General features: G+C 45.5%; 117 protein-coding genes, 7 tRNA genes and 1 riboswitch (1 of these 125 running past the window's edge). Of the genes, 32 read left to right on the forward strand and 92 right to left on the reverse strand.

Annotated features, from left to right (window positions below; all coding sequences use genetic code 11):
* Nucleotides 1-144: 144 nt before the first annotated feature.
* The 5 genes from citF to ACOV1R_RS07295 are packed head-to-tail and all read right to left on the reverse strand — an operon-like array spanning nt 145 to nt 5,100.
* Entirely contained in the window at nt 145-1,683 is a 1,539-nt protein-coding gene (gene citF, locus ACOV1R_RS07275; RefSeq protein ID WP_003641305.1) for a citrate lyase subunit alpha, read from the reverse strand.
* Nucleotides 1,673-2,587, reverse strand: a complete 915-nt coding sequence (gene citE / locus ACOV1R_RS07280; RefSeq protein WP_003645519.1) for a citrate (pro-3S)-lyase subunit beta — start codon at nt 2,585-2,587, stop codon at nt 1,673-1,675. Before citE ends, citF begins: the two co-directional genes overlap by 11 nt.
* Nucleotides 2,587-2,877, reverse strand: a complete 291-nt coding sequence (citD, locus tag ACOV1R_RS07285) for a citrate lyase acyl carrier protein (RefSeq protein WP_003641303.1) — start codon at nt 2,875-2,877, stop codon at nt 2,587-2,589. The genes citE and citD overlap by 1 nt, the downstream gene beginning before the upstream one ends.
* Complete coding sequence (citC, locus tag ACOV1R_RS07290) at nt 2,867-3,922, reverse strand: [citrate (pro-3S)-lyase] ligase (RefSeq protein ID WP_003645518.1); 1,056 nt, start codon at nt 3,920-3,922, stop codon at nt 2,867-2,869. Before citC ends, citD begins: the two co-directional genes overlap by 11 nt.
* A gap of 17 nt (nt 3,923-3,939) precedes the next feature.
* A complete protein-coding gene (locus tag ACOV1R_RS07295) occupies nt 3,940-5,100 on the reverse strand; it encodes an NAD(P)-dependent malic enzyme (RefSeq protein WP_054518982.1) in 1,161 nt (386 codons plus the stop codon).
* Nucleotides 5,101-5,295: 195 nt separating this feature from the next.
* Between ACOV1R_RS07295 and ACOV1R_RS07300 the strand changes: the two genes are divergently transcribed.
* On the forward strand, nt 5,296-6,258 hold the full coding sequence (locus ACOV1R_RS07300; protein WP_003641300.1) for a sugar-binding transcriptional regulator: 963 nt from the start codon (nt 5,296-5,298) through the stop codon (nt 6,256-6,258).
* Between the two features lie 76 nt (nt 6,259-6,334).
* Here the strand turns inward: ACOV1R_RS07300 and ACOV1R_RS07305 are convergent, their stop codons facing one another.
* Nucleotides 6,335-7,753, reverse strand: coding sequence for an anion permease (locus ACOV1R_RS07305; RefSeq protein ID WP_003641299.1), 1,419 nt, complete (start codon nt 7,751-7,753; stop codon nt 6,335-6,337).
* A 31-nt stretch (nt 7,754-7,784) separates the two neighbouring features.
* Nucleotides 7,785-8,714, reverse strand: a complete 930-nt coding sequence (locus tag ACOV1R_RS07310) for an L-lactate dehydrogenase (protein ID WP_128485058.1) — start codon at nt 8,712-8,714, stop codon at nt 7,785-7,787.
* Nucleotides 8,715-9,110: 396 nt separating this feature from the next.
* Here ACOV1R_RS07310 and ACOV1R_RS07315 point away from each other — a divergent pair, with 396 nt between their 5' ends.
* Nucleotides 9,111-9,422 (forward strand): hypothetical protein, encoded by a 312-nt coding sequence (locus tag ACOV1R_RS07315; protein WP_003641297.1) that lies wholly within the window; start codon nt 9,111-9,113, stop codon nt 9,420-9,422.
* Nucleotides 9,423-9,533: 111 nt separating this feature from the next.
* On the opposite strand, the gene ACOV1R_RS07320 is transcribed toward ACOV1R_RS07315, so the two are convergent.
* The 4 genes from ACOV1R_RS07320 to ACOV1R_RS07335 all read right to left on the reverse strand — a co-directional run bounded on the left by ACOV1R_RS07320 (nt 9,534) and on the right by ACOV1R_RS07335 (nt 13,254).
* On the reverse strand, nt 9,534-10,475 hold the full coding sequence (locus tag ACOV1R_RS07320) for a metal ABC transporter solute-binding protein, Zn/Mn family (protein ID WP_097558184.1): 942 nt from the start codon (nt 10,473-10,475) through the stop codon (nt 9,534-9,536).
* The gene (locus ACOV1R_RS07325; protein WP_016511596.1) at nt 10,472-11,344 is read right to left on the reverse strand and encodes a metal ABC transporter permease; all 873 of its coding nucleotides are present in this window, start codon (nt 11,342-11,344) and stop codon (nt 10,472-10,474) included. Before ACOV1R_RS07325 ends, ACOV1R_RS07320 begins: the two co-directional genes overlap by 4 nt.
* On the reverse strand, nt 11,344-12,081 hold the full coding sequence (locus tag ACOV1R_RS07330) for a metal ABC transporter ATP-binding protein (protein WP_054518981.1): 738 nt from the start codon (nt 12,079-12,081) through the stop codon (nt 11,344-11,346). The genes ACOV1R_RS07325 and ACOV1R_RS07330 overlap by 1 nt, the downstream gene beginning before the upstream one ends.
* Before the next feature lie 330 nt (nt 12,082-12,411).
* The gene (locus tag ACOV1R_RS07335; protein ID WP_015380012.1) at nt 12,412-13,254 is read right to left on the reverse strand and encodes a triphosphoribosyl-dephospho-CoA synthase; all 843 of its coding nucleotides are present in this window, start codon (nt 13,252-13,254) and stop codon (nt 12,412-12,414) included.
* A 236-nt stretch (nt 13,255-13,490) separates the two neighbouring features.
* Between ACOV1R_RS07335 and ACOV1R_RS07340 the strand changes: the two genes are divergently transcribed.
* From ACOV1R_RS07340 to ACOV1R_RS07360, 5 genes are all read left to right on the forward strand, one after another.
* Nucleotides 13,491-14,516 carry a helix-turn-helix transcriptional regulator gene (locus ACOV1R_RS07340; protein ID WP_015380011.1) on the forward strand — a complete coding sequence of 342 codons (1,026 nt, stop codon included), beginning with the start codon at nt 13,491-13,493 and terminating at the stop codon, nt 14,514-14,516.
* A 255-nt stretch (nt 14,517-14,771) separates the two neighbouring features.
* A complete protein-coding gene (ttdA, locus tag ACOV1R_RS07345) occupies nt 14,772-15,704 on the forward strand; it encodes a L(+)-tartrate dehydratase subunit alpha (protein WP_003641291.1) in 933 nt (310 codons plus the stop codon).
* The gene (gene ttdB / locus ACOV1R_RS07350) at nt 15,701-16,312 is read left to right on the forward strand and encodes a L(+)-tartrate dehydratase subunit beta (protein ID WP_003596657.1); all 612 of its coding nucleotides are present in this window, start codon (nt 15,701-15,703) and stop codon (nt 16,310-16,312) included. The genes ttdA and ttdB overlap by 4 nt, the downstream gene beginning before the upstream one ends.
* Nucleotides 16,313-16,375: 63 nt before the next feature.
* On the forward strand, nt 16,376-16,702 hold the full coding sequence (locus tag ACOV1R_RS07355) for a metal-sulfur cluster assembly factor (protein ID WP_015380009.1): 327 nt from the start codon (nt 16,376-16,378) through the stop codon (nt 16,700-16,702).
* A gap of 103 nt (nt 16,703-16,805) precedes the next feature.
* The gene (locus tag ACOV1R_RS07360) at nt 16,806-18,182 is read left to right on the forward strand and encodes a DASS family sodium-coupled anion symporter (protein ID WP_054518980.1); all 1,377 of its coding nucleotides are present in this window, start codon (nt 16,806-16,808) and stop codon (nt 18,180-18,182) included.
* Nucleotides 18,183-18,658: 476 nt separating this feature from the next.
* Here the strand turns inward: ACOV1R_RS07360 and aroB are convergent, their stop codons facing one another.
* The 5 genes from aroB to ACOV1R_RS07385 form a co-directional block, all read right to left on the reverse strand.
* Nucleotides 18,659-19,738, reverse strand: a complete 1,080-nt coding sequence (aroB, locus tag ACOV1R_RS07365; RefSeq protein ID WP_015380007.1) for a 3-dehydroquinate synthase — start codon at nt 19,736-19,738, stop codon at nt 18,659-18,661.
* 9 nt (nt 19,739-19,747) lie between these two features.
* Nucleotides 19,748-20,743 (reverse strand): 3-deoxy-7-phosphoheptulonate synthase, encoded by a 996-nt coding sequence (gene aroF / locus ACOV1R_RS07370; RefSeq protein ID WP_128485059.1) that lies wholly within the window; start codon nt 20,741-20,743, stop codon nt 19,748-19,750.
* A 40-nt stretch (nt 20,744-20,783) separates the two neighbouring features.
* Nucleotides 20,784-21,677: a shikimate dehydrogenase gene (aroE, locus tag ACOV1R_RS07375; protein ID WP_015380006.1), complete on the reverse strand. Its 894-nt coding sequence runs from the start codon at nt 21,675-21,677 to the stop codon at nt 20,784-20,786.
* Between the two features lie 19 nt (nt 21,678-21,696).
* Nucleotides 21,697-23,709 (reverse strand): transketolase, encoded by a 2,013-nt coding sequence (gene tkt, locus ACOV1R_RS07380; protein ID WP_015380005.1) that lies wholly within the window; start codon nt 23,707-23,709, stop codon nt 21,697-21,699.
* Between the two features lie 869 nt (nt 23,710-24,578).
* Nucleotides 24,579-25,667, reverse strand: coding sequence for an Ldh family oxidoreductase (locus ACOV1R_RS07385; protein WP_011101250.1), 1,089 nt, complete (start codon nt 25,665-25,667; stop codon nt 24,579-24,581).
* 288 nt (nt 25,668-25,955) lie between these two features.
* On the opposite strand from ACOV1R_RS07385, the gene ACOV1R_RS07390 reads away from it, so the two are divergent.
* Together ACOV1R_RS07390 and ACOV1R_RS07395 are read left to right on the forward strand one after the other, a co-directional pair.
* A complete protein-coding gene (locus ACOV1R_RS07390; protein WP_015380002.1) occupies nt 25,956-27,044 on the forward strand; it encodes a hypothetical protein in 1,089 nt (362 codons plus the stop codon).
* Nucleotides 27,045-27,328: 284 nt separating this feature from the next.
* Nucleotides 27,329-28,198, forward strand: a complete 870-nt coding sequence (locus tag ACOV1R_RS07395) for a DegV family protein (protein ID WP_027822231.1) — start codon at nt 27,329-27,331, stop codon at nt 28,196-28,198.
* A gap of 264 nt (nt 28,199-28,462) precedes the next feature.
* On the opposite strand, the gene rpsI is transcribed toward ACOV1R_RS07395, so the two are convergent.
* The 8 genes from rpsI to pplA all read right to left on the reverse strand — a co-directional run bounded on the left by rpsI (nt 28,463) and on the right by pplA (nt 35,233).
* A complete protein-coding gene (gene rpsI, locus ACOV1R_RS07400) occupies nt 28,463-28,855 on the reverse strand; it encodes a 30S ribosomal protein S9 (protein WP_003638099.1) in 393 nt (130 codons plus the stop codon).
* A gap of 13 nt (nt 28,856-28,868) precedes the next feature.
* Complete coding sequence (gene rplM, locus ACOV1R_RS07405) at nt 28,869-29,312, reverse strand: 50S ribosomal protein L13 (protein WP_003638098.1); 444 nt, start codon at nt 29,310-29,312, stop codon at nt 28,869-28,871.
* 108 nt (nt 29,313-29,420) lie between these two features.
* Nucleotides 29,421-30,209 (reverse strand): tRNA pseudouridine(38-40) synthase TruA, encoded by a 789-nt coding sequence (gene truA, locus ACOV1R_RS07410; RefSeq protein WP_003644097.1) that lies wholly within the window; start codon nt 30,207-30,209, stop codon nt 29,421-29,423.
* 64 nt (nt 30,210-30,273) lie between these two features.
* Entirely contained in the window at nt 30,274-31,074 is an 801-nt protein-coding gene (locus ACOV1R_RS07415; protein WP_015379999.1) for an energy-coupling factor transporter transmembrane component T family protein, read from the reverse strand.
* Nucleotides 31,064-31,951, reverse strand: coding sequence for an energy-coupling factor ABC transporter ATP-binding protein (locus tag ACOV1R_RS07420; protein WP_015379998.1), 888 nt, complete (start codon nt 31,949-31,951; stop codon nt 31,064-31,066). Before ACOV1R_RS07420 ends, ACOV1R_RS07415 begins: the two co-directional genes overlap by 11 nt.
* Nucleotides 31,927-32,769 (reverse strand): energy-coupling factor ABC transporter ATP-binding protein, encoded by an 843-nt coding sequence (locus ACOV1R_RS07425; protein ID WP_027821308.1) that lies wholly within the window; start codon nt 32,767-32,769, stop codon nt 31,927-31,929. The genes ACOV1R_RS07420 and ACOV1R_RS07425 overlap by 25 nt, the downstream gene beginning before the upstream one ends.
* Before the next feature lie 85 nt (nt 32,770-32,854).
* On the reverse strand, nt 32,855-33,967 hold the full coding sequence (locus tag ACOV1R_RS07430; RefSeq protein ID WP_003644095.1) for an FAD:protein FMN transferase: 1,113 nt from the start codon (nt 33,965-33,967) through the stop codon (nt 32,855-32,857).
* 339 nt (nt 33,968-34,306) lie between these two features.
* Nucleotides 34,307-35,233 carry an extracellular electron transfer flavoprotein PplA gene (pplA, locus tag ACOV1R_RS07435; RefSeq protein ID WP_003641273.1) on the reverse strand — a complete coding sequence of 309 codons (927 nt, stop codon included), beginning with the start codon at nt 35,231-35,233 and terminating at the stop codon, nt 34,307-34,309.
* A gap of 282 nt (nt 35,234-35,515) precedes the next feature.
* Between pplA and ACOV1R_RS07440 the strand changes: the two genes are divergently transcribed.
* From ACOV1R_RS07440 to ACOV1R_RS07455, 4 genes are all read left to right on the forward strand, one after another.
* Entirely contained in the window at nt 35,516-37,426 is a 1,911-nt protein-coding gene (locus ACOV1R_RS07440; protein ID WP_003641272.1) for an NAD(P)/FAD-dependent oxidoreductase, read from the forward strand.
* Nucleotides 37,427-37,521: 95 nt separating this feature from the next.
* Nucleotides 37,522-38,013 carry a NusG domain II-containing protein gene (locus ACOV1R_RS07445; protein ID WP_003641271.1) on the forward strand — a complete coding sequence of 164 codons (492 nt, stop codon included), beginning with the start codon at nt 37,522-37,524 and terminating at the stop codon, nt 38,011-38,013.
* A 3-nt stretch (nt 38,014-38,016) separates the two neighbouring features.
* Nucleotides 38,017-38,586, forward strand: a complete 570-nt coding sequence (locus tag ACOV1R_RS07450) for a Gx transporter family protein (RefSeq protein WP_003641270.1) — start codon at nt 38,017-38,019, stop codon at nt 38,584-38,586.
* Between the two features lie 5 nt (nt 38,587-38,591).
* On the forward strand, nt 38,592-39,584 hold the full coding sequence (locus tag ACOV1R_RS07455; protein WP_003641269.1) for a polyprenyl synthetase family protein: 993 nt from the start codon (nt 38,592-38,594) through the stop codon (nt 39,582-39,584).
* 403 nt (nt 39,585-39,987) lie between these two features.
* On the opposite strand, the gene rplQ is transcribed toward ACOV1R_RS07455, so the two are convergent.
* The 32 genes from rplQ to rpsL all read right to left on the reverse strand — a co-directional run bounded on the left by rplQ (nt 39,988) and on the right by rpsL (nt 58,027).
* A complete protein-coding gene (rplQ, locus tag ACOV1R_RS07460; RefSeq protein ID WP_003641268.1) occupies nt 39,988-40,371 on the reverse strand; it encodes a 50S ribosomal protein L17 in 384 nt (127 codons plus the stop codon).
* 21 nt (nt 40,372-40,392) lie between these two features.
* Entirely contained in the window at nt 40,393-41,337 is a 945-nt protein-coding gene (locus ACOV1R_RS07465; protein WP_003641267.1) for a DNA-directed RNA polymerase subunit alpha, read from the reverse strand.
* Nucleotides 41,338-41,423: 86 nt separating this feature from the next.
* Nucleotides 41,424-41,813, reverse strand: coding sequence for a 30S ribosomal protein S11 (gene rpsK, locus ACOV1R_RS07470; RefSeq protein ID WP_003641266.1), 390 nt, complete (start codon nt 41,811-41,813; stop codon nt 41,424-41,426).
* Nucleotides 41,814-41,837: 24 nt separating this feature from the next.
* Nucleotides 41,838-42,203, reverse strand: a complete 366-nt coding sequence (gene rpsM, locus ACOV1R_RS07475; RefSeq protein WP_003641265.1) for a 30S ribosomal protein S13 — start codon at nt 42,201-42,203, stop codon at nt 41,838-41,840.
* Nucleotides 42,204-42,230: 27 nt separating this feature from the next.
* The gene (gene rpmJ / locus ACOV1R_RS07480; RefSeq protein WP_003638083.1) at nt 42,231-42,350 is read right to left on the reverse strand and encodes a 50S ribosomal protein L36; all 120 of its coding nucleotides are present in this window, start codon (nt 42,348-42,350) and stop codon (nt 42,231-42,233) included.
* 36 nt (nt 42,351-42,386) lie between these two features.
* Nucleotides 42,387-42,605 carry a translation initiation factor IF-1 gene (gene infA, locus ACOV1R_RS07485; protein ID WP_003638082.1) on the reverse strand — a complete coding sequence of 73 codons (219 nt, stop codon included), beginning with the start codon at nt 42,603-42,605 and terminating at the stop codon, nt 42,387-42,389.
* 174 nt (nt 42,606-42,779) lie between these two features.
* The gene (locus ACOV1R_RS07490; protein WP_003644093.1) at nt 42,780-43,430 is read right to left on the reverse strand and encodes an adenylate kinase; all 651 of its coding nucleotides are present in this window, start codon (nt 43,428-43,430) and stop codon (nt 42,780-42,782) included.
* A gap of 63 nt (nt 43,431-43,493) precedes the next feature.
* Nucleotides 43,494-44,789 (reverse strand): preprotein translocase subunit SecY, encoded by a 1,296-nt coding sequence (secY, locus tag ACOV1R_RS07495; protein WP_003644092.1) that lies wholly within the window; start codon nt 44,787-44,789, stop codon nt 43,494-43,496.
* Between the two features lies 1 nt (nt 44,790).
* Nucleotides 44,791-45,222, reverse strand: coding sequence for a 50S ribosomal protein L15 (gene rplO / locus ACOV1R_RS07500; protein WP_003638079.1), 432 nt, complete (start codon nt 45,220-45,222; stop codon nt 44,791-44,793).
* 31 nt (nt 45,223-45,253) lie between these two features.
* Nucleotides 45,254-45,436 carry a 50S ribosomal protein L30 gene (gene rpmD / locus ACOV1R_RS07505; protein ID WP_003641261.1) on the reverse strand — a complete coding sequence of 61 codons (183 nt, stop codon included), beginning with the start codon at nt 45,434-45,436 and terminating at the stop codon, nt 45,254-45,256.
* Between the two features lie 14 nt (nt 45,437-45,450).
* Nucleotides 45,451-45,951: a 30S ribosomal protein S5 gene (gene rpsE, locus ACOV1R_RS07510; RefSeq protein ID WP_003638077.1), complete on the reverse strand. Its 501-nt coding sequence runs from the start codon at nt 45,949-45,951 to the stop codon at nt 45,451-45,453.
* 20 nt (nt 45,952-45,971) lie between these two features.
* On the reverse strand, nt 45,972-46,337 hold the full coding sequence (gene rplR / locus ACOV1R_RS07515; RefSeq protein ID WP_003641260.1) for a 50S ribosomal protein L18: 366 nt from the start codon (nt 46,335-46,337) through the stop codon (nt 45,972-45,974).
* Nucleotides 46,338-46,371: 34 nt separating this feature from the next.
* A complete protein-coding gene (gene rplF / locus ACOV1R_RS07520) occupies nt 46,372-46,908 on the reverse strand; it encodes a 50S ribosomal protein L6 (protein WP_003641259.1) in 537 nt (178 codons plus the stop codon).
* Between the two features lie 29 nt (nt 46,909-46,937).
* Nucleotides 46,938-47,333: a 30S ribosomal protein S8 gene (gene rpsH / locus ACOV1R_RS07525; RefSeq protein WP_003638074.1), complete on the reverse strand. Its 396-nt coding sequence runs from the start codon at nt 47,331-47,333 to the stop codon at nt 46,938-46,940.
* Nucleotides 47,334-47,366: 33 nt separating this feature from the next.
* A complete protein-coding gene (locus ACOV1R_RS07530) occupies nt 47,367-47,552 on the reverse strand; it encodes a type Z 30S ribosomal protein S14 (protein ID WP_003638073.1) in 186 nt (61 codons plus the stop codon).
* 20 nt (nt 47,553-47,572) lie between these two features.
* Nucleotides 47,573-48,115 (reverse strand): 50S ribosomal protein L5, encoded by a 543-nt coding sequence (gene rplE / locus ACOV1R_RS07535; protein ID WP_003638072.1) that lies wholly within the window; start codon nt 48,113-48,115, stop codon nt 47,573-47,575.
* A gap of 28 nt (nt 48,116-48,143) precedes the next feature.
* Nucleotides 48,144-48,455, reverse strand: a complete 312-nt coding sequence (gene rplX / locus ACOV1R_RS07540) for a 50S ribosomal protein L24 (protein WP_003641258.1) — start codon at nt 48,453-48,455, stop codon at nt 48,144-48,146.
* A 33-nt stretch (nt 48,456-48,488) separates the two neighbouring features.
* Nucleotides 48,489-48,857: a 50S ribosomal protein L14 gene (rplN, locus tag ACOV1R_RS07545; RefSeq protein ID WP_003641257.1), complete on the reverse strand. Its 369-nt coding sequence runs from the start codon at nt 48,855-48,857 to the stop codon at nt 48,489-48,491.
* A gap of 42 nt (nt 48,858-48,899) precedes the next feature.
* Nucleotides 48,900-49,169, reverse strand: a complete 270-nt coding sequence (gene rpsQ, locus ACOV1R_RS07550; RefSeq protein WP_003638069.1) for a 30S ribosomal protein S17 — start codon at nt 49,167-49,169, stop codon at nt 48,900-48,902.
* Nucleotides 49,170-49,191: 22 nt separating this feature from the next.
* Entirely contained in the window at nt 49,192-49,386 is a 195-nt protein-coding gene (gene rpmC / locus ACOV1R_RS07555) for a 50S ribosomal protein L29 (RefSeq protein WP_003638068.1), read from the reverse strand.
* The gene (rplP, locus tag ACOV1R_RS07560) at nt 49,376-49,810 is read right to left on the reverse strand and encodes a 50S ribosomal protein L16 (protein ID WP_003641256.1); all 435 of its coding nucleotides are present in this window, start codon (nt 49,808-49,810) and stop codon (nt 49,376-49,378) included. The genes rpmC and rplP overlap by 11 nt, the downstream gene beginning before the upstream one ends.
* A gap of 2 nt (nt 49,811-49,812) precedes the next feature.
* Nucleotides 49,813-50,466 carry a 30S ribosomal protein S3 gene (gene rpsC, locus ACOV1R_RS07565; protein WP_003638066.1) on the reverse strand — a complete coding sequence of 218 codons (654 nt, stop codon included), beginning with the start codon at nt 50,464-50,466 and terminating at the stop codon, nt 49,813-49,815.
* Between the two features lie 12 nt (nt 50,467-50,478).
* Nucleotides 50,479-50,826: a 50S ribosomal protein L22 gene (gene rplV / locus ACOV1R_RS07570; RefSeq protein WP_003638065.1), complete on the reverse strand. Its 348-nt coding sequence runs from the start codon at nt 50,824-50,826 to the stop codon at nt 50,479-50,481.
* Nucleotides 50,827-50,846: 20 nt separating this feature from the next.
* The gene (gene rpsS, locus ACOV1R_RS07575) at nt 50,847-51,122 is read right to left on the reverse strand and encodes a 30S ribosomal protein S19 (RefSeq protein ID WP_003638064.1); all 276 of its coding nucleotides are present in this window, start codon (nt 51,120-51,122) and stop codon (nt 50,847-50,849) included.
* A gap of 42 nt (nt 51,123-51,164) precedes the next feature.
* A complete protein-coding gene (rplB, locus tag ACOV1R_RS07580) occupies nt 51,165-52,004 on the reverse strand; it encodes a 50S ribosomal protein L2 (protein ID WP_003641255.1) in 840 nt (279 codons plus the stop codon).
* Between the two features lie 23 nt (nt 52,005-52,027).
* Nucleotides 52,028-52,321 carry a 50S ribosomal protein L23 gene (rplW, locus tag ACOV1R_RS07585; protein ID WP_003641254.1) on the reverse strand — a complete coding sequence of 98 codons (294 nt, stop codon included), beginning with the start codon at nt 52,319-52,321 and terminating at the stop codon, nt 52,028-52,030.
* Nucleotides 52,321-52,944 (reverse strand): 50S ribosomal protein L4, encoded by a 624-nt coding sequence (gene rplD / locus ACOV1R_RS07590; protein ID WP_003641253.1) that lies wholly within the window; start codon nt 52,942-52,944, stop codon nt 52,321-52,323. The genes rplW and rplD overlap by 1 nt, the downstream gene beginning before the upstream one ends.
* A gap of 18 nt (nt 52,945-52,962) precedes the next feature.
* A complete protein-coding gene (rplC, locus tag ACOV1R_RS07595) occupies nt 52,963-53,592 on the reverse strand; it encodes a 50S ribosomal protein L3 (protein ID WP_003641252.1) in 630 nt (209 codons plus the stop codon).
* 37 nt (nt 53,593-53,629) lie between these two features.
* Complete coding sequence (gene rpsJ / locus ACOV1R_RS07600; protein WP_003638059.1) at nt 53,630-53,938, reverse strand: 30S ribosomal protein S10; 309 nt, start codon at nt 53,936-53,938, stop codon at nt 53,630-53,632.
* Nucleotides 53,939-54,888: 950 nt separating this feature from the next.
* Nucleotides 54,889-56,985 (reverse strand): elongation factor G, encoded by a 2,097-nt coding sequence (gene fusA / locus ACOV1R_RS07605; RefSeq protein WP_003641250.1) that lies wholly within the window; start codon nt 56,983-56,985, stop codon nt 54,889-54,891.
* Between the two features lie 141 nt (nt 56,986-57,126).
* A complete protein-coding gene (gene rpsG / locus ACOV1R_RS07610; RefSeq protein ID WP_003638057.1) occupies nt 57,127-57,597 on the reverse strand; it encodes a 30S ribosomal protein S7 in 471 nt (156 codons plus the stop codon).
* 16 nt (nt 57,598-57,613) lie between these two features.
* Nucleotides 57,614-58,027 (reverse strand): 30S ribosomal protein S12, encoded by a 414-nt coding sequence (gene rpsL / locus ACOV1R_RS07615; protein ID WP_003641249.1) that lies wholly within the window; start codon nt 58,025-58,027, stop codon nt 57,614-57,616.
* 319 nt (nt 58,028-58,346) lie between these two features.
* Here rpsL and ACOV1R_RS07620 point away from each other — a divergent pair, with 319 nt between their 5' ends.
* Both ACOV1R_RS07620 and ACOV1R_RS07625 read left to right on the forward strand, forming a co-directional pair.
* A complete protein-coding gene (locus ACOV1R_RS07620; RefSeq protein WP_236039300.1) occupies nt 58,347-58,652 on the forward strand; it encodes a prepilin peptidase in 306 nt (101 codons plus the stop codon).
* Between the two features lie 95 nt (nt 58,653-58,747).
* Nucleotides 58,748-58,969 (forward strand): hypothetical protein, encoded by a 222-nt coding sequence (locus ACOV1R_RS07625; protein WP_227149616.1) that lies wholly within the window; start codon nt 58,748-58,750, stop codon nt 58,967-58,969.
* A 652-nt stretch (nt 58,970-59,621) separates the two neighbouring features.
* Here ACOV1R_RS07625 and rpoC read toward each other — a convergent pair.
* From rpoC to ACOV1R_RS07720, 19 genes are all read right to left on the reverse strand, one after another.
* Nucleotides 59,622-63,263, reverse strand: coding sequence for a DNA-directed RNA polymerase subunit beta' (rpoC, locus tag ACOV1R_RS07630; RefSeq protein WP_054518979.1), 3,642 nt, complete (start codon nt 63,261-63,263; stop codon nt 59,622-59,624).
* Nucleotides 63,264-63,280: 17 nt separating this feature from the next.
* Nucleotides 63,281-66,895 carry a DNA-directed RNA polymerase subunit beta gene (locus ACOV1R_RS07635; RefSeq protein ID WP_003644088.1) on the reverse strand — a complete coding sequence of 1,205 codons (3,615 nt, stop codon included), beginning with the start codon at nt 66,893-66,895 and terminating at the stop codon, nt 63,281-63,283.
* A 246-nt stretch (nt 66,896-67,141) separates the two neighbouring features.
* Nucleotides 67,142-67,744 carry a TetR/AcrR family transcriptional regulator gene (locus tag ACOV1R_RS07640; protein WP_003644087.1) on the reverse strand — a complete coding sequence of 201 codons (603 nt, stop codon included), beginning with the start codon at nt 67,742-67,744 and terminating at the stop codon, nt 67,142-67,144.
* A 178-nt stretch (nt 67,745-67,922) separates the two neighbouring features.
* Complete coding sequence (locus ACOV1R_RS07645; protein ID WP_424743653.1) at nt 67,923-70,427, reverse strand: ATP-dependent Clp protease ATP-binding subunit; 2,505 nt, start codon at nt 70,425-70,427, stop codon at nt 67,923-67,925.
* A gap of 18 nt (nt 70,428-70,445) precedes the next feature.
* Nucleotides 70,446-70,913 carry a CtsR family transcriptional regulator gene (locus ACOV1R_RS07650; protein WP_003644086.1) on the reverse strand — a complete coding sequence of 156 codons (468 nt, stop codon included), beginning with the start codon at nt 70,911-70,913 and terminating at the stop codon, nt 70,446-70,448.
* A gap of 489 nt (nt 70,914-71,402) precedes the next feature.
* Nucleotides 71,403-71,476 (reverse strand) — tRNA-Pro (locus ACOV1R_RS07655).
* Between the two features lie 50 nt (nt 71,477-71,526).
* Nucleotides 71,527-71,600 (reverse strand) — tRNA-Pro (locus tag ACOV1R_RS07660).
* Between the two features lie 7 nt (nt 71,601-71,607).
* Nucleotides 71,608-71,681 (reverse strand) — tRNA-Arg (locus ACOV1R_RS07665).
* Nucleotides 71,682-71,691: 10 nt separating this feature from the next.
* A tRNA-Leu gene (locus ACOV1R_RS07670) sits at nt 71,692-71,777 on the reverse strand.
* A gap of 8 nt (nt 71,778-71,785) precedes the next feature.
* Nucleotides 71,786-71,857 (reverse strand) — tRNA-Gly (locus ACOV1R_RS07675).
* 24 nt (nt 71,858-71,881) lie between these two features.
* A tRNA-Thr gene (locus ACOV1R_RS07680) sits at nt 71,882-71,954 on the reverse strand.
* A 3-nt stretch (nt 71,955-71,957) separates the two neighbouring features.
* A tRNA-Leu gene (locus ACOV1R_RS07685) sits at nt 71,958-72,039 on the reverse strand.
* 416 nt (nt 72,040-72,455) lie between these two features.
* Nucleotides 72,456-73,733 carry a serine--tRNA ligase gene (gene serS / locus ACOV1R_RS07690; RefSeq protein WP_217203152.1) on the reverse strand — a complete coding sequence of 426 codons (1,278 nt, stop codon included), beginning with the start codon at nt 73,731-73,733 and terminating at the stop codon, nt 72,456-72,458.
* 282 nt (nt 73,734-74,015) lie between these two features.
* Nucleotides 74,016-74,651 carry a deoxynucleoside kinase gene (locus ACOV1R_RS07695; protein WP_003641239.1) on the reverse strand — a complete coding sequence of 212 codons (636 nt, stop codon included), beginning with the start codon at nt 74,649-74,651 and terminating at the stop codon, nt 74,016-74,018.
* Between the two features lie 390 nt (nt 74,652-75,041).
* On the reverse strand, nt 75,042-75,779 hold the full coding sequence (locus tag ACOV1R_RS07700) for a M15 family metallopeptidase (RefSeq protein WP_013355333.1): 738 nt from the start codon (nt 75,777-75,779) through the stop codon (nt 75,042-75,044).
* Nucleotides 75,780-76,160: 381 nt separating this feature from the next.
* Nucleotides 76,161-77,612, reverse strand: coding sequence for an amino acid permease (locus ACOV1R_RS07705; protein ID WP_045352617.1), 1,452 nt, complete (start codon nt 77,610-77,612; stop codon nt 76,161-76,163).
* Nucleotides 77,613-77,755: 143 nt separating this feature from the next.
* A riboswitch (Lysine riboswitch) is annotated at nt 77,756-77,937 on the reverse strand.
* A gap of 58 nt (nt 77,938-77,995) precedes the next feature.
* Nucleotides 77,996-79,678, reverse strand: coding sequence for an acetolactate synthase AlsS (gene alsS, locus ACOV1R_RS07710; protein WP_003644083.1), 1,683 nt, complete (start codon nt 79,676-79,678; stop codon nt 77,996-77,998).
* A 185-nt stretch (nt 79,679-79,863) separates the two neighbouring features.
* On the reverse strand, nt 79,864-80,388 hold the full coding sequence (locus ACOV1R_RS07715; protein WP_021357514.1) for an Rrf2 family transcriptional regulator: 525 nt from the start codon (nt 80,386-80,388) through the stop codon (nt 79,864-79,866).
* An 11-nt stretch (nt 80,389-80,399) separates the two neighbouring features.
* On the reverse strand, nt 80,400-80,945 hold the full coding sequence (locus ACOV1R_RS07720) for a GNAT family N-acetyltransferase (RefSeq protein ID WP_015379987.1): 546 nt from the start codon (nt 80,943-80,945) through the stop codon (nt 80,400-80,402).
* A 62-nt stretch (nt 80,946-81,007) separates the two neighbouring features.
* Here ACOV1R_RS07720 and ACOV1R_RS07725 point away from each other — a divergent pair, with 62 nt between their 5' ends.
* Nucleotides 81,008-81,802: an alpha/beta hydrolase gene (locus ACOV1R_RS07725; protein ID WP_003641232.1), complete on the forward strand. Its 795-nt coding sequence runs from the start codon at nt 81,008-81,010 to the stop codon at nt 81,800-81,802.
* Nucleotides 81,803-81,986: 184 nt separating this feature from the next.
* Here ACOV1R_RS07725 and ACOV1R_RS07730 read toward each other — a convergent pair whose 3' ends face one another.
* On the reverse strand, nt 81,987-82,649 hold the full coding sequence (locus tag ACOV1R_RS07730) for a phosphatase PAP2 family protein (RefSeq protein WP_003645492.1): 663 nt from the start codon (nt 82,647-82,649) through the stop codon (nt 81,987-81,989).
* 261 nt (nt 82,650-82,910) lie between these two features.
* Between ACOV1R_RS07730 and ACOV1R_RS07735 the strand changes: the two genes are divergently transcribed.
* Nucleotides 82,911-83,948: an LCP family protein gene (locus ACOV1R_RS07735; RefSeq protein ID WP_217203154.1), complete on the forward strand. Its 1,038-nt coding sequence runs from the start codon at nt 82,911-82,913 to the stop codon at nt 83,946-83,948.
* Between the two features lie 286 nt (nt 83,949-84,234).
* Here ACOV1R_RS07735 and ACOV1R_RS07740 read toward each other — a convergent pair whose 3' ends face one another.
* From ACOV1R_RS07740 to ACOV1R_RS07755, 4 genes are all read right to left on the reverse strand, one after another.
* Nucleotides 84,235-84,696: a threonine/serine exporter family protein gene (locus ACOV1R_RS07740; protein WP_003641229.1), complete on the reverse strand. Its 462-nt coding sequence runs from the start codon at nt 84,694-84,696 to the stop codon at nt 84,235-84,237.
* A 33-nt stretch (nt 84,697-84,729) separates the two neighbouring features.
* Complete coding sequence (locus tag ACOV1R_RS07745) at nt 84,730-85,479, reverse strand: threonine/serine exporter family protein (RefSeq protein WP_003641228.1); 750 nt, start codon at nt 85,477-85,479, stop codon at nt 84,730-84,732.
* 169 nt (nt 85,480-85,648) lie between these two features.
* The gene (locus ACOV1R_RS07750) at nt 85,649-85,849 is read right to left on the reverse strand and encodes a cold-shock protein (protein ID WP_003641227.1); all 201 of its coding nucleotides are present in this window, start codon (nt 85,847-85,849) and stop codon (nt 85,649-85,651) included.
* A gap of 251 nt (nt 85,850-86,100) precedes the next feature.
* Nucleotides 86,101-86,748, reverse strand: a complete 648-nt coding sequence (locus ACOV1R_RS07755; protein WP_003641226.1) for a metal-dependent transcriptional regulator — start codon at nt 86,746-86,748, stop codon at nt 86,101-86,103.
* 211 nt (nt 86,749-86,959) lie between these two features.
* Here ACOV1R_RS07755 and ACOV1R_RS07760 point away from each other — a divergent pair, with 211 nt between their 5' ends.
* Complete coding sequence (locus ACOV1R_RS07760) at nt 86,960-87,304, forward strand: hypothetical protein (RefSeq protein ID WP_003644081.1); 345 nt, start codon at nt 86,960-86,962, stop codon at nt 87,302-87,304.
* Between the two features lie 503 nt (nt 87,305-87,807).
* Here ACOV1R_RS07760 and ACOV1R_RS07765 read toward each other — a convergent pair.
* On the reverse strand, nt 87,808-88,272 hold the full coding sequence (locus ACOV1R_RS07765) for a MerR family transcriptional regulator (protein ID WP_003641224.1): 465 nt from the start codon (nt 88,270-88,272) through the stop codon (nt 87,808-87,810).
* A 129-nt stretch (nt 88,273-88,401) separates the two neighbouring features.
* Here ACOV1R_RS07765 and ACOV1R_RS07770 point away from each other — a divergent pair, with 129 nt between their 5' ends.
* Nucleotides 88,402-89,880 carry an MDR family MFS transporter gene (locus ACOV1R_RS07770; protein ID WP_128485062.1) on the forward strand — a complete coding sequence of 493 codons (1,479 nt, stop codon included), beginning with the start codon at nt 88,402-88,404 and terminating at the stop codon, nt 89,878-89,880.
* The gene (locus ACOV1R_RS07775) at nt 89,880-90,602 is read left to right on the forward strand and encodes a DUF4811 domain-containing protein (RefSeq protein WP_003641222.1); all 723 of its coding nucleotides are present in this window, start codon (nt 89,880-89,882) and stop codon (nt 90,600-90,602) included. Before ACOV1R_RS07770 ends, ACOV1R_RS07775 begins: the two co-directional genes overlap by 1 nt.
* Nucleotides 90,603-91,371: 769 nt before the next feature.
* On the opposite strand, the gene ACOV1R_RS07780 is transcribed toward ACOV1R_RS07775, so the two are convergent.
* Together ACOV1R_RS07780 and ACOV1R_RS07785 are read right to left on the reverse strand one after the other, a co-directional pair.
* Nucleotides 91,372-92,514 (reverse strand): hypothetical protein, encoded by a 1,143-nt coding sequence (locus ACOV1R_RS07780; protein WP_003645489.1) that lies wholly within the window; start codon nt 92,512-92,514, stop codon nt 91,372-91,374.
* 1,097 nt (nt 92,515-93,611) lie between these two features.
* Nucleotides 93,612-93,830 (reverse strand): helix-turn-helix domain-containing protein, encoded by a 219-nt coding sequence (locus ACOV1R_RS07785; RefSeq protein WP_003641218.1) that lies wholly within the window; start codon nt 93,828-93,830, stop codon nt 93,612-93,614.
* A 330-nt stretch (nt 93,831-94,160) separates the two neighbouring features.
* Here ACOV1R_RS07785 and ACOV1R_RS07790 point away from each other — a divergent pair, with 330 nt between their 5' ends.
* The 8 genes from ACOV1R_RS07790 (at nt 94,161) to ACOV1R_RS07825 (ending at nt 103,657) form a co-directional block, all read left to right on the forward strand.
* On the forward strand, nt 94,161-94,862 hold the full coding sequence (locus ACOV1R_RS07790) for an AzlC family ABC transporter permease (RefSeq protein WP_128485063.1): 702 nt from the start codon (nt 94,161-94,163) through the stop codon (nt 94,860-94,862).
* Complete coding sequence (locus ACOV1R_RS07795) at nt 94,859-95,185, forward strand: AzlD domain-containing protein (RefSeq protein WP_003641216.1); 327 nt, start codon at nt 94,859-94,861, stop codon at nt 95,183-95,185. The genes ACOV1R_RS07790 and ACOV1R_RS07795 overlap by 4 nt, the downstream gene beginning before the upstream one ends.
* Before the next feature lie 470 nt (nt 95,186-95,655).
* The gene (asnB, locus tag ACOV1R_RS07800; RefSeq protein ID WP_015379980.1) at nt 95,656-97,557 is read left to right on the forward strand and encodes an asparagine synthase (glutamine-hydrolyzing); all 1,902 of its coding nucleotides are present in this window, start codon (nt 95,656-95,658) and stop codon (nt 97,555-97,557) included.
* A 4-nt stretch (nt 97,558-97,561) separates the two neighbouring features.
* Nucleotides 97,562-98,764, forward strand: a complete 1,203-nt coding sequence (gene dapG / locus ACOV1R_RS07805) for an aspartate kinase (protein ID WP_054519145.1) — start codon at nt 97,562-97,564, stop codon at nt 98,762-98,764.
* Nucleotides 98,765-98,958: 194 nt separating this feature from the next.
* Entirely contained in the window at nt 98,959-100,440 is a 1,482-nt protein-coding gene (locus ACOV1R_RS07810; protein ID WP_015825270.1) for a UDP-N-acetylmuramoyl-L-alanyl-D-glutamate--2,6-diaminopimelate ligase, read from the forward strand.
* A gap of 343 nt (nt 100,441-100,783) precedes the next feature.
* Nucleotides 100,784-102,184, forward strand: coding sequence for an MFS transporter (locus ACOV1R_RS07815; RefSeq protein WP_054519144.1), 1,401 nt, complete (start codon nt 100,784-100,786; stop codon nt 102,182-102,184).
* The gene (locus ACOV1R_RS07820; protein WP_097558182.1) at nt 102,168-103,184 is read left to right on the forward strand and encodes an alpha/beta hydrolase; all 1,017 of its coding nucleotides are present in this window, start codon (nt 102,168-102,170) and stop codon (nt 103,182-103,184) included. The genes ACOV1R_RS07815 and ACOV1R_RS07820 overlap by 17 nt, the downstream gene beginning before the upstream one ends.
* A 143-nt stretch (nt 103,185-103,327) precedes the next feature.
* Nucleotides 103,328-103,657 carry a bacteriocin immunity protein gene (locus ACOV1R_RS07825; RefSeq protein ID WP_021357097.1) on the forward strand — a complete coding sequence of 110 codons (330 nt, stop codon included), beginning with the start codon at nt 103,328-103,330 and terminating at the stop codon, nt 103,655-103,657.
* A 208-nt stretch (nt 103,658-103,865) separates the two neighbouring features.
* Here the strand turns inward: ACOV1R_RS07825 and ACOV1R_RS07830 are convergent, their stop codons facing one another.
* The 6 genes from ACOV1R_RS07830 to ACOV1R_RS07855 form a co-directional block, all read right to left on the reverse strand.
* On the reverse strand, nt 103,866-104,534 hold the full coding sequence (locus ACOV1R_RS07830) for a histidine phosphatase family protein (RefSeq protein WP_003644074.1): 669 nt from the start codon (nt 104,532-104,534) through the stop codon (nt 103,866-103,868).
* A gap of 131 nt (nt 104,535-104,665) precedes the next feature.
* Nucleotides 104,666-105,235: a GNAT family N-acetyltransferase gene (locus ACOV1R_RS07835; protein ID WP_031263376.1), complete on the reverse strand. Its 570-nt coding sequence runs from the start codon at nt 105,233-105,235 to the stop codon at nt 104,666-104,668.
* Between the two features lie 50 nt (nt 105,236-105,285).
* Entirely contained in the window at nt 105,286-106,050 is a 765-nt protein-coding gene (locus ACOV1R_RS07840) for a YibE/F family protein (protein WP_003641207.1), read from the reverse strand.
* Nucleotides 106,047-107,297, reverse strand: a complete 1,251-nt coding sequence (locus tag ACOV1R_RS07845; RefSeq protein WP_128485064.1) for a YibE/F family protein — start codon at nt 107,295-107,297, stop codon at nt 106,047-106,049. Before ACOV1R_RS07845 ends, ACOV1R_RS07840 begins: the two co-directional genes overlap by 4 nt.
* The gene (locus ACOV1R_RS07850) at nt 107,261-108,262 is read right to left on the reverse strand and encodes a hypothetical protein (protein ID WP_053267244.1); all 1,002 of its coding nucleotides are present in this window, start codon (nt 108,260-108,262) and stop codon (nt 107,261-107,263) included. The genes ACOV1R_RS07845 and ACOV1R_RS07850 overlap by 37 nt, the downstream gene beginning before the upstream one ends.
* A 419-nt stretch (nt 108,263-108,681) precedes the next feature.
* Nucleotides 108,682-109,464, reverse strand: coding sequence for a flavodoxin family protein (locus tag ACOV1R_RS07855; RefSeq protein ID WP_003641204.1), 783 nt, complete (start codon nt 109,462-109,464; stop codon nt 108,682-108,684).
* Between the two features lie 334 nt (nt 109,465-109,798).
* Between ACOV1R_RS07855 and ACOV1R_RS07860 the strand changes: the two genes are divergently transcribed.
* On the forward strand, nt 109,799-110,125 hold the full coding sequence (locus ACOV1R_RS07860; protein WP_003641203.1) for an ArsR/SmtB family transcription factor: 327 nt from the start codon (nt 109,799-109,801) through the stop codon (nt 110,123-110,125).
* Nucleotides 110,126-110,316: 191 nt separating this feature from the next.
* On the opposite strand, the gene ACOV1R_RS07865 is transcribed toward ACOV1R_RS07860, so the two are convergent.
* From ACOV1R_RS07865 to ACOV1R_RS07875, 3 genes are all read right to left on the reverse strand, one after another.
* Complete coding sequence (locus ACOV1R_RS07865; protein ID WP_003645740.1) at nt 110,317-111,198, reverse strand: RluA family pseudouridine synthase; 882 nt, start codon at nt 111,196-111,198, stop codon at nt 110,317-110,319.
* Nucleotides 111,199-111,240: 42 nt separating this feature from the next.
* Nucleotides 111,241-113,049 (reverse strand): DNA helicase RecQ, encoded by a 1,809-nt coding sequence (recQ, locus tag ACOV1R_RS07870; protein WP_053267245.1) that lies wholly within the window; start codon nt 113,047-113,049, stop codon nt 111,241-111,243.
* Between the two features lie 257 nt (nt 113,050-113,306).
* Nucleotides 113,307-113,504 carry a helix-turn-helix domain-containing protein gene (locus ACOV1R_RS07875; RefSeq protein ID WP_003641200.1) on the reverse strand — a complete coding sequence of 66 codons (198 nt, stop codon included), beginning with the start codon at nt 113,502-113,504 and terminating at the stop codon, nt 113,307-113,309.
* Between the two features lie 219 nt (nt 113,505-113,723).
* On the opposite strand from ACOV1R_RS07875, the gene ACOV1R_RS07880 reads away from it, so the two are divergent.
* The 3 genes in view from ACOV1R_RS07880 to ACOV1R_RS07890 are tightly spaced (at most 50 nt apart) and all read left to right on the forward strand, a layout consistent with a single transcriptional unit that may run on beyond the window.
* The gene (locus ACOV1R_RS07880) at nt 113,724-113,990 is read left to right on the forward strand and encodes a hypothetical protein (protein ID WP_003644064.1); all 267 of its coding nucleotides are present in this window, start codon (nt 113,724-113,726) and stop codon (nt 113,988-113,990) included.
* 50 nt (nt 113,991-114,040) lie between these two features.
* On the forward strand, nt 114,041-115,273 hold the full coding sequence (locus ACOV1R_RS07885; RefSeq protein ID WP_003645742.1) for a hypothetical protein: 1,233 nt from the start codon (nt 114,041-114,043) through the stop codon (nt 115,271-115,273).
* A gap of 35 nt (nt 115,274-115,308) precedes the next feature.
* Nucleotides 115,309-115,343, forward strand: partial view of a C69 family dipeptidase gene (locus ACOV1R_RS07890; protein ID WP_003641197.1) — the 5' portion only. 1,372 nt of this gene lie beyond the right edge of the window; the window shows 35 of its 1,407 coding nt (coding positions 1-35); its start codon is at nt 115,309-115,311; the stop codon falls past the right edge of the window.

The following is a 115,343-nucleotide window of genomic DNA, read 5'->3' on the forward strand; positions in this document are numbered from 1 at the left end:
ACCGACCACGTAAGGTCTTAGGCTGGAAGAGTCCATTTGAAGTTTTCTTCGGGACAAAGTTGCGCTTGATTTGACAATTCGTCATACAAAAAATGACCTAGCTAGCAATTTGCCAAGCAAGGTCATTTTTGTCATCAATATACTTTAGTCCTTCACCGCTTTAATCGTATCAATAATCGTGCCATCGCGATATTCAATCAAGGCAACGGTGCGATCTGTAAATTCAAGTGGTTGGGGTTGGCCGACTTTCTTTTCGGCTAATTGTTGTAATTCTTCAATCGTATAGACCGGCACACCTGGGACATGACTGAGTGCTTTAACTAGGTCTTGACGCCGCGGGTTGATTGCAATCCCGTATTCCGTCACAACAACGTCAATGGAGTCCCCCGGCGTTACAACGGTTGTTACTTCTGGCACAATCGTCGCTAACCGACCACGGACAAGTGGTGCAGAGATAATGGTCAGTTTGGCCGTAGCCGCGTCTTGATGTCCACCAATGGCGCCACGAATCACGCCATCCGAACCGGACATGACGTTGACATTGAAGTGCGTATCAATTTCCAACGCACTCAGAATGGCAACATCCAATTGATCAACCATCGCTCCTTTATTATCAGGGTCAGCGTACCATGATGCGTCAATTTCTTGTTGATTAGGATTGGCGTGCATCGATGCTGCCGCCCCTTTGTCAAAGTCTTGAACATCCATGACTTTATCAACTAACCCTTCTTCGAGCAAATCAGTGGTTGGTTTCGTAATACCACCAAGTGCAAACGATGCTTTGATTTGATTATCGAGCATTGCTTGCCGCAAGTACCGAGTGACAGCCAACGCAGCACCGCCGGAACCAGTTTGGAATGAGAAGCCGTTTTTAAAGTATGGTGAGTTCACGATCACATCATTAACGGTCTGGGCAATCTTCAATTCCTTTGGGTCCTTGGTGAAGCGCGTCGCACCTGAACCAATCTTGTCAGGGTCACCAACTTGGTCGACTTGCACGACGTAATCGACTTGTGTCTGTTTAATTGAGGCCGGTGTATTTGGATAAGCCACAATATTATCGGTCAATAAGACAACTTGGTTGGCGTATTGCGCATCCATCAGGGCGTAACCTAAGGAACCAAAGACTGCTTTACCAGCCATCCCGTTCGCATTTCCTAGTCGGTCAGCATTCGGCACACCTAGAAAGGCGACATCAATTTTAATATCACCATGTTCAATGGCCCGGGCCCGATTACCATGAGAACGGAAGATTACGGGGTTCTTTAAACCACCGTGTGAAACGAAGTCCCCAAGAGAGCCCCGCATCCCCGAGCTAGTAATATTCGTAATCGTTCCGGCCTTAATTGCTTCGATCACCATATCGTTCATCACGCCCGTTAAGGAGGATGGCGCCAAGGTCAAATCTTTAATACCGGCATCAATAATGGCCCGCATCACTTGATTGAAGACGAAATCCCCATTACGAAAATGGTGGTGAAATGAAATCGTCATACCATCTTTGACAGTGGCTTTTACCACGTCAGCAACGGAATCAACGACTTTGTTGTCCCCTGTTGAAACGTGAACTTTGGGGGCCACCCGTTGAATTTCAGGATGTCCGATTTCAGTTGACTCAAAACCTTGGTAATTTAACTTCGTCATTAATTCTGCTGGTAATTCGCGGTCTACACTATTTTTCAATGTAATTGCCCTCCTCGTCGAGTAAGTTGGAAACTTTGGCTAAGCTCATCACACGTTGAGCCCGCAAAACAACGGGCCGGTCTACCATTTGGCCATTCATGGAAATAACACCAGAACCCTTGATCCGGGCTTCCTCAATCGCGGCGATGACTTTTTGGGCCTTAATAACTTCATCCTTGGTTGGTTCATAGACTGAATTGACCATTGCAATCTGTCGAGGGTTGACCAATGATTTACCGTCAAATCCTAATTGATGAATATGCCGCGTCTCACGGTAGAAGCCATCGGGATCGGCCATGTTTGTAAAGACCGTATCGAACGCGGCGATTCCAGCGGCACGAGCAGCATGAAGCACCATGTTACGGGCAAATTCCAGTTCCGCGCCATCAGGATAACGGTGGGTCTTCATGTCCGTCGTATAATCTTCTGCTGACAAGGCAATCCCAATCATTCGATCCGAGGCTGCCGCGATTGCCGGGGCATTAAGCACGCCCTTAGCGCTTTCAATTGCGGCCATCAAATGAGTCGTACCGACTGGAATATCAAATTCAGCTTCAGCTGCCGCGACATCCTTTTCCAACGTTTGAATCATGGCAGCCGATTCGACTTTTGGTAAACGGATAACGTCAATACCAGCCTTGACCATCGCTTTGACATCATCAGCGTAATACTTGGTGTCTAAGCCATTGATCCGGACGACCAATTCAGCCTTGCCATAGTCCTGCGTTTTTAACGCTTCGTAAACCAGCACCCGGGCCGCGTCCTTTTCAGCCATTGAGACGGCATCTTCCAAGTCAAACATGATCGAGTCCGCACCGTAAATCCCGGCATCCTTCACCATGGCTGGATTATTACCAGGTACAAACATCATTGTCCGCCGTAAGCGTTCTTCATTTTCAGCCATTATAATACCTCCCATGCTGGTGTCGTGGTTTCTAACGCCCGTTGTGCTGCCGTAATAGTCCGCGCTTTAATGACGCAGTCCAACGCCCCTTTATCGACAGCGCGCACCTTCACATTATCGATATTCAATTGTTGAAGCGTCGTCGTGATCACGTGCTTTATTTGTGCCCCGAACTGTTTGATAACATCTGATTCAAGGTCGATTTGAATGCCGTTGTCTCCCGCCATTAACATAATTTGAATATCAGATGATTCCAAGGTTCCGGCGACTGCCGTTGTCTTAATTTCCATCAATTTTCATTCCTTTCTGAATTCGCGCTTGTAATGTTGTTAGGTTATTTTTTATAAACTGGGCCGTTGTTGCCGGTACCAGTTGGTTTAACTCAGTTAAGTTGCCGCTTTGAATCCGTTGCCGAACAGTCCGCGCCGAAATTGGTTGATTAGCCACCGTCGTTCGCGATATCACTCGTACAGCAACTGCCGGTGGTAATTCACGCTGCAAAACTCGGTTATAAATCGCAGTCGTCCGCGACGTCGGTTCACTACCAACGAACCGGGTCGTAATGTGCAGTGCTGGTGCAAGTTGCTGCTTAAAGATCCGGGCGTCCAACGTCGTCTGCGCCTCAATTGCGCTCGCCGCTGAATCCAAGAAGTAGGCTGGAAAGGTCGCTGCACTCACGAGATAGTCCTGCCCGCTGACGACCCGAACGTTGGCCAAGTCGGCTGTCCCTTGTTGAACCAGCTTAACGCGCTCGGCCGTACGGAATAGACTCGCATCTGTCGCAACGACGAAGACGTAAACTAAATCACTGACCGCCGCGGCTTGTTCCACTAAATAGCGGTGTCCCCGCGTAAACGGGTTCGCATTCATGACAATCGCGCTGACACGCTGTTGTGCTTGGTTGGGAATCATCGGCAACTGTTTGACAAAATCCGTCATATCCGGTGCGCCGTTTTCTAATACGGCCGCTTCATCCGAATGAGCTAATTCTTTAAAGCCTACGTGTTGAAAACTCGCTGAATACTTGGCCTTGGTAAATACCATCATATGAAAGATCTGTGCTTGAAACAGCCGATTGACCAGTGCACTCACGATTTGATTAAACCGGGCCCCCGGCTGACTATTCTTATTACAGACACCCACATATTTAAGCACGTTGCCAGCTAACGATCCGGTCCCAACAAGTTGGCCATCCTCGATCAATCCTAAGGTCACATCAATATGTTCAACCTCTTGCGGGCTAAAATTAGTAATCCCTAATGACGTTAAGAATTGTTGCCACTGGGCATGCTCGTGCGGATTATTTAATTGCATTTCAACAACTTGTGCTGCCATCAGACAACCTCCTATGATTAATGCTGTGCTTGCGCGTACGCTGCAACGGCCGCCGTCACGTTCGGTACCACTTGTGAATCAAAGACGCTCGGCACAATCGTCGTCGCAGTTGGGTTCGACACGGTCTTAGCCAAAGCCTGAGCCACTTGGATCTGCAACGCATTATCAACTTGCTTGACCCCATTTGTGAGTAAGCCCTTGAAGAGCCCCGGGAAAGCCAGAATATTATTGACCTGGTTTGGATACTGGCTAGAACCTGTTGCAATGACTGTGGCCCCAGCCTTCTCAGCTACTGCTGGATTGATGTCTGGCACTGGATTAGCGAGTGCAAAGACGATTGGATCATGATTCATCAAGTGGACGGCCCCTGCTGATAAGACGTTGGCGTCTGACAAGCCAATGAAGACGTCCTGGTCGGCCATGACCTTCGCCAGTGGTTGCCCCTTTAGTTGTGCAGGTGTTCCCAACTGTTTGGCAAGATTCCGTTGATACTGGTTGTACCGCTGATCATCCGCTGTAACGACCCCGTAAACATCGACCAAGGTCAGTTGTTTGACACCGACCGCTGCTAATAACCGAGCTGTAGCTAACCCGGATGCGCCGACGCCGTTGACAACGATGCGCATCTGCCGTAAGGACTTACCGACTACGTGAGCGGCATTGATCAGTCCCGCCAACACGACAATTGCGGTGCCTTCCTGATCGTCATGATAAACCGGAATATCAAGCTCATCTTTCAAGGCCGCTTCTAGTTCAAAACACTTAGGCGCCGTAATATCTTCCAGATGAATGCCCGCAAATGAGAGCGACATGTTTTTGATTGTCGCCACCATTGCTGGCACGCTGACCTGATTTAACGCCAGCGGAATCGCATTAATCCCTGCGAGGTTCTTGTATAGGAGTGCCTTACCTTCTACGACCGGCAAACCACCCGCGGGACCAATATTGCCGAGGCCCAGTACTGCTGACCCATCCGTGATCAACGCTACTAATTTACCACTCATCGTGTATTTTGCCTTTAATTCCGGATGCGCCGCAATCAGCTTGGAAATCACCGCAACACCAGGTGTATATGCTTTACCTAAATCAGCCTTATCGGTCACTGCAAGGTCTGAATGAATGTCCAAAACCCCCGTATGGGCGGCGTGCAACTTTAAAATCTCATCTTGTTCTACCATCAATATCTGCCTTCTCTTCTCAAAATAATACCGTTCACTTTGTTATCCCCAGTGTACGACCATTTTTTAAAAACATCAAATTTAGATTGGATTTTTATAATTTTTAAAAAGTCAGCTTTTCTGGTATAATAAACTTAAAATATTATAAACGAGTTTTAAAATTTTAAATCTTAGGTTGATAAAGAGGTCATCGATATGGACGATATGAATCATCGCCGCCTGTTGATTGGAATTGCACATGATTATTACTTATCCAAAATCAACATCGCTGAAATTTCAAAGAAATACCAAGTCAGTCGTTATCTAATTTCAAAATACTTAGACGAAGCCATGGCAACCGGCCTAGTCAAAATTAACATTAACACCCCCATCGAACGAAATAGTGAGCTGGAGGCTAAATTTAAGCATCGTTTTCCAATTGAACATATTTATATTATCAAAGACGCGGATACCACGAGTGACGATGAACGCCACGTAATCGAGTTTGCCGCCGAAACAATCCAGCGCCAGATTATTCAAAGTAACGTGATTGGGGTGGCATGGGGTGGCACTGTCCTTAGCGTCATCGATAATTTTCAAACGAGCACTCGTGATGACTTACTGTTCACCCAGTTTATGGGTGATAACCTGAAAACGAACGCAGCGAACGGCTCAACACCGTTGGTTCAAAAAGCCGCCGCTAAGTTCGGCGCACAGTACGTCACCATCCCGGCACCACTCTACTTGTTTAATGATCAAGCACACCAAGCATTGGCTCAAGAACCAGCCATTACACCGGCCATCAGTAACTTTGACCGAATGGACATGCTATTTGCCGGAATTGGCACCTTAGCATCCATTGACTCGATTCCCGTCTGGCATCAACATCGCCAAGCCATTCTGGGTGGCGCTGATCCGCAGGCGGTGGTCGGCCTGTTATACGGTCGGCCATACGACATCAATGGTCACATTCTGAACGCCGACCACGACAAACTCTTTGGCGCTAAAATGCCCGCCATTCTCAAAGTGCCGCGTCGTTTCGGCATCATCAAAAGTAAGTTCAAGAGCGAAGCCTTACTTGGCGCCCTCCGCGGACAATTACTCACTGACATCATCATTGATGAAGCCGTCGCGAATCGGGTTCTCCAAGAAGATCAAGCCACACCACTATCCAAATAATCCGCTTCTTCGAAAACAGGTACCAACGCTGACCGTTGCCGGCAGCTTGGTACCTGTTTTTATGCTTAAAATCAGACTACCAAATACCAATCACTTTCATCCAGAGGGCGCCAATGCCACCCCAAACGACTAGGTAGAAGAGACCTAAAATAAAGTTTAACTGCCACCATTTTCCCTGAGTAACATATCCAGAACCGAAGAGAACACTCGCCGGGCCGTTCGCATAATGCGTCGTCGAAGCGAAGATCGAACCAGTAAAGCCAAGTATCAGTGCAGCAAAGGTTGCTGGCGCTCCCGCGGAAACCGCGACCCCAAGTAAGGCACCGTACATTGCGGAAACGTGGGCAGTCCCACTAGCAAACAAGTAGTGACTGTAGAAGTAGAACAAGACGAGTGCCGCTAAAACAATGCCCCAACTGAAGCCTTTCAAGGCACCACCAATCGCGCCAGACAACCATGGAATAAAGCCGAGTTTGTTCAACTCATTAGCCATGAAGATCAAAATTGAGAACCACACCAAGGTATTCCAAGCACCAGTTTCGTGTAGCACGTCATCTACCGATAGAACCCCAGCAACGAGTAGCAAGGAGACGGCCATAAAGGCAACTAATGAAGCTTCGAGACCGATAAAGCTGGATAACATCCATAAGACTAAGGCTAGCAAGAAGACGCCACCCATGATTTTTTCTGGAAGACTCATCTTACCCATCTTTGCCAGCTCATCATCCGCCCATTGCTTGGCATTGGGCGTATCTTTAATTTCTGGTGGATACATTTTATAAATTAAATATGGCACAACCAATAAACAAATAAGTCCTGGGACAATCCCGGCTAAGAACCATTGCATCCACGATAACGTGATGTGTAAACTCTTGGCTAACGTGACAGCAACTAAGTTAGGCGCCATCGCCGTCATGAACATCGTACTGGTGATTAAATCACCGTGAAATTCTGCGAACACTAAGAATGAACCGATTTTACTTTGTGTGCCATCCTTGGGATCAGAGCCAAACGTTTCAGCTAACGACTGAATGATTGGATAAACAATCCCACCAGCACGGGCCGTATTACTTGGCGTTGCGGGTGCTGTTACTAAATCGACGCCAATCAGTGCGTATGCCAAACCCAACGTTCGTTTCCCAAACAGCCGTACAAATACCAACGCGACACGTCGACCTAAACCAGTATTGATGAAACCACGTGACATAAAATACGCCATCGCAATCATCCATACCGTACTGCTCCCAAATCCGGCAACCGCTGTATCCATAGGCACGATGCCCAATAACACGGTTAGTGTCAACCCAATGATTGCGACCCCGGCGATTGGTAACGGCCGCGTAATACAACCAATAATGGTTGCCACAAAAATTGCCAGAATATGCCATGCGTTCATCGAAACACTGGCTGGTTTGATAGGACTACTTAACCAAATGATCAGGCCCACCAATAACGGTGCAATAAAATCACGATACTTGACCTTATTTAGTGTCATCTCAATTCCTCCTCATACTTACTCATCATTTTTATGATGCCACATTCATCATGGTCAGCATCTTGGCTGCGAAATGTTGCATCCGGGCACGCTCATCATCTGATAGCTCAGCTTCGATCACTTTTTGGAGCCCGTTGCGATTAATAATGGCGGGTGACCCCAAGTACAAATCGTTAATGCCATATTGACCAGACAAAGCGGCGGAGACAATCAACTCAGCATTTTCATCGTTCAAAATTGCTCGGCAGATTTGCATCAAACTAACGGCGACCCCATAGAACGTGGCCCCCTTCTGACTAATGATTTGACCACCTTTACCACGAACAGCTTGCTCGATTTCAGCTTTGAACTGATCATCGACCGTTGTGACCGTCTTTAAGGGCTGAGCATTGATCATAATTTCATCAAAATTAACGATGGAACTATCACCATGTTCTCCAAGTACCGCAGCATCAACTGCAGTGGTGGCAACATTCAACTTCTGAGCCAAGGCGACCCGTAACCGCGCCGTATCCAAGGAAGTCCCGGTACCAATGACCCGATGCCGTGGAAAACCGGATAAACGTTGCGTCATCGAAGTCAAAATATCGACGGGATTACTTGAGATAACGAAGCAACCATTAAAACCACTCGCAACCACTGGTTTGACGATGGATTCCAGAATCTTCGTATTGCGGTTAATCAAATCTAAACGACTCTCACCAGGCTTACGAGGCACACCAGCCGTAATGACAACGATGTCAGCATCACGCGCATCCACATATTCACCGGTATGAATGTTGGTCGCATTCGTAAAGGCGGCAACATCTTCCAAATCCTTAACGTCCCCCTCTGCGTGCGTTTTAACCAAGTCAACGATAACGAGTTCATCTAGGGCGCAATTTTGGACCAATGAAAAGGCAAATGATGAACCCACCGAGCCATCACCAACAATTACGACTTTGCGTTGCTTCTTATCCATGTCAATATCCTTCTTTCATCAAAAATGTGTGCTGCACATGTGGTTCCAACTACTTAGTTACTTAACTCACAAGTATTATAACGCAAATGCTTTCATTTTTGCTAATTTTTTAAAAATAAATTATTTTTTTGAAAAATTTAAATATAATTGTTGTTTAAAACGCCTGCGTAGCAGCATTTAAAATTATTTTGATTGTGAACTATTTCTAAAGTGTCGGCTTGTGAAATCATTTTCGTAAGCGGTTACAATCCTGCGTTTAAATTGCCTGATTGGCGTCAATTCGAAACATCTGCGCAAGTTACAAAACTTTTTACCCGCCAACCGATCTTGAAACAGTTAAAACCTGATTAGCGTGGTATATTAGAAGTACGACTCAAACTAGAGAGGACTAATACATTGGATAATGAAACTTTAAAAGACTATCTCGCAAACAACTCCCAAGTTATTACCATTTTTATGGAGAAAGCAACCGATTTTCTGAATCGAAAAAATGAGGACCGGGCGCCAGCACGCCGCTATAACGATGCTGAAATCGCCCGGCAAGCGGATAAGATGCTCGATGATGTGATTGCCAATATTCATGATAAAATCGTCCCCCATACCCGCGAACAAACACCGGCTGCCTGGGAACAATTTCTGAGTGAAAACGACGTACTTGATGATCTGGAACTATCAATGACGGAATTGTCATTCGAATCGGAAGACTAAACTAGCAGTTCAAAATAAAGAAAGGACCGTGGAAGATTTAACTTCCACGGTCCTTTTTAGAACAAACTTATATCACATGACATCAACACAACCGAATTATAGGCCCAAGTACTACGACCGAGTCAGCCCAGCATAAATCTTATCAAGATTCCACTTCAACATTGAGTAGTACGTATCACCCGGCTTGCCTTTAGCTGCCAGCGAATCGGTAAAAATCGTACTAGCAACGGGGATTCCCGTCTCCTGTGAAAGCTTATTCATCGATTTCGGTGATACGGATGATTCGACAAACAAACTTCGAACCTGGGTTCCTTCAATTTTCTTCAACGCCGTCCGCATCTGAGCTGGCGTGCCTTGCGATTCCGTATTCACTTCCCAAATATAAGCAGCGGGCACATGGTAGGCCGCCGAGAAATACTTAAAGGCGCCTTCGGATGTCACTAATAATCGTTGACTCGTCGGGATCTGCTTGAATTTGGTTTGAGCGCTCTCATGCAGTTTTGTTAGTTTTGCCACGTAGCGATCCGTATTCTTTTGATAAACAGCGGCGTGCTTAGGATCCTTGGCCTGCAACGTCCGGTTGATGTTCTTGACATATTGAATCCCGTTGGCGAGATCTAACCAAGCATGGGGGTCCGGCTCATTAACGTTCGTCGTTAAATATTTGACCTTAATTCCCTTACTGGCCGCAAAAACATCGTGGTCAAAGTCCTTTTTGGAAGCCGTCACTAACTTTTTAAACCAGCCATTACCGCCAGTTTCAAGGTTTAAGCCATTATAAAAAATCACGTCAGCTTCGGCAGTTGCCGCAATATCAGTGGGCCGTGGTTCATACTCATGCAGGTCAGTGCCGCGCTTCACAATACTGTAATTTTGGACGTACTGCCCACCCACATTTTTCACCATATCATCTAGAATCGAGTTCGTACTTACGACCCGGATTTTGGCACTAGTGGTCGTCGCTTTGGCACTTTGCTGGCGTTGATTCAGAAATACTGCCATCCCGGTAACCATCGCGATGACTCCAATCAGTGCAATTAATTTCGTTTTCATGCTGTCACCCGTCGCGCTGCTGCTTGCCCTTTCCAAAGCGTCGGCAACAAGGCCTGCTTAGGTGAGATGATGAAAGAAATACCGAAGAAAATAGCCGCTACTAGCACGATGGCCGGACCAGAAGCCCAGTTCAACGTGTAGCTGAGATATAAGCCCACCACTGAGGACAAGACCCCAATTAAGGCTGACAGTCCAAGCATGACTGCCAGTCGTTCTGTCCATAGAAAGGCCGTCGCAGCCGGTGTAATCAACATCGCGACCACTAAAATGATCCCGACGGTTTGTAGCGCTGAAACGGTCACTAGCGTTAAGACCAGCATTAACGCGTAATGTAACAGTTGGACCTTGAGACCATAAGTCTTCGCAAAGGTCGGATCAAATGACGTAATCAGTAATTCCTTGTAGAAGAAGACCACGAATAAAATCACTAGTCCTAACACGACCGTCGTCGTCATCATATCAGTATCACTCACAGCGAGGATGTTACCGAATAAGATGTGGTGCAAGTTCGTCGAACTTTCAGCTAATGAAATTAGGATAAAACCGAGTGCGTAAAACGCACTGAAGACAATCCCAATTGAGGTGTCAGTCTTAATCTTACTACGGCTCGCAACGAATCCGATCAAGCTAGCGGCTAGAATTCCAAAAACCGAAGCACCAATTAGGACGTTGATACCGAGCATATAAGCTACCGCAACACCAGGTAAAACGGCATGCGAGATGGCATCGCCCATCATCGACATGCCCCGTAAAATAATAAAACTACCAATAATTCCTGACATGACCCCGACCATAATAGCCGTAATTAGCGCACTTTGTAAGAAATCATACTTCCCCAAAGCAGCCATAAAGGTCGTAATTGATTGCATCATCGCGTTTTCTCCTTCGTAAACAGGACGGCCGAAAGATCAGCACTAAACGTCCGTTCAATGTTTGCGGGTGTGTAGACCGCGTCCACGGGACCATAATCAACGATACCGTGATTTAAAATCACGAGATCATCAAAGTAACGTGAAACTTTGTTCAAATCATGATGCACGACAATAATCATTTTGCCGGCATCACGCCACTGATGCAAGATCGTCATGATAGCCGTCTCACTCTGTAAATCAATGCCGACGAAAGGTTCATCAAGAATAATGATATCGGCTTCTTGGACTAAGGCTCGAGCCACAAAGACCCGTTGTAATTGTCCTCCAGAAAGCTGACTAATTTGGCGCTGTGCTAAATCAGCTAACTCAAGTTGCTCAAGTGCATCTTGGCAACGCTGACGATCCGCCTTGCTTGGTTCGCGGAAAAGTCCGAGTTTGCCATAGGTCCCAGTCAAAACGACGTCAAAAACATTGATTGGAAAGGTTAAGTCGAGATCTTTACGTTGCTCGACATATGCAATCTGTTTTTGAAATTGTTTTAGCGCACGACCTTCATATTCGACGGTTCCCGTTTGGGATTTGATCAGACCAAGCATTGCTTTGATCATCGTTGATTTTCCCGCACCGTTGGGACCAATGATTCCAGTAATTTTGCCGGCGTTAAAGTTAACGGCAACATCAGTAAAGACTGGTGTGTCACTGTATGCCACGGTGAGGTTTTGTACTTTTAACATCACATTTCCTCCGTTCATCGCGGTAGTCGGTTTTCTACATCGTCATAAGCATAACTGATAATTAACGCTAATGCAAATAATTGTTAGGTACAGTTAACTTTTTTATAATCGGTATTAAATTTTCGTTCATTCTAATACTATTTTTGCTTAACCAAGGCGTTACAACCAACATACTAAAAGCTTAATCCAGAACCTACTGAAACGACTTTCGATGCCATCACCACTAAAAAGCACTGACCACTCATCAACTAAGCATTGCAATCGTCATTTAATTTCCATTAATATTTGGTATTAAAAAAGTGTCGTCACCTACAATCACGACACTCATTATTAAGCTAATATATCTGTCTGAAATCCAATAAAAATCGTCAAAATCAACAAATCGGCCGAGCCACCTAAACTATAGTTATGGTCGACAAAAATCTGATTCAATTCGCGTAAAAACGCCATTCCAGCTTCACTGCGGCTTCCCCCTAAATCGAAGTAGCGGTGTGCTTGGTCGTGGACCCAGTCAATGACGTGTGGGTCGTGTGCCCGTTTTACCAGATTGGTATCGACCGTCGCCTGGACAATCGCCATCAGTGTGTCTAATAACCGCTGATTAATCGTGCCACGACTACGCCTCAATGCGGGTAGTGCCACTTGCATCACGGTCGGATAACCCGCCTCGGCTTCACCACGAATTCCCTTGATGCCATATGTTAAGTATTGACGTTCTCCAGCAGTTAAGGTCGTTGGATCCTTCGTGTTTAAATCATTAAAATCATTTGCCGTTAACCCCGCCAGCATTGTGCGCACAATCGTTGCTAAGTCGACGTCGGGGTGCTGCAACTGATACGCCGCCGCTGTCACTAGCACGCCCAGTGAGAACACCGCCCCTTTATGGGTATTCACGCCCTTGGTCGCCGCAAACATGGTTTGTTCCGCTTGAACACCAATGCCCCGAATTTGCTTGAACAAACCCGTCAAATCGACAGCCGTATACGCGACGCCCGCCGCTGCACAAGCATTAAAGTAGGGGGCTAGACTCAAAGCACTATCAATAAACATAAAAGCGTTCATGTCTGGATGGGGACCCGCCGACAACGGGTCGACCAGCCCGGGCTTAGGGTTGACCGTCACTTCGTATAAAAGCGCTCGTAGCGCATGATTGACAATTATCTTCGTATCCACTATTTCTCCACCATTTCATCCTTAGTCTAACAACGATGATGTGCCTGGGTCACTTTCAGTCTTGATTAAGCGTGACCACAACCAACATTCAGTTACCATTACTTATATTTCCATCATAACTGATACTAGTCAATTTTTGTCATTTTTCTTTGTATTCTTTTGTCGACTGCTGTTCAAGCATCTTCTGAACGTGTAAGCTAGAGCTAATCAAAGTTATTCCTAAGGAGGACACTGTCATGATACCTAGTCAGCATTTTCAATCCACTCCAACCGTCCAATTTGACTTATTAACATACATGATTGGTAGTTACCACTACAACTGGCATCCGCAAATCGAACTCTTATGGTTATTGCAAGGTACCGTCGAAGTGAATGTTGACGGGACGCGTCATCAATTACACGCAAATGACCTCATCTTGATCAATGCCAATCGCGGCCATGCCACCTTTGCCTTGACCCCAGAATGTATCGCGCTCCGTTTACATATTCTGCCCGATTTCTACACTAGTCAGGGCATCGACCTCAGTTCAGGTGCTTTTCTACTCAACAGCGTGACGACGCCCCAACACCGTGACTACCAAACGATTCGCCAAATTCTGGCACAACTCTATCTAGGATTACATCAGCAGGACTGGCCAATTTTTGACTTGAACGCCCTGTACTTTCAATTGACGAACCTGCTACATCACGATTTCTTTGATACTGGAATCACGATGACTTATCCCCAACCCAAGACGCAGAGTTCACTAAACCGGGTCATTGATTACATTAACCAGGCTTACGATCGACCAATTACCTTAAACGAAGCGGCAAAAATCAGTCACTATTCACCAGCCTATCTCTCACGCATCTTCAAAGCGGAACTCGGCCTGAATTTTTACGAATATCTAACCCGCTGCCGACTACAACACGCCATCTACGATCTGGAAAACCCAACCACAAGAGTCGCCGATCTAGCCTTAGCCAATGGGTTTCAGGAGGTCAAGTCCTTCAATCTAATGTTTAAGAAGCATTTTGGTCAGACACCTTCCAGTTACCGTCAACATTTGTCACACGGGCAACGTCCTGAATATGACCAGTTCAAGCAACCGCTCACTCCCACACAAACTACCATTGTCCAAAAGCAACTCAAGCACTGGGCCCAACTCACAAGTACTGATCAACTCAGTGCTTGTGAAAGTTGCATGTATAAACTACATTTTCAAGAATATCAGGCACTCAAACAAAAGATCGCGCAATTAAAAACATTGCTTAATCAATAATTAATGGCATAACAATTTTTGTGATTACGAACAACTGAACTTACCGATATTTTGATCAAATATTGGGTCATACCAAGGTACGACGGCATCACTCGTCAGAAGGCCTTGGTATTTTTTTGTCATTTTTAACCGGCTACCTGTCCGCTTACCATCACTTTCACAATCCAATACCTGGCATAACTCGGCGAGTAGCGGTTAGTTTTGTATCACACAGTTACTTACAATGTAGCTGTAAATTGATAGGAGGAAACCAGCATGGATACAATGACATACGACTATACCGAACCAACATTATCAACTAAGGGCCAACGGATGCGCGACATTTTGGCCGATTATATTGCGCTCATCAGTCATCGACTACCAGATGATGTGACTGCCAAACTCGAAGAACTCAGTAAGATCGAAGTCGATCCACTCCAAAAGCTCGTCTACGACACGATGATGGAAAACCAATTACTTGCCAATAAACTTAAACGCCCAAGTTGCCAAGATACCGGTGCGTTACAATTCTTCATTAAATGCGGCGCGCAGTTCCCACTATTAGGCGAACTCAATCAAATTTTGAAAGACGCCGTTTATCGTGGGACAAAAAAAGCGCCACTCCGACATAATGCTGTTCAGACATTTGACGAATACAATACCGGTATGAACATTGGTGACGGCATCCCCTCGATTTTTCTGCAAGTTGATGGTAATGGCACTGACATCTCAATGTACGTGTACATGGCCGGCGGTGGCTGCACATTACCCGGGGCTGCCAAAGTCCTGATGCCTGGTGAAGGTTACGAAGGCGTCGTCCGTTTCGTGATGGATCGCATGACGAGCTACGGCATTAACGCTTGCCCACCTTTACTCGTCGGTGTCGGCGTCGCCACATCCGTTGAAACGGCTGCGCTTAATTCTAAATTAGCTTTAATGCGGCGCGTCGATAGTGAAAATCCAAACGCTAATGCTGCCAAACTCGAACACTTATTAGAAGACGGCATCAATCACATTGGCCTGGGACCACAGGGGTTTGGCGGTCAAAAGTCAGTAATGGGTGTCAATGTCGAGAATACCGCCCGACACCCATCAACAATTGGCGTCGCTGTTAGTACCGGCTGCTGGTCACACCGGCGCGGACTTATCAACTTTGACGCAGATCTAAACTATGACTTACCACTGAACAAAGGAGTCGAATTATCATGAAAACTTACCACTTAACCACCCCAATTTCTGATGACGATATTAAGGACATTCGTATCGGCGACATCGTCTACTTGAATGGCTCACTAACAACCTGTCGGGACGTTGCCCATCGGCGGCTCGTCGAAGAACATCGTCCCCTACCCGTTAACGTGACAGACCGAGCAATTCTCCACGCTGGCCCGATCATTAAAGATCTCGGCCATGACAAGTACGAAATGGTCGCAGTCGGGCCAACGACTAGTATGCGGATGGAAAAATTTGAAGAAGAATTCGTAAAACAAACCCGTGTCAAACTAATCGTTGGTAAAGGCGGCATGGGACCGGGAACCGAACGGGCCTGCAAGAAATATCACGCCTTACACCTCGTTTACCCCGCTGGCAATGCTGTTTATGCCGCCCTGCACGTCAATAAGATTGTTGATGCCCAGTGGAAAGACCTCGGAATGCCCGAAACACTCTGGGCGTGTGAGGTCAAAGACTTCGGTCCGTTAATTGTCTCCATCGATACGAATGGCGACAACTTGTTTGAAAAGAACAAGGTCATCTTCAACGAACGTAAAGAAGCTGAGATTAAAAAAATCAACGAACAAGTTAAATTCATTAAATAACCGACCATTAACAGCCTAAGCGGATCACCCTGCTTAGGCTGTTGGTCTAAAGGAGTCTTTCTCATGATTAGTATGGATACACAATCTACTTTAAAAACCCAAGCTTTAGCCGCTCTGAATACCGTGATTGATCCTGAACTTGGTGTGAACATTGTTGACCTCGGTTTGATCTACGATGTTGCTTACGATGCTGACCTAAAGCTCTGCACCGTTACCATGACACTGACCATCATGGGCTGTCCACTGACAGGCTATTTGAATGACCATATCAAAAACGCATTAATGACCGTCGCGGGTATCGATCAGATACTCATCAACCTTGTCTGGGAACCGGCCTGGTCGCTTGATAAAATGTCACGGGCAGCAAAAATGACATTAGGGTTGCATTAATTCTAATTTAGAAATCGTGTCCGGATTAGCATCATTTGCTGACTAGTTTCAGCAGTCACCGTGAGACGATTTTAACGTTTGACTAGAAAGGTGGTCGTTTTCGATGACCAAATTACAATCCGTCAACTACCAGCAACTTACATGGCCGCTGATAATTGGTTTGATTATTTGGCTGAGCGCGCCATTTCGTCCCGCGGGGCTCAGTCTATTAGCATGGCACATGCTGGCTCTCTTTGTTGGCACTATCATTGGTTGCATTACCCAGCCGTTACCTATTGCCGGTGTCGCAATTATTGGTCTCACACTTGGTGTCTTACTTGGTGTTACCTCGATGACGGATGCCATGGCCGGCTTTGGTGATAACACGGTTTGGATGATTGCAATGGCTTACTTCCTATCACGAGGCTTCGTAAAAACGGGGCTAGGGCGACGAGTCGCGCTGGTCTTCGTCAAATTATTTGGTAAAAAGACCCTTGGATTAGCCTACGCGCTGATTGGTGTCGATCTCGTCACTAGTCCGGCCACGCCTAGCAATACCGCCCGCGTCGGTGGAATCGTCTTCCCAATTATTGAATCTTTAGCTAAAGCATACGGCTCTGACCCACAAAACGGTACGCAGCGTAAGGTTGGTAGTTTTCTCATTATGTCAGCTTTCCATGGTAATATTGCCACCAGTGGCTTATTCATGACCGCGATGGCACCAAATCTCGTTGCCGTGGCCTTGGCCCAAGCAATGCAGATTCACATCACATGGATGGACTGGTTACTCGCCGCTCTATTACCTGGTCTTATTTGCTTAATTAGCGTTCCAGCTATTATTTATTGGCTCTATCCGCCAGAAATTAAGGATACACCCAACGCGCATGCGTGGGCTGCCAACGAACTTGAGCAGATGGGGGCCATGACTTTGGCCGAAAAACTCATGGGCGGTATTTTTATGTTGGCCCTCTTTCTTTGGATCTCAGCTAGTCTCACTGGGCTAGACGCGACCTTAGTGGCCTTCATAGCCGTCACTTTGCTCTTATTAACCGGTGTATTATCCGTTGACGACTTATTACATGAAACTGGGGCTTGGAACACACTCGTTTGGTTTTCAATTCTTATTTTTATGGCTGGCAAACTGAACAGTCTTGGCTTTATTCCATGGCTTTCACAAACTATGGGCCAGGCCCTGCAAGGAATCAGTTGGCTATGGGTCTTGGCAGCTTTGATGCTCGTTTACTTTTACAGCCACTACCTGTTTGCCGGCGCCACTGCTCACGTCTCCGCCATGTACGGCGCCTTCTTGGGTGTGGCAATTTCAGCCGGCGCCCCCCCAATGCTAGCAGCCCTACTATTAGGCTTTGACGGTGCCATTTTCAGTTCGACCACCCATTACGCCAACGGTCCCGCCTCGATTATGTTCGGATCAGGTTACATAACGCAGTCCGAATGGTGGCGTCTGAATCTGTGCCTTGGTGGTTTCTATCTATTAGTATGAGGCGTTGGTGGCACACTCTGGATGAAACTTTTAGGCTATTGGTAAACTAGTTGTTTTTCAACTATACCATTTGACAGGTTCAGACACTCATTCACGTATTTCCCGACTCCGGGCTGAGTGCCCATTTCTGGGGGAAGGACGATCTAGCCGAGCAAGTTTACGCAAATCAGAACTTTTGCCGGTGACCCTAAACTGGCTTTTTAAACTCAAGACTGGCATATTTTAATGCATGCTTCATGAAAATTAACGCGCACAATGTGAACTTACTCCTGACTAACGACTTGATCATACAAACATCACGCCCTAACCAATAACAATCGGCTTTCCAACTATTACTTGGAAAGCCGATTGTTAATCTACCATGTAAGTCCATCAGAACCTGGACGTCAAAAGTTCTGATGCTCCCTCAAATTTTCAGATCCCACCCGGCTAACCGTCATGTGTCGAACTGAAGCATATTGTAAACTTACGTCTAATCACGACACCGACCACAAGTCACCCATCCAAGTCGCCAAGTCCGTGACCGCTATGGGATACAGGTGGGGTTGCCCAACCGCCGATAAGTAGACCCAGGTCAGCGCTGTACCGTGCACTTTTTTGTCGTGTTGCATCACTGCGGCCACGGCTTGCGGCGCTATCGGCGGTAATTCCGTGGGCAACCCTACCGCCATTAAGCGTGCCTTGAGCGTCGACGTTAAACTAGTCGGCGCTAACCCATGTGCTGCAAACAACCGACAAACCTGTACTAGACCAATCGCTACCGCTTCCCCATGCATTAGTTGACCGTCAGCCAATAGTTCGACTGCGTGACCAATCGTATGACCAAAATTCAATAATTGCCGCTGACCCTGTTCATGTTCATCCGCCATAACGACGCGCGCTTTGAACGCCACACTAGCTGCAATTAAATCTGGTGCTGCTGGTAAAATCGCTGCCACACTGGTAATTTGCTGCAAGGATTGCCAAAAATCACCGCCAACTAATGCTGCGCACTTAACGATTTCGCCATAACCTTCTGCGAGCATCCGCGGCGGTAACGTCACCAGAATTGCCGGATCAATGACGACTAAATCTGGTTGGTAAAAACTGCCCACTAAGTTTTTGCCAGTTGGTAAGTCAATCGCGGTCTTACCGCCCACCGAACTATCGACTTGCGCTAATAATGATGTCGGTACTTGAATCAAGGCAATACCGCGCATATAAATCGAAGCGACAAACCCTGCTAAGTCACCAACCACCCCGCCACCAAGAGCGATGACACCGTCACTGCGGCTAAAATGGGCGGCACTCAGCTGATCGATTAACGACTGGACTTGTGACCAACTTTTGCTCGCCTCACCGGCTGGAACCGTCATCACACGCACCTTGAATCCAGCCGCCGTCAGTTCATCAGTTACCAGCTTCGCATAGTACGGGCCCACATTGGTATCCGTTACCACCGCTACTTGACGGGCACACCATACCTTAGTTACCAACGTTCCTAGATGATGTAAACTGTCAATCATGATCTTGATCTGATACTGTTTAACTCGCGTCTTGACTTCAATGTTTGTCATAGGCACATCCTACGCCCACGTTTGCATCAGATCATGTAACTGGAAAGCCTGTTGCGCCATTTTTAAGTACGTCGCGGGTTTTAACGCTTGCGGCCCATCGGATAAAGCTTGCGTTGGCTGGTCATGAATTTCAACGATCATGCCACTGGCGCCAGCTGCTACACCTGCCATCGCCATCGGGGTCACGAGTTCCCAGGTACCGACCGCGTGACTCGGATCAACGATGACTGGGTAATGTGTCAACGATTGCAAGACTGGCACTGCACCTAAGTCAAACGTGTTGCGTGTGTACTTATTATCAAACGTTCGAATTTCCCGCTCCAAAAGCATGATCTGATGATTACCACCAGCTGCAATGTATTCAGCTGCATTGAGCACATCGTCGATTGTTGCCGACATTCCTCGCTTTAATGCAACCGGAATTTGGGTCTGTCCAACGGCTTTAAGCAACGAGAAATTTTGCATATTGCGTGCACCAATTTGAAAAATATCCGTGTATTTCGCCACCATCGCCACGTGTTCATCATCCATCACTTCGGTAATCATATCAAGGCCATGTTTATCAGCCGCCGTCCGTAAGTATTGGAGTCCCGTCTCCCCGAGGCCTTGGAAGCTGTAAGGTGACGTCCGTGGCTTGAATGCTCCGCCACGAACAATCGTCGCACCACCCTGCTTGGCAACCGCGGCCATCTGGTCCACGTGTTCAGCGCTTTCGACTGAACACGGGCCAGCCATCATGACGAATTGATTACCGCCAATCACACTGTGTGGCGTCTTAATAATCGTATCTTCTGGGTGAAAGAGACGGCTGCTTTGGACCGCTGCGGGAACTGCCGTCAAGATTGATTCACTGGCTGCTTGCACATCCGCAGGAAGTGCTTCTGGACGCAATCCTTGAATTGCAATTCGATTATTGTGCGTGAAGATCTCGTGATCCGCACCAAATTGACTCACTAACTTTGCCTGCATAGCCGTAGCGGTTGCTGGTTTTAATATAATAATCATAATAATTTCCTCCTACTAATCAATTCTCAAAAGTTAAGGCCTAAGCCTGCGCCGTAATCGGCGGAGTCGCTTGAATACTGGCTAACATATCTTGGCGGACCTGTTGAACTGGCATCTGCTTACCAGTCCAAAACTCAAAAGCCAAGGCACCTTGCCAAATTAACATCCCCAAGCCATTATATGTGGCGCACCCCTGCTGACGCGCTAAGCGCAAAAAAGTCGTTTCAAGCGGTTGGTAAATCATATCATAGACCGTCTGTTGTGGGACTAATTGCTGGATAATTGAGATTGGTAATGGCGTTCCAGCAGTCGTCATGCCGATATTGGTCGCGTTAATGATCAAATCGCTGGTACGAGCAACTTGCTGCATCCGTACTTGATCTTCATAGGCACAGAGCCGGAGTGGTACCGAAGTCGTGGTACTGAGTTGCTCCAACCAGTGCTGAACACCGGCGTAGCGTACGTTGTTGCGTTTAAAGACCGTTACACTCGCGACACCATAATCTAAAGCCGCCGCAATGATTGCCTTACCTGCGCCTCCCGCGCCTAAAACCATGACGTGCTTATCAACCAAGTTCAGACCTTGATGTAAGAGATCCTGAAAAACTCCAGCGCCGTCCGTGCTGTCACCAATCAGCTTGCCAGCTTCATTCTTAATCGTATTGACCGCTTGAATCCGTTGCGCTCGCACTGTCAAACCATCTAGTAGCGGTACAACGGCTTGTTTGAATGGCATTGAAAGGTTCACCCCCGCGATACCCATGCTACGAATTCCAGCAAGCGTATCAGCCAATCCATCCGGTGCCACATCAAACGCCAAGTAGCGCGCATTTAGCCCCCAGTAGTCAAAACTCAAATTATGCATTCGCGGTGAGCGACTGTGCCGTGCGGGGTGCGCGATAAATCCAAAGAGTGCCGTTTGCCCATCAATCATGCTTTAACTAACTTCCTTTCTAAATGACTCGCAATTGTTGACCAAGATCCACGTGCGTTTGTTGATACGTCCGCACTAGGTCTGCTACCGTGAACTGGTTAGCGGCTAATACTTGGTCGGCCGCTCCACTGGCGCCAAAGTGGTCCAAGCCTAGTACCGCCCCATCTAACCCAACGTAACGTTCCCAGCCAGATGTTGCGCCCATTTCGACTGCAACTCGCCGCCGAATTTGAGGTGGCAAGACCTGAGCTTGGTAATTCGTTGATTGGCGCGCAAAGTTTTCCATCGACGGCATTGAAACGACACTGACATCTTCACCTAACGTAGCTAGTTTCGCCTGGGCCTGAAGAGCTAAAGCAACTTCTGACCCGCTTGCAATCAAGATTCCCATTGGCTGGCGGCCACGCTGCGGTGAGAGAACATAACCGCCACGAGCCACACCAGTCATGGCCTTAGTCTTAGATCCGGATAGCACTGCCAAATTCTGACGGGTCAAGACGAGCACGGTTGGATGATCCGTCGCGTTGATGGCTTGCCACCAAGCTGCGACCGTTTCATTCGGGTCAGCGGGCCGGATCACCGTTAGATTCGGAATCAATCGTAAACTCATTAGCTGTTCAATTGGCTGATGAGTCGGACCGTCCTCGCCGACTGCAATCGAGTCATGCGTGAAAACGTAAGTGACTGGTAACTTCATCATCGCCGCCAATCGAATAGCCGCACGCGTGTAATCGGAAAAGACAAGGAAGGTGCCACCAAAGACCCGCAAGCCACCGTGTAAAGTCATCCCATTCAAAATGGTGCCCATACCAAACTCCCGGACACCAAAGGCAACGTTGCGCTGATCCGGGGTCACCGGAGTCGACAATTGATCCTGCTCAATGGTCGTCTTATTCGAACTGGCTAAATCAGCCGCGCCCCCGACTAATCCTGGTAACTGAGCAGCTAGCTTCTGAATGACGGTATGACTCGTGATCCGCGAAGCTTGGGCGCCTTCATCAAAGATCGGTAAACTGGTGGCTAAGTCAACTGGCAGACGCATACTGAGCTGTTGTTCGAAACGGTGTTGTACGGCTTGTGGTAAAGCCTCTCGTTGTGACTGCCACCGGCAATGTGCACGCTGACCACGTTGCAAGATTAGTTGCTGTGCGCGTTTAGCAACGGCCGGCATTACCGTAAATGGCGCGGCTTGCCACCCTAATTGTTGCCGCAAACTAGTTAAACCGGCCGTTCCCAACGGATTGCCATGCACCGCATTCGTACCCGCTTGTGGTGCGCCAAATCCAATCGTCGTTTTAACAGCGATCAGGCTTGGACGTGAACTGTGTTTGGCACGCTCAATGGCGGCATTAATCGCCGTTAAATCATTGCCATCACCTACCGTTTGTGTATCCCAACCATAACTAGCGAAGTGCTGGTTCACATCGGTACGAAACGACCGGCTGGTGGGGCCATCAAGCGAAACAGCGTTATCGTCGTACAATACAATTAATTTTTGCAATTGTTGATTACCGGCAAAGCTGGCGGCTTCGTGGGAGACGCCTTCCATCAAATCACCATCACCGACTAACGCATAAGTATAGTGATCCACCAACTGCGGTGCCTCGGAGAACTGAGCCGCTAGTTGCCGTTCAGCCAGGGCCATGCCCACCGCCATCCCTAACCCCTGTCCCAGTGGACCGGTCGTGGCTTCCACACCATCCACGATTCCCAGTTCAGGGTGGCCTGGCGTGTGACTGCCGAATTGACGAAAACGTTGTAACTCGCCCATTGTCACGTTGAAGCCACTCACATGTAGCAGACTGTACAACAACGCCGACCCGTGTCCGGCTGATAAGACAAAGCGATCGCGATTAGCCCATTGAGACTGCTGTGGATCGACCCGTAATTGTCGGCTCCACAGTGCCCACATCATTGGAGCCGCGCCGAGTGGCAATCCTGGATGACCAGAACCGGCCCGTTCAATCATTTCCGCACTCAGTACTCGTAGATTATTCACCGCTAATTCATCAATTTCATCAAATGCTTGCATTAACTTCGCTCCCTCTCATTTTGGCTAATAAAAAAGACTCACAGTTACACCAACTGTGAGTCCACTAATTCTTCGCAGGGTGCCCGAAAAACACCGCTACTCAGAAGCAGAAAAGTCACACAGTGGTTGTTCACAACACTGATATGACTTTTCCATAAATTTTAATCATTCCAAAATTTACTGGTCACATCCGTTGCGAGGGCGTGCCTCGCAGTGGATGCCAAGGCACTAAGTAAACCAGTAATAATAATACGAATTCAATTGTAAATTGGTATTAATCGTCATGATTAAAATCTCCTTAATTTATAATGTGTATTTGCTGACTTAAAATATACGGCTAATCAATAGAATTGTCAAATGGTTTTTGCAAACTTTTTCTATTAATCAACAAAAACATGTTGGTCCACCCTCGATTTGCTAGTCGTCATCATCCTCGCTAACTGCTAATAAATACTGGTAAATCAGCAAGTTTGCGTGTCAAATCATTTTACAGATATTAAAATGGTTCCCTGCCACTTTCTGAAAATATTTTTAGCCAGTAGCTTGCACTGACTTAACTTATAATCCACCGCCAGGCAAATCATTAAAATCTAAAAGCCGCACTCCAACGCTAAACTTCTCACAACGAACGACTGACAAACGGTTATTTTCGATTACAATTTCAACAATGTTCCGTATAACTAACCGTCGCCGCTCGTCAATTGTCTGAACCGCCATCTATTCCCAACCAGCTAGCTGGTCTTCACCACCGCACATAATCGTGATAACCAAAAATAGTGTCGCCAGCATCCAGAGCAGATTCCAGCCACACTATCATCAGTTTATGTGATCCCCATTTTAGTCACAATAATTGCCGCAACTACACCAAACTACGCTTTCAAGGCTGCGGGGACTGCCACTCCAAATTCAGCACCAACTTGCTGCATTTCCGTCAACGTCTGTGGATCAATACTGACGCCCTGCACCAAATTTTCATCATAGTGCCGGTATTCCCGGTCACCTGGTATCATGATCTTAGTACCTGGTAGATGCTTCAAATGCCGAATACGGTCAAACATAGTCGTCACGTTGGCCTTCAACACCTCGGGATCGCCAAATAAGGCGGGATTAATCGTCATGAAGAACTGACTAAAGTCATGCTTACCGGTGTTCGTATCAGCCGACAGCGACCCTTGCGCTAAAATTCCCGTGAGTAACTCAATAATTAGTGAGTTGCCAAAGCCTTTGTAATTTGAATTGACTTCCTGCTGGCCACCTAGGGTCAGGACCCCACCACCAGGACGATTCTCAGAAAACGCAATTTTAGTCAAGTTATCCTCCACCGTCTGCGCATCATGCAAGACTTGACGATGCTCATCAACCGCCCAATCACCCGGAATCTGTGCACCTTTTTTGGCCAGCACTTGAATCTTCCCGCTTGAAACCACCGCAGTCGCGCCGTCAAAAACGAAAGGATGCGGGTCGGCTGGAAAAGTAAAAGCTAATGCGTTGGAACCCAAAAAAGCTTCTGTCGCATTCGTCGGCACCACCAACGGCCGCGTATTAGTCGTTGAAATACCGATCAAACCCGCTTTGCAAGCCATGCGCGAATAATAGCCCGCCGTTCCAAAGTGATTCGAATTGCGGATAACCGCTAATGAAACACCGAGTTGCTTAGTCTTTTCAATCAGTTTATTCATCGTAAACGCCGACGCAATCTGGCCCATGCTCTGGTTCGCATCGATCAATAGACTGGTAGGTGTTTCATTCAAAATCTTCGGTTGATGCGTCGGTTCCAAGGTATGATCCTTGATCATCCGCGTATACCAAGCCAGCCGCTGGATACCATGTGACGAGATTCCACGTAAATCTGCATCGACCAGGGTGTCTGCCAGCAGTGCCCCATCCTTGGCACTAAACCGTTGGGCCTTAAAAACTGCTTCTAAAAATTGTCGTTCCGTTTCCGCACTAATTCGCATCGTTATATTTTCCTCCGTTTTTGACAGCCAGCACTCGCCTAACTTGGCGAGCACCGGGATATCACACTTTATTCAGATTGCTAAACAGCTTGAACACGTTCATTATCCGATTCCTAATTAGAAAATTCAATGTTTTATGTAAATATAATTAAAAACAGATGTGCAAAACGTTAATTTTTTAATTATGCCCCACTCAGTTTCTTTCCTTAACTAACCTTTCACTATCCGCTAAGCGGCCTGTCTTTCCATGCTATATTGAAGACACTTAAACTAGAGGAGGGACCCGCGATGCACCGTTATACCTATCATTTTTATACAGGACTAATCACGGGCTTGTTAATTTGGGTCCATCCCCTCGGCGGTCTAGCTAGTCGCGTACGACCGACACTACCGTACCCACCAACCACTCTTCAAAGAACAGCCACCCAAGCTGTTTTTTCACCAACCGAATTTTATCAAACCATCCGTCAGTATCCGGATCTGGTTAAACTAGCAAAATTCGACCCAATCGGTATGTTGCAAGGCACCACCATTCAGCCAGGACTACAAGCCACCCTGACTAGAGACCTCGTCACTAAACAACTCACGACGACGACAATGATGATTCCACAGGGCGTTGTTATTGCCGGTCGTTATCGTCTAACCACCGCTTACGATGCCACTGGTCGAACCCAATCTGTCCTATATGTACAGGATCGTTTCCGACATCAATTATGCAACACTGTCTTATTGCATGGTAAACCACATGTGGGTGGTCTAGCTTATGACCCTCACCACCAGCGGATTTGGTTGTGCAGTCATCGCCACGGTCATGGGGCTATCGTGAGCGTTAGTCTGGCCGCATTACGGCACTTCGACCCGACCACTTCCATTGCCGTTCACTATCAGCAACGCTGGTCACTGCCAACACTGAGCAATGCTTCACTACTGACCTATCACCATCAGGCCCTTTATGTCGGCCAGTTCAAACCTGGACAGACCACCTTGGTTGCCCGCTATCCACTGACGAGCGCCGGCACGCCATACAGAATGACCACGAGTCACGCCATTTTACCAAAGGCAGTTAGTGACTGGCACGGCAAGCTCCCACCCAATATTCAAGGAATGGCCTTCTATGACCACTACGTCTTGTTATCACAGTCATACGGCCCCAGCGCCTCACACTTACTGCTATTCAAGCGCAGCCAATTAATTCAACAGCACCAACTGACCACCGGTATCGCGATTCTTCGATTGCCTCCGCAACTCGAACAGATCAGCGTTCATCATCACCAGGCGCAACTCCTTTATGAAACCGGGGCCACCCCCTACCGCCAGCAGCAAAATCACGCCATTGATCGGCTGATTTCAATCAACTTACAGCGTCTCATTGAATAGGCAAATTAGTCGTCGAACCTCATCACCATGACTGAAAAGCACGGTCCTAGTCACTACGCCATTATTGCAGTTAACCCATAACTGACCTTCCGATGCGTCCAGTATTTACTGACATGCCCAGTTCAATTTCCTGATCAGCATTCACGCTGCTACCAGGATTGCGACAACCAACTAGTTGTTACCGTAAATTACTGCTGTACGTAAAAATACAGCATGTATTAATTTTCCATGGCCGCCCAAATAAGCGTACAATGTAACAGTAAGTACAATTAAGGGAGAAAACTATGTATCAGCTATTAACAGATTCAACCGTTGATTTACCTTATCAACTACTTAAAGACAAGCATGTCGATTTTGTTTCAATGAACGTCACGATTGACGACCAGGAATACGCGGACGATTTGGGTCACCACTTTGACTTGACTGACTTTTATCATCGGATTGGTAACGGTGTGATGCCTTCTACTGCTCAGATTAATATCGGCCAGTTTATTGAATTTTTCAAGCCGTACGTTCAGGCACATACGCCAATCCTATACCTCGGCTTTTCATCAGGCTTAAGTGGGACCTTCAATAATGCGCAACAGGCCAAGGCCATGCTTTTACAAGACCAGCCAGATGCCGAGATCTACCTCGTGGATTCCCGAGCAGCCTGCTGCGGTGAAGGCCTGATGCTACTAGATGCCATTGACAAGCGCGATGCTGGTATGCCGATCGCCCAATTGGCGGATTGGCTGACTGAAAACCGCCTCTATTATCACCAATGGTTCACCGTTGATGACTTAAATTACCTTTATCACGGCGGCCGGGTCTCACGGACCTCCGCGACGGTTGGATCACTCTTACAGATCAAGCCAGTCATGGACGTCGACCCACTCGGCCACTTGCGTCCAGTACAAAAGGTGCGCTCACGGCGCCGGTCACTGACCACACTAGTTAACAACACACTAGCCGATTTACGTGATCAGACCAAGCCGCGCATTATCATTGCCACTAGCGACGCTCAGGAAGCCGCCCAAACCGTTCGTGAAAAGATTTTAGCCAAGGTTCCTGATGCTGAAATTTTGCTCGAACACATTGGGCCGACCATCACTAGCCATACCGGCCTCGGTTGCGTTGCCGTCTTCTCTTTTGGTAAAACTAAACGTCAGTAATTAAAATGGATTGAGCCGTCAATGGCCCAATCCATTTTTAAGTAACCGAGCGTTACTTGCTTAGTTTGTTTCAAGGCGGGCTATATTCGAACCAATTAGTATCAAATAAAACCTGCCCAAATGGGTTATTTATCTCGTTGAGCCACGTCATATGGTTTTTTTGTGGTTTTTTTCTCACTCAACCAAAAAAAAAGCACCCGTCCATAGACAGGTGCTTTCTCATATAGCCAGAAAATGTTGATAAAACAACGTTTTTGGATAATATTAACGTTTTGAGAATTGTGAAGCTTTCCGGGCTTTCTTCAAACCTGGCTTCTTACGTTCCTTCATACGAGCATCACGAGTTAAGAGACCCGCGCGCTTCAAAGGAGTACGGAAATCTGGGTCAACTTCGAGCAATGCCCGAGCGATCCCATGACGAGTTGCGCCGGCTTGACCATGGAAGCCACCACCATTAACGTTAACTAAAACATCATATTGATCAGTTGTTTCAGTTACTTCGAATGGTTGTAACAATTCCTTGCGAATATCTGCAAATGGAATGTAATCTTCAACAGATTTGTCATTCATAACAATTTTACCAGTACCTGGTACTAAGCGTACGCGGGCTACTGAATCTTTACGACGGCCTGTGCCGCGATATTGTACTTGAGCCAATGTAGTTTCCTCCTTAGATTAAGTTAGTGATGTCCAAAACTTCAGGCTTTTGTGCTTGTTGCGTATGTTCTGCACCAGCATAAACATGCAACTTCAAGCCCATCTTGTGGCCTAAAGAGTTGTGAGGAAGCATACCCTTAACTGAAGTTTCAATCAATTTAGTAGGTTCCTTTGCCAAGAAGTCACCGGCAGTCCGTTCCTTTAAACCACCAGCATAAGCAGTATGATGATAATAAATCTTCCGTTCTGCTTTCTTCCCAGTTAAAGCGACCTTGCTTGCATTAATAACGATAACGTTATCACCAGTATCCACGTTAGGGGTAAAGGTAGGTTTGTTCTTACCACGCAAGATTGATGCGACGACAGTTGAAAGACGACCCAAAGGTACATCGGTTGCATCAACTACATACCATTTACGATCAATTTCACCTGGTTTAGCCATATATGTTGTACGCACGTTGTGTTCCTCCATTTTCTGTGTTTGTTTGACACTCAATAAGATTTCCGGGGCTTATCGTGGGGCAAACAATACCAACGACTAGTCTACCTAATTTCGCCTCAGAAGTCAATACTTTATCAAATCAGCTTGTAATTCATTTTGTTCATAATACACTTTTTTCATATAAAGTCCAGCCGCGGGAGCCGTTCCCCGCGCTTGCTCACGGTCCTTAGCCGCTAGTAACGCTGGAATACAGTCAACTGCGCGCCGGCCCTGACCAATTTCCATCAAAACAGCCACCATGATTCGAACCTGGTTATATAAAAAACCACTACCGCAAAATTCAAACTGAATTTCGCGTTCATCCGGCAAGGCCCACGCTTTGGCTGAATAGATCTCACGAACATGGTCATGTGCTTGTGAACCGGACGCAACGAAGGTCGAGAAATCGTGCCGTCCTTCTAAGTCACCGATGGCTTGCTGAATTCGGTCGATATCCGCAGCGAACTTAAAATGCCCCGTATAGTGCCGTTTAAATGGATCTACAAATTCATTTTGATAGGCCCGATACCAGTACCGCTTACCGACCGTATCATAACGCGCGTGAAAATCATTCGGCACAATGGAAACGGCCTTTACGATTGTATCCATCGGTAACATGCTGTTCAGGCCGCGCCGAACCCCTTCTGGATTAATTTCGTACGGCAAGTCAAAATGCAACGTCTGTCCAAACGCATGCACACCAGCATCCGTTCGGCCCGCGCCGTAGATCACAATCGGTTCAACGGGATCTTTCGCCATCTTATTGACCGCCTTAGTGACGACCTGCTCGACAGTTCGCTGGTGTGGCTGGCGTTGAAAGCCCGCAAAATTGGTGCCGTCATATGCTAAAACTACTTTATACCGCGTGGTCACAATATCCCTCCAGTTAAAAACGTGGGTCGCCATCAGTGCGACGCCCACGTTAATCAGTCTTCATTTATGCACGCAAGAAAATCAATGCAACGGTCAAGATCGCAAAGCATCCGGTAGCCCACGTATCACGTTGGTGCCACTTAAGAATCCGGTACTTACTGCGACCCTCGCCGCCTTGATAGCCACGTGCTTCCATTGCCGTTGCTAAATCCTCAGCCCGGTTGAATGAGCTGACAAACAGCGGAATCAGCAGCGGAACTACGGCACGCATTTGTTGAAAGATATTGCCCTCACCAAAGTCGACCCCCCGGGCCCGTTGTGCATTCATAATTTTTTCCGTTTCGTCCATCAACGTTGGCACAAAGCGTAAGGCAATCGACAACATCAGTGCCACTTCATAGACTGGAAAACGGACCGCTTTGAGCGGCATCAAGATATACTCGATGGCATCCGACAATTCCAGTGGCGGCGTTGTTAGAGTTAACAGCGTTGACATAAAAATAATCAACACGAACCGGCAAAAAATATAGACCCCGTTGATCAATCCAAGTTGGCTGATTGTAATGATGCCCCATTGAAAGTAAACGTGCCCGCCACTTGCACTAAACAACACTTGCAGGATGACGGTGAATAAAATCAACCAAATCAGCGGTTTGACACCGTTGATGAAGAACGACCATTTCACACCGGATAGGTAAATAGCGGCCAATGTAAAGACAAATAGCAAGGCATAGGTCGCCCAGTTATTGGCAATAAAAATAATCCCAATGAAATAAAAACTCAATAACAGTTTCGCCCGGGGGTCCATATGGTGAACCACGGAGTCTCCCGGAATGTAGCGACCAAAGATCAATTTATTCATCATGAGCGGCCACCTCCCCCATCGCGTTCGGTGGCAACTGTTGGACGATGGCTGCTGCTAATTCGTCCTCGGTCAACGGCCACTCATCAAATTGCCAGCCTTGCTTTTGGAGTGTATGCGCAAAGGCCGTTGTTTTCGGTAAGCCCAGTTGATGGGCAGTTAGCCACGCAGGATCTTTGAAGATCTCACGAGGCGTCCCCGTTTTGACGATTTGTCCACGATCCATCACGATTACATTATCCGCGTAATTAGCAACATCATCCATCTGATGGGTCACTAGTACCACGGTCAAATCACGTTCATGACGCAAACGGGCAAACATCTCCATCATATCTAAACGGCCCTGAGGGTCCAATCCGGCAGTCGGTTCATCCAAGACTAGGACTTGTGGCTGCATCGCAAGGACCCCCGCAATGGCCACTCGCCGCATCTGTCCACCAGAGAGGTCAAACGGTGACCGCGTCAGTAACGACTCGTCTAACCCAACTAAAGCCAACATTTCAGCCGCAGTTTTCAAAGCATCCGCTTCGCTAGCCCCAAAGTTCTGGGGCCCGAACGCAATGTCTTTGGCCACCGTTTCTTCAAACAACTGACTTTCTGGAAACTGAAAGACGATGCCCACGTGTTGCCGCAATCGCTTCAAGTCCTTATTACTCGTCGTTGGCGTAATGACCCGTTCACCAATCGTGACCGTTCCACTAGTCGGTTTGAGTAAGGCGTTCAAATGCTGTAAAAGTGTAGACTTACCACTCCCCGTATGACCAATCAAAGCCGTATAAGAGCCGGTGGGAATGGTGACGTTAATATCAGTTAACGCCTTAGTTTCGAACGGCGTACCCGGTTGGTAAGTAAAATCTACTTGTTTGAACGTAATTGCCATAACCAGTCCGCCATTCCTTTCTCTGTTAAATACTGTGCGGGCACTTGAACACCCTGCCGCTTTAGCGCTGCTTTTAAGCGCTCAGCATATGGCATGTCCAATCCCATCTTAATTAAGGCTTCTCCATGCTGAAAAATTTCCGCTGGAGTCCCCTCTTCCTTAACCTCACCGTCATTGATCACTAAGACCCGATTAGCGCTGGCCGCTTCGTCAATATCATGCGTAATTGACAAGACCGTTAACGCTGAATTAGCCTTCATATCGCGAATCGTCGTCAATACTTCCTGACGACCACGGGGATCCAACATTGACGTCGCTTCGTCCAGAATCAAAATCTGAGGCCGCGCCGCTATCATACCAGCCAGCGCCACCCGTTGTTTTTGACCACCTGACAAACGTGCCGGTTCACGTGTCGCAAAATCCTGCATGTTGACTTGTTCTAGAGCCGCCTGTACCCGCGTTAGCATCTCAGGACGCGGCACGCCCTGGTTTTCAAGGCTAAACGCAACATCATCGGCAACGGTTGCCCCAACGAATTGGTTATCTGGGTTTTGGAAAACCATCCCAATTTTGCGCCGAATGTCCCAAACGGTTTCTTCAGATAATACTTGACCATCAACCGTAATCGTTCCGGCCGCTGGTGCTAACAGTCCGTTTAAATTCTTGGCCAAGGTCGACTTACCAGAACCGTTATGGCCGACAATGGCGACCCATTCACCCGGCATGACCGTAAATGAAATATCGTGTAACGTTAACTGATCCGTAGCTTGTTGCGGGTAACGATAATCTAAATGTTTAACGTCAATAATCGGACTCACCATTGTCCCTCATTTCCTTAAAATTCATGGTTATTATCATAACATATCTGACGGAACTTGTAGTAACTGAACTTCACGTCCAATCTTACTTTAAATCAGTGGCTGGCCCGTATTTGTAACCAGCATCGCCAAACAGCGTGAACTGCTTCTTCAAGTTATTGGAGACGTATACTTTTTTATCCTTGGTAATAAAAATGGCCCCAATACCTTGATCCGCTTTACCATTAATGTACTTCATCCCGCCTTTGAGGCCTTTGTCAAAGGTGGCCGTCGATAGTGCATCGCCATCCACCGACTTCTTCGAGATGATGGAAACGCCCATCAAATTGTTTTGATAAGGTGCCCCTGTTTGTGGGTCCATCAAATGACTGTAAACTTTACCATTCTTCTTCAAATAGCGTTCATAGATCCCAGAAGTAACGATTGACTTATTCTTAGCAGGTAGTGAGCCAATGGCCGTACCCCGTGACGCTTTTGGATCTTGGATACCGACTGTCCAGTTACCTGACTTCGTTCCTTTAGGGCTGTCACCCAGAACATAAATATTACCACCGAGGTCAATAATGGCCGTTGAAACCCCATGATTTAATAAGTACGTCTTCACTTGATCGGTCATGTAACCCTTGGCAATCCCACCAAGGTCTAGTTGCATTCCCTTTTCTTCTAGATAAACGGTCCGTTTCTTGTCATTTAATTTAACTTTTTTGTAGTCTACCAGCTTAACGTTCTTATCAATTTCTTGTTGAGTGGGCACCTTGGCATCGGAAAATCCAATATGCCAGAGTGATGTGATCGGACCAATGGCTAAATCAAAGGATTCGTCTGAATTCTTACTATAATAGTAAGCTGCTTTGATCATTGGGTAGATATCCTTGCTGACAGCCACTGGCTTTTTACCGGCAGCGGCGTTGATCTTATCAATTTCAGATCCTTTTTGATTGACCGTAATTTCCTTAGCTTCCGTTTTCAACAGCTTAAACGCCCCAGCTAACACGTTATCCTTACCCTTATTATAAATCCGCAACGTGACAACTGTGCCCATCATGAACTGGGTATCCTCGATCGGCGTCTTGACGACCTTAGTTGGTTTGGGTCGGCTACTAGCAGCATTTTTGCGACTCGTACTCGTCCCACACGCCGTCAATGGCACGATCATTGCAACAATTAATCCAATTCGAACCCATTTTTTTAGCTTCATTCCAATACTTCCCCTATTTTTAATTTCAATTGTCATTATACCAAAGTCTTGATTCATCCGGTGAGACTGTTTGCGCGTCATCCAAGCTTTTCTACGCTAGTCTGACATCAGCGCACCTACAGCAAACGGTACAACTCGACGGTCGGGTTTGTACTACCACAGCCATTTTGCACTTAACATTCACCGCCACTATTATTTTTTAAACCAATATCCATGTATGGATTTAGCTTGCTCAAAGTCGTGCCCAACTGAGTGACAAACTTTTGTGGTTGTTCAATTAAAAACAAAAGGCCCTCAGCATGCGCCTCAGGCCTCAAAAGAATCTAATAATTAAATTGCTTATTCAGAGAAAATCATGTTGTCAACAGTAATCGTGTTGGTGTCACCCTTTTGTGCCGCGTTTTGTAATTGTTCCGCGTACATAATAAAGGTGTTAGAAGATTCAGTGGCACCCGTGACAACGTCAACCTTAGTTGGATCACTACTCTTAACTAATGACTTGTTCAAAGCTGGTTGATAAGTCTTAGGGTTAGTCTTAGCAACCTTCTTCATTTGCTTGTTGTAAGCTGCATCGTCAACTTTGGACTTGCCATTCTTGTTCACTTGGTTATATTCAGACTTCGTAATCTTATTATCCTTGACCGTGATTGCGAAAGTAACTTTGTAACCGTGTGAGTAGTTCTTTTCGTTCAACTTGTAGGTACCATCTTTCATCTTGGCACCATTGTCAATCTTAATGGTCGACTTGTTACCCGCTTGGGCAGCTTGAACTAATTGTTGTGTGTAGTTTTGGAAGGTCTTTGATGATTCAGTCGCACCAGTCACAACATCAATGGAGCCCACGTTACCAGTAGCGGCAGAGCCCGTCAGCGTCTTGTTTAACTTAGGCATGTAAGTCTTGGGGTTAGTCCCAGCGATCTTCTTCATTTGTTTGTTATATGAAGTATCATCAACTTTGGACTTGCCGTTCTTGTTCACTTGGTCATAACTGGACTTAGTGATTTTACCGTTGTTATTAACTGTGATACTCATCTTGGTCCGATAACCATGTGAATAATTTTCTTCTTCAAGGTTATAAGTACCCGCTTTCATTTTGCTGCCAGCGGTTAATTTAGCAACCTTAGTTGTCTTAGCTGATGAGCTTGAAGATGAACTCTTCTTGGATGAACTCGAGCTAGAACTTGAAGAACTGCTGCCACAACCTGCTAAAGCTAAAGCTGAAATTGCAACAACTGAAGCACCCGTAATAACTGATTTGAATTTCATGATATCCCACTCCTAACCTTTTTGTATGAAAATTCACATTAATCTTAACGTTTAAACTGGTAATAGTCAATCCCATTCCATTAAAAAAATGATATTTTAGCCTAATAATAGCGGTATTGACAACGTTTTCCGTTCAAACCTCGATGCCACTATTTTCGCGGCTTAGATAATGTGATAGTTTATGCATTCTTTCCCATAATCCATAGACAACCGCTTACATTATCGTTATAATTATTAGTGGAATTATCTTTTTACACTATTATTCAAGGGAGTTGTTACGCAATGGCAAAGAAAAATATTGTCGTTGTCGGTGCGGGGTTTGCTGGTGTTTACGCAACCAAGAAACTGTCTAAGCATTTCAAAAAAAATGCAGACGTCGAGATTACGTTGATTGACCGGCATTCATACTTCACGTATATGACTGAATTACATGAAGTTGCTACCGAACGGGTGGAACCTGAGCATATCCAATATGATTTGCAACGGTTGTTCGCACGGCGAAAAAACGTTCGTCTCGTGACCGATACCGTGACGGGCATCGACAAAAAGGCACAAACAGTTACTACCGAACACGGAAGTTATCAATATGATCAACTTTTAATTAGTTTGGGTGGGGAATCCAATGACTTTGGGACTCCCGGTGTTAAGGAACACGGCTTCGAATTGTGGTCCTTCGAACAAGCGATGGCATTGCGTGCTCACTTATCTGCAATTATTCGGCGGGGGGCGGCGGAGCTCGACCCTGCTAAGCGCAAAGCCATGTTGACCTTTACAGTCTGTGGTTCTGGTTTTACTGGTTCTGAACTGATTGGTGAATTAATCGAATATCGTGATGTTTTGGCTCGAGACAACAAGCTCGATCCAAGTGAAATCACGCTCCAATTGGTCGAAGCAGCGCCGACTATTATTAACATGCTCAACCGGACGCAAGCCGGTAAGGCCGCTAAGTACATGGAAAAACATGGTGTCAAAATCATGACGAACTCCATGATTACCGAAGTCTGTGAAGACCATGTTAACTTAAAAGGCAAGGATCCAATTCCAACCTACACGTTAATCTGGACAGCCGGTGTTCGTGCTAATAGTATCGTTAAAAAGTTCGGCATTGAAACTAACCCCCGCGGTGGTCGCTTGATGGCCAATGAATTCATGCAAGCTAAGGATTGTAACAATATCTTCTTAGCCGGTGATTCAACCAGCTACCAAGAACCTGACCAACCACGGCCAGTCCCACAAATCGTTCAAGGGGCTGAAGAAACCGCAGCTAAGGCCGTCGAAGGTATTATTAAGAACGTTGACCAGACTGACGTTACGATCAAGCCATTTAAGGGCGCTTATCAAGCATCCGTCGACTCAATTGGTTCCAAATATGCCGTTGCACAAGTTTTAGAGAAGTGGAACGTCTCTGGTTTTATTGCCGTGCTTTTAAAACACGCCATCAACTGGATGTACTACGTTCAGATTTTCTCAGGTTACTACCTATTCCAGTACTTCATGCACGAATTCTTCCGGACTCGTAATAACCGTAACGTCTTCCGCGGTTGGGTCTCACGGGCTGGTAACGTACTCTGGAGTGTGCCACTGCGGTTCTTCTATGGTGCCATGTGGTTATGGGACTGCTGGACTAAAGTTCAGGGATCTGAATCCTGGTTCACTGACAAGTTACGGTTACCATTCGAATGGATTACCGTGGCCGCAACCAGTGGTGCCTCTCAAGCAACTAAAGCCGCTGCAACCAGTGGTGCTTCTGAAGCTGCCACGTCAACCGCTAAAGCCGCTAAGGGTGTCTTCAGTCTTTCATACATGTACGGTAAAGAACCCCTGATGGTCTTTGACAAAATGCCACATTGGTTCGAATCAATTACCAAGGTCTTCATTCCGAACATGCAAATGGCCCTCTTCTTCCAGAAATTCATGACTTGTGTTGAAATCGTCATTGCATTATGTATTTTCTTCGGACTCTTTACTTGGTTTGCTAACGCAGTCACCATTGGCTTAGTTGTCGTCTTCTGCTTATCTGGCATGTTCTACTGGGTCAACATTTGGATGATCTTTGTTGCCCTCGCCTTAATGAACGGTTCCGGACGGACATTTGGGTTAGACTACTGGGTCGTTCCGTGGATGCAAAAACACCTTGGACACTGGTGGTACGGCAACGTTCGTTCTCATTACGACGGTGTTAAAACCCGCTAGATGCGTTATAATTAATTAAATCCTTTCCCGATGGTTCAAGGGTTGTTTTTCCCCCCTTGAACCATTTTTTATTTCATTGAATTGGAGGGTTAACGATGCGTAAATTACGGACAATGATCCGGACATTCAAACGTTATGGGGATATGATCAAGCCGTTTGATATTATTATTATTGTTGCGCTAATTATTTTATCGTTCACCCCACTAGCGATTTTTTCATACCAGCAAAAACAACAAGCTGAACATGCGGCACTAGTGGCTAAGCGAAAGGCCACGAGCAGTGAAACCACGTATAACGCCGTGGTCTCACATAATGGGACCGTCTTGAAGCGTGTCAATATTACGAATCTGAAAACGACTAAGCACTTCACCTATCGCGATAACCATGGGCACTACAACACGATCACATTTAAACCTAAGCGCGTTGCGATTACGAAAGCCAACTGTTCTGACCAAGTATGTGTCCGCCGAGGCTGGATTCATAAACCTGGTCAAACGATTGTTTGTTTGCCCCACAAACTCTTGGTTGAAATTAAGGCCAGCAACGGTCAAGTCAAATCTGGCGGTAATGGTTTAGTTACGGAGTAGAATATGAATAATTCATTTGAACGATCAAACAAAACTCATCGTAATATTTATATCGCGTTACTGGTTGCACAAGGCGTGATCATCGGCATCCTTGAACGGATGATTCCATTCCCGTTTGCCTTTGCCCCAGGTGCCAAGCTTGGTTTAGCCAATCTGATTACCATTGTTGCAATCTATACATTATCATTAACTGACGTGATAACCCTAACCTGGCTCCGTTTGATTTTAACGGCCCTCCTAGGTGGCACTTTATCAACCTTTCTGTATAGTTTTGGGGGCGCCTTTCTCAGCCTGTTTGCCATGCTGTTGGTCAAACAATTAGGGCCTAAACGCGTTAGTATTATTGGAATTTCAGCAACTGGTGGCGTTATGCATAATGTTGGTCAGCTATTGGTCGCGAGTCTTATTGCACAGACGTGGACGGTCATGCTCTACTTGCCAGTGCTTTCGATTATTGGACTAGCAGCGGGAAGTGCTCTCGGAATCGCCGCCAACTACTTGTTCACCCACGTCACGATCTTACGCTATCTCAAATTCAATCGAGAACACCATCCAGATCAAACAAAGGAGTAACCCATATGCAATCGGCAACACAATTACACCCAATTTGGCGTGATTACCCGGCACTACAACCGGAGCTGCAACAAGTGATGCAGCTGATGACGGCGAACATCAATATTCAAGATGCCGACATCAATGACGCGATTTTAGAAATGATTCATGGTGGTGGTAAGCTCTTACGCCCGGCATACTGCCTCCTATTCTCACAATTTACAACAACTGATCGGCAACGGATGGTGGCCTTAGCGGCGTCATTAGAAACGCTCCATACCGCTACGCTGATCCATGATGACATTGTTGACGATGCTGCACTACGTCGGCACCATGTCACGATTCAAGAACGTTTTGGTAAAGATACTGCTGTGTATGCGGGCGACTACCTATTCGTTGTGGTATTCAAGATTCTAGCGCACTATTCAAGCAGTTTCAAAAGCATCCAGATGAACTCTGAGAACATGGAAAAGATTCTAGTGGGCGAGGTCCAACAAAAGGACCGCCACTACCACCTTGACATTACCATGGCAGAATACTTGCAACAAATTCAAGGTAAGACCGCCGAGTTATTCGCACTGAGTTGTTTTCTAGGTGCTTATGAATCTGGTCAAAGTAGTCATTTCGCCCAGCGCGCTCGTAAAGCAGGTCTCGCAATTGGGATGGCCTTCCAAATTCTTGACGATATTTTAGACTATCAAGAAGTCAGTCAGGAAACGGGCAAACCCATCCTCGAAGACGTTGCTGAAGGTGTCTACACCTCGCCGTTGATTTTTGCCTTACAGACAGAAGCTAAGCACGATTTATTGCCGCTGATGCGACTACAGGGGGCAATTTCGGACACTCAGCGCCAGGAAGTACAACGACTTGTCATCAATGCCGGCGGTGTGGTGCAAGCCCAAGAACTCGCTACCAAGTACACTCAAGACGCGCTGGCAATCATGCGTAAACTTCCAGACCAGCCTGCGAAGACGGATCTGATTAGTCTAACCAAACGGCTGTTGGACCGGCATAATTAACTAGTAATCAATCGACTAAGGTATCAAGCATCCTGTTTGATACCTTTTTTGTCGCCCAGACACAGCTAAACGCCCATGTGCTTCATCTTCACAGTCAGTACCTGAGACCACTATATCCACTTTCCCGATTCAACAGGTCATAATCTGCAAATAACAAACCGTTGTCATCACGAGTATTAAAAACACCTATCCATTCCAACAAAAAACCGCTGATTTAGGGAATCAATCCCTAAATCAGCGGTTGCTCGTAACTAGCACCAAAAAAAATCACTTAGAACTGCGATATGCCATCTATGTCTAACCATAAATAACTTCCGAACTAGACTTAGCTACTATTTTGCCAGTAGCCACCATCATAACGCCCGTCAATCATCAGTCCCAGTGATCCGTAAAACAATCTTAACTAGTCAACGAGTTCCAAGACAACCATTTGTGCACCGTCGCCACGACGAGGCATAGTCTTGTAAATTCGTGTGTAACCACCATTGCGGTCAGCATATTGAGGACCTAAGTCACTAAATAGCTTTTGCAATGCAGTTTGTACAGCCACGTTGTCGCCATCTTCCTTAACATCGGCAACGACGTCCCGCATGAATGCGGCAGCCTTCCGACGGGCGCTTAAATCACCCTTCTTGGCCAAAGAGATCATTTTGTCAGCAGTTGAACGAACTTCCTTAGCACGGGCTTCGGTCGTTTCGATCTTGCCGTTAACGATCAATGACGTTGTCAAATCGCGTAATAAGGCACGACGTTGTGAACTTGTACGTTGTAATTTACGGTAACTCATGAACGGATATCCTCCCTTGTATTAGTCTTCTTTGCGTAATGATAACCCAAGGTCAGCTAATTTTGCCTTAACTTCCTCGAGTGACTTGCGTCCAAGGTTGCGAACCTTCATCATATCAGCTTCAGTTTTGTTAGTTAATTCTTGGACCGTGTTGATGCCAGCACGCTTCAAGCAATTGTATGAACGGACGGAGAGATCTAACTCTTCAATCGTCATTTCTAACATCTTTTCCTTATGCGTTTCTTCCTTCTCGACCATCACGTCAGTGTTTTTAGCTTCATCGGTGAGATTTACGAAGATTGAAAGGTGATCAGTCAGGATTTTGGCTGATAGACTAATGGCTTCACTTGGAGTGATTGAACCATTTGTCCAAACGTCTAAGGTTAACTTATCGAAATCATCACGTTGACCAACCCGCGTGTTTTCAACTTGATAGTTGACACGTTCGATTGGAGAATACAATGAATCAACAGCTAAAACGCCAATTGGCATGTCATCTTCACGATGTTTGTTATCCTCAGCGGAAACATAACCACGACCAGTATTTGCGGTCATACGCATATGGAAGTGTGCCCCGTCTGCTACGGTACAAATTGGTAAGTCTGGATTCAAGACTTCTACGTCCGCATCGCCAATGATATCACCGGCAGTAACGTTAGCAGGACCCTTAACGTCGATTTCCAACGTCTTGGTTTCGTCTGATTCCAACTTAAGTGCAATCTTCTTAACATTCAAGATAATTGCTGTAACGTCTTCCGTTACGCCCTCAATCGTTGAAAATTCATGAAGAACACCATCAATTTGAATACTAGTAACAGCAGCGCCAGGTAAAGAAGAAAGAAGAATCCGACGAAGTGAATTCCCTAAAGTTGTACCATAACCGCGTTCAAGCGGTTCTACAACAAACTTACCATAGTTGTCGTTTTCATCAATTTTATGAATGTTAGGTTTTTCAAATTCAATCATTCTTATCTTTTACCCCTTTCAAAACGCGTGGTGTTTAGTAGTTGTGCGTACAAAATGAAGTTTGCCCTCAAAATGAACGTCACAGATTAAACACGACGACGCTTTGGAGGACGAGAACCATTGTGAGGCACTGGCGTAACATCGCGAATTGCGCTAACTTCCAAACCAGTAGCTTGTAAAGCACGGATAGCGGCTTCACGGCCTGAACCAGGACCCTTAACAGCGACTTCAACAGTCTTCATACCATGTTCCATTGATGCCTTAGCAGCAGCTTCTGCAGCCATTTGAGCAGCAAAAGGTGTTGACTTACGACTACCTTTGAAACCTAATGAACCAGCTGATGACCATGCAATGGCGTTCCCTTGCATATCAGTGATCATAACAAGTGTGTTGTTGAACGTTGAATGGATGTGAGCCACACCAGATTCAATGTTCTTCTTTACCCGACGACGACGGGTTGTCTTTCTAGTTGCCATAAAATTCGAAAACCTCCTTTATTATTATTTTTTACGTCCAGCGATGCTGACCTTTTTACCCTTACGAGTACGAGCATTGTTCTTCGTGTGTTGACCACGAACTGGTAAACCACGACGATGACGCATGCCACGGTATGAACCGATTTCTTGCAATAACTTGATGTTTAAGCTGACTTCACGACGTAAGTCACCTTCAGTTTTGTAGCCATCGACAACGGCACGGATTTTGTCTTCCTGGTCAGGAGTTAAATCACGTACACGAACGTCTTCTGAAACGCCGGCTTCAGCAAGGATCTTCTGTGCAGAAGTGTTACCGATACCGTAGATATAAGTCAAACCAATGACAATACGCTTGTCACGTGGTAAGTCAATCCCTTCAATACGAGCCATTAATATTTCACCTCCAACTTAATTAAATTATTTACCTTGGCGTTGCTTATGCTTTGGATTAGCAGAGCAGATAATCATCACGCGGCCTTTACGACGAATAACTTTGCAGTGTTCGCACATTGGCTTTACAGATGGTCTTACTTTCATGAGTTTTTTACCTCCTATAAGGTACGTAGACCGAGCCTACTTGAAACGGTAGGTAATCCGGCCCTTAGTTAAATCATAAGGTGACATTTCAACTGTAACCTTGTCACCAGGCAGAATTCGAATGTAATGCATCCGAATCTTACCTGATACGTGTGCCAAGATTTCAGCGCCGTTTTCAAGTTCAACCTTAAACATTGCGTTCGGCAACGTTTCTTTAATGGTTCCTTGAATTTCGATGACGTCTTCCTTTGCCAAGTACTGTCCCTCCTTATTATCAGATTCCGTGCTACCACGTATTTGGTCCATTACTGAACCAGTCATTGTCTAATCATAACATTAAAAAAATATTAAATCAGTCAACGGCTAAACCTGAATAATTTTATCACAACGACCTTTGAAAAGCAAACGTCGCTGCTGAAGGAACCTGGTTTACAGGTTATCAAGAATTTTCTTGATATCTTTGTAGACATCATCAATGTCGCGATCACCGTCGACATTGTAGAGTAACTTTTCTTGACCGTAATAATCAATTAATGGCGTGTTCAACTTAATGTTCACGTCTAACCGATTCTTAACGGTTGCTGGCTTGTCATCATCACGTTGATAGAAATCATGACCGCCACACACATCACAGGTTCCTTCTACCTTAGGCTTGTTGTACAACTTATGGTAAGTTGCACCGCAAGTCCGGCAGATAAACCGACCGGAAAGTCGTTCAACAAGTACTGCGGGTTCAACATGAATGTTGATGACCCCATCAAGTGGCTTATTGAGTTCTTCACCGATTTGTTTCAAAGCATGAGCTTGATCGATGTTACGTGGGTAACCATCTAATAGGAAACCATTTTTAGTATCCGCTTCAGCTAACCGATCACGGACGATGCCGTTAGTGACTTCGTCTGGTACTAAGTTACCTGCATCAATATACTTCTTGGCTTCCAAGCCCATCTTCGTTTCGTTCTTAATGGCTGCACGGAAGATATCTCCGGTCGAGATATGTGGAATATCAAAATCTTCAAGAATCTTCTGTGCTTGAGTACCCTTACCGGCACCCGGTAATCCCATTAAAATCAGGTTCATTGTTGACATGTTTTTTCCTCCTGAATGCACAAATGTGTTGAGTCTCCCCAACACATTCGCTGATTAACGAATGAAACCGACATAGTCACGTTTCATCATCAATCCTTTAATTTGACGAATTGTTTCAAGGGCAACCCCAACAACGATTAGTAAACTCGTCCCACCTAAACCGATTGATTCATCGAGACCCCAAATATCAGAAGCTAATAATGGAATCAAGGAAATCAACCCAAGGTAGAGGGCACCGACCGTACTTAGTCGCATTAACAATTTTGAAACCCAATCTTGAGTATCCTTACCTGGCCAAACACCAGGAATATAGCTGCCTTGCTTTTGTAAGTTCTTAGAGAGCTTTTCAGGATTGACCTGAACAAACGCATAGAAGAACGTGAAGAGCACGATCAGAATGGTGTAAAGAATAGCACCAGTCGTCGACTGCATATTGAAGATATTACTCAAAACGGTATACCAGGTTTCGTCACCATGACTGGATTGGAATCCTAGCAAAATCGTTTGGGGCGTTGCAATGAAGGAACTCGCGAAAATAACAGGAATAACCCCGGCAACGTTCACCTTTAATGGTAGGTAACTACTGTCAGGTGCACCAGCTGCACGACGAGTGTATTGAATTGGAATTCGGTCATTAGCTTGTTCGACCCACGTTACAAACATAACGATGATCAGCACAAGCAAGGCTAACCCAACAACAAACAAGCCACTCTTCCACCAGTCGCTCTGTGAAACATTAACGAACTGTTCTTGATAAATTTGATAAATCGATGTTGGCATACGGGCAATGATCCCGGCGAAGATAATAATGGAAACCCCATTACCGATTCCTCGATCCGTAATCATATCACCCATCCAAGTCGTCAACATTGCCCCACCAGTGAGGATCACCCCAATGGTCAGGTAAGTCGAAATACTTGGATTGTTAACGAGCTTGAGTTGACTCAAAGAGTTAAAACCAGCCGTAATCCCAATCGACTGAACAAAGGCCAAGACGATCGTTAACCAACGGGTCGCTTGATTAAGCTTGCGTCGACCAACTTCACCTTGTTTGCCCCATTCAACAAACTTAGGAACAATGTCCATTTGTAACAATTGAACGATGATTTGTGCAGTAATGTAAGGGGATACCCCCATAGCAAGGATGGAATAATTTGTTAAACCGCCACCACTGAATGTATTCAACATACTTATCAGCCCTGAAGATGCCACCGACTGAAGTGCCTGTGCATTAACTCCAGGAACTGTGATATAAGAGCCAAGACGAAATACAATCAAAACGCCCAACGTGAACAGAAGTTTATTCCGAATATCCTTAACTTTGAGAGCGTTCTTCATGGTAGTCAGCAAATTAGATCACCTCAGTTTTACCGCCAGCAGCTTCAATGGCTGCAACCGCCGTTGCAGAGAACTTGCTTGCCTTAACTGTTAACTTTTTGTTGAGTTTACCATTACCAAGAACTTTAACAGCAGAACTCTTCTTAACTAAGCCAGCTTCCTTTAATGATTCTGGTGTAACTTCGGCACCATCATCAAAACGGTTTAAGCCGTCAAGGTTAACAACCGCATATTCTTTACGGTTAATGTTAGTAAATCCACGCTTAGGAATCCGACGGTACAATGGCATTTGGCCACCTTCGAAACCGACACGAACTTTACCACGCGCCTTTTGACCTTTTTGGCCACGACCAGAAGTCTTACCTTGGCCACTTGAGTCACCACGACCAATTCGACGACGTGAAAAACGTGAACCTTCACTAGGTGTTAATTCATGTAACTTCATTTAGTAGGCACCTCCTCTTTGAAAATTTGAATTACTTGATGATTTCGACATCGACTAAGTGTGCGATGTGGAAAATTTGACCGCGAGTTGCTGCGTCATCAGGTTTAACAACGGAACTATTAATCCGACCCAAACCTAATTCCTTAACGATTTTACGTTGCTTAGGAAGACGGTGAGCAGCACTGCGTACTAAAGTGATCTTTAATTGAGCCATGTTGTTTGTCCTCCCTATTCAGCTAAATGTTCGGCTGAAACGCCACGTAAAGCAGCGACTTGTTCAGCAGTCTTTAAGCTCTTTAAGCCTTCGAACGTTGCACGAACAACGTTAACGGGGGTGTTTGAGCCTAATCGTTTACTAGTAACATCATCCACACCGGCTAATTCCATGACGGCACGAACGGCGCCACCAGCGGCAACACCAGAACCTTCAACGGCTGGCTTAAGCATGATGCGGCCACCACCGTAAACACCAAGTGCTTCATGAGGAATGGTGGTACCAACCATTGGTACAGTGATCAAGTTCTTTTTAGCAGCTTCGGAAGCTTTCCGAATTGCTTCTGGAACTTCTTGAGCCTTACCAGTACCGAAACCAACGTGTCCCTTGTGGTCCCCAACGATTACTAATGCAGCAAAACGTAGGCGACGACCACCTTTAACAACTTTGGTAATCCGGTTAATGGCAACAACATTATCGTCAAGATCTAATTTTGATGGATCAATGAAAGTCATATGGTATTATTCCTCCTTTGTTAGAATTTAAGTCCGTTTTCACGAGCGGCTTCAGCCAAAGCTTGAACCCGACCATGATATAAGTAACCGCCACGATCGAAAACGACGTCAACGATTTTCTTTTCAGCAGCACGCTTAGCAACAACTTCACCGACAGATGCAGCCTTTTCAGTCTTGTTGTTACCTTTAACTTCGCTATCTAAAGTTGAGGCACTTGCGAGCGTTACACCCTCTACATCATCAATAACTTGAGCGTAGATGTTTTTGTTTGAACGATAAACATTTAAGCGTGGGCGCTCAGCAGTCCCAGAAATCTTACCGCGAACACGTGCGTGACGACGTTGACGTGTTTTGTTTTTATCTGGTTTGGAAATCACAATAGTCACCTCTATATATTAGTATGGACAGCTTTACGCTGCATTATTTACCAGTCTTACCTTCCTTACGACGAACATATTCATCGACGTAACGAATCCCTTTACCTTTGTAAGGTTCAGGTGAACGAACGGCCCGAACTTCGGCAGCAAAGTCACCAACAGCTTGCTTACCAATACCAGAAATATTGATATGCGTGTTATCAGGAACTTCAACAGTCAAGTTTTCAGGCGTTGCAAATTCAACAGGGTGTGAGTAACCAACGCTTAATACTAACTTCTTGCCTTGCAATTGGGCACGGTAACCAACACCGACCAATTGAAGGTTCTTAGTAAAGCCCTTAGTAACCCCTTCAACCATGTTGTTAACATTTGCACGGGTAGTACCGTGTAATGCCTTCATCTTGTAGTCATCAGATGGACGAGTGAATTTAACTTCGTTGCCTTCAACCGTCATCGTAATATCACTGGCGATGTTCCGCGTTAAAGTACCCTTAGGACCCTTAACCGTAACGACTTCACCAGCTTGTGATACTTCTACCCCAGCAGGTAGTTCAATTACTTTATAACCAATACGACTCACTTACTTGCACCTCCCGTCTTAATTAATGATTACCAAACGTAAGCTAATACTTCGCCGCCAAGCTTCTTGGCGCGAGCTTCTTTATCAGTAATGACACCTTCTGAAGTTGAGATGATAGCAATCCCTAAACCGTTTAAAACCTTAGGAACAGCATCAGCCTTGACGTATGAACGTAAACCTGGCTTTGAAATACGCTTCAAGCCACTGATTACACGTTCGTTGTCCTTACCATACTTCAAGAAGACGCGGATGATGCCCTGTTTGTCATCATCGATGTATTCAACGTCGCGAACAAAACCTTCATTCTTTAAAATTTCAGCAATGTTGCGTTTGATTTTTGATGCAGGAACTTCTAGTGAATCGTGGCGTACCATGTTAGCGTTACGGATACGAGTCAAGAAATCTGCGATTGGATCAGTCATCATGAAAGTTTAACCTCCTTTAACTTGGGTTTGTTTTTACCAGCTGGCCTTTTTCATACCAGGGATTTGACCTTTGTGGGCCAGGTCGCGTAAGCAGATACGGCACAAGTGGAATTTACGGTAAACTGAATGTGGACGACCACAACGTTCACAACGGGTGTAGTTTTGTACGTTAAACTTAGCACCGCGCTTTTGTTTAGCAATTTGTGATTTTTTAGCCAACTTCGATTAACCCCCTTCGGTTATTTAGCAAATGGCATGCCAAATTGAGTTAACAACTCACGTGATTCTTCATCACTATCAGCTGTCGTAACGATTACAATGTCTAAACCGCGAACACGGTTAACATTATCATAGTTGATTTCTGGGAAGATCAATTGTTCACGGACACCCAATGTGTAGTTACCGCGACCATCAAATGAACGAGTACTTACACCATGGAAGTCACGAACACGTGGTAATGAAACATTGATCAACTTGTCCAAGAAGTCATACATACGTTCGCCACGTAAGTCAACCTTGGCACCAATTGCCATACCTTCACGAAGACGGAAACCAGCGATAGATTTCTTTGCCCGGGTAACCAATGGTTTTTGACCGGAGATCAAAGTTAATTCTTCAACTGCTTCGTCTAAGTTTTTAGCGTTGGTAACTGCATCACCAACACCCATGTTCAAAACGATCTTAGCCAGCTTAGGCACTTGCATTACTGAAGTGTAATTGAACTTGTCAACTAATGCTGGAACGATTTCTTTTTCATATTGAGCTTTTAAACGGTTTTCCATGAAACTTGCTTCCTCCTTTCAGTCAGTCTTAGTTTTCTAAGTCTTTACCAGACTTTTTAGCGTAACGGACACGCTTGCCATCTTCACGACGAACACCTAAACGTGTAGGTTCGTTGGTTGATGGGTCAAGGTACATAACGTTAGAAGCATCGATTGGTGCTTCGATGTCCACGATACCGCCTTGTGGGTTAACGTTCGTTGGTTTTTGGTGTTTCTTGATCTTGTTAACACCTTCAACAACGATCCGGTTCTTGGCAGAGATAACCTTTTTAACAGTACCTTCTTGACCACGATCCTTACCGCTGATTACTCGAACTTTATCACCAGTTTTAATCAACATTAGGTTGCGCACCTCCTTATTTACGGTGTGTGACTAGAGTACTTCTGGCGCTAATGAAACAATACGCATGAAGTCCTTATCACGTAATTCACGAGCGACAGGTCCAAAGATACGAGTACCTTGTGGAGTCTTGTCATCACGAATAATAACTGCAGCATTTTCATCAAACTTGATGTATGAACCGTCAGCACGGTGAACACCAGACTTAGTCCGGACGATCACAGCTTTAACGACATCATGAGCTTTGACAACACCACCGGGTGTTGCTTGTTTAACCGTAGCAACAATGACATCACCAATGTTAGCAGTTTTACGACCAGAGCCACCTAATACCTTAATAGTAAGGATTTCACGGGCACCGGAGTTGTCAGCAACTTTTAAACGACTTTCTTGTTGGATCACAGTAAGTGTCCTCCCTTCATGTAATTTTATTCAGCTAATAATCTAGATAATAACAGCTTTTTGAACAACTTCAATTAAGCGGAAACGCTTAGTAGCTGATAGAGGACGAGTTTCCATGATCTTGACGATATCGCCAGTTTTGGCTTCATTCTTTTCATCATGAGCCTTGAATTTCTTTGAATAACGAACACGTTTGCCGTATACCGGATGGTTCTTGTAAGTTTCGACAATAACAACAATGGTTTTGTCCATCTTGTCAGAAACAACGCGTCCTTGGATAACCTTACGGCTATTACGAGTATCTTCACTCATTCGTGATTGCCTCCTTTATACTCTACTTGTTTAACTCTTGTTCACGCAACGCAGTTTTAATACGCGCAATGTTCTTACGAACTTGTTTTAAACGAGCGGTGTTTTCAAGCTGACCAGTGGCCAATTGAAAACGCAAGTTGAAAAGTTCGTCTTTGTAAGACTTTTCTTTTTCGAGCATTTCAGTAGTGGACAATGCTTTAATTTCCTTAGCCTTCATCTGATTCGCCACCTACTTCCTCACGCTTAACAATCTTAGTTTTAACAGGTAATTTAGTTCCAGCCAAGCGTAAAGCTTCGCGTGCAACTTCTTCTGGAACACCAGCAACTTCAAACATAATCTTGTTACGTTTAACTGGTGCTACCCAACCTGCAGGAGTACCTTTCCCATTACCCATCCGGACACCGACACCTTTTTCAGTGTAGGACTTGTGAGGGAAAATCTTAATCCATACCTTACCGCCACGCTTCATGTAACGGTTCATAGCAACACGGGCAGCTTCAATCTGCCGGTTGCTGATCCAGTGTGATTCGAGGGTTTGTAAACCGTAATCACCAAAAGCAACTGTTTTACCGCCTTTAGCTTCACCGCGCATTTTACCACGATGAACACGACGATACTTAACCCGTTTAGGTACCAGCATGTTTAGTTTCCTCCTTTAGCAGATTTCTTTTCTGGCAAGATTTCGCCACGGTAGATCCAGGTCTTAACACCTAATTTACCGTAAGTCGTCCGTGCTTCGACCCATGAATAGTCGATGTCAGCACGAAGCGTATGCAATGGAACCGTACCATCTGAGTATGCTTCAACACGAGACATGTCGGCACCGTTTAAACGGCCAGCAACTTGTGTCTTAATACCCTTAGCACCGGAACGCATTGTACGTTGCATAGCACCACGCATCGCACGACGGAAAGCAACCCGGCCTTCCAATTGACGCGCAATACTTTCACCAACTAATTTAGCATCTAAATCAGGCTTCTTGATTTCGATGATGTTGATGTGTACTCGCTTACCAGTTAAATTGTTTAATTCTTTACGAAGAGCTTCAACTTCAGAACCACCCTTACCAATAACCATCCCTGGTTTTGCGGTATGGATTGAAATGTTTACGCGGTTTGCAGCGCGTTCGATTTCAACGGTGGAGACGGAAGCGTCGGCAAGTCGTTGTTCGATATACTTACGGATGCGTAAATCTTCGTTCAAGTAGGCAGCAAAATCTTTTTCAGCGTACCATTTTGCTTCCCAGTCGCGAATGATTCCTACACGTAATCCGGTTGGATTTACTTTTTGACCCACGCGTTATCCCTCCTATTTTTCAGTAACTGTGATCGTAATGTGGCTAGTCCGCTTGTTGATTGGTGAAGCAGAACCCTTTGCCCGTGGACGGAACCGTTTTAAGGTTGGTCCTTCGTTAACAAAAGCTTCGCTTACGACCAAATCTTCGCGATCTAAGTCAAAGTTATTTTCAGCGTTAGCAACAGCAGAAAGTAAAACTTTTTCTACTACTGGAGAAGCACCCCGTGGAGTGAACTTCAAGATTGCTAAGGCTTCGGCAACACTTTTACCTCTGATAAGATCGACAACTAGGCGGACCTTACGAGCGGCAATACGAACAGTTTTTGCAGTTGCACGTGCAGATGTTACTTGTTCAGCCATTCTTTATATCCTCCTAACTATTACTTCGTTTTCTTATCGTCAGTTCCATGACCATGGAACGTCCGTGTTGGTACAAATTCACCTAACTTATGACCGACCATGTCGTCTTGGATGTAAACTGGGACATGCTTGCGACCATCATAAACAGCGATTGTGTACCCGATAAAACTTGGGAAAATTGTTGAACGACGTGACCACGTCTTGATGACAGATTTCTTGTCAGAATCAGATTGTGCATCGATTTTCTTTAATAAATGCGCATCTGCGAAAGGTCCCTTCTTTAAACTACGACCCATCGTGTGACCTCCTCTCGATAACTACAGTAAATTCAAATTTTATTAGTGTTTGCCTGGACGGCGACCACGAACGATAAGCTTGTTTGAACGAGCCTTCTTGTTCCGAGTCTTCTTACCAAGCGTCTTCTTACCCCATGGAGACATTGGAGATGGATGACCGATTGGTGCTTTACCTTCACCACCACCATGAGGGTGATCGTTAGGGTTCATTACAGACCCACGAACAGTTGGGCGCTTACCTTGCCAACGTGTACGACCGGCTTTACCTGAGTTGATTAATTCGTGTTGTTCATTACCAACAGTACCAATAGTAGCACGGCTAGTTAATAATACTAAACGAACTTCACCAGAAGACAAACGAACAATTGCGTACTTGCCTTCCTTACCCAGTAATTGTGCTGAAGTACCAGCAGAGCGAGCTAATTGGCCACCCTTACCTGGCTTCAATTCAATGTTGTGAATAACAGTACCAACAGGGATGTTAGTTAATGGTAATGCGTTACCAACCTTGATGTCGGCTTCGGCACCTGATTGAACTTGCATACCAACTTCCAAACCTTTTGGTGCTAAGATATATGATTTCACACCGTCAGCGTAAACTAATAATGCAATGTTAGCTGTCCGGTTAGGATCATATTCGATTGCCTTAACGGTTGCTGGAACTTCATCCTTAATCCGCTTAAAGTCAACCAAACGGTATTGTTGCTTATGACCGCCGCCACGATGACGAACAGTAATGTGACCATAACTGTTACGACCGGCAGTGTGACTTTGTGAGTCTAATAATGACTTTTCAGGCTTCGTCTTAGTGATTTCAGAGAAATCTGAAGCAGTCATATTACGACGGCCGTTAGTGGTTGGTTTATACTTCTTAATACCCACTAGAGTTACCTCCTAAATTAGATTTATTGTTGATCGTCGTTGAACAACTTGATTTCGTTAGAATCAGAACTTAAGGTAACAATAGCCTTACGACGCTTCTTAGTGTAGCCGGCGTAACGACCTTGGCGCTTAAGTTTTCCTTTAACGTTCATAACGTTCACTTTAACGACTTTAACATCGAAGATTTCTTCGATTGCTTTTTTAACTTGGGTTTTCGTTGCCTGTACGTTGACATCAAATGTGTAGCGCTTGTCGTCCAAGTCAGCCATTGATGATTCAGTAACTACAGGACGTAAAATTACATCGCGTGCTTCCATTATGCGAGCGCCTCCTCTAATTGATCGAGGGCTTTTTGGGTAACGACTAATTTGTCACTATTAGCGACATCTAAGACGTTAACACCTTTGGCTTTAAGGATCTTAACATTTGGTAAGTTACGACCTGCCAAAGCAGCCTTTTCATTGTCCTCTTCAACCAAAACAAGAGTCTTGGTATCGACGTTGAGGTTGTTTAATACATTTACAAAATCCTTAGTCTTTGGTGCGTCGAAAGCTAAGCTATCAACTGCAACTAAGCTGTTGTCTAAGACCTTTTGTGAAAGGACAGACTTCAAAGCTAAGCGCATAACCTTCTTAGGTAATTTGTAACTGTATGAACGAGGGGTTGGTCCGAAGACAATCCCACCTTTACGCCATTGTGGTGAACGGATAGAACCTTGACGCGCACGACCAGTACCCTTTTGACGCCATGGTTTACGACCACCACCGCGACGAGCACTACGGTTCTTAACTGCGTGAGTTCCTTGACGCATTGATGCACGTTGCATCAAGATGGCATCAAAAACCACGTTTTCGTTTGGTTCAACACCAAACACAGCGTCGTTCAAAGTAACGTCACCATTTTGCGTACCGTCTTGTTTAAATAATGCTACGCTAGTCATGTATTATGTCCTCCTTCCTTATTTACTCTTAACAGATGTTTTAACTGTTACAAATGACTTGTTGGCGCCAGGGACATTCCCTTTAATTAATAAAACGTTGTTTTCAACGTCGGCACGAACGATTTGTAAGTTTTGCATCGTACGTTGGTGATTACCCATCCGGCCTGGTAATTTCTTACCTTTGAATACCCGGTTGATGATGGCACCCATTGAACCAGGACGACGATGGTAACGAGAACCGTGAGCCATTGGTCCACGACTTTGGCCGTCCTTATGGATATTACCTTGGTAACCATGACCTTTAGTGATACCCGTAACGTCAACGGCGTCGCCAGCTGCGAAAATATCCGCTTTGACTTCGTCACCTACTGTGTAATCTCCAAGCTCAACATTACGAATTTCACGAATGAAGCGCTTAGGAGTCGTTTTTGCTTTTGCTGCATGACCTTGAGCAGGTTTGTTCGTCAAGACTTCGCGTTTGTCGTCAACACCTAATTGGATTGCTTCGTAACCGTCATTTTCAACGGTCTTAACTTGCAACACAACGTTAGGTTGAACTTCAACAACTGTAACGGGAACTAATTCGCCGCTTTCAGTGAAGACTTGCGTCATTCCTACCTTTTTCCCTAAGATTCCTTTAGTGGTCATGAGTACACCTCCAATTAATTGATTTTAGTTTAGTAAATTAAAGCTTGATTTCAATATCTACACCGCTAGGCAAGTCTAACTTCATTAATGAGTCGACCGTCTTAGGCGTTGGGTTAACGATATCGATTAACCGCTTGTGAGTCCGCATTTCGAATTGTTCACGTGAGTCCTTAAACTTATGTGGTGAACGTAGAACGGTATAAATAGTCCGTTCAGTAGGCAATGGAATAGGACCTGAAATAGTAGCACCAGTTCTCTTTGCCGTTTCGACAATCTTGTCAGCTGACTGATCAAGAATGCGGTGTTCGTATGCCTTTAAGCGAATACGAATTTTTTGCTTTGCCATTGTTGTGACCTCCTTCGTCTATTTTGAAAATAAGACTAGCTCCGTGAAAATTACCGCCACGTCCCATGACAATGTGGCCGGGCGTGTCGCAACCTTTCACATCAAAGCTAACTACGACTACTTGATGATGGGGATATAGTTATCCCCTTCTAAATACCAAGCACAATCTATAATAAATGAAAAGCTCTGTAATAGCAAGTGTTTTCGCACTTTTTTTATAACCATCGTTGTAAACCGTGTTACCTTTTTGAACCAGCTCAATTAATGTAACACAAATTCCATCCAATTAATAGCGTTTGCGCCTAATTTCTTTTTGGTGAGCGCTTTACATTTCTCACTGCCGACCGGCCACGATCATGTGGACACCTACTAGATTGCATTAACACTTTCTCAGGAACAAGACCCGCGTTCAGCGTCATACATTTTTGTCTGGAGTCATTTAATCGGACTTCAACACGCTTAATTCAACCGCTCCTACATCTGACGGCGCCGTCACACTGACCCACGTTCTTGTTCATCTACCTTCTATTATATTGTCATCTACTTATCACCGACCGTCAGCACCTTGGCCGTGGCCACTGACAACCGTCAACTCAAGTGGTCATCTCCGATACAAAAAATGCGATGTTGTCCGCGTTCTCCTTATTATGCTATGAGTCTCGCACCCTTAATATTATGGCTGCCAGTTTTATGGTCGCAGCGGCTAGTAACTTAACTAGTGCGACCCTTGTTGCGCGGTTGTACCCTTGCGCGATGACATAGTCCTGAGCAGCACTGTGCTCGTCACAGCCGTACCCAATGCCAGTGACGGCCAAACTATCCCAAGCCGCTTCAATTGATGTGCCACGTTGTCTTACGACGAGCAGTAATCACATTTAGTTCGACCAGAAATTTATGTAAAAAAAGAACGTCCAGCCGAAGCTGAACGTCCTTCTTATTATCAATCAAGCTTATTTGGCAGGAGTGCCGCCATTCTTCTTGATGATATCTTCTTGAACTGACTTTGGTACCTTTTCGTAATGATCAAAGGTCATTGTGAAAGTCCCACGACCTTGAGTAGCTGAACGTAATGTGGTTGCATAACCAAACATTTCAGCCAAAGGAACGTATGCATGAACTTCTTGGGCATTCCCACGTTCTTCCATACCTTCGATGTTACCACGACGAGCAGTAACGTGACCCATAACATCACCTAAGTAATCTTCTGGGGCAACGATATCAACCTTCATGATAGGTTCAAGGATAACAGGGCCAGCAGTCTTAACGGCATTCCGCAATGCTAATGATGCGGCAATCTTGAAGGCTGCTTCACTAGAATCGACATCATGGTAAGAACCATCATAGAGCTTAGCCTTAACGTCAACCAAAGGATAACCAGCTAACACACCGTTAGCCATAGCTTCCTTCAAACCTTGTTCAACTGAAGGAATGTATTCACGAGGAACAACCCCACCGACGATGGCATCTTCGAATTCGAAGCCTTTACCTTCTTCGTTAGGTGTAAATTCAACCCAAACATCCCCATATTGACCTTTACCACCAGATTGGTGAACAAACTTACCTTGAACTTGAGTGCTCTTAGTAAAGGTTTCACGGTATGAAACTTGAGGCGCACCAACAGTGGCTTCAACATTAAATTCACGCCGCATCCGGTCAACGATGATATCCAAATGCAATTCACCCATCCCGGCGATCAAAGTTTCACCAGTTTCAGGGTTAGTTTCAGCCTTGAAAGTAGGATCTTCTTCAGAAAGCTTTTGTAAGGCAACGTTCATCTTATCTTGGTCAGCCTTAGTCTTAGGTTCAACGGCAACCTGGATAACTGGGTCAGGGAATTCCATTGATTCCAAGTGATATGGATGGTCAATCGAAGTCAATGAGTCACCAGTAGTCGTGTTCTTCAAACCAATTGCAGCGGCGATATCACCAGAGAAAACTTCTGGGATTTCTTTCCGTTGGTTAGAATGCATTTGAAGTAAACGACCAACCCGTTCACGTTTGTCCTTAGTGGCGTTCAAGACATATGAACCAGATTCCAAAGTACCTTGGTATACCCGAATGAAAGTCAAACGACCAACGAATGGGTCAGTAGCAACCTTAAATGCTAAGGCAGCGAATGGCTTATCATCACCGGCAATCAAGTCAACTTCTTCTTCAGTTTCAGGATCAGTAGCCTTGTATGGCTTAACATCAAGTGGTGATGGTAAGTAGTCCACAACGGCATCCATTAACATTTGAACACCCTTGTTCTTGAAGGCTGAACCAGCTAATACTGGGAAGAATTCAAGTGCTAACGTTCCTTTACGGATAGCAGCCTTAATTTCTTCTTTGCTGATTTCTTCACCGCCAAGGTACTTTTCCATGATGCCGTCATCGATGTCAGCTAAGGCTTCGATTAAGTCATCACGTGCAGCTTGGGCTTCTTCTTTGTATTCATCAGGAACGTCAACCGTATCCCATTCAGTACCAAGTTGATCTTCATCATAAAGGTCAGCCTTCATTTCGATTAAGTCAATGACCCCTTCGAAATTATCTTCGGCACCAATTGGTAATTGGATGGCGTGGGCGTTAGCTTGTAAACGATCATGGATCGTGCTTACAGAGTACTTGAAGTCCGCACCAATCTTGTCCATCTTGTTAACGAAAACGATCCGGGGAACGTTATACGTTGATGCTTGACGCCAAACTGTTTCAGTTTGAGGTTCAACACCTGATTGGGCATCCAATACGGCGATCGCACCATCTAAAACCCGAAGTGAACGTTCAACTTCAACAGTGAAGTCAACGTGCCCTGGGGTATCGATGATGTTAATCCGGTGGTTCTTCCACTGTGCAGTCGTGGCAGCAGAGGTAATGGTGATCCCACGTTCTTGTTCTTGGGCCATCCAGTCCATTTGTGAAGCACCATCATGGGTTTCACCAATTTTGTGAATTTTACCAGTGTAGTACAAGATCCGTTCAGTAGTCGTGGTCTTACCAGCATCGATATGGGCCATAATACCAATATTACGGGTCTTATCGAGTGAGAATTCTCGTGTATTAGCCATTAGAAAATGTGTTACTCCTCTCAATATAAATGGAATTAACAGTATAAAGTTTATTTCAAAAAATGACTACTATATGCGCGCATATAATAGTCACCTTTTTGTGATTAGTTAAAGGCGACCTTTAACCATCTCACGGAAATATTACCAACGATAATGGGCGAAGGCACGGTTGGCTTCAGCCATCCGGTGAGTATCTTCACGCTTCTTAACTGAAGCACCAGTATTGTTAGCAGCATCCATGATTTCACGAGCTAACCGGTCGGACATAGTGTGTTCGCCACGTGAGCGAGCATATTGAACGATCCAACGAAGGCCAAGAGTCGTCTTACGATCTGGGCGAACTTCGATTGGAACTTGGTAGTTAGAACCACCAACACGGCGGGCCTTAACTTCAAGTACTGGCATAACGTTCTTCATAGCTTCTTCGAAGACTTCCAAAGGATCGTTACCAGTTTGTTCTTTGATTTGATCAAAAGCATCATACAAAATAGTTGATGCGGTACCGCGCTTACCATCTAACATTAAGTGGTTAATTAAACGCGTTACTAATTTAGAGTTATACATTGGATCTGCTAAAACTTCGCGTTTTGCAGGTGCACCTTTTCTTGGCATTTAACTTACCTCCTTATTATTTCTTTGGCTTCTTGGTACCATACTTGGAACGGCTTTGGCGACGATCTTCGACACCAGCAGTATCCAAAGCACCACGGATAACATGGTAACGAACACCAGGTAAATCCTTAACACGACCACCACGAATTAAGACAACGCTATGTTCTTGGAGGTTATGACCAATACCAGGAATGTAAGCTGTAACTTCGATTAAGTTAGATAAACGTACACGGGCATACTTCCGTAAAGCCGAGTTAGGCTTCTTAGGAGTCATGGTACCGACACGAGTAGCAACCCCACGCTTTTGTGGCGCTGGGTTATTAGTTGCAACCTTCTTGTAACTGTTATACCCAAAGTTTAACGCTGGGGCATTTGATTTTGATACTTTAGACTTACGGCCTTTGCGAATTAATTGATTAATTGTTGGCATGTTCTAAAGTGTCCTCCTTCCAAATATCTGTTTTTTAAGTCCACACATCCAGGTGGTTCTTTTTTGAGTAAAAAAGAATGCCTGGAGCATGGTAATTGTGCGCTTAGCCGACCAGTCAGCATGTCTGTATTCCTGATACAGGAATCTGTCTGCAAAAAGCACCTTTACTAGACTATCATGACATGCCGAAGTTGTCAATAAATGTCCTGAAAAAATAGTGGTGCTTTACATTGCGTAACTAGTGATGAAAGGTGGTCCTTCCATGTTAACCAGCAGTCTTTTTATTATTGGCCTCTGTCTGGGCTCATTCGTGACCTGTATGGCGGAACGCATCAGCAACGGACACATACTCATTAGCACTCAACGATCAAGGTGTCCACACTGCCGGCATCAATTACGGTTCTGGCAACTGATACCATTACTCGGCATTCTACTTCAACGGGGACAGTGCTATGATTGTCGCACTCCTATCAGCCTCCGTTCCAGTCTGATTGAATTACTTTGTGGTAGTCTACTAGCTTCTAGCAGTGCGTCATTGTCATTGACGCTGCCACTTCTGATTGGTTACTTGGTATTGATTTCAATAGTCTTACTGATTATCTCACTTTTGAAGTCTACCCGCTGACATTACTTCTTCCAGCCGGACTGGACTTATGGCAACAACGGCCACCCCTGACGATCAGTCTCTACCTCGTACTTGCCTTACTAGTCGGGTTATACTTGCTGGCCCGGCTAACTGCCACCTTTGGTCTCGGCGATGTTGACGTTCTACTCATGCTTGTTTTCATCATTCCAGCCGACACACTGTTGACCTGTCTCGCCATTGCGGCCGTTGCCGCATTAGTTGGTTTTATCATCAGTGCCCCACGCCATCGCTTACCATTCGTGCCCTTCATCAGTTGGAGCTTCATCATGGTCACCCAACTCACGGGTCTCGCATAGCGAGCTATAATTGCAATGTTCTAGTACGTCCGATTATTGCTTGTTAGTCAGTGCGCGTCCTGTTCGGATGAACGACCACTCAACTGGTACAATTTGTCGTCGAATTGTTTACTACTTGGAACTTTAAACAAGCGTTAATATCGTATCAGTTGTTCTGACCCTCAGTAGTAATATGGTGATTTAGAAATCGGGGACAGCTCACAATTCTATTATTAACCTGAAAGTTACCTGATAAGATTCCGGTCTCAAAAAAGTAACGACTAATCCGTCAAAAGTTGCGTACGCACGTGCCCACCATTCGAACACCATCCCGAGCGGAAGACGTTTCTTAGCACTACAAGAGTGTGCGGTTTAGACGGGCTGAGACTGAGGATTAGTGTTAGCTAACCGAAAGTCTCATTCCAATCTGAACACGTTTCACCAATATAGTATTAAGGCACGGCAGTCCAGCAATTAACAGAAATGCCTGGAGCGCAGTGCAGGACACACTAACTAAGCAAGTTTACACAAACTTGAACTTTTCCAGCGAGGCTCAGTTAGTCTTCCCCCCCTGAAGATTAACCTTCATCGCCGAACGCCCCAGATAGCCTACCTACAATCGTGCATACAAAAAGGACGACCACAATGGCCGCCCTTTTTAGTTACTTAGCAATTACTTGCTAGCATCTTGTTCTTGCATTTGTTTTTCAAGGTCGCTGATTGAGTAAACCCCATCAGCCACGTTGCCAACTTCCTTTGGTTTGATATGACGGTAAACCGGCATACCAGTCCCAGCAGGAATGATCTTACCAATGATAACATTTTCCTTAAGCCCGATCAGTGGATCGTTCTTACCACGAATAGCAGCATCAGTTAAGACCCGTGTCGTTTCCTGGAATGAAGCAGCTGACAAGAAACTATTCGTTTCAAGAGCGGCTTTAGTAATCCCAAGAATGACTGGCCGTGACGTTGCAGGAATACCACCAGCAATCAAGGTCTTGTAGTTCTCGTCCTTGAAGTCTGCAATATCCATTAACGTCCCAGGCAAGACGTCGGTATCGCCCGGATCCATGACCCGAACCTTCCGTAACATTTGCCGAATCATGATTTCAACGTGCTTATCGCCAATTTCAACCCCTTGCATCCGATAAACCTTTTGAACTTCACGGAGCAAGTAGTTTTCAGTTGATAAGACATCACGTACTTGAATCAATTGCTTAGGATCGATCGACCCAATGTTCAACGCAGCACCACGGTGAATAAAGTCGCCTTCACTAACCGCCATCCGTGCTGTTAACGGCAACGTGTAAGTCCGGGTATCATTTTCACCCTTAACCGTAACTTCCTTCGTCCGTTCCGCTGGATTTTCTTCAATTAATTCAACCGTCCCAGTAACTTCTGAGATTTCGGCACGCCCTTTAGGATTCCGTGATTCCACAATTTCTTGCACACGAGGCAACCCTTGGGTAATATCGTCCCCGGCAACACCACCGGTATGGAAGTTCCGCATGGTCAGCTGAGTACCGGGTTCACCGATAGACTGTGCGGCAACTGTCCCAACAGCTTCACCAACTTCAACTTCATCACCAGTAGCCATGTTACGGCCGTAGCAATGTTCACAAACCCCATGCTTAGTGTTGCAAGTAAATGCAGAACGGATCGTAACTTCCGTTACACCAGCATCAACGATTTTATGAGCTAAGTCTTCGTCGATCAAGACGTTGTTACCGACAATTTCATCATGCGTTTCAGGATCAAAGACAGTCTTCATCGTGTAACGACCTAAGATCCGGTCATACAACGGTTCGATGACTTCGTTACCTTCCATGATTGCGTGAATCCGCAACCCACGGTCAGTCCCACAATCCTTTTCACGAACGATAACATCTTGAGCCACATCAACCAGACGCCGAGTCAAGTAACCTGAGTTGGCAGTCTTAAGCGCCGTATCGGTCATCCCTTTACGAGCACCGTGGGTTGAAATGAACATTTCCAAGACAGACAAACCTTCACGGAAGTTTGAAAGGATTGGTAATTCCATGATCTTACCGTTAGGGGCAGCCATCAAACCACGCATCCCAGCTAACTGAGTAAAGTTTGAAATGTTACCACGCGCACCAGAATCACTCATCATAAAGATTGGGTTATCCGCGTTGAAACTTTCAATCAGTTTTTGTTGGATTTGGTCCTTAGCGTCGTTCCAGACACCAATGACCCGTTCATAACGTTCGTCATCAGTAATTAAACCACGACGGAACTGTTTTGAAATCGTATTAACTTGTTTATGGGCTTCGGCGATAATTGCTGGTTTTTCTTTCAAACCAGTAATATCGGCAACCCCAACCGTCAAACCAGACTTAGTTGAAATGTTGTAACCTAAGTCCTTCATCCGGTCAAGCAAGAGTGACGTTGCTGTCACGTGATATTGCTTGTAAACTTCAGCGATAATGTCGGCCAAGAAGCCCTTCTTGAATGGTGGAATGATTTCCTGGGCATCCAAGAATTGATGAATATCTTCACCAGGCTTCAAGAAATACTTGTCCGGTGTACCAGCAATCAAGTTATCGTTAGTTGGTTCGTTCAAGTAAGGGAACTTGCCAGGCAAAATGTTGTTGAAGATTGCCTTACCAACCGTCGTGACTAAGACTGCTTGCTTCTGATCGTCCGTGAATGGCTTGTCAGGCATTGATGAGACCTGAATGCCGACCCGGCTATGCAAATGTACATAACCTGATTGGTAAGCCTTTTGAGCTTCATTCAAGTCCTTGAAGATCATACCTTCGCCTTCACGACCGATTTCTTCAGTCGTCAAGTAGTAGTTACCGATAACCATATCTTGAGATGGCGTAACAACAGGTTTCCCGTCCTTAGGCGCCAAAATATGGTGGGCAGCTAACATTAAGAGCCGTGCTTCAGCTTGGGCTTCATCTGAAAGTGGGACGTGAATAGCCATTTGGTCCCCATCGAAATCGGCGTTGTAAGCTTCACAAGCCAATGGATGGAGCCGCATCGCTTTACCACTAACCAAGACGGGTTCGAAAGCTTGAATCCCTAAACGGTGAAGCGTAGGGGCGCGGTTCAAGAGAACAGGATGTTCCTTGATAACGTCTTCCAACACACCCCAGACATCGTCATCAGCATGTTCGATCTTTCGCTTAGCATTCTTGATGTTAGAAGCTAATTCACGTTTAACCAATTCCTTCATGATAAACGGTTTGAACAATTCCAACGCCATTTGACGTGGTAAGCCCATTTGGTTCATCTTCAAGAAAGGCCCAACATCGATAACCGAACGACCAGAATAGTCAACCCGCTTACCAAGTAAGTTTTGACGGAACCGCCCTTGCTTCCCTTTCAACATGTGTGAAAGAGACTTCAATGGCCGGTTACCAGGACCAGCAACGGGACGGCCACGACGACCATTATCGATCAACGCATCAACGGCTTCTTGCAACATCCGCTTTTCGTTTTGCACGATAATCCCAGGTGCATTTAAGTCCAACAAGCGTTTCAACCGGTTATTACGGTTGATAACCCGCCGGTACAAGTCGTTCAAGTCAGAGGTGGCAAAACGACCACCTTCCAATTGAACCATTGGCCGTAAGTCCGGGGGAATAACCGGAATTGCGTCCATTACCATCCAAGCTGGTTCGTTACCAGATGTCACGAAAGCTTCGATGATATCAAGCCGCCGAACGGCCCGGGTCCGCTTCTGACCAGAAGCATCCTTCAGAGTTTCCTTTAAATCACGTGCCTCTTTTTCAAGATCCACGTTATTCAATAACCGTTTGATGGCTTCGGCACCCATGGCAGCTTCAAATTCGTTACCATATTGAGCCTTCTTCTCACGGTATTCACGTTCAGAAAGTAATTGCTTCTTTTCAAGTGGCGTATTACCAGATTCGATAACGACGTATGAAGCGAAGTAAATGATTTCTTCAAGTGCCCGGGGACTCATGTCTAAGACTAATCCCATCCGGCTAGGAATTCCCTTAAAGTACCAGATGTGAGTAACTGGTGCGGCAAGTTCGATATGACCCATCCGTTCACGACGGACTTTACTACGAGTCACTTCGACCCCACAACGGTCACAGACAATACCCTTATAACGAATCCGTTTGTATTTACCACAAGCACATTCCCAATCCTTAGTAGGACCAAAAATCCGTTCGTCAAACAGACCGTCTTTTTCAGGTTTCAATGTCCGGTAGTTAATGGTTTCTGGCTTTTTGACTTCGCCATATGACCAGCTGCGAATCTTGTCTGGGGATGCCAGACCGATTTGCATGCTTTCAAACTTGTTGACATCGATCAAAGGACCGACCTCCCTTTTTATTGATTATCTTGCTGAGCGTTGGTTGTTTCAGAAGGCTTAGCGGCGTCAGCTTTTGCGGCCTTGTCCGCAGCCTTCTCATCTTGTTGTTGTTTAAACTTGCTGAGTGCATCGACATTGACAACTTCATCGTCATCATCATCCATGTCCCGCAATTCGATTTCTTTGTCTTCAGAATCCAAGACTTTCATGTCAAGACCGAGTGCTTGCAATTCCTTAACCAACACGCGGAATGATTCCGGTACGCCAGGCTTTGGAATTGGTTCGCCCTTAACGATTGCTTCATAGGTCTTAACCCGACCAACAACGTCATCGGACTTGTAAGTCAAGATTTCCTGCAAGGTATAAGCTGCACCATAAGCTTCCAAGGCCCAAACTTCCATTTCACCGAAACGTTGGCCCCCAAATTGCGCTTTCCCACCAAGTGGTTGTTGCGTAACCAAAGAGTAAGGTCCGATTGAACGAGCATGGATCTTATCGTCAACCATGTGACTAAGCTTCATGTAGTGCATGACCCCAACAGCGACCCGCTTATCGAACGGTTCACCAGTCCGACCATCATAGACGATCGACTTGGCATCTGAATCAACCCCAGCTTCACGAATGGCTTCCCAAATATCTGTATCTTGAGCACCATCAAAGACAGGCGTTGCCATGTGAATTCCTAACTTCCGAGCAGCCATCCCCAAATGCAATTCGAGCACTTGCCCGATATTCATACGAGAAGGCACACCCATTGGGCTTAACATGATATCGATTGGTGTCCCATCAGGCATGTACGGCATGTCTTCTTCAGGAACCACGATTGAAACCGTCCCTTTGTTACCATGCCGACCGGCCATCTTGTCACCAACTTGGATCTTCCGCTTTTGTGCGATGTAGACCCGAACCATCATGTTAACGCCAGGAGATAATTCATCACCGTTTTCACGAGTGAAGATCTTAACGTCCTGGATGATACCGCCGCCACCATGAGGAACCCGGAGTGACGTATCCCGAACTTCACGCGCCTTTTCACCAAAGATCGCATGGAGAAGCCGTTCTTCAGCTGACAATTCCGTAACCCCTTTAGGCGTTACCTTACCAACCAAGATGTCACCGTCTTTAACTTCGGCCCCAATCCGGATAATCCCGTCTTCGTCAAGGTTCTTCAATGCATCTTCCCCGACGTTAGGAATTTCACGAGTCATTTCTTCAGGTCCAAGCTTGGTGTCACGTGCTTCTGATTCATATTCTTCAATATGAATTGACGTGTAGACGTCTTCACGGACTAAACGTTCATTAATAATGATGGCATCTTCGAAGTTATAACCATTCCAAGTCATGAAAGCAACTAATGGGTTTTGCCCAAGGGCTAATTCCCCACCTTCCATTGCTGGACCATCGGCTAAGACTTCATCGTTATCAACGTGATCGCCAACTTTAACGATTGGCCGTTGGTTATAGTTCTTACCACCGTTAGAACGACGGAATTTCATTAACTTGTAAGTGTCTAATGAACCATCATCGCGACGAACGCGAACTTCGCGAGCATCAACGTATTCAACCGTTCCTTCATGACGACAAATCAAGGCAATCCCTGAGTCATGTGCAGCTTTATATTCAATCCCAGTCCCAATTAATGGCGCGTGAGGATCAAGTAACGGCACCGCTTGTCGTTGCATGTTGGCACCCATCAAAGCACGGTTAGAGTCATCGTTTTCCAAGAAAGGAATACATGCCGTTGCGACGGCAACCACTTGTTTAGGCGAAACGTCCATGTAATCGACATTTTCGATTGGCGTTTCCAAGTTTTCTTCCTTGTTACGAGCTAAAACAGTGTCTTCAACGAAAGAACCATCATCATTCAATGGAGAGTTGGCTTGTGCAATCACAAATTGGTCTTCTTCATCGGCTGCTAAGTAGTCGATCTTATCGGTAACCTTATGCGTTGTCCAATCGACACGCCGGTATGGCGTTTCGATGAAGCCGTAACGGTTGACCTTCGCATAAGAAGACAAACTGTTGATCAAACCAATGTTAGGGCCTTCAGGCGTTTCGATTGGGCACATCCGACCGTAGTGGGTATAGTGCACGTCACGAACTTCATATCCGGCCCGATCACGAGTCAAACCACCAGGTCCTAAGGCTGATAAACGCCGCTTATGCGTTAATTCACCTAAGGGGTTGGTTTGGTCCATGAATTGTGACAATTGTGATGACCCAAAGAATTCCTTAATTGAAGCAACCACTGGGCGAATGTTAATCAATTGTTGTGGCGTTACCGTCGCAGCATCTTGAATCGACATCCGTTCACGCACAACCCGTTCCATCCGGGATAACCCAATCCGGAATTGGTTTTGCAATAATTCACCCACGGAACGAATCCGCCGGTTACCCAAGTGATCAATATCATCGGTTGAGCCAAGACCTTCTTGCAAGTTGAAGAAGTAATTAATGGAAGCAATGATATCAGCAGGCACAATGTGCTTGAACTTCAAATCAATGTTGCCATTACCAATCACGTTCACAACCTTTTCAGGGTCGTTTTGTGAATAAACCTTAACAACTTGTAAGACCATTGGATTCGTAACAACGGCTTCGTCAGATGGTGTGTAAGTAACCGTCTTAAAGTCGTCACGTTCCAAGTATGGGGATAGTTTAGCCATGACATTCTTGTCAATGACCGTATCCTTTTGCGCAATAACTTCACCAGTATCAGGATCAGCTAATGTCTCAGCTAACGTTTGGTCCATTAAGCGCGTCTTCATGCTTAACTTCTTGTTAACCTTGTAGCGACCAACTGGTGCGAAGTCATACCGTTTTGGATCGAAGAACCGAGCAGTCAATAGGCTCCGCGAACTGTCAGCCGTCTTAGGTTCACCAGGACGTAGCCGTTCGTAGATATCTTTTAAGGATTCTTCAACCCGGGAGTCGTCGGTGTTCTTATGAACGTCCTTTTCCAACGTCAACATCAAACTGTCAGTTTCACCCAACATGTCAATAATGTCATCGTCAGAACCATAGCCTAAGGCCCGGACTAATTCCGTCAATGGAATCTTCCGCGTACGGTCGATCCGTACGTATGAAACATTCTTGGCGTCAGTTTCAAGTTCTAACCAAGCACCCCGGTTAGGAATAACCGTTGTGCCGTAGCTAGGACGCCCATTTTTATCTAATTCTTCATTGAAGTAAACGCCGGGTGAACGAACCAATTGTGAAACAATGACCCGTTCGGCACCGTTGATAATAAACGTCCCTTGTTCAGTCATTAATGGAAAATCACCGAAGAATACGTCTTGCGACTTAATTTCACCAGTTTCATGGTTAGTTAAACGTAGGGTAACGTGCAATGGTGCCGAGTAGTTGGCATCATGTTCACGAGCTTCTTCGACGGTGTACTTTGGTTCTAATAATTGATAGTCGACAAATTCAAGTGAAAGTTTTCCTGCGAAATCGTCGATCGGCATAATATCTTCAAACATTTCCCGGAGACCTTCATCCAAGAACCATTGGTAAGAATCGGTCTGGATTTCGATCAAGTTAGGCAAATCAAGAACTTCCTTGATACGTGCATAACTTCTACGGGTACGGTGTTTACCGTATTTTACTAAATGTCCGGCCAAGTTGTTCACCCCTTCTTATTATTCCGGAACCCGCCACCTCCAGCCAAATATTACATTTGTGTTACAAATGCGTTTTTGACCGAATTTTAGGCATAAAAAAACCAAAAATAGTCGCTTAAGTTGACTATTTTTGGATTTATATTAACGAGCCGCACAGACAATAGATTGCGCGTTCGCTCGAGTTCACGGTTACAGACAAGTTATAATATACATCGAATAACGTTAGTTGTCAACTAGTAGACTTCTCTGCCGCCATTAGTTTTCTGGTTCACTCGCAACCCCGTATAAGATCATCTTCAAAAGGGTTTGAACGCGGGTCCGCTCGTCAGCATGAGGATCACCGATTTGATGAAAACTGTTAAACAGCGGACTCAAGCTGGTGATATAGAAATTCGTCGCCATCTGTGGCGTGACCCCCACATGTAGTTGCATGTCAGGTTGCTCAAAAACGGTTTGAATCGGCTTCACATAATCAGTAACAAATATGCCGCCCAACTCGCGAATATGTTCATGCGTTAATGCTTTGAAACTGGAATGAATTAACGTGAAGACATCAGCCGGATGCTTATGCGTTAGTAATAGCGAGACTTCTGTTAATTGATCCAACGGAGACCAATCCGCACGGACTTGAATCGCTTCAATGCCAGCCTTGATTTCCGCACCGACCGTCGTAATGACAGCCAGAAAGATGACCTCTTTATCTTTAAAATGGTGATAAAGCGCGGGCTGCGTAATGCCAATCGCATTCGCAATGTCGCGCGTACTTGTCGCATCATACCCATTTCTTAAAAACAGTTCCCGGGCTGTGTCTAAAATCGCCTGGTGCGTCTTCGCCATCTGTTCGGCTCGTGTCGCCATGTTATCATCTTCTTTCTTGACTTTATTTCCTATTATAATTTACACCAATCAGCACCGAACCACCAGCCTCAGATCCTACAGTTCACTTCAGTGGGTAGCATCTTAATACCGATTGAACCTAAAAGATGACGCCTGAAGTGGACTACCACTTCAAGCGTCATCTTTAATTTAATCGCGCCTACTTTGAGGAAACGGTCGAACGACCATCTGCCTTAGGCTGGTTTTTAATATTAATTGTAATGGTACCCTTGCTAGCACCAATCGTAACTTGGTCATCGACCTTGATCGCGCCGGTCAATAATTCTTCACTCAACCGATCTTCGATTTCAGTCTGTAATGCCCGTCGAATTGGTCGTGCTCCGTACTCAGGGTCAAAGCCAGCCTTCGCAACCACGTCAATGGCAGCCGGAGTGATTTTGATCTTGATACCTTGTTGGGCCACTCGATCAACAATTTCTTGTGACATCAACTTAACGATTTCGTGTAATTCTTCCTTATTCAATGAATGGAAGACGATTGTTTCGTCGATCCGGTTTAAGAATTCTGGGCGGAACGTCTGTTTTAACGTTGCTCGAATCGTCGCAGCAACCGCATTGTAGTCATTGGCCTTATCAGTTGCACCAAAACCAACTGATTTTTCATCACGAAGTGTGGTTGCCCCAAGGTTCGACGTCATAATCAGAATCGTATTTCTGAAGTCTACCTTCCGACCCTTAGAATCCGTCAAGTAGCCGTCATCCAAAACTTGTAACAAAATGTTAAAGACGTCCGGATGAGCTTTTTCAACTTCATCAAATAGCACGACCGAGTATGGTTTCTGGCGAACCTTCTCTGTCAGCTGACCGCCCTCGTCATAACCAACGTAACCAGGTGCCGAGCCAATCAAACTACTAGTCGAATAGCGTTCCATGTATTCAGACATGTCGATCCGAATCATATTATCTTCAGACCCGAACATCGCTGCTGCCAAGGCTTTTGCTAGCTCCGTCTTACCAACCCCAGTTGGTCCTAAGAACATAAAGGAACCAATTGGCCGACTCGGATCTTTCAACCCGCTGCGCGCACGGCGAATAGCACGAGCCACTGCGGATACGGCTTCTGGCTGTCCAACAACCCGTTCATGCAAAATCTTTTCCAAGTTAACTAAGCGTTCACTTTCAGATTTTTGCAATTGCGTTAACGGAACCCCGGTCCATTCGGCAACGACCTGAGCAATATCCTCACCTGTGACTTGTAAATCATAGTGTGGTGTTGCCCCCTCAGTCACTTCGGCGTCTTGGTCAGCTTCGATTCGATCTAGGCGTTGCTTCAGTTGCATCTCCTGCTTACGAATATCAGCGGCCTGTTCAAAATCTTGTGCTTCGATCGCTGTTTCCTTATCCTCACGCAGTTGCGCTAACTTGTCCTGGTTCTTGGATAGCTTTGTTGGTTGATCCATCTGATCGATGCGGACTTTAGCTGCCGCCTCATCCATCAAGTCAATGGCCTTATCAGGCAAGAAACGATCACTGATATACCGGCTGGATAGCTTGACTGCTTGATCAACAGCTTCATCCGTAATCGTAACCCGATGATGTTCTTCATAGCGTGGCCGTAGTCCATCTAAGATTTCAACGGCTTCGTCTTCGGTCGGTTCATTGACCATGACCGTTGCAAAACGCCGTTCCAACGCAGCGTCAGATTCAATGTACTTTTGATACTCATTTAAAGTGGTTGCCCCAATCGTTTGGAGTTCCCCTCGTGCAAGTGCGGGTTTCAGAATATTAGAGGCATCAATAGCCCCTTCAGCACCACCGGCACCAATCAAGGTATGCAATTCATCGATAAATAAGATCACATGGCCATCGTTGTAAATTTCATCAATCACTTTTTTCAGGCGGTCTTCGAATTCACCACGATACTTTGTCCCAGCGACTAACGATCCCATATCGAGCATCATCAAACGCTTATCTGCCATATCAGTTGGCACATCACCGGCCACAATCTTTTGGGCTAGACCTTCGGCGATTGCAGTCTTCCCAACCCCAGGTTCACCAATCAAGACCGGATTATTCTTCGTCCGCCGTGACAGGATCTGAATGACCCGTTTGACTTCCTTGGAACGACCTACTACCGGGTCCATTTCTTGTTCACTAGCTAATTGGGTCAAATCGCGCGCCAGAGAATCCAAGGTTGGCGTTCCTTCAGTCTTCTTGCCACCGCGATTAGCCGCGTTACCCTTGCGCTTACTCATGGCGTCACTGACACCTAGCTTGCGAAGAACGACTTTACGCGTCTGACCTAGATCTAAGTTTAAATTCATTAAAATTCGCGAGGAAAGGATACTTTCATCAGAGAGCATCGCTAACAACAAATGTTCCGTTCCAATCTTGTTGGCACCGAGCCGTTTTGCTTCATCACCGGCAACGGACAAAATTTCTTTGGCCTTTGGTGAATATGGCAAGTAAGTATCCTTGCCAACATTGCTCAACGTCCCATAGCCAGTGAACCGTTCGATTTCTTCACGAATGTCATCTTCACTAACGGCATATTGTTGTAGCACCTTATTAGCAATTCCATTCTTTTCGATGGCCAATGCTAATAGCAAATGCTCCGTACCAACTGCCTGATGCTTGAAATATTTGGCCTGTTCCTGTGCCAGTACCAGCACACTTTTGGCACTAGGTGTAAATAAGTTATCCATTGCGATTCCTCGCTTTCTTTAGCTTTCGTAACGCAAGTGGTTCAAGATTCCGATAATTATCCGGGCCCGCAGACTGTTTTCTAAGTCCCGGTCCGTTAATCCTAACGTCTCGTGGTCAATCGCCACTAAAATCAATTGCGCTTCTCGACGATTTAAGACGTCGTCCTCGTATAAACTTTGGACGACCGCATAAGCATCTCGTTGTGTGATTGAATCGCCGATCACCTGTATGAGGGCGTCCAACACATCAGCATCATCGACCAAATTAACCTTCTCAATGCGAATATAACCACCACCGCCACGTTTACTTTCAACTAAGTAACCATTTTGGATCGTAAACCGGGTCTTAATCACATAATTAATCTGTGAGGGTACCACGTTGAAAAGGTCGGCAATTTCTGACCGTCGAATTTCAACATGCTCCGAGTCCGCCAAAATACTTTTTAAATACTTTTCAATAATATCCGAGATATTTTGACTTTGCATGTGCTTCACCCTTTTCATTATCTTTGACTAATATTGACTATTATTATACGAGGATAATGGAAAAAAGCAAAGAATTTCACCCAAACCGCGGACTAGCATGTGCTTAACGGTTGTTACAGCATAGCACGCCGAACGTTTGCTTTCAATTGATTCAACCGTTTAGAACCTCATAATGATTAAATTATTAGGTCTCCATATTCATTGAACTACCTATTTAAAATATGTCAAGTTGAGTCACTCCTCATTGCAGGCGATGGGCACTGGTATCACAACGATGAACAGCAGTTCCGAGACTAATTTCTCCGAGCTCATGACTAACAGTGGCTGTTGCCTTGTCGGGATTATGAGTCACAACCACCGTATTCTTCACATGGCTGACTTAGTGAGTAACGTCGCAAAAGTGTCCCCTGACCGTTGAAACACCCCTGCTTACAAAAAAGGCCATAAAAAAATCCAGCCAAATGACTGGATTAGTTGGTTTAACCGTAATCGGGAAAACAGGATTTGAACCTGCGACCCCTACGTCCCGAACGTAGTGCTCTACCAAGCTGAGCTACTTCCCGAGAAAATTAAATAAAAAGCCTTAGCACTTAACTAAGACTGTGTTAAACGATCGGGAAAACAGGATTCGAACCTGCGACCCCCTGGTCCCAAACCAGGTGCTCTACCAAGCTGAGCTATTTCCCGATACTAATGCACCCAGTAGGAGTCGAACCTACAACCTTCTGATTCGTAGTCAGACACTCTATCCAATTGCGCTATGGGTGCTTATTTAAAATGCCGAGGACCGGGATCGAACCGGTACGGTTATCACTAACCGCAGGATTTTAAGTCCTGTGCGTCTGCCAATTCCGCCACCCCGGCAAATTAAAAGCGGAAGACGGGATTCGAACCCGCGACCCCCACCATGGCAAGGTGATGTTCTACCACTGAACTACTTCCGCATAATAAAGCTATTAAATTGTAAATGCCGACTAGAGGATTCGAACCTCCGACCTCCTCATTACTAGTGAGATGCTCTGCCAACTGAGCTAAGTCGGCATGTGCGGGTGAAGGGACTCGAACCCCCACGTCGTAAGACACTAGAACCTAAATCTAGCGCGTCTGCCAGTTCCGCCACACCCGCATGATGTTAATCATGCCTTGTTGCCGGTTCAAACAGTTCTTACTGGTATGCCTTGACAACTATTTAACTTTATCATCATGTTGAATACTTGTCAACAACTTTTTTCAAATAAATGGATAAATATACTTTTTACTGGATAAACAAGTTATATTTTTCCGACAAGAAATATTATAGCACGGTAGCCGAAAATAGCAAACCCTATTTTCAAAAAAAGGTGAATAAATTTCAGTAAACCCAGCTTTTTCGCCCTTTTGCGCCTGAAATGTTGTCCCGACATTCTGCCCGTCCCGCAATTATTTAGTCAACTCGGCCGTTATTTCCACTCACATTTTAAAATCGACAGTTCCTTTTAATACTCATTAATTATGCAAAAAAAGCGAACTCGCATCACTGCGAGTTCGCTAACTTCATCTCAATTAACCTTGTTTTTCAATCTTCGTCTTACCGTGCATATATGGAACTAATACATCCGGAATCGTAACCGTCCCATCTTCATTTTGATAGTTTTCCAAAATGGTCGCAACGGTCCGACCGACAGCTAAGCCACTCCCGTTCAAAGTATGAACGAATTGCAATTTGCCATCGTCATCGCGATATTGAATGTGCGCCCGCCGAGCTTGGAAATCAGTACAATTTGAACAACTCGAGATTTCCCGGTACTTGTCTTGTTCTGGGAACCAAACTTCCAAGTCATGTGTCATGGCAGCTGTGAAGCTCATGTCACCAGTCGTTAACGTAATAACGTGATATGGTAACCCAAGTTTCTTTAGCAATGATTCGGCATTGTTGGTCAACTTCTCTAATTCATCCCATGAATCTTCTGGTTTCGTGAACTTAACCATTTCAACCTTATTGAATTGGTGTAAGCGAATCAAGCCTTTCGTATCACGACCAGCACTACCAGCTTCTTCACGGAAGGCTGGTGATAAGGCCGTAAAGTAAACTGGTAATTTTTCAGCCGGAATAACTTCATCACGATAATAGTTGACTAATGGCACCTCGGCCGTTGGAATCAACGTCAAATCTTGCGTCGTAATCCGGAAAGCGTCTTCCTTGAACTTAGGAAATTGGCCGGTACCGTACATAGATTCATCAGTGACCATGTATGGCGGCAAAACTTCCGTATACCCTTCAGCTTCGTGCTGGTCTAAGAAAAAGTTGTAAACGGCGCGTTCCAGTTTAGCACCATCGCCCACGTAGTATAAGAAACGACTACCAGAAACCTTAGCACCGCGTTCAAAGTCTAAGATGCCTAAATCTTCACCGATATCCCAATGTGCTTTCGGCGTAAAGTCAAAATGCCGTGGTGTCCCGATTCGACGTAATTCAACGGCATCTTCTTCTTTCAAGCTAACTGGTACGTCGGGATGGGGCATGTTTGGTAAATGTGCAGCCATATCCTGAACTTGGGCATCGACTGTCCGCCGTTCTTCATCCAACGTCTTCACATCGGCGCTAACCTTTTGCATTTCTGCAATTTCGGCACTAGCGTCTTCCTTGTTCCGCTTCTTCTGTGAAATTTCGCCTGAAACTTGGTTACGCGTCGACTTCAATTGTTCGCTCTTGGCGATCAATTCACGACGCTTTTCATCAGCGGCCAATAAATCATCGATGTCACTCGCAGCAACGCCCCGATGACCAAGCTGTTCTTTTACAAAATCTGGATTTTGACGAATCATTTTAACATCTAACATAACGACGTCTCCTTTTCACTTTTAATCGTAAATAAAAACAGTCTCTCCTCCCAATTGGGACGAAGAGACTGCGATTCGCGGTACCACCCAAGTTCAGGATCATGATTAATCCCACCCTTAAACGGATAACGGCCGTGCCGTGCAGTATTACCTGCCCACATTGTCGCGCCGGAGTTTCGACTACCGATTCACACCACCCACCGGTTCTCTGAACGTCTACTTAAAAACGCGCCGTGTTTAATATTCACTGTCTACTATAAAACATTGATTCTAAAAAGGCAACTAGCCTAAACTAGCCACTTTTTCGTCGATCAACCGAATGACTTCCTTACGCGCATCCGCATCGGCGACAAAGTCCAGCTGATCCCCGTCGATCTGCATCTTCGGGCTATGATCATAATTAGCGTACCAGTCGTCATAGCGTTCATTCAAAGTCTGATAATATTTATATAAATCAGGATCTTGATCAATTTGTTCGTAAGAACGGCCCCGCTTTTGGATTCGTTTGAGCATCGTATCAAAAGAAATATTGATATGAATAAGTAAATCAGGACTCTTTTGATGAGACGCTTCTGGCAATTCCTGCATCATGTTATCTAATAATGAATCATAAATGTCAACTTCGGTATTCGTCGCCCGGCCAAGATCACCATTCAAATGAAATAATAATGAATCTTCAAAAATCGACCGGTCTAAGACGTCCAGATCGTTAGCAAAAGCTGATTTAATACTGTCTAACCGTTTATTTAAAAAATAGATTTGTAATAAGAAGGCGTACTTCTTAGGATCCTTATAAAATAACGGCAAAATGGGATTATCATCAACTGACTCGTAAAACGCTTTAGAACCAAAGTGGTTAGCCACTAACTGCGTTAAACTCGTCTTGCCGGCACCGATTGTTCCTGACATTACAAGCATGGGGCGTCTCTCCTTTTAATCACGTCAAAATTTTGATTATCTCTAAAAGCAACACTACATATTGTACGCACCCACGTCTTAAAATGCAATATCTGGTGAGTTAATTCAGTAAAAAACTTCGCACCAGCCACAACTGCGACGCACTAGTCAGCGATCCAAGCAACTCACTAACACACACTGGGTTACCCAAGCCGGCGCTGGTGGCACTTCAGCTTTGAGTGCGGCCTCTGACCAGCATGATCAAGTGACAACGTGTCGTGACCAAATAATACTCAGTTGAGACGAACCCACATTGCTAAACCGAAGACAATTTAAAAGCGCACGCTAGCTAATTCCTAACGTACGCCATAAATGGTATTAATTGGGGCCATCAATAATACGGCTAGCTTATTACTTGGCCGCCTTTTCTCGAGCTTGCAGCAAACTGACGTACTGTTCGAGAGTCAAATTGTGCTTAGTCATGAATTCCGCACTCGCCTTACCAACGTAACGGAAATGCCAAGATTCATAGTCAATCCCGGTCGACTGCTTACCATCTTTAGTAAAGCGCAACACAAATCCATAGTCCGCCGCGTGATTAATCAACCACTGCTGACCCTTGTTCTTGTCGGATGATGACAATAATTGATTACCATGAGTGCTGTACCAGTGCGTGTTCATGATATCTGCTGCGAGACCAGTTTCATGCTCACTACCACTAGGAACTGCGACATATTCTTTAGTCAGCTTTAAGGCTTCCTTGGCTGATTTTCCTTGATTCTCATAGGTTTGAATCGACTGATCCCAAACCTCTTTTTGATAAGCGACTGAGCGATACCCAGACACGATTGTTGCTGGATAGCCGGCTTTTTTTGCCCCCGCTAGAAAGGCTTCCAATGGTTTGACGATAGAACTACGGACTTCAATACCATCCACGCTCGACTTATTAAATGTCATCTCAGCGCGCTTATGCCACTTATTGACGACCACTAAGTCGCTATCGGTCGATTTAACGCCTTTCGGTAAGGCACTAATCAGTCGTTGCCGCTTGGTCTGCGTCTTCGTCGACTTAGCACTCGTAGAACTACTAGTCGCTTTAGACGTCGACTGGCTAGCACCACAGCCAGCCAGGACACCTGCTAATGACACTAATGCTAGACCTCTTAACAAATTTCTCTTTAACATCTCTCTCGCTGCCTTTCTCATTTCAGCTTAGCATAGTCATAGCCGACTAGCCTATTCTTAAGGATAAGTTTGCGAATTTTTAATGATTCCATATTCTCATTCTATCAAATTACCATAGATATCAGATTAGCGCACCCTCAATTTGCCGCTTGCTATCATTACAATCGTGCAAGCCCCCGCTCATAACGATCCGCCGTGACCATCTGTTGTGAGCAGTGTTATCAGCATAAATCAGGACACCTAAAAATACGACCGCGCCTTGAGTTGACAGGCCCAACTCTCGCCGTCAAAAAATGCGATTGACCCAGTGTCAACCGCATTTACTCAAACTATCAAAGTGCGTGCTTAATCTTGATGGTGCCGTTTGCGTGTCAAATCAACCTTGTCTAGTGGAATCATCTTAGTATGGTGACGAATCTTATAATAGACATACAAGATGATGAATAACGGGATGCTCATATAGGTCACCCCAATAGCCTGCCAATCAAGCGTTGCAAATGAATGTAAGTCTTGACCAATAATGACCACGACACACAAGATAAAGGCGAACCACGGGCCAAATGGGAACCACTTGGCATGGTACCGCAATTCACTCAATTGATGACCCTGCTTAACAAACGCGCGACGGAAACGCAGATGCGAAATAGCGATTCCTAGCCAAGCGATAAAGCCCGTTAACCCACTGGCCGAAACGAGGAAAATATAAATTCGTTCACCGAATAGACTCGACAAGAACGTGAGTAATCCGATCACCGTCGTTCCTAATAATGCCATGATTGGAATCCCACGACGATTGACCCGACCAAATGTCTTGGGGGCATAACCCTGTAATGACAAAGAATATAACATCCGTGTCGAGGCGTACATCCCCGAATTAGCAGCTGACAATACGGACGTCAAGATCACTGCGTTCATCACACTGGCCGCAGCCGCCAACCCAGCCCGTTTAAAGACTAACGTAAACGGACTGATGGCAATATCGCTCGCTGATGACCCTAGAAGATCTTTCGACGTATAAGGAATAATCGCCGCAATCACGAAAATGGCTAAAATGTAAAATAACAAAATACGCCAGAAAACTTGTTTAATAGCCGCCGGAATACTTTTCTCCGGTGTTGCTGACTCCCCGGCCGTGATCCCAATTAATTCGGTTCCTTGAAACGAAAAACCAGCGACCACGAAGACACTCAAAATCGTTGGAATTCCACCAACAAATGGTGCCTTTTTATAGGTAAAGTTACTGAGGCCAGTGGCATGACCGCCCATGATTCCCACGATCGTCAAGACACCGATAACCAAGAATACGAGCACGGTCACCACTTTAATTAGCGAAAGCCAGTACTCAGTTTCTCCAAACGACCGGACTGACAGCGCGTTGATCGTAAAAATCAAAACGAGCGCAATCAGACTAAAAACCCACCCCGGCACGGATGGCAACCAGAACTGCATGACAATCGCCGCCGTACTAATATCGACCGCTAACGTGATTGCCCAGTTGAACCAGTAATTCCAGCCCATCGCAAACCCAAGTGCCGGGTCAACAAACTTAGTGGCATACGTGGAAAACGAACCTGAAACGGGCAAATAAGTTGCCATTTCGCCCAGACTAGTCATTAAAAAGTAAACCATCACTCCAATACCAACGTAGGCCAGTAATGCTCCCCCTGGCCCAGCCGTTGAAATTGCCGAACCGGACGCGACAAACAGCCCGGTCCCGATACTACCACCTAATGCAATCATGGATAAATGCCGCGTCTGTAAGGAACGATGCACTTCCTGATGTTGTTTTTCTGCCATTGCAGAACCTCCAAAAATCGATTTATATCTAAAAGTGTTCACACCGATTCAGGTTAGCACAATCAAAATAAAAAGCCTCTCTGCCTCACGATAACGTGCGCAAAAAGACTTTAATCAGATTGATTGACATAGTTGCTGATTTCATCGTCGATAGCGCCCCGCAACTATTCTAGCTGCGACAGTCCTTGATTTATTCAACCAAGACCCAACGGATGAATCGGTCACTGATCCATCGATTTCGGCGGTTGCCCCGTTCACTGACCTTCATAAGTGGTGACCCACTTCCAGCCGGCTACTATTGTTAACCGCATCCTCTTCTTTCGATATACTCAACCATTATATCTGACCGACCATCTTTTGACAACCGGTCACTAATGTTAATTTTAATAAAACTGGTCTGGTAACATTGTCTTACCTAACGCCTTGTTATCAGAATAATCAATTGGAATATCCACCACAACTGGACCATCCGTGGCAAAGGCCTGATCAAGCACTTTTTCCAAATCAGCAGGTTGGTTTACCCGCAAGCCAGTCGCACCAAAGCTTTCAGCATACTTCACAAAATCAACTGGACCAAAGTGGACCGCTGCATCCTCACCATACTTCATTTCTTCTTGGAATTTAACCATATCGTAGGTGCCATCATTCCAGATCAAATGAACGATATTTTGCTTCAGTCGAACAGCCGTTTCCAGCTCTTGGGCGGAAAATAGGAAACCACCATCACCAGAGACAGATACGATTTGCGTATCTGGACGAACCAAAGCCGCTGCAATTGCCCAAGGTAAGGCCACCCCTAGCGTTTGCATCCCATTACTGAACAACAAGTGCCGTGGTTCATAGCTCCGAAAGTGACGCGCCATCCAGATATAATGACTGCCGACATCGACCGTCACTGTCATGTCATCACTGACCCGTTGTTGTAAGGCTGCAATTACTGACAGCGGATGATTTAACTTGGACTGCTTATCAATATTAGGTACGAAATCACGCGTCTGAAGCCGTTCTTGTAATTCACCCAAGTAAGCTCGCGCACTATCGCTAATATCATAGCCCTTCATGTACGGCAACAAAAAGTCTAACGTCTGGGCAATATCACCGATCAATTCGGTTTCCGGTTGGAAATTATGATCAATTTCAGCGCGCATTGCATCGATAACCACGATACGGGATTTGCCTTCCGCATTCCAGTTGCGGGGTTCATATTCAATCGGGTCATAACCGACCGCAATCACTAAGTCGGACTTCTTTAGTAACATATCCCCTGGTTGGTTACGGAATAACCCGACCCGACCGAAGAAATGGTTGGCTTCCAAATCACGTGAGATCACGCCTGCCGCTTGGAAAGTCTCGACAACTGGTAGATTAGCAGCAGCCACCAAGTTCCGAATTGCTTTCGTCACTTCTGGTGAAGAAGCCCGCATCCCAACTAGCAAGACCGGCAACTTAGCTGCTTTGATTTTTTGTGCTAATAACGTGGCTTCGACCGGGCTAGCAGGTCCTAACTTAGGTGCCTGGATTGGTGTAATAACAGGTGTGCGTACAATCGAATCAGTGACATCTTGTGGCACACTAACAAAGCTGGCACCCTGCTTAGCAGCTGTGGCTTCTTGGTAGGCGTTTGCGAGCACTTCCGAAATGTTTTCCGGTTCTTGAACTTCCGCACTGTACTTTGTAATCGGCTTAAATAGTGCCGCGTTATTCATACTTTGGTGGGTCAACCGTAACAAGTCAGCACGCTGAACTTGACCAGAAATTGCCAAGACTGGGTCACCTTCAGCAGTTGCCGTTACGAGCCCCGTGGCTAAATTGCTGGCACCGGGGCCAGATGTTGTCATCACTACACCAGGTTTCCCAGTAATCCGACCGATTCCGGCAGCGATAAACGCGGCATTCTGTTCATGCCGCGTCACGATCAACCGCGGACTTTTCGGATTGACTGGGTGCTCCAAGCGCTCAAAGACCCGATCGATCTTAGCGCCTGGAATCCCGAATACGTACTTAACGTCGTGGTTTACAAGGCTGTCGACGATCGCATCGGCCCCGTAATATTTCTTATCTGGCATGTTGTTCCCCTCTATCTTGTGAAATTCATTGTTAGAATACCATAAAAAACGCTTTAATAACAGCATTTTCAGCCTTGTGAAATAAAGTGTATCATTTTGAAAATGATCCCCGATTGGCAAAAGCGCGTCAATATTGGTTTACCAAGCGAAACCGCTCCCAATTTTTATCGAGTTTGTACGGCGTCTCACTTATGTGCCCGCATCCGACTAAGCAACGCATTTAATTGGGCCATTTTATCATCTGAGTAATTCGTCCAATCCAACACTGGGATTTGAGTAACAACTAATAATTTCTTGATCAACGTCGCCAGTTTTTGCTGGTCTAAAAAATCTAACCATAATTGATCCGCTCGCGAAAAAATCCCGTTGACCACTTTCGTCCCTTCATGAGCGACCGGTTCAACGTCCTTAAATACTCGGTCAAAATAACCATAATTCGGAAAGGTCTGCAACGTCCCCTCGATGGCCGCGACCACATCTGTAATTGAAATGTCCTCAGGTGAGCGTGCCAAGTGGACACCCCCGTTATTTCCACTGGTGGACGTGACCAGTCCTGCCACTACTAATTTACGAATAATCTTCCGAATATACGAAGCGGAACCACCAATTCGCTCGTGCAAGACATCCGCAGTCAACGGAATCTCAGGTTGCTGCGTAGCCAACAATACCAACACGCAGGCGGCCTGTTCAAACGATTTTGCGAGTTGCATTAACTCACCTCCTAAAGGTTTAATTCCACACAATCAAAGAATAACTCCGTCTGACCAGCGCCAAACGGGGCGTAATCTGGATGGCGAACAGCATCATACTGTCGAAAATTAGCATGCTCTAAGATTCGCTTAGACGCCGGATTATTAGCTAGACAACTGGCTGTGATCCGCCGCAAATGAAGCGTTTCAAACCCGTATCGTAAAATACGTGCAACTGCTGCCGTCATAATGCCCCGCCCCCAATATCGAGCGTTCAACATATACCCGAGATCCATCTCTAAAGTTGCTGGTTCGCCCGTATTCCTCATGCGCTCATACAACCCCACACTGCCAATCACGCGGTGGATCGCTGTTAGTTCAATCGCAAAAATCTGTGGTAACTTCGCTTGCTGTTTCAATAAGAATTCGGATTCCACTAAGCTGTGCGCTGGCGTAAAGCCCGCCGATGCCGCAATTGACGGATCACGAACTAAGTCATAATAATCCTCTGTATCTGCCAACGTAAATGGCCGTAACTCGAGTTGCTCATTCCGAGTTGTAACCGTAACCATGCCCATATCTGTTCCACCTGACTTGCGTTATAATAGTTATGTTAACCATATCAAATTGAGGTGATTGCATGCAAGTTATTAAGCAAAAATTAACAGCGACGTGCGCGCAATTGACCGGTTATTTGCATCAACCGGATACGAACGCACACCAAACGAACTTACCCGCCATTATTATCGTCCCGGGCGGCTCATACACGCATATTCCAGTGGCGCAAGCAGAGAGTCTCGCCATGGCTTTCGCTGGGCACGGTTACCAGGCCTTTTACTTGGAATATACGCTACTCACTGATCAACAACCACTCGGATTAGCACCCGTATTAGATTTAGGACGAGCAGTCAACTTGCTTCGTCAACACGCGGCCGAATGGCATATTGATCCGCAACAGATCACGCCTGCTGGTTTTAGCGTGGGTGGTCACATTGTGGCACTGTATAACGATTACTGGGCGACCCGCGTGGCAACTGAATTAAACGTAACGCCCGCCATGTTAAAGCCGAATAACGTGGTACTCGGCTATCCAGTCATCAGTCCATTGCTAGGTTTTCCCAAGGATGACGCGACCTTGGCTACCTGGACACCAACGCCGAATGAACTGGCCGCTGACCAACACGTCAATTCAGATAATCAGCCGACTTTTATCTGGACAACGGCTGACGACCCAATTGTTCCAGCAACCAATACGCTTGCCTACGCGACTGCGTTAGCAACTGCTAAGATTCCTTATGAACTACACGTCTTTAAACATGGCCCACACGGACTAGCCCTTGCGAATGCACAAACAGCATGGAAACCAGACGCCAATCAGCCGCACGTCGCCCACTGGTTAACATTAGCACTTGAATGGCTAGCTGATAATCGTTAGTTCATTACCAGTCGTTGCTAGTTAATATTTTATAGATGTAAACAAAAAATCGTTTGCTTCGATCAATTTCTCGCAATCAGCCGAGTAGTGTCGATTAAAGCAAACGATTTTTTATTTTGAGTCTATTATTTAGTGACACGGTTGCCTGCTAAATAATAGATTAGTTTAAGTTTGTTAATTGTCTTTATAAATATGAACGATAAAACAACGGCCATTTCAATAATCCTGGTGCCCAGAAAACGTAGAACCATTGCATGATTTGACTCCAAGACCATGCCAATAGCACGGCCCCAATCGTATCAGTTGGATAATGTGCATTCAAGTAAATACGTGAGAAAATGACCAATACTAACCATACGACACTCACCCACTTGACGATCATTGCCATTCGATAACTTGGCAACTCAGGAACAATCAACATGATAATCACGCTGACCAACACGAAGGTTCCTAAAACGTGACCACTGGGATAACTATATCCGGTATCCTGCGCTAAATGACCAATTGGTCGCGCTCGGCCGATGATGTGCTTGACAATAAAGCCTAACGCCATTGAACCAACCATATATGCTAGCGTCCAGAACGCTTGAATCTTATATTTAAATCCGTACATTAGAAACGCCAGGATGACGATCCACAAAATGTCCATTCCGGGTGACGCCAACCAAGCAATCACCTTATAAAATACCGTCCAAATACCGCTATTACTAATTTGGACCAGCGACGTTAAGGCCACATCTAGTAAATCAATACCAACCGCGCCGTCACTAATAAAATAGCTTAAGTAGGCAAATAAAATTACCCCAATGACAAACTTGATCGGCCGACTACGCGACTTATCGATCATCAAAACAAGAACCCCCATTTAATATTAAAATTAACAAAATTATACCATAGTCTATTAATCGACTGAACGAATCATTAATATCTCTCAGGGAACCTTAAAAAAAAACAAAGAATTCCCATTTTAATCACGTTTTATTAACAAAAAGGTTATGATTTATCTGACAGTCATCGGTAATCAAGCTAAATCTTACGTGGATTCAGTTCCCGCTGACCCGAAAAAATGCTAAACTATGAATAACTATTACCATTGGAGGAAGAGTTCATGGAAGACATGCCAAGTCGCTCAGAAATGCATCGTGAGAAATCACAAGGAAACAATTCACAGGGGAACGGCAACGGGCCCAAGAAGAAGCACCCCGTTCGCAATACCGTTTTAATCATTATTGCCGTGTTATTAGTTGGGACCGGGGCCTTTGCCGCGCGAACTTATTTTAACGCCAAGAATGCGGCCGACACCGTCTTCAAGAGTAGTGGTATTAAAAAGAGTCGGAATACGAGCGCCGTATTGAATGGCAAGAAACCCGTCTCGATCCTATTACTCGGAACTGATACCGGGGCCCTCGGGCGGAACTATAAAGGCCGGACCGATACGATCATCTTAGCAACGATCAACCCCAAGACTAAGACAACGACCCTGATGAGTTTACCACGTGATTCTGAAGTAGCTGTCTCCGGCTTCGAACAGGACTTCCCGACTAAGTTAAACGCTGCCTACGCTTATGGTAGTGCCGGAACGACCATCAAGACCGTTCAAAAATGGTTGAACGTTCCAATCGACTATTACGCCCTGATCAACATGGGTGGCATGAAAAAAGTTGTGGATGAAATCGGTGGCGTTGACATTACTCCAATTCGGACATTTACCTACGAAGGCTACACCTTTACTAAGGGCCAAAAAGAACATATGAATGGTGCCAAAGCCTTGGCTTACTCCCGGATGCGTTATGATGATCCACTCGGCGACTATGGTCGGCAACAGCGGCAACGGCAATTAATTGCCGCCATTATCGGAGAAAGCGCCAGTGCTTCCAACTTGCTTAAACAAGATTTCTTAAATTCACTTGCTAAACAAACACGGACTGACTTAACATTCGGTAATTTAACTAGTATCGTCACTAATTACCGTAGTGCAACCAAGAATATCGTCTCTGATCACGCCCAGGGTACTGGTAAGATGATTGATGGTCAGTCTTTCGAAGTTGTTTCGCAATCTGAAAAGCAACGGGTCACGAACGTCTTACGTAAGTCCCTTAATTTAAAGGCTGCGACAACCGGCGAAAAATTTGCTAACCAAAACTAACCATCTGATTTGATGATAAGAGTCGTGACTACTTGTTGCGATGTCTCAGCTAACTAATTAAAAAGGGCGCCAACTGAACTGCTTAGTAGAGCAGTTCAGTTGGCGCCTTTTTCTGTATTGAATGCGAGTCGTAATAACTAATCTAAGCGCGTAACTATTCAGAACGCTGGCACACGGCAAATTAGTCGCACTAACCCACCACTTTTGGCGGAATTTATTTATGGCGCTTAGTCTTAGCGTCCGCAAACTTTGTTCACGATTCACAACTAATCAGCCAACAGTTAGGTTACGACTCCAATCGGTGCAACCGCCACTGGCGAATACAAAATGCGATAAGCCGGTTGAGTAATTCAGCTAATAAGAATCCCAATGCAATCGCACCAGTAATCATAATCACTTGCAACGTGAATGAAACCGCCTCACGATAATTACCCAGCGCAAAGTTACGCACCATCTGATAAGCCTGACTGCCGGGCACGAATGAAACTAAACTCGGAATATTGAAGATAATAGCGGGCATCTTCTTGTAGCGAGCTGCTAAGCTGCTGAGGACGCCAATACCGACCGAGCCAATTAAGCTTCCTAAGACGACCCCACCATCAAAAGCCTGAACAATCAAATAGCCACCCCACGTTAGGGTACCAATCCAGCCCGCAACGTTTAACGCTTGATGTGGAATATTAATAATCAGGCCAAACCCCAGTACCGCAATGTAAGCCAGCACTAATTGTCCAATTGTGCCCATCATGATCCCTCCGAATACCCAGGCTAGTGCCCGTACTTAAAATAATGTAATGACAACGGCGATCCCAAAGCCTAGTGCTGCCGCACTCAGCATCGCTTCCACGCCACGTGCAGGCCCACTGACGAAATTACCAGCCAGAGTATCTCGTACGGCGTTTGTTAATGGCACTCCGGGCACTAGTGGCATCAACGACCCGATAATAATATCATTGACATTGGTTCCCCACCCAATCTGACACACCCATTCCGCGCCAAACCCAATTAGAAGTGCCGCCGTTAACTCGCTCAAAAATTTAATTTTAAGATACCGGTTAAGCAGATAAAAGACCAAGTAACCTAATGTTCCAATAATAACAGTTGGCCACGTATTAACAATTTCCTGACGAAACATAATCATCAAGGGGCCACTGACTAAGGCTGCACCGACCAACTGCAACCACAACGGAAATGAGCGCGAAGCTGCATCTAACTGATTAAGCCGTTGATATAAAGTTGGTAAATCAATGGTCGTAGCCGCAAATTCACGGGATAACTGATTGACCTGTGCCACTTTTTCAAGATCGATCGTTCGCTGGTTAACCGCGGCAATCTGCGTTGCATTACGTCCTTGAATCGACATCATGACACCCGTAATCGTCACGTAGGTATTGGCAGCAACAACCCCCGCATTCTGAGCAATCCGCATCATCGTATCATCTACTCGCGAAATCTCCGAACCATTCTCGACCATGATTTTACCAGCCTTCAAGCAAGTCGCAATAATCATCTCATCGGTTGTCACTGTCATCCCACCCTTTAATAATCAGAATTACATTCTCTAATGATTCTTACTTTAGCCAATGTCTGGCTGTTAGTAAAGCCTTATTTACGATAATTAAGCATCCGCTGCAAAACGACAAAAAAACCGGTGATGAGAATTAATTCTCATCACCGGTTTAAGCCATTTAAGCTGTTAATTATGCTTTTGTAACGTTAACTGCTTGTGGGCCACGATCGCTTTCTTCAACGTCGAAGTTTACAGCTTGGCCTTCATCAAGACTCTTGAAGCCGTCTTCTTGGATAGCTGAGAAATGTACGAATACATCGCTACCGTTTTCGCGAGTGATAAAACCAAAACCCTTATCAGCGTTGAACCATTTAACTGTTCCGTGTTCCATAATAAAAAATCCTCCTAGTGCATTTTGCACGTATAAAATAATGTAAATCATGATTCGGTACAAATGGGGATAGTTTATTGAAACGATCTGACCAAAATTACCTAACCAAGCTACAAGAACAATTGTAGCATATTGTTTCTAAAAAGGGTAGCCAAACACCATGATTTCCATGAAATGTTTATGTGATGATAAATGAAACAGAATAACTAACTAACAATTAACAGGTTTGTTCGGAAATAGGTGCCGCATGCTTACTTTACAAAGACATTGTGCGCCGCTTTATAGCTAACTGGGATTTCCTCGCCCGTTTTCTGAATGGAAACGGTAACAGGACCTTCAAATGGATCGTGCTTTAAAACCGTGACCTGCTGTCCAATCTTGAGCGGTGTATCATGCAAATAAACTAATAAATCATGATTATCAATAAATCGCTCAATCGTAACCGTTGTGCCATCCTGCGTATCTGCTAAACTCACATGACTGTCTTCCTGATAATGACCATCCTTATCGGGAATCGCGCCACCATGCGGGCAATGCGTCGGATTGCCTAAAAAGGCTTCCAAAGAATCCACTAGTCGTTCACTGGTCACATGCTCCAGCACTTCCGCTTCCGTATGCACGTCTGGCAAATCATAATCCAATTTATCAACTAAGAAATCTTCCCAGATTCGGTGCTTGCGAACTAACGTTTCAGCGTAGCGAATGCCTTTCTTTGTTAACGAAATCCCAGCATACGGGGTATGCTTAGCCAAGCCTTCCTGAACTAATTTACCGACCATCTCCGTTACAGAGCCGGCCGCGATGTCTAAACTTAAGGCAATTTGCTTATTCGACACCTTTTTTTTCGTACCACCAAGCTCGAAAATAATTTTTAAGTAATCTTCCTTCATGGGGGTCATGAATATTCTTCACCTCAACTAAATAGTTACTTCTGATTCTCTCTAATATAATTCTAACATCTTACTACAATTGAGACACCAGTTCTAGTCTCTAATAACGACAAAGCTTTGAAATAATTGCCTAATCGTGACATAATTAATTGTAGCGCAAAATAACCAATTTGGTTACTAATTTAGAAACGTGCTTGTTCAACTAAGGAGGAACCGCATCGTGAATGATGATGCTCAATTATCAATTACGCAATTGGATAGTTCTTTGCAGCACAAGGCAGTTGAAGACTTTGCCGCATTCTACTTACCACTTTTTGACGCTAACAACCTTGAAATGATGTCCAACTATGATGTTGCCAGCTATATGACAGACATCAATGAACACCTTACTTACGGCCGCTACATGACCAAGGCTCAGCGCTTGAGTGACACCGTTAGTTTTTCATTTACCGCCTACGTCAACTTGATTGATCGACTCGATCAACAATACTTTACTAGTGGTAATCCAGCACTACCATGGAATGAATGGTTAGCCGCCAAGTTTGCTCAAACTGCGACATCTTAACAATTCCTACTTAATTAACGCGCGCTACTCGTGATTATTTCATATAGAAGTAGAATTAATACTAAATGAAAGACAAGCACCACGCGTACTTATAGATTATTTAAAGAGATTGAGTTGATACTCGGTCTCTTTTTTGTTGATAACCACACTGATAGATTACGTTTTAACGTACGAAAGTACAAAAAAGCCCCAAGCTTTCCCGCAGCACTTGGGACCTCTGGTAAATATCATCACCGGGCGATTGAAGACTACTACTAGTTTCAATTACACGTTGTTTTATGCACGATTACTACCTAGTTCTAGCTAGGCATCTCTCAGCGCTTATTCGCGCTCCGTTGTAAATCCTTTTGCAAAGTTAAACTTCAAAACACGACCAACATGACAACGGTCAACCCAGCCATAAGATCGGTTGACGAACGGGAAACTTAAATGCCCAAGTGACTTACCGACATTTACCAACTTAAATTTAACATTAATTAATCGGTTACACAAGCTGAAGGTTGCTAGCGCTCTGACTTAACGGGATAAAGTCGATAATGTGGCGTCTCATCTTGAATATAACAATAAAGCTGTTGTGTCTTCGCTTCGTCAAAATATCCCAACTTGACCATGTGGTGACCATCCCGTTCTTCGATTCCTTGAAAAGCCGTCATCATAAAGATGCGCATCATTTCCATTTGGTTATTATACCCATCGGCCCGCTCGACAGCCGCTGCCAGTGTAAAACCCTCGTCTAACATCATCTTGATAAAATGAACACGCATCAGCATACCATACGAATAACGATGCGTGGTATTCTTCTCACTCACTTTAAGACTATGAATATAATTTTTCTGTTCCCAGTAACGTAGCTGTGTCTGAGAGACGCCGGTCATCTTCGCCAAATCGCTAATTCCGATTGTGAATTGATGCTTACCCAGCTGTTCTTTAAATTTCTTAAAAAATACACCGTCTTCTTGCTTATCCACGGGTCAACCTCTTTTCTAACATTTTCAATACTCAGTATATTATTTTTAATATTAATGTCAAGTTTGTTGACAAAGTCGATAAATCCGATTATATTAGACAACGTACTTTTTTAGAGAGAAGGGATTTACTTGTCAACTCCTGTTGATACGCATGGGAAGCCTTATAACCGTGGCTTGCTCATTGCAGTTTTATTAGTTGGTACTTTTTGTACCGTTCTTAATCAAACGATTTTAACCACTGCCTTCCCAACGTTGATGAAAGATTTCGACATCACAACGTCGACCGTGCAATGGTTAACAACCGGGTTTATGTTAGTCAACGGGATTATGATTCCCGTTAGTGCGTGGTTAAGTTCACGGATTTCCACTAAATGGTTATATCTTTCCGCAATGGCCATTTTCGAAGTGGGTACTATTATCTGTTGGACAGCACCAAACTTTGGCTTCTTATTGGCTGGGCGTTTGATCCAAGCCGTTGGGGTCGGGGTCACCATGCCATTACTTCAAACGATTATGCTATCTATCTTCCCTGCTGATAAGCGTGGGGCTGCCATGGGGACTGCCGGAACTGTTATCGGTTTGGCCCCAGCCATCGGTCCAACCTTATCTGGGTGGGTTATCGACAACTTATCATGGCGTGATTTATTTGGTTTGATCGTTCCAATCGTCGCAATCGTTCTAATCGCTGGCTTCTTCTTCATGGCCAACGTCTTGGAAACGTCTAAGCCAAAATTAGACTTTGCATCCTTGGTACTTTCTACCATTGGTTTTGGGAGCTTACTATACGGCTTTTCATCCGTTGGTGACAATGGCTGGACGTCAACCGTGGTTCTCTCAACTTTAATTATTGGTGTTATCTTCATCATTGGTTTTATTTGGCGTCAATTGACGATGGAAAATCCATTCCTCCAATTACGGGTCTTCAAGCATGCCGAGTTCACAATTGCAGCTATTTTGAGCTCAGTTGCTAACATGGCCATGGTAGGGGCCGAAATGGTTATTCCACTTTACCTGCAAATTATTCATGGTTTCTCCGCCTTTGAATCTGGGCTATCACTATTAGCTGGTGCCCTAATGATGGGGGTTATGAGTCCAATTACCGGCCGGGCCTTTGACCGTTTTGGTGCCAAACGCTTGGCAATTTTAGGGATGTTTTTACTGACAATCGGGACCATTCCATTTGCCTTCATTACTCGTAATACCGCAACGGTTTACATCGTGGTTCTCTATGCCGTTCGGATGTTTGGGATTGCCATGGTCATGATGCCGGCAACTACCGCTGGGATGAACGCCCTTCCCGTTGAACTAATGGGTCATGGGACTGCCGTTAACAACACGACGCGTCAAATCGCTAGTTCCATTGGGACTGCCATCTTGACTTCCGTCTTATCAAACGTTACGGACGCCACAAAACCAGCTCATAGCTTGATTAAGAGCAATCCACTTGGTTATCAGAACAGCTATTTCAACGCAACCTTAAATGGTTACCACGCGGCTTTCTGGGTTGCCGTGGGCTTCTCAGTTGTCGGGCTCGTCGTCGCGTTCTTCATGAAAGGCAAGCAGCATTCCGTTAAGCCAGTAATGAACACTAAGGAGGTGAACGACTAATGATTCTCGTACTACTCGTTGTTAGCGCAATCGCGCTCTTCTTATCATTTATCTACGTTCACCAAAACACATTACGAATCAGCCTATCCGTTATCTTTGCGGCACTCTTAGTGACCTCGATCGTCTTCGTCTCCAAGAATGATGGTCAACATTACGGGATGGTCAAAACAACGACGACCACCACGCAATCATTAAAGTCTGCTGGTAGTAGCAAGCAACTTGATTTATTGCTCTATCAAAGTGTGGGTACCGCTGACAAGCACCGGGTCTATATTTATAAAAAGACCACTAATCAGAAAAAAGTTAGCCATACGACAGCCAGCGTCAAGACTGCTAACCAAGTTAAGACGACGACCGCGACACCTAAGTTAGTTACTAAGACGACACGGTGGACTTATAAGAGTAACGCCATGAAGTTCTGGTTTGGCTTAGCCAACAATGACAAACAGTTGATCAAGCGAACCAACTACTTCTATATCAATAAGAACTGGGTCGTACTTAGCACAACCCAAGCTAAACAATTCAGTAAATTGATGAAGCAACAGCAAGCGACATTAAAAGCGCGTGCTAAAGTCTACGTGACTAATCAGGTCAAGGCCGCAATGGTCAAGAACCCGACAATGAGCAAAGCGCAACTCGCAAAAGTTCAAAAAGCAGCGGCTGCTCAATATCAAGCCAATGCCATTCAGAGCATGCTTAAAACCGTTAAAGCTAGCAAATAACTTGAACTAACAATTAAAAATAGCTGACAAGACCCCGGCATGCCGGGGTCTTTGTTGTCTAAAGATCATCATGGCTTGTCCCCCCCTTTCACTAACGTCTTGCCAAAACTAGCGCCGGCGCCCCAGCGTCAAGACCACACTTATTCAAAATCGATGCGCCGGTTAATTATGCCGGTGGTTTACAAAAAATTCACGTTTCTTTTCTGAAAATGTACACTATCTTTACTAAAACATGATTTTGATGCTTTCGAGCAAATGATACGATTATCACGTACCAAGTTGATTGTTACGATGTCATTAGAAAGTCAGACGTCTAAAGGAATGATTACGTGTACTATCACTCAACATCAGGATTGTTTTGGATCATCATCGCCCTTTTACTTTATATGCTTAGTAAAACAGACCCTAAAAATTTTATAATTAAGCAAATAAGACGATTTGGTTGGCTGATCAACTTGGCTATTCTGACTTACATTATCGTCAGGCAAATTCAGCAACCCACTGGCGTATTACAAATCATGGTCTTAATAGTCATCGGATTTTCAACAATGAGCTCGATTTACGCTCGCTTTAAACATCAGCCTTAATCAACGCTAAGATAAAGGCTTGCCCGTGAGCAACTGGTACTCAGACATGTTCGGCAACAAACTCCACGTAAGAAAACAAGCGTCCGCGTTGATCTAATCAACGCGGACGCTTGTTTTTATATCGCCCATAACTGCATTATTAAAACTGTCAGACGATCTTTGGTGATTTTACCGCTGAACGACTAACAACTAGCCGACGCAAACAGCCGGTCGGCCACTGACGGTTGAACAGGTGCCGGGTTGAGTAGGCTCTCGGCGTCATCGTAGTCATCATCATCGTCATATTGATCATCAGTATCATAATCGTCGTCATCAGACTCACTATCAGTATCATCATCGTAATCGTCATCGGATTGGGTTTCGCTGTCATCGGCGTCATCACGATTCGAATCTTCATCGTCATCATCTTCTGAGTAATCCGAATCGCTGTCAGCATCGCTATTAGTATCGGAATCATCGTCGGTATCGTCATTCGAATCCGTATCTTGATCACTCCAATCGTCATCAGCCGAATCCGCGTCGGTGTCGTTCGTGTCATCATTCGAATCAGTCGTTTGCTCATCCCGATCCGAATAATCGTCATTATCGTCGGCCTGATCGGCATATTCGTCATCTAATTCTTCAGCAGCATCATCCACATCACTATCGTCGGCAAAAAGTGCCAAAATGAACCAATCGGGCACATCGTCTAATGCGGCCATGTTCCACTTGTTTTTAGCGGCAGCAATCTTCCGACGTAACGCCGCTGCTCGTTTCGCTTCAGCCGCACTAACTTTCATATTCGTCTTGGCCTTTTTTGCCGCAGTCAATAACTGTTTTACCTTAGCCTTCAACGGTTTCAAATATGGCTTTTTATCCCAGTTGATGGCTGCGCAACGTTTGAGCACGTCCGCTGAATAGTTGCCGTTCTTCACCTTTAACTGTGCTTTAACATCATCTGACAATTGCTGATATTCCTGATAATCACTGGTTACGGTGACTTTCAACTGTTTCAGCTTATTCGTCAAACTTGTTGCCCCGTTCGTAATCTTGACACCCTTATCAACCGTCGTCAGCGCCGTTTTAACTTTTCCGGCCTTCAACTCCGATGTGGTCGTCAAGTAGGCCTGCGTTTGATCCCGGTACGCCTGTGCCTTTTCATCCTTGGGCTTCTGCGCTAGCGCGTTATCAAAATACGTCAGCGCTTTTTGGTATTTATTCTCAGCAACCGCATTTAACCCCTTCTCGATTGACTGCGAATACGCCTTGTTATGGCAGCCAGCTAAACCGACCACCATCAAACATAACAGTATCAATAATGATACCCGGTGCTTCCCCGATTTCATCCCTGCTTCACTATCCTTTTTGGTTGGTATTTATGCTTCAATAAGTATACCGTTAGTCCCTCAATCCTGCTAGCCCATATAAATTAATTTATATTCCGATTGAACATTTAAAAAATAGTGTCCGCTCCAAAACACCAATCAGGACTAATTATGATTAAACCGTGCCGATTAGGTGGATTCCTGTTCGTCAGCCGCTGCGCGTCCTATGTCGACCTCCGGGGCTGGGTGACAATTGCTGGAACGTAAGCCGACGTCGATTTGAGCTAACGCATAACCCGCGTCATCTCAAATACGAGTCTTATTCTAAGCCGGAAGCAACCCACTTCCGACTAAGAATAATTTGGCTACTGAGCATTGTCACCCAGCCCCTCCGGTCGGGAAACCGCTCGAATGGCTGATGAACGACCACCTAATTTGGTACAATTAGTCGCTGACTATTTTGATGCTGGAAGTTTAAACAAAGCGCTAGGTGCATTAAGCACTCTGTCAAGAGATTAAATCCTACTACACCGATTCAGGATTAGTGAGCCATCTCAATATTATTTTTAGTCTGACAGTTGATTGACAAAATTACCGTTTATGAAAAGCAACGACCAATTCATCAAAAGTTGGGTACCTCACCGTCTGCCATTCGAATACTATCCCGACTGGAAGGCATTTTTGACAATGCCCAGTGGTGAAAGTTCACTTAGCAAGCGTTCTGTGCTTGGTTAGTGAAAGGCCAGTATTTGAGACGTGGTTTTTCGGCTCAAATCTGTGCCCACCACGTTCCGGCAATTGGCAGAAATGCCTGGAGGTCGATGTAGGACGAACCAATCTAAGCATATTTACGCTAACTTGAACTTTTCCCAGCGGGTCTAAGCTGGCTGCTTTTGAACTTAAGAATCGGCACGTTTTAATCATGATTGTTTANATGTAGGACGAACCAATCTAAGCATATTTACGCTAACTTGAACTTTTCCCAGCGGGTCTAAGCTGGCTGCTTTTGAACTTAAGAATCGGCACGTTTTAATCATGATTGTTTAATAACGATGAGTAATAAAAAAACAATCGCACCAATTCTAGTAGAATCGGTGCGATTGTCTTAACTTACTTATTTATTGAGCTGCACACTGTTCACAAAGTGGCATTAAATCTTTCAAATCCTCGACGGATGAGCCATTTTCTAAGAAGCAATTGACCATATCTAGCCAATATTCATCATCGGCGCTAAAATGCGCGTTGACATCCTTGCAAGGTAATAACCCGGCATTGGTATAGGCGACGATTTTATCAGCAGCGACCCCGCTATGGGCTGCTAATTGTTCCAGAGTCATTTTCTCTCACCATTTGTCCTTTCAAAAAATCAATGTGATTATGTTACGCCCCCAGCTTTTGAAATGCAAGCAACAATTTCGTAACGTCACGATTAAAAGTCAATGATAATTTTCTTCATTATTTTCACCGAAAGTAGTAAACTAATTCTTAACCCGCCTTTGCCTCATTCGTCACCTTACTATTGGCGGATATCAAGCGTGCTTTTTCATCATAACACGCACTCAAACTTAACCTACATAGTTATCCTGTTTCATGAACCACACTAATTGTCAGATAATCCCATTTAGTGTTGGTTAACGCATACTTATTGAATCGGAGGTCGTACATTTATGGATTCTAGTTTAACCTTTCGCGCGGGCATCAAAGATGTCATTCCCACCGTCTTTGGATACATTGGCGTTGGCCTAGCAATGGGCATTGTCGCCAACACGAGTCACCTATCAGTTTGGGCCGTTCTACTCATGTCACTAATCGTCTATGCTGGTTCCGCACAATTTATTATCGTCAGTATGCTCCTAGCAGGTAGTCCGATTTCGGCAATCGTCTTATCCACTTTTTTGATTAATTCACGCATGATTTTAATGAGCATGTCAGTCGCTCAATATTTCAAAAAAGAGTCGTTATTGCAAAATATCGGACTGGGATCGTTACTAACTGATGAGACCTTCGCGCTCAGCATGAACAAGCTCAATCAGACCAATCAACAATTAAAAACGAGTTGGTTACACGCTGCTAACATTGTGGCTTACTTGGTTTGGGCAGCCGCGACAGTGGTGGGGTGCCTTTTAGGTAACTTGATTACTGACCCTAACCAGTTCGGCTTGGATTTCGCCGTTGTTGGTATGTTCATTGGTTTACTTTACTTGCAGATCATCACGGATCGCAGTAAATCATTGCCGACCCAGTTGTGGGTCGTACTATTTGTGGCCCTCGCCATGTATTTTCTCATGCGTTGGTTTCCGGGCAACTTGGCTTTGATCTTTGCGACGCTACTCGGTTGCGGTTTTGGAATGGTGGTGGACCATAAATGAGTACTTACATTTTTGTGACCATCTTACTCTGCGGCCTCGTGACTTGGCTATCACGCATTGTCCCGTTTGCCATCATTAAAAATCTGTCAGTCCCCCAATGGCTAATCAGCTTTTTATCATTTGTGCCAATTGCCATTATGACCGCTATTTTTGTTGAAAGTCTGCTCACCTACCATGCGGGACACTGGCCAGAATTTAATCTCCCAAATATTTATGCCTCAATTCCTGCCATTCTTGCAGGAGTGCTCACCAAAAGTTTACTAGCCGTCGTTATAACAGGCATCGTTGCCATGGCCGTATTGCGCCTAGTTGGCTGGGCTTAGAGCGCAAGGGCACATCTAATTTAATATTCCCACTTAAACGTCCCGCAAATTTGTGCATGAGTTTGCGGGATTTTTCTGTGACTTTTTCAGCCATAAGGCCAGCAATCAGCACCTAAATGTGTCATGTCAATAACGGTCAATTCGAACTAACCAAATAGTCAGTAGAAATCCGCTCCGCCAAGGAACCGGCATCCAACTAATTGGACGTTTCGCACAATATGAAATTTTTATCAATGAAAGCGTTCCATCTGCGCGCTCCGCTTTATCTTATGAATTAAAGCAAGTATAATAGTCAAAGTGTACGTCGCGGATTGTCAAGCATAATTATGACAGACATTGGTAAGAAACCGTTATAATTGTTCAGAGTGCTTTACATCCGTGAATGAAACGGGTAAATTAACAACGAACCATCTGTACACATATAGTAGATAAGAACTGTCTAAACTTTAAAGATTGAGAGATGAACAGACATGTGCGGTTTTGCTGGTTGCTTAACTGATCGGACTAAAGCGGATAACGCAGCTTACGATCAGACCATCCACGAAATGACTAAAATGATTGTCCATCGGGGACCCGATGATGACGGTTATTTTGCTGATGACAACATTACCATGGGTTTTCGGCGCTTAAGTATCATTGACTTAGCCGGTGGTCACCAACCACTATCTTATGATAATGAACGTTACTGGATGACATTTAACGGGGAAATTTATAACTACGTTGAATTACGTGAACAACTCAAACAAGAAGGCTACGAATTCAAAACAAGCTCCGATTCTGAAGTAATTCTTGCGATGTACGCCAAGTACCACGCTGACGCAACGAAGTACTTACGGGGAATGTTTGCTTTCGTCATCTGGGATAAACAAGAAAAAACGTTATTTGCCGCGCGCGATCAGTTCGGGATCAAGCCGTTCTATTACGCTATCAGTGGTGATGACTTCTATTATGCTTCTGAAAGCAAGGCCATTTACAAGATTTTAAAGGATAAAACCTTCGATAAAAATGCCTTACAAGATTACATGACGTTCCAATTTGTTCCTGAACCAGAAACACTCACAAAAGAAATCAAAATGCTCGCCCCTGGTTGCTCCTTGACGAAAAAGTTGGGGTCTGCGCCACGGATCGATCGGTATTATCACCGTGAATTCCATCCGGTCCAACGTTCTGAAGACGAGTATGCCAAAAAAATCAAAGATGCCTTAATTGACTCCGTTAAGATTCACATGCGTTCCGATGTACCAGTTGGTTCTTTCCTTTCAGGCGGGATCGACTCATCAATCATCGTCGCGATTGCAAAAAACTTCAACCCAAGCCTTGAAACGATCTCCGTTGGTTTCGAACGTGAAGGGTATAGTGAACTTGACGTTGCTCAAGAGACCGCTGAAAAGCTTGGTGTTAAGAATTACAGCATGACGATTACGCCTGAAGCCTTCATGAAGGCCTTCCCGCACTTTGTGTGGAGCATGGATGATCCGTTGGCTGACCCGGCCGCTGTGCCGCAGTATTTCTTAGCCAAAGAAGCGGTCAAACACGTTAAGGTTTGTTTGACTGGTGAAGGCGCTGACGAACTCTTCGGTGGCTACACCATCTATCATGAACCAGAATCATTGAAACCGTTCCGCTACACGAAACCGATTAATGGTGCCTTGAAGCGTATCGCACTCATGATGCCAGAGGGAATGCGTGGTCGGTCATTCTTACTACGAGGGACCACCCCATTAGAAAATCGCTATGTTGGGAACGCCTTTATCTTTGGTGAACAAGAAAAACAAGCCTTCTTCAAGAATTACAATCAGAACCATCCGTTCCAGTCCATCACGCAACCGCTCTATGATGAATCCGTCGACTATGATCCAATCAGTCGGATGCAATTCATCGATATGCACACGTGGTTAAACGGTGACTTGTTGCATAACGCCGACCGGACAACGATGGCGCACAGTTTGGAACTGCGGACCCCGTTTGTTGACCGTGAAGTGTATAACTTAGCAGCCGAAATTCCAGCTGATCTTCGAATTAGTCACGGCACAACAAAGTACATTCTTCGTAAAGCGGTCGAAGACATCGTGCCAGCGCACGTCCTTCACCGTAAAAAGCTTGGTTTCCCAGTACCAATTCGGTTCTGGCTCAAAGATGAAATGTACGACTGGGCTAAGCAGATCATTAACGATTCGCAAACTGACCAATACTTCAATAAGGACTACTTCTTGAAACTCTTAGATGACCACAAGGCCGGCGTTCGGGATAATTCTCGGAAACTCTGGACGGTCCTCACCTTCATGATGTGGCACCGACTCTATGTCGAATCTGACCACTTGATGGATAGCCCCGAAGCTAACGCCGTTGCGGAAAAAGTCGAGGAGTTTTAGATCAATGGAAATTATTGTTCAAAAGTTCGGTGGCACGTCAGTCAAGGACGAAGCCGCCCGTATTCAAGCTTTAAAGCACGTTCAATACGCCGTCGATCAGGGCGATAAAGTCATTGTCGTTGTCTCAGCAATTGGCCGGAAAGGTGCCCCTTACGCCACCGACTCATTACTCGGATTAGTTGGGGCCGAGCACTCCCGCTTAACCAATCGAGAACTCGACATGTTGGTCTCAGTTGGGGAAACCATCTCGACCGCTGTCTTTACCGAGTTAGCGCGTAAGCAAGGCCTAAACGTCACGGCCATGACTGGTCATGATGCTGGCATCGTGACTAACGACGATTTTCAAAATGCGAAGATTCTCCGCGTTGATCCGAAACCAATCACGGACGCCTTTATTGACGCCGACGTGGTAGTCGTAACTGGTTTTCAAGGTGCTACTGAGAGCGGCCACATTACTACGATTGGCCGTGGTGGTTCCGATACATCAGCAGCCATCCTCGGCGCCGCTTTAAAAGCAAAACGTGTTGATATTTTTACTGATGTCAACGGCATGATGACTGCCGATCCACGACTCGTCACCCACGCCCGCTTCATTAAGGCCATCAGCTACGAAGAACTTGCTAACATGGCCCATGAAGGTGCTAAGGTCATTCATCCGCGTGCTGTTGAAATTGCAGAACAAGCTCACGTGCCGATGCGGATTCGGTCAACTTATCAGGAACCCGACGAATTAGGGACTTTAGTCACTGACCGGACCACGACCCAAATCGAACATTATCGTACCGTGACAGGGATTGCACACCAAACTGATTTGACGCAATTTACTGTTCCTACCGATACGTTAAGTTCAAGTGCCATTTTCCAATTGATGGCACAGCACGGTTTGAGTGTTGACTTTATTAACATTACACCACACCAAGTTGTCTTCAACCTGGTTGATGGTGACGCGGACGTTGCCAAGCAGCTACTGACTGACGCGCACGTCCATTGTCAGTCAATTGCGAACTGTGCTAAAGTTTCCGTTGTCGGTGCTGGTATCACTGGGACACCCGGCGTCACTGCTCGGATCGTCTCGGCAATAGCTGCACAACATATCGATATTTTACAATCGACCGATAGTTATACGACCATCTGGGTGCTCGTTAAGGAAGCCGATTTAAAAGCGGCCATGAACGCCTTACATGATGAGTTCTTAGGAATCGAATAACCATCCCTGCAAGTCCGGCTTAATTGCCGGGCTTTTTTGTTGACCTAGATTGGCCTGGAGATGGCACGTTCAACCAGCAGCACACCATGTACCGAGCGATTACAAGCATAATTTCAATTCTCATTTGGGGTGACAATTATCCGGTTTGCATGTATTCTAGAAACAGTAACTTTATTGAAAAGGACGCTAATATTATGCAAGCAAGTCAATTAATTAATAGTTTAAAATTCAAGCAGGTTCAGCCCGCCTTGACCACGGACTTTGATGTCACCATGCTGACGCAGGATACCCGCGAAGTTCAGCCCGGCGCCATGTTTATTGCCGTCGTTGGTTATCACGTCGACGGTCACGACCTCGTTGATCAGGCCATCGGAAAAGGGGCCAAGATCATCGTGGCGTCAAAACCTTTAGACGTCAACGTACCGGTCATCTACGTTGAAAACACCGAACGCGCTATGGCAATTCTTGCCGACGTTTTCTACGGTGCGCCTAGTCAAAAGATGCGGATGATTGGGGTGACGGGTACCAATGGTAAGACCACTGTCACCCACCTGATCGAACAAATCTATCGTGATCAGCAGCAAGCCACCGGCCTGATTGGGACCATGTATCGCAAAATCAAGGATGAAAAACTGCCAACTGCCAACACCACCCCCGACGCCATCACAACGCAACGGACTCTAGCGGCCATGCGGGATGCCGGTGTTGAAACTGTCGCCATGGAAGTTTCTTCAATTGCCCTCGTACTCGGACGGGTCTGGGGGATTGATTACGACATCGCCGTTTTCACGAACTTGACGCAAGACCATTTGGATTTCCACAAAACAATGGCTAAGTACACGGAAGCCAAGGCCATGCTCTTTGCACAACTGGGCAATAAGTACAGCGCCGACGGAACTAATAAGGTCGCTGTTCTGAACACCGATGATCCCGTTGGCCGTGAATTTGAACAGTATACGGCAGCGCACGTACTAACATTTGGACTCAAACCAGATGCCATGATCAACGCACAAAATGTTGAAATCAAGAGCCACGGGACTGAATTTGACCTCTCCGTCTTCGGCCACGTAACCCACGTGACGATGCAACTGATTGGCCAGTTCAACGTGTACAACATGCTGGCGGCCTTCGCCGCAGCTTACGCTAGTGGCATCCCCGAAGACCAAATCATTAAGTCACTGGAGAAGGTTACCGGCGTTAAGGGCCGCTTCCAATCCGTTCCTTCCCACACGGGTGTCAGTGTCATCGTTGACTACTCACACACTCCGGACGGCTTATTGAATGCCCTAGAAACGATTCAAGATTTCGCGACTAAGGATATTTATTGCGTCGTCGGCTGTGGTGGTGATCGCGACAAGACGAAACGGCCAAAGATGGCTAAAATTGCTGTCGAACACAGTACTAAGCCAATCTTTACTTCTGACAATCCTCGGACGGAAGACCCAACCATGATTCTAAATGACATGGTTGCCGGCGTGCCAAACGCCGACGTGCCCGTCTACGAAGACCGCCACGTTGCCATCGCCAAGGCCATTGAAGCAGCACAACCCGGCGACGTTGTTTTAATCGCTGGTAAAGGCCACGAAGATTATCAAATCATCGGCCGGACTAAGCATCACTTTGATGACAGTGAAGAAGCCGCTAAAGCACTAGCTCTGAAACCAACCATTGATTAATGGTCAAAACAGAACTGACCGACAAGGCTATTTTCAATTCTATTTCTGTTAACAATTGGTGACATCCGCGACACGCGTCTTTAACCATTAACACCCCCAGCAACAGCTAATTTGATTGGCCATTGCTGGGGGTGTTTTTTGCTTGTTTGGCTTTCTCCCAACCAGCGCTACAAAACAGGCATCAGTCGTGTTTGTACAAAAGATGCACCCACCTTTCGATTATTAACCAGCCAAACTATCGCCTATCTTTGATAATTCACCTAATTTGGAAATATAATTATGTTGATAAAAGGGGTTAATTATTATTGTTAGTTTAAATTTAATTCGTTTGGGGGGATTTATAATGTCAATTTTTCAAACTTGGAAACGCCGAATTGCATACGGTTCCACTGACATGGCCGGTAATATTATTTGGCAAATGGTCAGCACTTACTTACTGTTCTATTACACAACGGTCGCGGGCATCTCAGCTGCTTTTGCAGGAATGCTGTTCTTCGTCGTGCGCTTCATTGATGCGTTTGATGCATTGATTTATGGTTATTTGATTGATCATACACACACGAAGTATGGACAATCGCGCCCCTACTTTGTGTGGTTTGGCATTCCGTTAGGGTTGCTGGCCATGTCGCTATTCATGATTCCATCATTTGGCGGCAATACCACAATGCGACTCGTCTACATTTCAATCACTTACACTTTCTTTAGCCTGATTTATTCTGGTGCCAACACGCCCATTACTTCGATTTTACCAAGCTTGACTGATGATAGCGTTGAGCGGACCAAGTTAGCGAGTGCTCGGATGGTCATGACAACCATCGGGACCAGTGCAGTGGCGGCCATCACTTTGCCAATGGTTAAATTACTCGGCAAAGGCAATCAGTCGAAAGGTTTCACCCTCTGGGCTATTATCTTAGGCCTCGTTATCATGGGACTCTTCATCTTTGCTTTTCTCAATCTCAAGGAAACTAACGGTGCACAAAATCCAGACGGTACCACTGAGTCAGCCGAATCACTCTCAATCTGGCAAAGCTTGAAGGGTGCGGCTAGCAACAAACCATGGCTATTATTAGCCTGCTCGTTCATTCTGCTACAAACCTTCTGGATGCTACGGGGAAATTCAGCGATCTTCTTTATCAAATACGTCTACGGTCGGCCTGAATTAGCGCCAATTTTCCTGGGGATTGGCTTTGTTTCCGTCATCGGGAACCTGTCCGTACCATTCCTATCACAACGCTTTAAGAACCGTAACGTTTTGCAGTTTTCACTCGTACTGGGCGTTATCGGCCAACTACTGCTGCCAATCGCTGAAAAGATGCGTAGTGTGAGCCTACTAATTGCTGGCTCCGTCATTTTCTTGATTGCGATGGGGATCACGTTCACGATTGTCTTCGCGATGCTATCAGATACCGTTGACTACTCAACGAAAGTACTGGGCCTAAATGAAACCGGATTCTTATCTGCCGTACCAATGATTGGCGCCAAATTAGGAATGGGAATTGGCGGTTTTCTAGCCGGTCAATTTCTCGCATGGGGACAATTCAATGCCAAGGCAGCTGTACAGTCCGGACGAACCATTACATTTATTAATCTCGCTTTTATTTGGATGCCGATTATTTTATTAGCCGCGATGATTTTCATGATGCAATTCTATCGGTTAGACGAAAAAAAATTACAAGCCAACAAGGCCGACGCAGCGGCTAAAGTTGAACCTAAGGAGGATGTTGAATATGATGCCAACAATTAATTCGATTCAAACAACCGTCAACGGCGTCGTCAAAATTGTTAAACCATTTAACAACGACATCGCCGGTGAACAATTTGACCCGCACGTCCTTCAAACACTAACGGCCTTCAAACAACCAGCCATCCTTGAAAATGATCTAGCGGCGCTCCGCAGTGGTAGTTTAACCCCCGCCATCGCGGACCCTGTTGGTGATGCGGTTACAGTTCAAAGTCGAAATATTACGGCTCTGAATCGCACGGTCAGCGTTGAATGGCTGACACCACAAAATGTCATTAATCACACAGTACTGGTCTACTTCCACGGTGGTGCCTTTTATGGCGGTGTTCCCGGCAATAATACGGCCCTTTTAAAGCTGGTCGCAGCTAAAAGTCACTGCGAGATTCTTAATGTCGATTACAGCTTAGCGCCAGAAGCACCAGCACCCGCTGGTATTTTAGACGGGCTCGCGATTTTCCAATATTTGGAACAACGTGACGCTGAAACAATGATTACCGTTGCTGGCGATTCGGCTGGCGCTAACGTCATCATGGCTGCAACAAATCTGAATCAACAACTCGGTAGCAATCGTATCAATCAACAACTGCTGTTGTACCCAGTTACCGCCCCAAATGCTGACCACGCCGGTCCACTCTGGGATTTGGCCGCCTTTCCGATTATTGACTCACAGCGTGCCATTCTCACCAACTATCACGACCTCTTTCGGCAACTTGACAGCATCATGACGGATTATTATGTTCCAGAGAACTTTGATTCACATTCTCCACTCATCTCACCGCTACACCAGGAAAACTTCACAATGACACCACCAACCACGATCATGGTCGGCGAGTTTGATCCCTTCCGACCACAAGCTTGGGCTTATGCACAACGCCTGGCCGCTGCCGATACTGCGACCACGTTTATTCAGTATCAGGGCTTGAACCACGCTTTCGCACCATTAGTGGATCAGTATTGGCAAAGCCAAGATGTGGCCCAAGTGATGGCGGCCGCGTTAATTTAGCGACCAGGGCATATCAAAAATCACCAGTATCACGTTGCAGAAATCACATGTAAAAAACAAGCGGACTGATAAAAACCGCCCCGCATTTTACTATCCGAAATGCGGGCGGTTTCGCGTTAAGCTAACATTTAAGTCTGAGACTTGTGCTATACTCTTGGCATGGGGGGATTAACGTGAACAAAAATGATAAAACCAAGCGTTTGATGCAACAAATCGACGTTGCCTATAATGATCCTGAAGTTAAACAAGACGCACAAGTTCGTGCTGACTTACTTCGCTATGCTATGGAACTTGACAAGAACGGTAACTATTTATTAATTGCCACTAAAGTTAACGGCATGGCAATGCGCGTCATGCGTGATCACATGCACCAACCACTCCAAGCAATTAACACACTCTACACCCAAACCGCCCGCACCTCCGAATATTATTGGGGCGTGGCGGCAGCTAGTATTTTTAGTGGGCTGTGGTAAAGCACTATCACGTGCGAGCGCTCACTATAAATCATATTAACAACAGTTTTGAACCGGAACACAGACAAATAACTTGAATCAACCGTTAATTTCAAAGGGACGCTCCTGACAAACCATGCCAGAAGCGTCCCTTTACTAACTACTTAAAATTTTATCGATCAGAGTCAAGTTAACAGCTAAAGTAAGGCGTTGTACTTGGCTCAGCCATTTACTTCAAGTACCCGGTTTCATTCCAAGTCGTCAGTTCAAAATGCTGATTATCCGTCGTCGATAACACTGTCAGGCTATCATTATCCACGATTCCGTGGCCGACTGTCTTCATAACTTGCCCATCGACCACAAAAGGTGCTCGTAATTCTGCTACGGGGACACCCATTAACGCCTTGACAGTCATCGTCGTCACCAGGCCGTGCGATACGATTAATAGTGGTTGCGTGCTAGCTACCCCAACTTGATCAATCAAACGATGTAGCGTCGAAGTCGTTCGGGTGACAAAATCCGCATAACTTTCGCCACCGCCAGCTAGTTCCGGTCGGTATTCGGCGGGTTTAGTAAAAATAACTTGGGCGTAGGACTGCGGCTGTACTTCCGCTTCCTGTTTGCCGTCCCAATCACCAAAATCAAACTCACGCAAGCCATCGTCGATTTGAATCGGCGGTTGCCACTGATTGGCAGCCACAATGTATTTCGCCGTATCCAGCGCTCGTTGCTGCGGACTGCTATATACTGCTGAAAATTGGGTGGTGCTTAAGTAATCACCAGCGGCTTTTGCCCCATCGATTCCGCTAGCAACCAGCGGGGAATCTGCTCGTCCACCTTGAAATCGGTGTTCTAAGTTATATTGTGTTCGACCGTGACGAATGAAATAAATCTGCATGGCACGTTCACCTTCCTAATCCGTTCAATAGTTTAATTCTAACTGTGTCATGCTCAATAGAAAAGTCTTCAGTGCCATAATGACGTAAAAAAATACCGTGGTCTAAGAAACACACCACGATATTTCAGTTATTATGATAAAGGCTTAACCAAGTGCTGGTACGGATGTGTGCCAATCATGAGCTGACCATCCGGGACAAAACCATGCCGGTGGTATAACTTAGCTGCCCGGGGATTGCCATCATCAACGTTTAAACTCAGTTTCGTGGCCCCCAGTTGACCAACGAGTCCTGGTAATACTTCTAGTAAGGCACTACCAACTCCGTGACCCTGAGCTTGCGGATCAACTGCCAACATGCTTAAATACCACTCATTCGGCCGGGTCTCACCACCTAATTCCAGTGGTGCCTCAAACCCCGCATGATGACCTGAAGTCGTCCGCAACAAATCGTTTACAGCGACTTCATTCTTCGCTAAGTGCCCAAACGCGACACCGACGATTTTGTGATCCATGACCGCCACAAAAGTCTGCGCTAACCCATCTAAATTGGCCGGTCGCTGATACAACTCAGTCAACATTGCCAATAGGTCGGCCTCGCTAACATTTTTTAAGACTGGCATTTCCATATCACGGTAAATCATCGCAATCAATGGTGCAATTTGAGCACTATCTTGCGGTTGTGCCGTTCGAATTTCCATCATCACAACGCTCCCAACTGTTTTCTCAACCGTAGCAAATCCCGCGGTCATCGTCAATCGTTGTGCTTAATTTGTTGCCGATGTTGAATCGTCATCACCCACGTCGTGACGGGAACTACCAGGATAACGCCAATTAACGAGAATAATACCATTAATACTTCCGCAACAAATATTTTATTATTGATAACACTCCCGAAGGAATAATGTAAGCCCGCAAACCAGATAAATAGCGCCAAGAAGCCACCAAAAAAGCCGAAAAACAAGGTATTAAAAGTCGTCCCGATAATCTGCTTACCAATACTGATACCATCGATATAGAGTCGCTTAGTTGGCAACTGCGGATGCTGCGCCAGAATTTCACTCAGACCAGCCGCAATCGCAATAGCAGCTTCCGCAATGGCCCCTAGTGTACTTAAAATTGCTTCAGTTACTGCTACGCCAATAAAGGAGACCCCAATGGCTAACGACATACCTTCCAGATCTTCACTATCTTCTAAACTAAAGCCCTGCGCCATGATCCAATTTTCAACGGGAAAAATAATCAGCACTAAAATGACCATAACAATCAATGCTGCAATATAAGCTGGCTTGGCCGCCACTTCGTTGTCCTCCCCAAAGAAAATCGTGAAGGCCAAGATGATTGTCCCAATGACCAACGACACCCCCATTGCTGGAAAGCCCCATGAAATCAAAACAACGGCTAAAAACAACAATCCAAAGTTAAATAACAAACTCAAAAAGGCCGTCGCTCCAGTCTTACCACCAATTAATGTCATCAATCCTAGTAAGATCAATCCTAAAACGGTAATCGTGTTCATGCCATCACCGCCTTAGGCATCAATCGACTGGCTAACCAACTGTCTACTGGAATCGCTAAAACGATACCGATACCAGAAATCAAACTTTGGACCATCCCCAACGACATATTCATTGTAAAAGTGTAACCCCAGCTATTGCCGTTACGGAAATAGAGCAAAGTCATCGCGAAAGTATCCGCCATGAAAATCAAAAATAGCACGTTGATCAAGGGTCCCATAATAGACCGGCCAATTTGAATACCCGACTTAAATACTTGTCGTGGTGCAATGTCCGGGCGCTCCGTTTTCAATTGAAACAATGAAGCAACAATATCTGTTGATTCATCCATGACTGCTCCGAGTGAACCGAGGACTGTTTCGACTAAAAATAACGGTCGGGGAACCTGCGTCACGTACTGCATCGATTCATAAGTCACACCACGCTCATGGGTCACCGCAAAGACGATCAGACTAATAATGACAGCCAGTCCCGTGCCAACCACAGTCGCGCCCAATGTTACTAACATTTGACGACTAAAACCGAGAACTAGCAACAGTGTGAGCACGGCGAAGATTACGGCCAATACGCCAAAGAGCAGGTAAATGTGACCACCATTAGTAGCTAAATCGATCTGAATGGCGGCATAAAATAGTACAGCATTGAGTGCGACACTCAAAAAGGCCATCAGACCGCTGAAACGCATAATTAACAAGAGCAGTGCTAGGGCTAACCACGCGACAAACGCCAATGCGGTATCTCGTTTTAACCCCTGAATCGTCACTGCACTACTATGATCGCTAGGAATCCGTAAGAAGACTTGATTACGGACGTGATACGGCTGATCCATTGCGCCTGAGCGCGTATACGTATTCTTGATCTGGTAAGTTCGACCACGATGTGCCTTATTGAGCACCCGGACCGTTACCAACTGTGTCACTGTCGCATCCTTATTCTCAAATTCATCCGTCGTCGTGCTTCGACTCTTAGTCTGCACGTGGGTCACTTGTGCAACTGTCTGCTGATAAAGTCCCGCATTAACTCGGGTCAATCCAACCCCGATTAGTCCTAAAATAATCACCAGCAGTGTTAACCACAACCCCCACCGTTGCTTGATTCGCTGTTTCACATTTTCACCTTTTTTCACTTCAATGGTCACCAGTTTACCACCCATTTTCCAATACAAACTTCGATTCTGGCAATCTTTAACAGAATCTAAGGTTCTACGGTAATCTAGGCCGTTACTTGAACGCGTAAAGCTTTCAGCCAAGCAATTTCTTCCTCATCGTGGAGGCGCTGAGCAATTTTTAGTCCCTTTTCAATCAATGCCAGGGCCTGTTCAGGTTGCTGATGGACCCGCCATTCATAAACGGCAGTTAACTTATAATGAGCCAAAGGTTGGTAACGACGTAATAACTGTTGAACACCATCATCTTGATACCAGGCTATGATCTGGGGGTCACGATGATTGGTGACCAAGTTCCAGTACAATGTCGCATCTAAATACTTCGCCAAATCAGCTGGCGGCAACGTATTGAAACTTGGCTCCAAGCGACTCAACCCCGCTAACAGTTCGGAGGTGTCCAGCCCATGTTGAAGTCCCCATTCCAGAATCAACCAGGCTTGCCGGACGACTAAATAATTCCGATTGCCACCATCGCGCGGCATAACAATCATACTCGCATCAAGGTCACGGACACTACCGGTCTGAACCTTAACGGCCGCAGCACACGCAGTGACATACGCGGCGGTCATCGCCGCCGTTGATTCGCGTGCCTGCCGAAATTCCTGTCCCGCCGTGGGATAACCGTGCAAGTTCATTGGTAATAATTGGGCGGCTTTCAACGTATTGACCCAGATCCAAATAATGAACGAAAACAACCATAAATCGAAACTAAACTTAAATTGATTCAGAGTTATTAAACTGAGCATGACCGTCAGTAAGTTGAACAGGCCACCGCCAAAACAATAAATGGCGTGATTGAACCGTTTGGCATCCGCCGGGGGTGCTGCCACGATATGTGGATGACGCGTCAGCGGTCGTTCTAATTTCCAATGACCACGAACCCGACTTAATTGAAGTCGAAAACCGGTAATCCGGACAATTCGAGCACCAATTAATCGAAATCCGACCCACTGACCGAGCCAATGGATTAACGTCGCACCTAGTTCGCTGGCGACTAGTGCCAATCCTAGCCAACCGACTGTTGCAATAAATTGTCCAAAAACTTGCATGCTATTCCTCCTCGTACCTTGATTGACAGCCTTTATTTAACAAAATTAATTTTGAAATCAATAATACGTTTTTGGGCATGACCCATGATTAGTTTTTGACAAAGTTAGATTCAAAAACCGGCAGCTTGGATGCGCCAAAACCGAAACCAATCACAGCATGCTGCCAAATAAAAATTCATCTAATTTAACATGTTTTAATTATGGTTCATACGCCTGGCAACCAGTACCAAGTGTCCTCATTTTCTAATTCGACGATACCATATTAATTATACGCGTGGACACTGAAATAATCGCTGGTACTTCGTAATTGTTCTTATTATAGCAAAACAAGCTGACCTCCGGCGATTAAGACGCCAAGCCCAGCTTGCTAATCAATTGAATTTTAATGCCGTTGTTGCTGAATGCACATGCCGTATCCCTTAACGACGCCGGTGTTTAACAACAGTGAAGAAATGTAAAATCATTGCTAAAAGAACATAAAAGACGACGACAAAGACGCCGTAGTAGGCCCAAAAATTGTTCAGCGGAATCAATTGTTGAATCCCCGCTTCGATTCCCATGGTTAGTAGTGCCATCACCGCAATCATGAAGAATAATTGAATATACCGTTTCACCGTACTGTCATCCCTTTCCTTTTTATGTGCAGCCCGCGCGCCGACCCGTTCACATTCTGCTTGCTTAGCAGCTGTGATGGTTTGCATACCCCACGTTTTAGTTACGACAATCTCCCGTAATTTGATGAGACCACCCATCGTCAAAAATTTATCAAGTGTTTTAAACGTTGCGTCAGTCACGCCGGTCAAATAATTTTCAATACCACCCGCGTAACAATCCGTGATCGTCACATAATGCTTGTTCTTAAAGCGATCAGGTACTGCTTCACCCACGGAATTAAACCGTGCGATCCGCCCCCGAAAACAGTCACAGAAGTTTTTCATTACCCCCGATAAGCTCCCCAAATAGGTTGGTGCAGCTAATACCCAGACATCCGCCGCCATTAATTTTGCTTCCAGCGCGTCTAAGTCAGCATTCGGTTGACTATCGTGATCTGGTCGCAACTCATAATCGTTGAGGTTGACTAGTTCCGTGTCAGCGCTGGCCGCGGCCCCCTTTAAGACGGCTTGCAGTAGCTGGGCAGTCACGCCATCAGCGCGATGCGAACCTAATATTCCTAAGACTTTCACATTTTCCACTCCCATCATTCATTCAAAAGCTATTTTTATTTTAACGCATTTCAACATAAAAATATGGTTATCAAACGAACAGCAATTGTTAAACCCGCTAATAGTACTTACTTTTAACAAAAAGGTTTGACAATCGATTAACGACTTGCTTTAATTATACATAAGTACGAACGTTCCAATAACAATTAGTCTAACTGACAACTTGTAGACTTAAAGTTTTCTTGGCTGCAACTATTTCACCAGAACTTGAACATCGAGCTGTCATACCAACACTTAACAACTAATTCAGCGTACTGCCGATGGGGGGAGTTAATCCTTAAGTGTAAATTGAATTTGAAAGGACGCAGTCACCATGGCTAATTTTCAACAATCCGAAACGGCACTTATTGAAAGTGCCACACTAATTAATATCTTCGCCGAAAAAATTCGGCGTCAGATTATCATTGCTCTGGGGAACAGTGATAATGGTCTCAACGTTACTGATATTACCGCCTTGGTCAATATTTCACGCCCCGCCGTTTCACATCATCTACGCTTAATGCGTGAAGCTGGGGTCATTGATATGCGCAGTAACGGAGTCGAGCATATTTATTTTCTCACGTTAACCGCACCATTACAGCAATTACAGGCAACTTTTGCGACGCTAACGGCTGATAACGCGCCACTTAGTCAGTCGTAAGCACTAGCGCCTCATTCAATAGTCACCGCAACCTTCAGGATAACGCAGGCCTGCAACTTACCCGCTAAACGTTAGCTTGATTTTAGACGGTTGCCAACCAAAAATCGGCACTGCCAGAATGTTCAACGCATTCTAGCAGTGCCGATTTTTATTAACCATTCATCCGGATTATCACTGGTCCTAAACTGAACTTAGTCGTGATTCAGGGCTTGCAGATCAGCTGGCAATGCCGCCTCAAAGTGTAAAGTCTGTTCCGAAAAGGGGTCAAAGAACTGTAAACTAGCGGCGTGTAAGGCTTGCCGTTGAATCCACGCCAAGTTACCGCCATACAGCGCATCACCTAATAAGGGGTGCCCAAGCGTCGTTAGATGGACCCGAATTTGATGCGTCCGTCCAGTCACAAGTTCCAACCGTAACCGACTCACGTTATGCTGCAATTGGTCCGCCTCCACTTGATACGTCGTAATGGCGCGTTGGCCCGCCGTGGTGACCACTCGCCGAGGACTGTCAGCCACCCGGCCAATCGGGCGATCAATTGTGCCACTAGCCGGCGTAATGGTCCCTTCAATCCAAGCTTGATACGTCTTCACTAATTGCGCCGCAATTCGGGGCTCTGTCAACATCCCCTGCGCCACCCGATGTTTAGCAACTAACACAAGGCCACTCGTATCCCGGTCCAACCGCGTGATCAGGTGCGGTCGTTGATTACTGGCATGACTGGCTATCAAATAACCCTTGATTCGATTGACCAACGTATCGGTCCGATTACTAGGCCCCGGCACGCTGGTTAACCCGGCTGGTTTATTAAGAACGAGCCAATTAGCATCTTCATACTCAATTTGAATTGGTTGTTCGCTGACGGCTACCGCTGTATCCGGTGCCTCGTCTGGTAGTTGAATTCCCGCAATATCGCCATCATGAATGGTAATAACGCCCGTTTGAACTTGATTATTGACAAGAAACGCGCCGGTGCCATGCTTGATTGCCTTGATTGTTCGCATACTGATGGCATGCGTCGTCAGGAATCGTTTCATTGCCATTGGTTGCCCCTGGTGTTGCCAAGTAAATTCCATACGTGTTACTCCATTTCATCTCGTAGTTTACCAATCAGCCATCTAATCGTTTTCCTCATCGGTGCTAGTTGCTGATTCCGCATGAGCTGCCGCTCGAATCGTCGCCATAAAGGTTTCACCATACTTTTCAAGTTTGCTGGCCCCGACCCCTTTGACCGTTAAGAAAGCTGCGTCGTCTTCTGGCATCAGGTCACACATCGAATGAAGCGTCCGGTCAGAAAAAATCACAAATGGTGGTACGCCCTGTTCTTCCGCCAATTGGCGCCGAAGTGTCCGCAACTGTTCGAAGAGGGCACTGTTCTCTGGCACCGTCTGCTGCACCTTTTGGGCCGTCTTTCGGTGTACCGTGGTCGTTCCTTTAAGCACGGCCACTCCACTCGCTGAGACTGTCAGCGTTGGATACTGACCACCCACCGACTGCAAATAACCGCTCGCAGTCAAAAAATCGATCAGTTCCACGACACTCTTCTGTCGCTGCCCGGACATCAACCCGTACGTCGACAACGTATTGAGGTTCGATTCGCGGACCCGTTGATTATTAGCGCCCGTCAATACCTGGGCCACGACCCCTTTACCGAACCGGGAATGAAGCCTAACGACGCACGATAAGACTTGTTGAGCTGCCGTGGTGATATCCTGTGATTCCCGCTGATCAGTACAATTACTACACCGACCACACGGCGCGGATTTTTCACCAAAGTATTTCAAGATAAACTGTTGTAAACAGCCCTGGGTATTCGCATACCGTGTCATCACCTGTAGCTTCTGATACGCCAGGTGTCGGTGCTCCGTATCCATCTCCGACTCATCAATAAAGAAGTGCTGAAGTTGAATATCAACCGGTCGAAAAATCAAAATCGCTTCACTAGGTAACCCATCCCGGCCAGCCCGACCGGCTTCCTGATAATAAGCTTCCAAAGTTCCGGGGACCTGCGCGTGAATCACAAAACGCACGTTACTCTTATCAATGCCCATTCCAAACGCGTTGGTTGCCACCATGACGTCAACACGGTCGTACAAGAAATCCTCTTGGTTTTGCCGCCGAACCGCATCATCTAGCCCAGCGTGGTACGGCGTGGCCTTAATATCATGCTTTTGCAACAAACTCGTCAGACGCATCACTTCTTTACGGGTGCTGGCGTAAATAATCCCGGCTTCACCATGATTAACTTTCAAATAATCTAAAATGTAACGGTCCGTGTCTTGGTCCTTGACCACCGTCAAATCCAAGTTATCGCGGGCAAAACCAGTATTCACTTCATGTTGTGGATCGATCGCTAAGCGGCCGCAAATATCCGCAGCAACTTGCTCAGTTGCCGTCGCAGTTAAAGCTAGAACTTGCGGATGGGTCGGCAATTGTTCAATCGCCGTGCTGAGCGCTAAATAACTGGGACGAAAATCGTGCCCCCACTGTGAAATACAGTGGGCCTCATCAATTGCTAACAGTTGGATGGGCAACCGGCCCAGCGCTTGAATAAAATAATCCGAATCTAACCGCTCGGGTGCCACATAAAGTAAGGTATAATCCCCCGCCCGTAGTTCTTGAAGCCGTTCGTTAATCTCTTGGAAATCCAGTGAACTGTTAATAAAAGTCGCCGCGATGCCATTATCATTTAACGCGTCTACCTGATCTTTCATTAAAGAAATTAATGGTGAGACAACGACGGTCAGCCCCTGAAAAAGTAACGCTGGGATTTGGTAACATAATGACTTACCACCCCCAGTCGGCATAATCGCTAGGGTGTTTTCACCGGCCAACACTTGTTCAATCACTGCTTTTTGCCCCGGTCGGAATTCATCATATCCGAACGTGGTCTTTAATACTTGCTGTGCCGCCGCTAAGTCAATCATCACACGTAAACTCCCTCTTTGAATTAATACTCTCATTCTACCGAGAATACCGGCCCATGACAAGAACGCGCCCCGGTAATCACTAGGTACGTTAAGTCGCACTTGCGCCACGAAAACTATCAAAATACCGAAAAGTGCCCGTCCCTATTGATTTTATAGGAACGGACACTTTAAAGAGACCGATATCGATTAAACGACCATGTCAGATTGGCCATCAAAGGGCACTCGCCCACACAGTTTATATGTACAATGCTGACTTAGCCTTGCTTGGGTCGGCCACGGTGATCCACCAAACCTTCCATGCCGTGTTGTCGATATTTTCGTACCCATGTATAGACTTGTGGATACGAAACATTAAAATGCTTAGCGGCTTCTCGATAATCGTTGCAATGGTCCAGCGTATACTTTACGATCGCAATTCGTTCTTCCAGCGTTGCGCGTCGTCCTCGATCCATGACTCGGCCTCCTCTCATTCACTACTATTCATCATACCAAGAGTTCTCAATTTTTTGTAGCTTTTTCCCCGTGACTTGCCTGATTCGTTGCGATTTTTAATAAATTATTTCGAATCAGTCCAGCGCACCTAGCGCTCATCTTAAAATAAATTTGTTAACGCAGTTATTTTGCTTGCATTTAAGAACATATGTTCGTATACTCGTGTTGAGGTGATTAGCATGCAGTCAGAAAATCTAACCGTTAAGTATTTAAATAAAAGCAAGATATTAAAGTTGGACCCCTTTATGTTGTACTTACAAGTCACGCCATTAAAGGCGACCGAGCCTACGCCCATCAACTGCATCATCGTCAAGCATGCATTGACTTTATTTTACCAACTCCAACCTGACGCACAACTAGCACTCTACGGTCACTATAACACCAGGCACCAATTCGTGATTACCAAATTCATGGTTCGATCTGCAGTGCAAACACTAGCCAGCTAATGTACAAAGCCGCTAAAATATAAGTACTTAGATCAGAGGAGCTGTTGTCGATGATGCCAACGAACCTAACCTTACTTGAGCGTAAGATCTCAAATAACTTGAATTGTCTATACTTTGTCAACCATCCCGTTTACCGTATTCAAAAGGACCATCAATTAGCACTCGCTTCAGAATACAGCCTTGCCGGCAACGTGACCGAAATTATCTGTGATGAACAGCAGCGCTATCATATTTTATTCGTGGCGCGTAAAGAAATTGTCTTAACTGAAAAGAAGGTCGCTAAAGTAACCAATAACCAGCTCGGGCAGGATACCGTTCAATTTCTGGCGACGCTGGGATACCAGTTTCCCCCTGCGCAGCCGGCCGGTGAACTAAGCCAACCCACGATCCTACCTTCACCAACGGAATTGAGTGAATGTCCGACCGCTTACGTAATCATCGACTGCGAGTTCGGCACTCGCTTTCGTCGTAATGGCTCCGCTAAAGCCGTCAGTTGGCACGTCATCGAATCACCCGAATTACGGGCTAGTATCTTCCAGCTCAGTGCCATCGGTTTTTCCCATCATACGCAGACAGCGCCTTTTTTCAATCGTTACTTCGATGATCCTAACTTTTTACCTGACAAAAAGTTGGCCGGTTTATCAGCAACTGGCTTAACGACCGTCGCTTACGAGGCGCAAGGCGACCCCTTGACGATTCTAAAAGCATTCATCCAGCAAGTTATCCAGCCACAACTCCCCCTCGTTTTTTGGGATCAGACACAGGACATGAAACACATTCGATTATTACTAACTCAGTATTATCAGCAATTGACCCCCACCGAACAGCAGCTAGTCAGTCGCCCGGTCACGATTTTTGATGCCCAAGCCTATACGAATACCTTGATCAATCGTGGCAACCATAAGGTCGGTAGCCATGATCTGCCATTAAATGGCTTAGCCGCACTTTTTAATATCAGCAATCCACACCAGCATAACGCCATTTGGGATGTTCAGACAACTGAATTAGTCATGGTTAAGCTTGCTGAACTAACTCACCAAACGCCGGTAATCACTACACCGCCTGCACCGATCGCACTACCAGCTACGGTGCCAGCGGTGGTTCCGTCAATCCAGACGCCTAGCCCCACACCACAACATGCCAGCCACGCGCAAGTTCACCAGTTACGGGCACGTGGCAAGACTTACCGTGAAATTGCGGCGGTCACCGGTTTTAGTATTAGCGGGATTAATTATATTCTCAAAAAAGCCCGTTCTATCCCGACCCGCTCAGAAAGCGTATAATGATATTAATAGCTTAAAAGGAGTGTTTTAATATCATGGAAAAACGTATTAAAGGTTCATGTACCACGAT

This window comes from Lactiplantibacillus sp. YT640 (assembly GCF_049745435.1).
GTDB lineage: Bacteria > Bacillota > Bacilli > Lactobacillales > Lactobacillaceae > Lactiplantibacillus > Lactiplantibacillus plantarum.

What these genes read in the sequence shown, in the direction of transcription:
- citE (WP_003645519.1), bottom strand. Translation starts at nt 2,587, where the DNA reads ATGGCTGAAAATGAAGAACGCTTACGGCGGACAATGATGTTTGTACCT.
- citD (WP_003641303.1), bottom strand. Translation starts at nt 2,877, where the DNA reads ATGGAAATTAAGACAACGGCAGTCGCCGGAACCTTGGAATCATCTGAT.
- citC (WP_003645518.1), bottom strand. Translation starts at nt 3,922, where the DNA reads ATGGCAGCACAAGTTGTTGAAATGCAATTAAATAATCCGCACGAGCAT.
- ACOV1R_RS07295 (WP_054518982.1), bottom strand. Translation starts at nt 5,100, where the DNA reads ATGGTAGAACAAGATGAGATTTTAAAGTTGCACGCCGCCCATACGGGG.
- ACOV1R_RS07300 (WP_003641300.1), top strand. Translation starts at nt 5,296, where the DNA reads ATGGACGATATGAATCATCGCCGCCTGTTGATTGGAATTGCACATGAT.
- ACOV1R_RS07305 (WP_003641299.1), bottom strand. Translation starts at nt 7,753, where the DNA reads ATGACACTAAATAAGGTCAAGTATCGTGATTTTATTGCACCGTTATTG.
- ACOV1R_RS07310 (WP_128485058.1), bottom strand. Translation starts at nt 8,714, where the DNA reads ATGGATAAGAAGCAACGCAAAGTCGTAATTGTTGGTGATGGCTCGGTG.
- ACOV1R_RS07320 (WP_097558184.1), bottom strand. Translation starts at nt 10,475, where the DNA reads ATGAAAACGAAATTAATTGCACTGATTGGAGTCATCGCGATGGTTACC.
- ACOV1R_RS07325 (WP_016511596.1), bottom strand. Translation starts at nt 11,344, where the DNA reads ATGCAATCAATTACGACCTTTATGGCTGCTTTGGGGAAGTATGATTTC.
- ACOV1R_RS07330 (WP_054518981.1), bottom strand. Translation starts at nt 12,081, where the DNA reads ATGTTAAAAGTACAAAACCTCACCGTGGCATACAGTGACACACCAGTC.
- ACOV1R_RS07340 (WP_015380011.1), top strand. Translation starts at nt 13,491, where the DNA reads ATGATACCTAGTCAGCATTTTCAATCCACTCCAACCGTCCAATTTGAC.
- ttdA (WP_003641291.1), top strand. Translation starts at nt 14,772, where the DNA reads ATGGATACAATGACATACGACTATACCGAACCAACATTATCAACTAAG.
- ttdB (WP_003596657.1), top strand. Translation starts at nt 15,701, where the DNA reads ATGAAAACTTACCACTTAACCACCCCAATTTCTGATGACGATATTAAG.
- ACOV1R_RS07355 (WP_015380009.1), top strand. Translation starts at nt 16,376, where the DNA reads ATGATTAGTATGGATACACAATCTACTTTAAAAACCCAAGCTTTAGCC.
- ACOV1R_RS07360 (WP_054518980.1), top strand. Translation starts at nt 16,806, where the DNA reads ATGACCAAATTACAATCCGTCAACTACCAGCAACTTACATGGCCGCTG.
- aroB (WP_015380007.1), bottom strand. Translation starts at nt 19,738, where the DNA reads ATGACAAACATTGAAGTCAAGACGCGAGTTAAACAGTATCAGATCAAG.
- aroF (WP_128485059.1), bottom strand. Translation starts at nt 20,743, where the DNA reads ATGATTATTATATTAAAACCAGCAACCGCTACGGCTATGCAGGCAAAG.
- aroE (WP_015380006.1), bottom strand. Translation starts at nt 21,677, where the DNA reads ATGATTGATGGGCAAACGGCACTCTTTGGATTTATCGCGCACCCCGCA.
- tkt (WP_015380005.1), bottom strand. Translation starts at nt 23,709, where the DNA reads ATGCAAGCATTTGATGAAATTGATGAATTAGCGGTGAATAATCTACGA.
- ACOV1R_RS07385 (WP_011101250.1), bottom strand. Translation starts at nt 25,667, where the DNA reads ATGCGAATTAGTGCGGAAACGGAACGACAATTTTTAGAAGCAGTTTTT.
- ACOV1R_RS07390 (WP_015380002.1), top strand. Translation starts at nt 25,956, where the DNA reads ATGCACCGTTATACCTATCATTTTTATACAGGACTAATCACGGGCTTG.
- ACOV1R_RS07395 (WP_027822231.1), top strand. Translation starts at nt 27,329, where the DNA reads ATGTATCAGCTATTAACAGATTCAACCGTTGATTTACCTTATCAACTA.
- ACOV1R_RS07415 (WP_015379999.1), bottom strand. Translation starts at nt 31,074, where the DNA reads ATGATGAATAAATTGATCTTTGGTCGCTACATTCCGGGAGACTCCGTG.
- ACOV1R_RS07420 (WP_015379998.1), bottom strand. Translation starts at nt 31,951, where the DNA reads ATGGCAATTACGTTCAAACAAGTAGATTTTACTTACCAACCGGGTACG.
- ACOV1R_RS07430 (WP_003644095.1), bottom strand. Translation starts at nt 33,967, where the DNA reads ATGAAGCTAAAAAAATGGGTTCGAATTGGATTAATTGTTGCAATGATC.
- pplA (WP_003641273.1), bottom strand. Translation starts at nt 35,233, where the DNA reads ATGAAATTCAAATCAGTTATTACGGGTGCTTCAGTTGTTGCAATTTCA.
- ACOV1R_RS07440 (WP_003641272.1), top strand. Translation starts at nt 35,516, where the DNA reads ATGGCAAAGAAAAATATTGTCGTTGTCGGTGCGGGGTTTGCTGGTGTT.
- ACOV1R_RS07445 (WP_003641271.1), top strand. Translation starts at nt 37,522, where the DNA reads ATGCGTAAATTACGGACAATGATCCGGACATTCAAACGTTATGGGGAT.
- ACOV1R_RS07450 (WP_003641270.1), top strand. Translation starts at nt 38,017, where the DNA reads ATGAATAATTCATTTGAACGATCAAACAAAACTCATCGTAATATTTAT.
- ACOV1R_RS07455 (WP_003641269.1), top strand. Translation starts at nt 38,592, where the DNA reads ATGCAATCGGCAACACAATTACACCCAATTTGGCGTGATTACCCGGCA.
- rplQ (WP_003641268.1), bottom strand. Translation starts at nt 40,371, where the DNA reads ATGAGTTACCGTAAATTACAACGTACAAGTTCACAACGTCGTGCCTTA.
- ACOV1R_RS07465 (WP_003641267.1), bottom strand. Translation starts at nt 41,337, where the DNA reads ATGATTGAATTTGAAAAACCTAACATTCATAAAATTGATGAAAACGAC.
- rpsK (WP_003641266.1), bottom strand. Translation starts at nt 41,813, where the DNA reads ATGGCAACTAGAAAGACAACCCGTCGTCGTCGGGTAAAGAAGAACATT.
- rpsM (WP_003641265.1), bottom strand. Translation starts at nt 42,203, where the DNA reads ATGGCTCGTATTGAAGGGATTGACTTACCACGTGACAAGCGTATTGTC.
- rpmJ (WP_003638083.1), bottom strand. Translation starts at nt 42,350, where the DNA reads ATGAAAGTAAGACCATCTGTAAAGCCAATGTGCGAACACTGCAAAGTT.
- ACOV1R_RS07490 (WP_003644093.1), bottom strand. Translation starts at nt 43,430, where the DNA reads ATGAACCTGATTTTAATGGGATTACCGGGTGCCGGTAAGGGTACTCAA.
- rplO (WP_003638079.1), bottom strand. Translation starts at nt 45,222, where the DNA reads ATGAAGTTACATGAATTAACACCTAGTGAAGGTTCACGTTTTTCACGT.
- rpmD (WP_003641261.1), bottom strand. Translation starts at nt 45,436, where the DNA reads ATGGCTCAATTAAAGATCACTTTAGTACGCAGTGCTGCTCACCGTCTT.
- rpsE (WP_003638077.1), bottom strand. Translation starts at nt 45,951, where the DNA reads ATGACTTTCATTGATCCATCAAAATTAGATCTTGACGATAATGTTGTT.
- rpsH (WP_003638074.1), bottom strand. Translation starts at nt 47,333, where the DNA reads ATGATGACTGATCCAATCGCAGATTTCTTGACTCGTATCCGTAACGCT.
- rplE (WP_003638072.1), bottom strand. Translation starts at nt 48,115, where the DNA reads ATGGAAAACCGTTTAAAAGCTCAATATGAAAAAGAAATCGTTCCAGCA.
- rplX (WP_003641258.1), bottom strand. Translation starts at nt 48,455, where the DNA reads ATGTTGATTAAAACTGGTGATAAAGTTCGAGTAATCAGCGGTAAGGAT.
- rpsQ (WP_003638069.1), bottom strand. Translation starts at nt 49,169, where the DNA reads ATGAGTGAAGATACTCGTAATAGCCGTAAGGTTATCCAAGGACGCGTT.
- rpmC (WP_003638068.1), bottom strand. Translation starts at nt 49,386, where the DNA reads ATGAAGGCTAAGGAAATTAAAGCATTGTCCACTACTGAAATGCTCGAA.
- rplP (WP_003641256.1), bottom strand. Translation starts at nt 49,810, where the DNA reads ATGCTGGTACCTAAACGGGTTAAGTATCGTCGTGTTCATCGTGGTAAA.
- rplV (WP_003638065.1), bottom strand. Translation starts at nt 50,826, where the DNA reads ATGGCTGAACAAGTAACATCTGCACGTGCAACTGCAAAAACTGTTCGT.
- rpsS (WP_003638064.1), bottom strand. Translation starts at nt 51,122, where the DNA reads ATGGGTCGTAGTTTAAAGAAGGGACCTTTCGCAGATGCGCATTTATTA.
- rplW (WP_003641254.1), bottom strand. Translation starts at nt 52,321, where the DNA reads ATGGAAGCACGCGATGTAATTTTACGTCCTGTAGTTACTGAATCATCA.
- rplD (WP_003641253.1), bottom strand. Translation starts at nt 52,944, where the DNA reads ATGACTAGCGTAGCATTATTTAAACAAGACGGTACGCAAAATGGTGAC.
- rplC (WP_003641252.1), bottom strand. Translation starts at nt 53,592, where the DNA reads ATGACCACTAAAGGAATCTTAGGGAAAAAGGTAGGAATGACGCAAGTC.
- rpsJ (WP_003638059.1), bottom strand. Translation starts at nt 53,938, where the DNA reads ATGGCAAAGCAAAAAATTCGTATTCGCTTAAAGGCATACGAACACCGC.
- fusA (WP_003641250.1), bottom strand. Translation starts at nt 56,985, where the DNA reads ATGGCTAATACACGAGAATTCTCACTCGATAAGACCCGTAATATTGGT.
- rpsG (WP_003638057.1), bottom strand. Translation starts at nt 57,597, where the DNA reads ATGCCAAGAAAAGGTGCACCTGCAAAACGCGAAGTTTTAGCAGATCCA.
- rpsL (WP_003641249.1), bottom strand. Translation starts at nt 58,027, where the DNA reads ATGCCAACAATTAATCAATTAATTCGCAAAGGCCGTAAGTCTAAAGTA.
- ACOV1R_RS07620 (WP_236039300.1), top strand. Translation starts at nt 58,347, where the DNA reads ATGGCGGAACGCATCAGCAACGGACACATACTCATTAGCACTCAACGA.
- ACOV1R_RS07640 (WP_003644087.1), bottom strand. Translation starts at nt 67,744, where the DNA reads ATGGCGACACGAGCCGAACAGATGGCGAAGACGCACCAGGCGATTTTA.
- ACOV1R_RS07645 (WP_424743653.1), bottom strand. Translation starts at nt 70,427, where the DNA reads ATGGATAACTTATTTACACCTAGTGCCAAAAGTGTGCTGGTACTGGCA.
- ACOV1R_RS07650 (WP_003644086.1), bottom strand. Translation starts at nt 70,913, where the DNA reads ATGCAAAGTCAAAATATCTCGGATATTATTGAAAAGTATTTAAAAAGT.
- serS (WP_217203152.1), bottom strand. Translation starts at nt 73,733, where the DNA reads ATGTTAGATGTTAAAATGATTCGTCAAAATCCAGATTTTGTAAAAGAA.
- ACOV1R_RS07695 (WP_003641239.1), bottom strand. Translation starts at nt 74,651, where the DNA reads ATGCTTGTAATGTCAGGAACAATCGGTGCCGGCAAGACGAGTTTAACG.
- ACOV1R_RS07705 (WP_045352617.1), bottom strand. Translation starts at nt 77,612, where the DNA reads ATGGCAGAAAAACAACATCAGGAAGTGCATCGTTCCTTACAGACGCGG.
- alsS (WP_003644083.1), bottom strand. Translation starts at nt 79,678, where the DNA reads ATGCCAGATAAGAAATATTACGGGGCCGATGCGATCGTCGACAGCCTT.
- ACOV1R_RS07715 (WP_021357514.1), bottom strand. Translation starts at nt 80,388, where the DNA reads ATGCAACTCGCAAAATCGTTTGAACAGGCCGCCTGCGTGTTGGTATTG.
- ACOV1R_RS07720 (WP_015379987.1), bottom strand. Translation starts at nt 80,945, where the DNA reads ATGGGCATGGTTACGGTTACAACTCGGAATGAGCAACTCGAGTTACGG.
- ACOV1R_RS07725 (WP_003641232.1), top strand. Translation starts at nt 81,008, where the DNA reads ATGCAAGTTATTAAGCAAAAATTAACAGCGACGTGCGCGCAATTGACC.
- ACOV1R_RS07730 (WP_003645492.1), bottom strand. Translation starts at nt 82,649, where the DNA reads ATGATCGATAAGTCGCGTAGTCGGCCGATCAAGTTTGTCATTGGGGTA.
- ACOV1R_RS07735 (WP_217203154.1), top strand. Translation starts at nt 82,911, where the DNA reads ATGGAAGACATGCCAAGTCGCTCAGAAATGCATCGTGAGAAATCACAA.
- ACOV1R_RS07740 (WP_003641229.1), bottom strand. Translation starts at nt 84,696, where the DNA reads ATGATGGGCACAATTGGACAATTAGTGCTGGCTTACATTGCGGTACTG.
- ACOV1R_RS07745 (WP_003641228.1), bottom strand. Translation starts at nt 85,479, where the DNA reads ATGACAGTGACAACCGATGAGATGATTATTGCGACTTGCTTGAAGGCT.
- ACOV1R_RS07750 (WP_003641227.1), bottom strand. Translation starts at nt 85,849, where the DNA reads ATGGAACACGGAACAGTTAAATGGTTCAACGCTGATAAGGGTTTTGGT.
- ACOV1R_RS07755 (WP_003641226.1), bottom strand. Translation starts at nt 86,748, where the DNA reads ATGACCCCCATGAAGGAAGATTACTTAAAAATTATTTTCGAGCTTGGT.
- ACOV1R_RS07775 (WP_003641222.1), top strand. Translation starts at nt 89,880, where the DNA reads ATGATTCTCGTACTACTCGTTGTTAGCGCAATCGCGCTCTTCTTATCA.
- ACOV1R_RS07780 (WP_003645489.1), bottom strand. Translation starts at nt 92,514, where the DNA reads ATGAAATCGGGGAAGCACCGGGTATCATTATTGATACTGTTATGTTTG.
- ACOV1R_RS07785 (WP_003641218.1), bottom strand. Translation starts at nt 93,830, where the DNA reads ATGACTCTGGAACAATTAGCAGCCCATAGCGGGGTCGCTGCTGATAAA.
- ACOV1R_RS07790 (WP_128485063.1), top strand. Translation starts at nt 94,161, where the DNA reads ATGGATTCTAGTTTAACCTTTCGCGCGGGCATCAAAGATGTCATTCCC.
- ACOV1R_RS07795 (WP_003641216.1), top strand. Translation starts at nt 94,859, where the DNA reads ATGAGTACTTACATTTTTGTGACCATCTTACTCTGCGGCCTCGTGACT.
- asnB (WP_015379980.1), top strand. Translation starts at nt 95,656, where the DNA reads ATGTGCGGTTTTGCTGGTTGCTTAACTGATCGGACTAAAGCGGATAAC.
- dapG (WP_054519145.1), top strand. Translation starts at nt 97,562, where the DNA reads ATGGAAATTATTGTTCAAAAGTTCGGTGGCACGTCAGTCAAGGACGAA.
- ACOV1R_RS07810 (WP_015825270.1), top strand. Translation starts at nt 98,959, where the DNA reads ATGCAAGCAAGTCAATTAATTAATAGTTTAAAATTCAAGCAGGTTCAG.
- ACOV1R_RS07815 (WP_054519144.1), top strand. Translation starts at nt 100,784, where the DNA reads ATGTCAATTTTTCAAACTTGGAAACGCCGAATTGCATACGGTTCCACT.
- ACOV1R_RS07820 (WP_097558182.1), top strand. Translation starts at nt 102,168, where the DNA reads ATGATGCCAACAATTAATTCGATTCAAACAACCGTCAACGGCGTCGTC.
- ACOV1R_RS07830 (WP_003644074.1), bottom strand. Translation starts at nt 104,534, where the DNA reads ATGCAGATTTATTTCATTCGTCACGGTCGAACACAATATAACTTAGAA.
- ACOV1R_RS07835 (WP_031263376.1), bottom strand. Translation starts at nt 105,235, where the DNA reads ATGATGGAAATTCGAACGGCACAACCGCAAGATAGTGCTCAAATTGCA.
- ACOV1R_RS07840 (WP_003641207.1), bottom strand. Translation starts at nt 106,050, where the DNA reads ATGAACACGATTACCGTTTTAGGATTGATCTTACTAGGATTGATGACA.
- ACOV1R_RS07850 (WP_053267244.1), bottom strand. Translation starts at nt 108,262, where the DNA reads ATGCAAGTTTTTGGACAATTTATTGCAACAGTCGGTTGGCTAGGATTG.
- ACOV1R_RS07855 (WP_003641204.1), bottom strand. Translation starts at nt 109,464, where the DNA reads ATGATGGGAGTGGAAAATGTGAAAGTCTTAGGAATATTAGGTTCGCAT.
- ACOV1R_RS07860 (WP_003641203.1), top strand. Translation starts at nt 109,799, where the DNA reads ATGGCTAATTTTCAACAATCCGAAACGGCACTTATTGAAAGTGCCACA.
- ACOV1R_RS07865 (WP_003645740.1), bottom strand. Translation starts at nt 111,198, where the DNA reads ATGGAATTTACTTGGCAACACCAGGGGCAACCAATGGCAATGAAACGA.
- recQ (WP_053267245.1), bottom strand. Translation starts at nt 113,049, where the DNA reads ATGATTGACTTAGCGGCGGCACAGCAAGTATTAAAGACCACGTTCGGA.
- ACOV1R_RS07875 (WP_003641200.1), bottom strand. Translation starts at nt 113,504, where the DNA reads ATGGATCGAGGACGACGCGCAACGCTGGAAGAACGAATTGCGATCGTA.
- ACOV1R_RS07880 (WP_003644064.1), top strand. Translation starts at nt 113,724, where the DNA reads ATGCAGTCAGAAAATCTAACCGTTAAGTATTTAAATAAAAGCAAGATA.
- ACOV1R_RS07885 (WP_003645742.1), top strand. Translation starts at nt 114,041, where the DNA reads ATGATGCCAACGAACCTAACCTTACTTGAGCGTAAGATCTCAAATAAC.